This window comes from Amycolatopsis plumensis, assembly GCF_042652605.1.
Classification (GTDB): Bacteria; Actinomycetota; Actinomycetes; order Mycobacteriales; family Pseudonocardiaceae; genus Amycolatopsis; species Amycolatopsis plumensis.
Window position 1 is genome coordinate 6,246,247 of sequence record NZ_JBHSJY010000001.1, and the last position, 108,927, is coordinate 6,355,173.

At 72.3% G+C, this 108,927-nt stretch carries 119 protein-coding genes (2 of these 119 cut by a window edge); 51 read left to right on the forward strand and 68 right to left on the reverse strand.

Annotated elements, in window-relative coordinates:
* Positions 1-875 carry the beginning of a glycoside hydrolase family 65 protein gene (locus ACFPLC_RS30470; protein ID WP_378189731.1) on the reverse strand. The gene continues 1,525 nt to the left of window position 1, outside the view, so the window shows 875 of its 2,400 coding nt (coding positions 1-875); its start codon is at positions 873-875; its stop codon lies off the left edge, out of view.
* A 224-nt stretch (positions 876-1,099) separates the two neighbouring features.
* On the opposite strand from ACFPLC_RS30470, the gene ACFPLC_RS30475 reads away from it, so the two are divergent.
* Positions 1,100-2,359 carry an IS110 family RNA-guided transposase gene (locus ACFPLC_RS30475; protein ID WP_378235973.1) on the forward strand — a complete coding sequence of 420 codons (1,260 nt, stop codon included), beginning with the start codon at positions 1,100-1,102 and terminating at the stop codon, positions 2,357-2,359.
* Between the two features lie 29 nt (positions 2,360-2,388).
* On the opposite strand, the gene ACFPLC_RS30480 is transcribed toward ACFPLC_RS30475, so the two are convergent.
* Together ACFPLC_RS30480 and ACFPLC_RS30485 are read right to left on the reverse strand one after the other, a co-directional pair.
* Entirely contained in the window at positions 2,389-3,120 is a 732-nt protein-coding gene (locus ACFPLC_RS30480; RefSeq protein WP_378189726.1) for an HAD family hydrolase, read from the reverse strand.
* 9 nt (positions 3,121-3,129) lie between these two features.
* On the reverse strand, positions 3,130-3,498 hold the full coding sequence (locus ACFPLC_RS30485) for an ArsR/SmtB family transcription factor (RefSeq protein ID WP_378189724.1): 369 nt from the start codon (positions 3,496-3,498) through the stop codon (positions 3,130-3,132).
* Between the two features lie 118 nt (positions 3,499-3,616).
* Between ACFPLC_RS30485 and ACFPLC_RS30490 the strand changes: the two genes are divergently transcribed.
* Positions 3,617-4,117, forward strand: a complete 501-nt coding sequence (locus ACFPLC_RS30490; protein WP_191313903.1) for a PaaI family thioesterase — start codon at positions 3,617-3,619, stop codon at positions 4,115-4,117.
* Here ACFPLC_RS30490 and ACFPLC_RS30495 read toward each other — a convergent pair whose 3' ends face one another.
* A complete protein-coding gene (locus ACFPLC_RS30495) occupies positions 4,118-4,594 on the reverse strand; it encodes a MarR family winged helix-turn-helix transcriptional regulator (RefSeq protein WP_378189721.1) in 477 nt (158 codons plus the stop codon). It lies immediately after the preceding gene.
* Here ACFPLC_RS30495 and ACFPLC_RS30500 point away from each other — a divergent pair.
* A complete protein-coding gene (locus tag ACFPLC_RS30500) occupies positions 4,593-5,054 on the forward strand; it encodes a pyridoxamine 5'-phosphate oxidase family protein (RefSeq protein WP_378189719.1) in 462 nt (153 codons plus the stop codon). The genes ACFPLC_RS30495 and ACFPLC_RS30500 overlap by 2 nt on opposite strands.
* A 34-nt stretch (positions 5,055-5,088) precedes the next feature.
* Here the strand turns inward: ACFPLC_RS30500 and ACFPLC_RS30505 are convergent, their stop codons facing one another.
* The gene (locus ACFPLC_RS30505) at positions 5,089-6,504 is read right to left on the reverse strand and encodes an FAD-dependent monooxygenase (protein ID WP_378189717.1); all 1,416 of its coding nucleotides are present in this window, start codon (positions 6,502-6,504) and stop codon (positions 5,089-5,091) included.
* Positions 6,505-6,604: 100 nt separating this feature from the next.
* Between ACFPLC_RS30505 and ACFPLC_RS30510 the strand changes: the two genes are divergently transcribed.
* Positions 6,605-9,334: an ATP-binding protein gene (locus ACFPLC_RS30510; RefSeq protein ID WP_378235974.1), complete on the forward strand. Its 2,730-nt coding sequence runs from the start codon at positions 6,605-6,607 to the stop codon at positions 9,332-9,334.
* Between the two features lie 61 nt (positions 9,335-9,395).
* On the opposite strand, the gene ACFPLC_RS30515 is transcribed toward ACFPLC_RS30510, so the two are convergent.
* The 3 genes from ACFPLC_RS30515 to ACFPLC_RS30525 all read right to left on the reverse strand — a co-directional run bounded on the left by ACFPLC_RS30515 (position 9,396) and on the right by ACFPLC_RS30525 (position 12,305).
* A complete protein-coding gene (locus ACFPLC_RS30515; protein ID WP_378189711.1) occupies positions 9,396-10,580 on the reverse strand; it encodes a cytochrome P450 in 1,185 nt (394 codons plus the stop codon).
* Positions 10,577-11,014 (reverse strand): MarR family winged helix-turn-helix transcriptional regulator, encoded by a 438-nt coding sequence (locus ACFPLC_RS30520; RefSeq protein WP_378189709.1) that lies wholly within the window; start codon positions 11,012-11,014, stop codon positions 10,577-10,579. Before ACFPLC_RS30520 ends, ACFPLC_RS30515 begins: the two co-directional genes overlap by 4 nt.
* Before the next feature lie 91 nt (positions 11,015-11,105).
* Complete coding sequence (locus ACFPLC_RS30525; RefSeq protein WP_378189707.1) at positions 11,106-12,305, reverse strand: ROK family transcriptional regulator; 1,200 nt, start codon at positions 12,303-12,305, stop codon at positions 11,106-11,108.
* Between the two features lie 100 nt (positions 12,306-12,405).
* Here ACFPLC_RS30525 and ACFPLC_RS30530 point away from each other — a divergent pair, with 100 nt between their 5' ends.
* Positions 12,406-13,146, forward strand: coding sequence for a DUF427 domain-containing protein (locus tag ACFPLC_RS30530; protein ID WP_378189705.1), 741 nt, complete (start codon positions 12,406-12,408; stop codon positions 13,144-13,146).
* A 22-nt stretch (positions 13,147-13,168) separates the two neighbouring features.
* Here ACFPLC_RS30530 and ACFPLC_RS30535 read toward each other — a convergent pair whose 3' ends face one another.
* Positions 13,169-13,855, reverse strand: coding sequence for a zf-HC2 domain-containing protein (locus ACFPLC_RS30535; protein WP_378189702.1), 687 nt, complete (start codon positions 13,853-13,855; stop codon positions 13,169-13,171).
* A 59-nt stretch (positions 13,856-13,914) separates the two neighbouring features.
* On the opposite strand from ACFPLC_RS30535, the gene sigC reads away from it, so the two are divergent.
* The 4 genes from sigC (at position 13,915) to ACFPLC_RS30555 (ending at position 18,694) form a co-directional block, all read left to right on the forward strand.
* Positions 13,915-14,466 carry an RNA polymerase sigma factor SigC gene (sigC, locus tag ACFPLC_RS30540; protein ID WP_378189700.1) on the forward strand — a complete coding sequence of 184 codons (552 nt, stop codon included), beginning with the start codon at positions 13,915-13,917 and terminating at the stop codon, positions 14,464-14,466.
* Positions 14,467-14,630: 164 nt separating this feature from the next.
* Positions 14,631-16,868: a xanthine dehydrogenase family protein molybdopterin-binding subunit gene (locus ACFPLC_RS30545; protein ID WP_378189697.1), complete on the forward strand. Its 2,238-nt coding sequence runs from the start codon at positions 14,631-14,633 to the stop codon at positions 16,866-16,868.
* Between the two features lie 8 nt (positions 16,869-16,876).
* Positions 16,877-17,335 (forward strand): (2Fe-2S)-binding protein, encoded by a 459-nt coding sequence (locus ACFPLC_RS30550; protein ID WP_003056009.1) that lies wholly within the window; start codon positions 16,877-16,879, stop codon positions 17,333-17,335.
* Between the two features lie 135 nt (positions 17,336-17,470).
* Entirely contained in the window at positions 17,471-18,694 is a 1,224-nt protein-coding gene (locus ACFPLC_RS30555) for a PucR family transcriptional regulator (protein WP_378189695.1), read from the forward strand.
* Here the strand turns inward: ACFPLC_RS30555 and ACFPLC_RS30560 are convergent.
* Entirely contained in the window at positions 18,691-18,969 is a 279-nt protein-coding gene (locus tag ACFPLC_RS30560) for a cyclic-phosphate processing receiver domain-containing protein (protein WP_378189693.1), read from the reverse strand. The genes ACFPLC_RS30555 and ACFPLC_RS30560 overlap by 4 nt on opposite strands.
* A 128-nt stretch (positions 18,970-19,097) precedes the next feature.
* On the opposite strand from ACFPLC_RS30560, the gene ACFPLC_RS30565 reads away from it, so the two are divergent.
* Positions 19,098-19,958: an SDR family NAD(P)-dependent oxidoreductase gene (locus ACFPLC_RS30565; RefSeq protein WP_378189690.1), complete on the forward strand. Its 861-nt coding sequence runs from the start codon at positions 19,098-19,100 to the stop codon at positions 19,956-19,958.
* An 86-nt stretch (positions 19,959-20,044) separates the two neighbouring features.
* Here the strand turns inward: ACFPLC_RS30565 and ACFPLC_RS30570 are convergent, their stop codons facing one another.
* From ACFPLC_RS30570 to mgrA, 3 genes are all read right to left on the reverse strand, one after another.
* Complete coding sequence (locus tag ACFPLC_RS30570) at positions 20,045-20,914, reverse strand: TIGR03564 family F420-dependent LLM class oxidoreductase (protein WP_378189688.1); 870 nt, start codon at positions 20,912-20,914, stop codon at positions 20,045-20,047.
* 15 nt (positions 20,915-20,929) lie between these two features.
* A complete protein-coding gene (locus tag ACFPLC_RS30575; protein ID WP_378189686.1) occupies positions 20,930-21,595 on the reverse strand; it encodes a TetR/AcrR family transcriptional regulator in 666 nt (221 codons plus the stop codon).
* 143 nt (positions 21,596-21,738) lie between these two features.
* Positions 21,739-22,767 carry an L-glyceraldehyde 3-phosphate reductase gene (mgrA, locus tag ACFPLC_RS30580; protein ID WP_378189684.1) on the reverse strand — a complete coding sequence of 343 codons (1,029 nt, stop codon included), beginning with the start codon at positions 22,765-22,767 and terminating at the stop codon, positions 21,739-21,741.
* Between the two features lie 63 nt (positions 22,768-22,830).
* Between mgrA and ACFPLC_RS30585 the strand changes: the two genes are divergently transcribed.
* Positions 22,831-23,712 (forward strand): AAA family ATPase, encoded by an 882-nt coding sequence (locus ACFPLC_RS30585; protein ID WP_378189682.1) that lies wholly within the window; start codon positions 22,831-22,833, stop codon positions 23,710-23,712.
* A complete protein-coding gene (locus tag ACFPLC_RS30590; RefSeq protein ID WP_378189680.1) occupies positions 23,709-25,076 on the forward strand; it encodes a vWA domain-containing protein in 1,368 nt (455 codons plus the stop codon). Before ACFPLC_RS30585 ends, ACFPLC_RS30590 begins: the two co-directional genes overlap by 4 nt.
* Here ACFPLC_RS30590 and add read toward each other — a convergent pair.
* Positions 25,054-26,028 (reverse strand): adenosine deaminase, encoded by a 975-nt coding sequence (add, locus tag ACFPLC_RS30595; protein ID WP_378189678.1) that lies wholly within the window; start codon positions 26,026-26,028, stop codon positions 25,054-25,056. The genes ACFPLC_RS30590 and add overlap by 23 nt on opposite strands.
* Before the next feature lie 163 nt (positions 26,029-26,191).
* Between add and ACFPLC_RS30600 the strand changes: the two genes are divergently transcribed.
* Positions 26,192-26,407 carry an antitoxin gene (locus ACFPLC_RS30600; RefSeq protein ID WP_446681628.1) on the forward strand — a complete coding sequence of 72 codons (216 nt, stop codon included), beginning with the start codon at positions 26,192-26,194 and terminating at the stop codon, positions 26,405-26,407.
* A 1-nt stretch (position 26,408) separates the two neighbouring features.
* Here the strand turns inward: ACFPLC_RS30600 and recQ are convergent, their stop codons facing one another.
* Entirely contained in the window at positions 26,409-28,244 is a 1,836-nt protein-coding gene (gene recQ / locus ACFPLC_RS30605; RefSeq protein ID WP_378189673.1) for a DNA helicase RecQ, read from the reverse strand.
* A gap of 59 nt (positions 28,245-28,303) precedes the next feature.
* Here recQ and ACFPLC_RS30610 point away from each other — a divergent pair, with 59 nt between their 5' ends.
* Complete coding sequence (locus ACFPLC_RS30610) at positions 28,304-28,741, forward strand: DUF6314 family protein (protein ID WP_378235975.1); 438 nt, start codon at positions 28,304-28,306, stop codon at positions 28,739-28,741.
* Here the strand turns inward: ACFPLC_RS30610 and ACFPLC_RS30615 are convergent.
* A complete protein-coding gene (locus ACFPLC_RS30615) occupies positions 28,738-29,481 on the reverse strand; it encodes an SDR family oxidoreductase (protein ID WP_378189669.1) in 744 nt (247 codons plus the stop codon). The genes ACFPLC_RS30610 and ACFPLC_RS30615 overlap by 4 nt on opposite strands.
* A gap of 241 nt (positions 29,482-29,722) precedes the next feature.
* Here ACFPLC_RS30615 and ACFPLC_RS30620 point away from each other — a divergent pair, with 241 nt between their 5' ends.
* The 3 genes from ACFPLC_RS30620 to ACFPLC_RS30630 all read left to right on the forward strand — a co-directional run bounded on the left by ACFPLC_RS30620 (position 29,723) and on the right by ACFPLC_RS30630 (position 31,609).
* Entirely contained in the window at positions 29,723-30,424 is a 702-nt protein-coding gene (locus ACFPLC_RS30620; protein WP_378189667.1) for a hypothetical protein, read from the forward strand.
* Positions 30,425-30,426: 2 nt separating this feature from the next.
* Positions 30,427-31,020, forward strand: coding sequence for a hypothetical protein (locus tag ACFPLC_RS30625; RefSeq protein ID WP_378189665.1), 594 nt, complete (start codon positions 30,427-30,429; stop codon positions 31,018-31,020).
* Positions 31,021-31,093: 73 nt separating this feature from the next.
* Entirely contained in the window at positions 31,094-31,609 is a 516-nt protein-coding gene (locus ACFPLC_RS30630) for a mycothiol transferase (RefSeq protein ID WP_378189663.1), read from the forward strand.
* On the opposite strand, the gene soxR is transcribed toward ACFPLC_RS30630, so the two are convergent.
* On the reverse strand, positions 31,597-32,067 hold the full coding sequence (gene soxR, locus ACFPLC_RS30635; protein WP_378189661.1) for a redox-sensitive transcriptional activator SoxR: 471 nt from the start codon (positions 32,065-32,067) through the stop codon (positions 31,597-31,599). The genes ACFPLC_RS30630 and soxR overlap by 13 nt on opposite strands.
* 98 nt (positions 32,068-32,165) lie before the next feature.
* Between soxR and ACFPLC_RS30640 the strand changes: the two genes are divergently transcribed.
* Positions 32,166-32,756: an NADPH-dependent FMN reductase gene (locus ACFPLC_RS30640; RefSeq protein ID WP_378189660.1), complete on the forward strand. Its 591-nt coding sequence runs from the start codon at positions 32,166-32,168 to the stop codon at positions 32,754-32,756.
* A 30-nt stretch (positions 32,757-32,786) separates the two neighbouring features.
* On the opposite strand, the gene ACFPLC_RS30645 is transcribed toward ACFPLC_RS30640, so the two are convergent.
* Genes ACFPLC_RS30645 through ACFPLC_RS30655 form a run of 3 tightly spaced genes read right to left on the reverse strand, consistent with a single transcriptional unit; the run spans position 32,787 to position 35,364 of the window.
* The gene (locus tag ACFPLC_RS30645) at positions 32,787-33,275 is read right to left on the reverse strand and encodes a hypothetical protein (protein WP_378235976.1); all 489 of its coding nucleotides are present in this window, start codon (positions 33,273-33,275) and stop codon (positions 32,787-32,789) included.
* Complete coding sequence (locus ACFPLC_RS30650) at positions 33,269-34,678, reverse strand: ATP-binding protein (RefSeq protein WP_378189656.1); 1,410 nt, start codon at positions 34,676-34,678, stop codon at positions 33,269-33,271. Before ACFPLC_RS30650 ends, ACFPLC_RS30645 begins: the two co-directional genes overlap by 7 nt.
* Positions 34,675-35,364, reverse strand: a complete 690-nt coding sequence (locus tag ACFPLC_RS30655; RefSeq protein WP_378189654.1) for a response regulator — start codon at positions 35,362-35,364, stop codon at positions 34,675-34,677. Before ACFPLC_RS30655 ends, ACFPLC_RS30650 begins: the two co-directional genes overlap by 4 nt.
* A 116-nt stretch (positions 35,365-35,480) precedes the next feature.
* On the opposite strand from ACFPLC_RS30655, the gene ACFPLC_RS30660 reads away from it, so the two are divergent.
* The 3 genes from ACFPLC_RS30660 (at position 35,481) to ACFPLC_RS30670 (ending at position 38,764) form a co-directional block, all read left to right on the forward strand.
* Positions 35,481-36,377 carry a phosphatase PAP2 family protein gene (locus ACFPLC_RS30660; protein ID WP_446681631.1) on the forward strand — a complete coding sequence of 299 codons (897 nt, stop codon included), beginning with the start codon at positions 35,481-35,483 and terminating at the stop codon, positions 36,375-36,377.
* Positions 36,378-36,503: 126 nt separating this feature from the next.
* On the forward strand, positions 36,504-37,883 hold the full coding sequence (locus ACFPLC_RS30665) for a pyridoxal phosphate-dependent decarboxylase family protein (RefSeq protein WP_378189650.1): 1,380 nt from the start codon (positions 36,504-36,506) through the stop codon (positions 37,881-37,883).
* Positions 37,884-37,903: 20 nt separating this feature from the next.
* A complete protein-coding gene (locus ACFPLC_RS30670) occupies positions 37,904-38,764 on the forward strand; it encodes an alpha/beta fold hydrolase (RefSeq protein ID WP_378235977.1) in 861 nt (286 codons plus the stop codon).
* Here the strand turns inward: ACFPLC_RS30670 and ACFPLC_RS30675 are convergent.
* On the reverse strand, positions 38,738-39,742 hold the full coding sequence (locus tag ACFPLC_RS30675) for a pirin family protein (protein WP_378189646.1): 1,005 nt from the start codon (positions 39,740-39,742) through the stop codon (positions 38,738-38,740). The genes ACFPLC_RS30670 and ACFPLC_RS30675 overlap by 27 nt on opposite strands.
* On the opposite strand from ACFPLC_RS30675, the gene ACFPLC_RS30680 reads away from it, so the two are divergent.
* From ACFPLC_RS30680 to ACFPLC_RS30690, 3 genes are all read left to right on the forward strand, one after another.
* Complete coding sequence (locus ACFPLC_RS30680) at positions 39,732-39,893, forward strand: hypothetical protein (RefSeq protein WP_378235978.1); 162 nt, start codon at positions 39,732-39,734, stop codon at positions 39,891-39,893. The genes ACFPLC_RS30675 and ACFPLC_RS30680 overlap by 11 nt on opposite strands.
* A 339-nt stretch (positions 39,894-40,232) precedes the next feature.
* On the forward strand, positions 40,233-40,667 hold the full coding sequence (locus ACFPLC_RS30685; protein ID WP_378189643.1) for a single-stranded DNA-binding protein: 435 nt from the start codon (positions 40,233-40,235) through the stop codon (positions 40,665-40,667).
* A 168-nt stretch (positions 40,668-40,835) separates the two neighbouring features.
* Positions 40,836-41,126: a hypothetical protein gene (locus ACFPLC_RS30690; protein ID WP_378189641.1), complete on the forward strand. Its 291-nt coding sequence runs from the start codon at positions 40,836-40,838 to the stop codon at positions 41,124-41,126.
* Positions 41,127-41,245: 119 nt separating this feature from the next.
* Here the strand turns inward: ACFPLC_RS30690 and ACFPLC_RS30695 are convergent, their stop codons facing one another.
* On the reverse strand, positions 41,246-41,599 hold the full coding sequence (locus ACFPLC_RS30695; RefSeq protein WP_378189639.1) for a zinc ribbon domain-containing protein: 354 nt from the start codon (positions 41,597-41,599) through the stop codon (positions 41,246-41,248).
* A 156-nt stretch (positions 41,600-41,755) separates the two neighbouring features.
* Between ACFPLC_RS30695 and ACFPLC_RS30700 the strand changes: the two genes are divergently transcribed.
* Positions 41,756-42,181, forward strand: a complete 426-nt coding sequence (locus ACFPLC_RS30700; RefSeq protein ID WP_378189636.1) for a nitroreductase/quinone reductase family protein — start codon at positions 41,756-41,758, stop codon at positions 42,179-42,181.
* Here the strand turns inward: ACFPLC_RS30700 and ACFPLC_RS30705 are convergent, their stop codons facing one another.
* From ACFPLC_RS30705 to ACFPLC_RS30720, 4 genes are read right to left on the reverse strand one after another with little or no spacing between them, the layout of a single operon-like run.
* Complete coding sequence (locus ACFPLC_RS30705) at positions 42,182-44,296, reverse strand: transglycosylase domain-containing protein (protein ID WP_378189634.1); 2,115 nt, start codon at positions 44,294-44,296, stop codon at positions 42,182-42,184. It abuts the gene before it with no gap.
* 36 nt (positions 44,297-44,332) lie between these two features.
* Positions 44,333-45,154 carry an ABC transporter permease gene (locus ACFPLC_RS30710; protein ID WP_191313862.1) on the reverse strand — a complete coding sequence of 274 codons (822 nt, stop codon included), beginning with the start codon at positions 45,152-45,154 and terminating at the stop codon, positions 44,333-44,335.
* Entirely contained in the window at positions 45,114-45,920 is an 807-nt protein-coding gene (locus tag ACFPLC_RS30715) for an ABC transporter ATP-binding protein (protein WP_378189632.1), read from the reverse strand. The genes ACFPLC_RS30710 and ACFPLC_RS30715 overlap by 41 nt, the downstream gene beginning before the upstream one ends.
* Positions 45,917-46,357 (reverse strand): MarR family winged helix-turn-helix transcriptional regulator, encoded by a 441-nt coding sequence (locus ACFPLC_RS30720; protein WP_378189630.1) that lies wholly within the window; start codon positions 46,355-46,357, stop codon positions 45,917-45,919. Before ACFPLC_RS30720 ends, ACFPLC_RS30715 begins: the two co-directional genes overlap by 4 nt.
* Before the next feature lie 468 nt (positions 46,358-46,825).
* Between ACFPLC_RS30720 and pspAB the strand changes: the two genes are divergently transcribed.
* The 3 genes from pspAB (at position 46,826) to ACFPLC_RS30735 (ending at position 48,586) form a co-directional block, all read left to right on the forward strand.
* On the forward strand, positions 46,826-47,380 hold the full coding sequence (pspAB, locus tag ACFPLC_RS30725; RefSeq protein WP_378189628.1) for a PspA-associated protein PspAB: 555 nt from the start codon (positions 46,826-46,828) through the stop codon (positions 47,378-47,380).
* Between the two features lie 81 nt (positions 47,381-47,461).
* Positions 47,462-47,869, forward strand: a complete 408-nt coding sequence (locus ACFPLC_RS30730) for a VOC family protein (protein WP_378189626.1) — start codon at positions 47,462-47,464, stop codon at positions 47,867-47,869.
* Between the two features lie 81 nt (positions 47,870-47,950).
* Positions 47,951-48,586: a hypothetical protein gene (locus ACFPLC_RS30735; protein WP_378189624.1), complete on the forward strand. Its 636-nt coding sequence runs from the start codon at positions 47,951-47,953 to the stop codon at positions 48,584-48,586.
* On the opposite strand, the gene ACFPLC_RS30740 is transcribed toward ACFPLC_RS30735, so the two are convergent.
* Complete coding sequence (locus ACFPLC_RS30740; protein ID WP_378189622.1) at positions 48,508-49,134, reverse strand: hypothetical protein; 627 nt, start codon at positions 49,132-49,134, stop codon at positions 48,508-48,510. The two genes, ACFPLC_RS30735 and ACFPLC_RS30740, sit on opposite strands and share 79 nt — an antisense overlap.
* Before the next feature lie 66 nt (positions 49,135-49,200).
* On the opposite strand from ACFPLC_RS30740, the gene ACFPLC_RS30745 reads away from it, so the two are divergent.
* Positions 49,201-49,890, forward strand: a complete 690-nt coding sequence (locus tag ACFPLC_RS30745) for a GNAT family N-acetyltransferase (RefSeq protein ID WP_378189619.1) — start codon at positions 49,201-49,203, stop codon at positions 49,888-49,890.
* Here the strand turns inward: ACFPLC_RS30745 and ACFPLC_RS30750 are convergent.
* Both ACFPLC_RS30750 and ACFPLC_RS30755 read right to left on the reverse strand, forming a co-directional pair.
* Complete coding sequence (locus ACFPLC_RS30750) at positions 49,887-50,315, reverse strand: hypothetical protein (RefSeq protein ID WP_378189617.1); 429 nt, start codon at positions 50,313-50,315, stop codon at positions 49,887-49,889. The genes ACFPLC_RS30745 and ACFPLC_RS30750 overlap by 4 nt on opposite strands.
* 145 nt (positions 50,316-50,460) lie before the next feature.
* A complete protein-coding gene (locus tag ACFPLC_RS30755) occupies positions 50,461-51,678 on the reverse strand; it encodes an IS110 family RNA-guided transposase (protein ID WP_378208288.1) in 1,218 nt (405 codons plus the stop codon).
* A 220-nt stretch (positions 51,679-51,898) separates the two neighbouring features.
* On the opposite strand from ACFPLC_RS30755, the gene ACFPLC_RS30760 reads away from it, so the two are divergent.
* On the forward strand, positions 51,899-52,255 hold the full coding sequence (locus tag ACFPLC_RS30760) for a hypothetical protein (protein ID WP_378206872.1): 357 nt from the start codon (positions 51,899-51,901) through the stop codon (positions 52,253-52,255).
* Here ACFPLC_RS30760 and ACFPLC_RS30765 read toward each other — a convergent pair.
* The 5 genes from ACFPLC_RS30765 to ACFPLC_RS30785 form a co-directional block, all read right to left on the reverse strand.
* Positions 52,252-53,529, reverse strand: coding sequence for a sensor histidine kinase (locus ACFPLC_RS30765; RefSeq protein WP_191313853.1), 1,278 nt, complete (start codon positions 53,527-53,529; stop codon positions 52,252-52,254). The genes ACFPLC_RS30760 and ACFPLC_RS30765 overlap by 4 nt on opposite strands.
* A 517-nt stretch (positions 53,530-54,046) precedes the next feature.
* Positions 54,047-55,477, reverse strand: coding sequence for a carboxylesterase/lipase family protein (locus tag ACFPLC_RS30770; RefSeq protein ID WP_378206869.1), 1,431 nt, complete (start codon positions 55,475-55,477; stop codon positions 54,047-54,049).
* Positions 55,478-55,624: 147 nt separating this feature from the next.
* Positions 55,625-57,799: a xanthine dehydrogenase family protein molybdopterin-binding subunit gene (locus ACFPLC_RS30775; protein WP_378206866.1), complete on the reverse strand. Its 2,175-nt coding sequence runs from the start codon at positions 57,797-57,799 to the stop codon at positions 55,625-55,627.
* Positions 57,796-58,758 (reverse strand): FAD binding domain-containing protein, encoded by a 963-nt coding sequence (locus ACFPLC_RS30780; protein ID WP_378206863.1) that lies wholly within the window; start codon positions 58,756-58,758, stop codon positions 57,796-57,798. The genes ACFPLC_RS30775 and ACFPLC_RS30780 overlap by 4 nt, the downstream gene beginning before the upstream one ends.
* Complete coding sequence (locus ACFPLC_RS30785) at positions 58,745-59,197, reverse strand: (2Fe-2S)-binding protein (RefSeq protein WP_378206860.1); 453 nt, start codon at positions 59,195-59,197, stop codon at positions 58,745-58,747. Before ACFPLC_RS30785 ends, ACFPLC_RS30780 begins: the two co-directional genes overlap by 14 nt.
* A 194-nt stretch (positions 59,198-59,391) precedes the next feature.
* Between ACFPLC_RS30785 and ACFPLC_RS30790 the strand changes: the two genes are divergently transcribed.
* Positions 59,392-59,967, forward strand: a complete 576-nt coding sequence (locus ACFPLC_RS30790) for a TetR/AcrR family transcriptional regulator (RefSeq protein WP_191313848.1) — start codon at positions 59,392-59,394, stop codon at positions 59,965-59,967.
* Here the strand turns inward: ACFPLC_RS30790 and ACFPLC_RS30795 are convergent.
* The 3 genes from ACFPLC_RS30795 to ACFPLC_RS30805 all read right to left on the reverse strand — a co-directional run bounded on the left by ACFPLC_RS30795 (position 59,964) and on the right by ACFPLC_RS30805 (position 63,302).
* Positions 59,964-60,326: a hypothetical protein gene (locus ACFPLC_RS30795; RefSeq protein WP_378206857.1), complete on the reverse strand. Its 363-nt coding sequence runs from the start codon at positions 60,324-60,326 to the stop codon at positions 59,964-59,966. The genes ACFPLC_RS30790 and ACFPLC_RS30795 overlap by 4 nt on opposite strands.
* Before the next feature lie 589 nt (positions 60,327-60,915).
* Entirely contained in the window at positions 60,916-62,400 is a 1,485-nt protein-coding gene (locus ACFPLC_RS30800) for a CoA-acylating methylmalonate-semialdehyde dehydrogenase (protein WP_378206854.1), read from the reverse strand.
* Between the two features lie 32 nt (positions 62,401-62,432).
* Complete coding sequence (locus ACFPLC_RS30805) at positions 62,433-63,302, reverse strand: Cgl0159 family (beta/alpha)8-fold protein (RefSeq protein WP_378206852.1); 870 nt, start codon at positions 63,300-63,302, stop codon at positions 62,433-62,435.
* Between the two features lie 139 nt (positions 63,303-63,441).
* Between ACFPLC_RS30805 and ACFPLC_RS30810 the strand changes: the two genes are divergently transcribed.
* Complete coding sequence (locus ACFPLC_RS30810) at positions 63,442-64,218, forward strand: GntR family transcriptional regulator (RefSeq protein WP_378206849.1); 777 nt, start codon at positions 63,442-63,444, stop codon at positions 64,216-64,218.
* Between the two features lie 19 nt (positions 64,219-64,237).
* On the opposite strand, the gene ACFPLC_RS30815 is transcribed toward ACFPLC_RS30810, so the two are convergent.
* From ACFPLC_RS30815 to ACFPLC_RS30865, 11 genes are all read right to left on the reverse strand, one after another.
* Positions 64,238-64,699 carry a hypothetical protein gene (locus ACFPLC_RS30815; RefSeq protein ID WP_378206846.1) on the reverse strand — a complete coding sequence of 154 codons (462 nt, stop codon included), beginning with the start codon at positions 64,697-64,699 and terminating at the stop codon, positions 64,238-64,240.
* Positions 64,696-66,321, reverse strand: coding sequence for a cytochrome bc1 complex cytochrome b subunit (qcrB, locus tag ACFPLC_RS30820; protein WP_378206843.1), 1,626 nt, complete (start codon positions 66,319-66,321; stop codon positions 64,696-64,698). The genes ACFPLC_RS30815 and qcrB overlap by 4 nt, the downstream gene beginning before the upstream one ends.
* Positions 66,322-66,403: 82 nt before the next feature.
* Positions 66,404-66,973, reverse strand: coding sequence for a hypothetical protein (locus tag ACFPLC_RS30825; protein WP_378206840.1), 570 nt, complete (start codon positions 66,971-66,973; stop codon positions 66,404-66,406).
* Positions 66,974-66,986: 13 nt separating this feature from the next.
* Complete coding sequence (locus ACFPLC_RS30830; protein ID WP_378206875.1) at positions 66,987-68,126, reverse strand: zinc-dependent alcohol dehydrogenase; 1,140 nt, start codon at positions 68,124-68,126, stop codon at positions 66,987-66,989.
* 55 nt (positions 68,127-68,181) lie between these two features.
* Complete coding sequence (locus ACFPLC_RS30835) at positions 68,182-68,892, reverse strand: alpha/beta fold hydrolase (RefSeq protein WP_378206837.1); 711 nt, start codon at positions 68,890-68,892, stop codon at positions 68,182-68,184.
* A gap of 78 nt (positions 68,893-68,970) precedes the next feature.
* A complete protein-coding gene (locus ACFPLC_RS30840; RefSeq protein ID WP_378206834.1) occupies positions 68,971-70,161 on the reverse strand; it encodes a PP2C family protein-serine/threonine phosphatase in 1,191 nt (396 codons plus the stop codon).
* Positions 70,161-71,153 carry a SpoIIE family protein phosphatase gene (locus ACFPLC_RS30845; protein WP_378206831.1) on the reverse strand — a complete coding sequence of 331 codons (993 nt, stop codon included), beginning with the start codon at positions 71,151-71,153 and terminating at the stop codon, positions 70,161-70,163. Before ACFPLC_RS30845 ends, ACFPLC_RS30840 begins: the two co-directional genes overlap by 1 nt.
* Complete coding sequence (locus ACFPLC_RS30850) at positions 71,150-71,572, reverse strand: ATP-binding protein (RefSeq protein ID WP_191313836.1); 423 nt, start codon at positions 71,570-71,572, stop codon at positions 71,150-71,152. Before ACFPLC_RS30850 ends, ACFPLC_RS30845 begins: the two co-directional genes overlap by 4 nt.
* Entirely contained in the window at positions 71,562-71,945 is a 384-nt protein-coding gene (locus ACFPLC_RS30855) for an STAS domain-containing protein (RefSeq protein ID WP_378206828.1), read from the reverse strand. The genes ACFPLC_RS30850 and ACFPLC_RS30855 overlap by 11 nt, the downstream gene beginning before the upstream one ends.
* Complete coding sequence (locus ACFPLC_RS30860) at positions 71,942-72,805, reverse strand: STAS domain-containing protein (RefSeq protein ID WP_378206825.1); 864 nt, start codon at positions 72,803-72,805, stop codon at positions 71,942-71,944. Before ACFPLC_RS30860 ends, ACFPLC_RS30855 begins: the two co-directional genes overlap by 4 nt.
* A 71-nt stretch (positions 72,806-72,876) precedes the next feature.
* Positions 72,877-73,302 (reverse strand): MarR family transcriptional regulator, encoded by a 426-nt coding sequence (locus tag ACFPLC_RS30865; RefSeq protein ID WP_191313942.1) that lies wholly within the window; start codon positions 73,300-73,302, stop codon positions 72,877-72,879.
* 170 nt (positions 73,303-73,472) lie between these two features.
* Between ACFPLC_RS30865 and ACFPLC_RS30870 the strand changes: the two genes are divergently transcribed.
* Positions 73,473-74,690 (forward strand): PP2C family protein-serine/threonine phosphatase, encoded by a 1,218-nt coding sequence (locus ACFPLC_RS30870; RefSeq protein ID WP_378206822.1) that lies wholly within the window; start codon positions 73,473-73,475, stop codon positions 74,688-74,690.
* Positions 74,691-74,863: 173 nt separating this feature from the next.
* Here ACFPLC_RS30870 and ACFPLC_RS30875 read toward each other — a convergent pair whose 3' ends face one another.
* Both ACFPLC_RS30875 and ACFPLC_RS30880 read right to left on the reverse strand, forming a co-directional pair.
* Entirely contained in the window at positions 74,864-75,154 is a 291-nt protein-coding gene (locus tag ACFPLC_RS30875) for a hypothetical protein (protein ID WP_378206819.1), read from the reverse strand.
* Positions 75,154-75,591, reverse strand: coding sequence for an Hsp20/alpha crystallin family protein (locus ACFPLC_RS30880; RefSeq protein WP_378206816.1), 438 nt, complete (start codon positions 75,589-75,591; stop codon positions 75,154-75,156). The genes ACFPLC_RS30875 and ACFPLC_RS30880 overlap by 1 nt, the downstream gene beginning before the upstream one ends.
* Positions 75,592-75,757: 166 nt before the next feature.
* Between ACFPLC_RS30880 and ACFPLC_RS30885 the strand changes: the two genes are divergently transcribed.
* Entirely contained in the window at positions 75,758-76,600 is an 843-nt protein-coding gene (locus tag ACFPLC_RS30885) for an SDR family oxidoreductase (RefSeq protein ID WP_378206814.1), read from the forward strand.
* A gap of 49 nt (positions 76,601-76,649) precedes the next feature.
* On the opposite strand, the gene ACFPLC_RS30890 is transcribed toward ACFPLC_RS30885, so the two are convergent.
* Genes ACFPLC_RS30890 through ctaD form a run of 3 tightly spaced genes read right to left on the reverse strand, consistent with a single transcriptional unit; the run spans position 76,650 to position 78,893 of the window.
* Complete coding sequence (locus ACFPLC_RS30890; protein WP_378206811.1) at positions 76,650-76,877, reverse strand: hypothetical protein; 228 nt, start codon at positions 76,875-76,877, stop codon at positions 76,650-76,652.
* The gene (locus tag ACFPLC_RS30895; RefSeq protein ID WP_378206808.1) at positions 76,865-77,143 is read right to left on the reverse strand and encodes a hypothetical protein; all 279 of its coding nucleotides are present in this window, start codon (positions 77,141-77,143) and stop codon (positions 76,865-76,867) included. The genes ACFPLC_RS30890 and ACFPLC_RS30895 overlap by 13 nt, the downstream gene beginning before the upstream one ends.
* The gene (gene ctaD / locus ACFPLC_RS30900) at positions 77,121-78,893 is read right to left on the reverse strand and encodes an aa3-type cytochrome oxidase subunit I (protein WP_378206805.1); all 1,773 of its coding nucleotides are present in this window, start codon (positions 78,891-78,893) and stop codon (positions 77,121-77,123) included. The genes ACFPLC_RS30895 and ctaD overlap by 23 nt, the downstream gene beginning before the upstream one ends.
* Before the next feature lie 260 nt (positions 78,894-79,153).
* Between ctaD and ACFPLC_RS30905 the strand changes: the two genes are divergently transcribed.
* Positions 79,154-79,633, forward strand: coding sequence for a DUF4383 domain-containing protein (locus ACFPLC_RS30905; protein WP_378206802.1), 480 nt, complete (start codon positions 79,154-79,156; stop codon positions 79,631-79,633).
* Positions 79,634-79,833: 200 nt separating this feature from the next.
* Here ACFPLC_RS30905 and ACFPLC_RS30910 read toward each other — a convergent pair whose 3' ends face one another.
* The 3 genes from ACFPLC_RS30910 to ACFPLC_RS30920 all read right to left on the reverse strand — a co-directional run bounded on the left by ACFPLC_RS30910 (position 79,834) and on the right by ACFPLC_RS30920 (position 83,544).
* Positions 79,834-80,274: an SRPBCC family protein gene (locus ACFPLC_RS30910; RefSeq protein WP_378206799.1), complete on the reverse strand. Its 441-nt coding sequence runs from the start codon at positions 80,272-80,274 to the stop codon at positions 79,834-79,836.
* 72 nt (positions 80,275-80,346) lie between these two features.
* Positions 80,347-82,530, reverse strand: coding sequence for a glycogen debranching protein GlgX (gene glgX / locus ACFPLC_RS30915; RefSeq protein WP_378206796.1), 2,184 nt, complete (start codon positions 82,528-82,530; stop codon positions 80,347-80,349).
* A gap of 147 nt (positions 82,531-82,677) precedes the next feature.
* Positions 82,678-83,544: a manganese catalase gene (locus ACFPLC_RS30920; RefSeq protein WP_378206793.1), complete on the reverse strand. Its 867-nt coding sequence runs from the start codon at positions 83,542-83,544 to the stop codon at positions 82,678-82,680.
* A gap of 183 nt (positions 83,545-83,727) precedes the next feature.
* Here ACFPLC_RS30920 and ACFPLC_RS30925 point away from each other — a divergent pair, with 183 nt between their 5' ends.
* Positions 83,728-83,949 carry a hypothetical protein gene (locus tag ACFPLC_RS30925; protein WP_229902999.1) on the forward strand — a complete coding sequence of 74 codons (222 nt, stop codon included), beginning with the start codon at positions 83,728-83,730 and terminating at the stop codon, positions 83,947-83,949.
* A 42-nt stretch (positions 83,950-83,991) separates the two neighbouring features.
* On the opposite strand, the gene ACFPLC_RS30930 is transcribed toward ACFPLC_RS30925, so the two are convergent.
* Entirely contained in the window at positions 83,992-84,843 is an 852-nt protein-coding gene (locus ACFPLC_RS30930) for an SDR family oxidoreductase (RefSeq protein WP_378206790.1), read from the reverse strand.
* A gap of 120 nt (positions 84,844-84,963) precedes the next feature.
* On the opposite strand from ACFPLC_RS30930, the gene ACFPLC_RS30935 reads away from it, so the two are divergent.
* The 4 genes from ACFPLC_RS30935 (at position 84,964) to ACFPLC_RS30950 (ending at position 89,443) form a co-directional block, all read left to right on the forward strand.
* Complete coding sequence (locus ACFPLC_RS30935; protein WP_378206787.1) at positions 84,964-85,365, forward strand: winged helix-turn-helix transcriptional regulator; 402 nt, start codon at positions 84,964-84,966, stop codon at positions 85,363-85,365.
* A 225-nt stretch (positions 85,366-85,590) separates the two neighbouring features.
* On the forward strand, positions 85,591-87,147 hold the full coding sequence (locus tag ACFPLC_RS30940) for an alpha-L-arabinofuranosidase B (protein WP_378206785.1): 1,557 nt from the start codon (positions 85,591-85,593) through the stop codon (positions 87,145-87,147).
* A gap of 85 nt (positions 87,148-87,232) precedes the next feature.
* Positions 87,233-88,183 carry an arabinan endo-1,5-alpha-L-arabinosidase gene (locus ACFPLC_RS30945; protein WP_378206782.1) on the forward strand — a complete coding sequence of 317 codons (951 nt, stop codon included), beginning with the start codon at positions 87,233-87,235 and terminating at the stop codon, positions 88,181-88,183.
* A 21-nt stretch (positions 88,184-88,204) separates the two neighbouring features.
* Positions 88,205-89,443, forward strand: coding sequence for a GDSL-type esterase/lipase family protein (locus ACFPLC_RS30950; protein ID WP_378206780.1), 1,239 nt, complete (start codon positions 88,205-88,207; stop codon positions 89,441-89,443).
* A 112-nt stretch (positions 89,444-89,555) separates the two neighbouring features.
* Here ACFPLC_RS30950 and ACFPLC_RS30955 read toward each other — a convergent pair whose 3' ends face one another.
* A complete protein-coding gene (locus tag ACFPLC_RS30955; RefSeq protein ID WP_378189904.1) occupies positions 89,556-90,569 on the reverse strand; it encodes a LacI family DNA-binding transcriptional regulator in 1,014 nt (337 codons plus the stop codon).
* 157 nt (positions 90,570-90,726) lie between these two features.
* Here ACFPLC_RS30955 and ACFPLC_RS30960 point away from each other — a divergent pair, with 157 nt between their 5' ends.
* The 4 genes from ACFPLC_RS30960 to ACFPLC_RS30975 are packed head-to-tail and all read left to right on the forward strand — an operon-like array spanning position 90,727 to position 95,442.
* On the forward strand, positions 90,727-91,953 hold the full coding sequence (locus tag ACFPLC_RS30960) for a sugar ABC transporter substrate-binding protein (RefSeq protein WP_378189906.1): 1,227 nt from the start codon (positions 90,727-90,729) through the stop codon (positions 91,951-91,953).
* 11 nt (positions 91,954-91,964) lie between these two features.
* Positions 91,965-92,909, forward strand: a complete 945-nt coding sequence (locus ACFPLC_RS30965) for a carbohydrate ABC transporter permease (protein ID WP_378190285.1) — start codon at positions 91,965-91,967, stop codon at positions 92,907-92,909.
* Positions 92,906-93,715, forward strand: a complete 810-nt coding sequence (locus tag ACFPLC_RS30970) for a carbohydrate ABC transporter permease (RefSeq protein ID WP_378189908.1) — start codon at positions 92,906-92,908, stop codon at positions 93,713-93,715. Before ACFPLC_RS30965 ends, ACFPLC_RS30970 begins: the two co-directional genes overlap by 4 nt.
* A 26-nt stretch (positions 93,716-93,741) precedes the next feature.
* The gene (locus ACFPLC_RS30975; protein WP_378189910.1) at positions 93,742-95,442 is read left to right on the forward strand and encodes an amylo-alpha-1,6-glucosidase; all 1,701 of its coding nucleotides are present in this window, start codon (positions 93,742-93,744) and stop codon (positions 95,440-95,442) included.
* Position 95,443: 1 nt separating this feature from the next.
* On the opposite strand, the gene ACFPLC_RS30980 is transcribed toward ACFPLC_RS30975, so the two are convergent.
* Positions 95,444-95,812, reverse strand: coding sequence for a VOC family protein (locus ACFPLC_RS30980; RefSeq protein WP_378189912.1), 369 nt, complete (start codon positions 95,810-95,812; stop codon positions 95,444-95,446).
* Between the two features lie 361 nt (positions 95,813-96,173).
* Between ACFPLC_RS30980 and ACFPLC_RS30985 the strand changes: the two genes are divergently transcribed.
* Positions 96,174-96,866 (forward strand): glycoside hydrolase family 12 protein, encoded by a 693-nt coding sequence (locus ACFPLC_RS30985; protein ID WP_378189914.1) that lies wholly within the window; start codon positions 96,174-96,176, stop codon positions 96,864-96,866.
* On the opposite strand, the gene ACFPLC_RS30990 is transcribed toward ACFPLC_RS30985, so the two are convergent.
* Positions 96,845-97,432, reverse strand: a complete 588-nt coding sequence (locus ACFPLC_RS30990; protein ID WP_378189916.1) for a TetR/AcrR family transcriptional regulator — start codon at positions 97,430-97,432, stop codon at positions 96,845-96,847. The genes ACFPLC_RS30985 and ACFPLC_RS30990 overlap by 22 nt on opposite strands.
* An 85-nt stretch (positions 97,433-97,517) precedes the next feature.
* Between ACFPLC_RS30990 and ACFPLC_RS30995 the strand changes: the two genes are divergently transcribed.
* Both ACFPLC_RS30995 and ACFPLC_RS31000 read left to right on the forward strand, forming a co-directional pair.
* Positions 97,518-98,414 carry an aldo/keto reductase gene (locus tag ACFPLC_RS30995; RefSeq protein ID WP_378189918.1) on the forward strand — a complete coding sequence of 299 codons (897 nt, stop codon included), beginning with the start codon at positions 97,518-97,520 and terminating at the stop codon, positions 98,412-98,414.
* Positions 98,415-98,472: 58 nt separating this feature from the next.
* Positions 98,473-99,414 carry a GlxA family transcriptional regulator gene (locus ACFPLC_RS31000; RefSeq protein ID WP_378189920.1) on the forward strand — a complete coding sequence of 314 codons (942 nt, stop codon included), beginning with the start codon at positions 98,473-98,475 and terminating at the stop codon, positions 99,412-99,414.
* Here ACFPLC_RS31000 and ACFPLC_RS31005 read toward each other — a convergent pair.
* Together ACFPLC_RS31005 and ACFPLC_RS31010 are read right to left on the reverse strand one after the other, a co-directional pair.
* Positions 99,374-100,423, reverse strand: a complete 1,050-nt coding sequence (locus ACFPLC_RS31005; RefSeq protein ID WP_378189922.1) for an aldo/keto reductase — start codon at positions 100,421-100,423, stop codon at positions 99,374-99,376. The two genes, ACFPLC_RS31000 and ACFPLC_RS31005, sit on opposite strands and share 41 nt — an antisense overlap.
* A 59-nt stretch (positions 100,424-100,482) precedes the next feature.
* Positions 100,483-100,944: a VOC family protein gene (locus tag ACFPLC_RS31010; protein ID WP_378189924.1), complete on the reverse strand. Its 462-nt coding sequence runs from the start codon at positions 100,942-100,944 to the stop codon at positions 100,483-100,485.
* Positions 100,945-101,034: 90 nt separating this feature from the next.
* On the opposite strand from ACFPLC_RS31010, the gene ACFPLC_RS31015 reads away from it, so the two are divergent.
* The 3 genes from ACFPLC_RS31015 to ACFPLC_RS31025 all read left to right on the forward strand — a co-directional run bounded on the left by ACFPLC_RS31015 (position 101,035) and on the right by ACFPLC_RS31025 (position 103,053).
* Positions 101,035-102,024, forward strand: a complete 990-nt coding sequence (locus tag ACFPLC_RS31015) for a helix-turn-helix transcriptional regulator (RefSeq protein ID WP_378189926.1) — start codon at positions 101,035-101,037, stop codon at positions 102,022-102,024.
* Positions 102,025-102,085: 61 nt separating this feature from the next.
* Positions 102,086-102,604, forward strand: a complete 519-nt coding sequence (locus tag ACFPLC_RS31020; protein WP_378189928.1) for an RNA polymerase sigma factor — start codon at positions 102,086-102,088, stop codon at positions 102,602-102,604.
* Positions 102,601-103,053, forward strand: coding sequence for a hypothetical protein (locus tag ACFPLC_RS31025; RefSeq protein WP_378189930.1), 453 nt, complete (start codon positions 102,601-102,603; stop codon positions 103,051-103,053). Before ACFPLC_RS31020 ends, ACFPLC_RS31025 begins: the two co-directional genes overlap by 4 nt.
* 27 nt (positions 103,054-103,080) lie before the next feature.
* On the opposite strand, the gene larE is transcribed toward ACFPLC_RS31025, so the two are convergent.
* The 6 genes from larE to ACFPLC_RS31055 form a co-directional block, all read right to left on the reverse strand.
* Entirely contained in the window at positions 103,081-103,884 is an 804-nt protein-coding gene (larE, locus tag ACFPLC_RS31030) for an ATP-dependent sacrificial sulfur transferase LarE (RefSeq protein ID WP_378189932.1), read from the reverse strand.
* Complete coding sequence (larC, locus tag ACFPLC_RS31035; RefSeq protein ID WP_378189934.1) at positions 103,884-105,017, reverse strand: nickel pincer cofactor biosynthesis protein LarC; 1,134 nt, start codon at positions 105,015-105,017, stop codon at positions 103,884-103,886. Before larC ends, larE begins: the two co-directional genes overlap by 1 nt.
* Positions 105,014-105,613, reverse strand: coding sequence for a nickel pincer cofactor biosynthesis protein LarB (gene larB / locus ACFPLC_RS31040; RefSeq protein ID WP_378189936.1), 600 nt, complete (start codon positions 105,611-105,613; stop codon positions 105,014-105,016). The genes larC and larB overlap by 4 nt, the downstream gene beginning before the upstream one ends.
* A gap of 69 nt (positions 105,614-105,682) precedes the next feature.
* Positions 105,683-106,951, reverse strand: coding sequence for a nickel-dependent lactate racemase (larA, locus tag ACFPLC_RS31045; protein WP_378189938.1), 1,269 nt, complete (start codon positions 106,949-106,951; stop codon positions 105,683-105,685).
* A complete protein-coding gene (locus tag ACFPLC_RS31050; protein ID WP_378189940.1) occupies positions 106,948-107,790 on the reverse strand; it encodes an amidohydrolase family protein in 843 nt (280 codons plus the stop codon). The genes larA and ACFPLC_RS31050 overlap by 4 nt, the downstream gene beginning before the upstream one ends.
* Complete coding sequence (locus ACFPLC_RS31055; RefSeq protein ID WP_378189942.1) at positions 107,787-108,638, reverse strand: fumarylacetoacetate hydrolase family protein; 852 nt, start codon at positions 108,636-108,638, stop codon at positions 107,787-107,789. Before ACFPLC_RS31055 ends, ACFPLC_RS31050 begins: the two co-directional genes overlap by 4 nt.
* Before the next feature lie 182 nt (positions 108,639-108,820).
* Between ACFPLC_RS31055 and ACFPLC_RS31060 the strand changes: the two genes are divergently transcribed.
* Positions 108,821-108,927 carry the 5' portion of an enolase C-terminal domain-like protein gene (locus tag ACFPLC_RS31060; protein WP_378189944.1) on the forward strand. Its footprint extends 1,216 nt past the window's final position, so only the first 107 of its 1,323 coding nucleotides appear in the window; the start codon lies at positions 108,821-108,823; its stop codon lies off the right edge, out of view.

The window sequence follows — 108,927 nt, forward strand, 5'->3', positions numbered from 1 at the left end:
GTCTGGCGGGCGCCGGCCAGCGCGGCCTCGACCTGCGACCGCAGGGCCGGCACCGAGCGCTGCGCGGACCAGCCGTAGGCGAGGAACTTGGTGATCCGCAGCCGCCCGCCCTTCGGGACGTCGACCGCGACGGTCAGCCGGGCGAGGTCCTCCTCGGAGTGGATGCGGGCGCGGATCCCGTCGTCCACCTCGATCTTGTGGTCCATCGCCGCGGCCATCCGCAGCCCGGAGCGGCGGGTCCGGTGCACCAGCACGGCGTTGTACTCCGACGCGCGGTGGAACTCGCCGACCAGCGGGGAGTTCAGCGCGGCCGCCACCCGCGGGTCACTGGTGTCGGACTCGATCGGCTCGTTGGCCAGCAGGTCGGACTGGACGACCAGCTGCAGGTCCTCGTCGAGCGGCTCGACCTCGTACCGGATGGCGGCGATCGCGCGCTGGGTGAACGACACGAGCCGTTCGGTGCGGACGCGGACCCGCCGCCCGGTCGGCGACGACCACTCGGTGGTGCGGCACAGCGTGCCCGTGCGGAAGTCCAGGACGCGGTCGTGCGCGGTGGCCGCGCCGTAGCGCATGTCCAGCGGCTCGTCCTCGACGAGCAGCCGGATGATCTTGCCGTCGGTCACGTTGACGACGGTCTGGCCCTCTTCGGGGTAGCCGTAACCGGCCTCGGCGTAGGGGAGTTCGTGCTGCTCGTAGAAGCCGTTGAGGTACGTGCCGGGCAGCCCGCGCGGCTCGGCCTCCTCGAGGGTGCCGCGCAGCCCGATGTGGCCGTTGGACACCGCGAACGCCGATTCGGTGCGCTGCAGGGCGTCGACGTCCATGCCGCGCCAGCGCAGGGCCCACGGCGAGCATTCGTAGCCGTGCGTTTCGGTCACTAGGGCACCCTCTTCGTTGCAGGCGTCTGGACGGCGTTTGTGGTAGGAACCAGGTGGAGGCCGGGGTGACGGCCTGTTTCGGTCGCCCCTTGTGGGCTTCGATGACGCTGCCGCCCCCGGCTTCCCCGGAACCGCTGATCGATGACAAAGGGACGCGCCGAAGAGCGCCGGTTAGTGACCACTCGACCGTCGGTTCCTTCGCCTCCGCCTGGCGCCTGCCTGTCGTGTCGAACAGGAAGGCGACCACGTTGTCGCTGGATGACGCACAATTCTTCGTCGGGATCGACTGGGCCGTGGCCGAACACGCAGTGTGCGTGCTGGACCGCTCCGGCCGTAAGGTCGCCGCGTTCACCATCGCCCACACCGCAGCCGGATTCGCCAAGCTGACCGCGCGGCTGGGAAAAATAGCCGAGGCCGGGCATCTGCCGGTCGCGATCGAACGCCCCGACGGGCGCCTGGTCGACACGTTGCTCGACGCCGGCCACCCGGTGGTGCCGGTCAAACCGAACGCGATCAAGATCTGGCGGGAGTCCGAGGTCCTTTCCGGCGCCAAATCCGACCCCGGCGACGCTCACGTGATCGCCGACTACCTGCGGGTCCGCGCCCACCGGCTGAGTCCCGCAACACCGTTCTCCGGACACACCAAGGCATTGCGCGCCGTCATCCGCACCCGTGGCGACCTCGTCGAGGCTCGCGTGGCCGCGACCAACCAGCTCGCCGCCCTGCTCGATTCCCACTGGCCCGGCGCCAAGGCCATCTTCGCCAACATCGAGTCGGCCATCGCCCTGGCGTTCCTGACCCGCTATCCCACCGCTGCGTCGGCCGTGACGCTGACCGAGAAGCGGCTGGCGGCGTTCTGCGCCGAACAGGGCTACTCGGGCAAGAAGCCCGCCGCCGTGCTGCTGGCCCGCCTGCGGTCGGCACCAGCCGGCCCCACCGACCCCGTCCTGTCCGCGGGCATCGCCGACGCGGTGCTCGCCCAGGTCGCCGTGCTCACCGCGCTCACCACCGCGATCAAGACCCTGGACCGTTCCATCGCCGAGAAGATGCAGGTCCATCCCGACGGCGCCGTCTTCCGCTCGTTCCCCCGCGTCGGCACCGTCAACGCCGCGCAGATCCTCACCGAATGGGGCGACGCCCGCGAGGCCTTCGCCCATCCCGACCAGGTCGCTGCCCTGGCCGGGATCACCCCGGTCACCAAAGCCTCGGGCAAGCAACGCGGCGTGTCGTTCCGGTGGGCCTGCAACAAACGCCTGCGCCAGGCGATCACGACCTTCGCCAACAACAGCCGGCACGCCAGCCCCTGGGCCGCCGACATCTACAACCGCGCCCGCGCCTCCGGCAAGGACCACCCTCACGCCACCCGCATCCTCGCCCGCGCCTGGGTCCGGGTCATCTGGCGCTGCTGGCACAACAGCACCACCTACGACCCCACCCTGCACGGCGGCGCCCGACAGCACACCGAACAACAGGCCGCAGCCTGACTTCGACCTTGAGGTTGACACAAGGGGTGTCATCGGTCCTCCAGGAGGTCGGCGAGGTCGTCGACGACGATGTCGGCCCCGTGGGCCCGCAGTTCTCCGGCCTGGTCCGCGCGGTTGACGCCGACGACGTACCCGAAGCCACCGGCCTTGCCCGCCTGGACGCCGGACTGGGCGTCCTCGAAGACGGCCGCGTGCGCGGGTTCGACGCCGAGTGCCGCGGCGCCGGCCAGGAACGAGTCCGGTGCCGGCTTGCCGCGCAGGTGCTGTTCGCGGATCACGATGCCGTCGATGCGCGCCTCGACGTACTTGCTCAGGTCGGCGCCGTCGAGCACCTTGGCGCCGTTGGCCGACGACGTCACCACGGCGATCCGCAGCCCGGCGGCCTGCACGGCTTCGAGGTAGCGCACCGAACCCGGGTACGGGTTGACGCCGCGTTCGTCGATGATCTTGAGGACCAGTTCGTTCTTGCGGTTGCCCACGCCGTTGACCGTGGGGGCGTCCACCGGGTCGTCCGGGTCGCCCTCGGGCAGCACGATCCCCCGTGACCGCAGGAACTCCCGCACGCCGTCGGCGCGCGGGCGGCCGTCCACAAAGGCCGCGTAGTCGTGGTCGGTGAACTCGCTGAACCCGGCGCCGTCACGGGCGCGGAGGAATTCGTCGAACGTCCGCTTCCAGGCCTCGCGGTGGAGGATGGCCGTGCCGGTCAGGACTCCGTCGAGGTCGAACAGGCAGGCGGTGATGGTCTCGGGCAATCCCGTCATGCCCGCACGCTACCGGTCCCTGGGCGGGTTCGCGGGCTGTTCGGGATGGGGACGCACTCGATGGATGAGTTCGTGGACCGTCGCGTCCGCCAGGCGGTACCGGACCACACGGCCGGTGCGCTGCGGTGTGACCAGGCCGTGGGCCCGCAGCAGCCGCAGGGCCTGCGAAACCGCGGTGTCGGTCATGCCGGTGGCCGCGGCGAGGTCGGTGACGCTGATCTCGCGGGCGTAGTGGATGGAGACCAGCAGCGCGAGCCGCGAGGGGTCGGCGACCACGGAGAAGCGCCGGGCCCACTCGTCGATGACGGCGCGGTCGCCCAGCCCGTCGACCGCCGCCGCGACGCGTTCCGGGTCGATCAGCTTGCGGTCGGTGTGCACCCCCGGATGATTCCACCCGCGGCGGGGGCCGACCACCGGTGGGCTGGGTCACGCCGTGCTTGACGCTCGCCGTCCCGCGGGCGAGTCTTAAGACAGTTGTCATAATCGAGGAGCCCGCATGACCGACGTCGAAGCCCCGGTCCGTTCGAAGACCATCACCTGGCAGGACCCCCTGGAGACGGCTCGGCTGGGCGCCACGATGTCCGGCCTGGAGTACATGCGGGCGATCGCCGAGGGCCGGGTCCCGCCGGCGCCGATCGCCGCGCACTTCGGGATGCGCTGGGAAAGCATCGAGCCGGGCGAGGTCGTCGCCGTCGCCGAGCCGGACGAGTCGCTGTACAACCCGATCGGCATGGTGCACGGCGGTGTGGCGGCCACGATGCTGGACTCGGTGGTCGGCTGTGCGGTGCACACGACGCTCCCGGCCGGCGTCGGCTACGCGTCGGTGGAGCTGAAGGTCAGCTACCTGCGGGCGATCCACGCGGGCCGCGGCGAAATCCGGGCGACGGGCCGCGTGGTGAAGGAGGGCTCGCGGATCGCCTTCGCGGAGGGGGAGATCCGCGACGCCGAGGGAAAGCTGCTGGCCACGGCGTCGGGGACCTGCGTCATCACGCGCTGATCACCGCGGCGGCCGCACCCGCCGCGCGCGGATCGCGTCCTCGCCGCCGTAGCGGCCGATGACCGCGGCCAGCAGGGCACGCGCTTCTTCGACCGGCCGGGCGCCGTATTCCGTCTCGATTTCCGCCTGGAGTTCTTGGCGCAGCACCCGCGTGGCTTCGACGGTGGCCAGCGCGTGTTCGGTCAGGTGCAGCAGTTTCGTGCGCGCGTCCGCCGGATCGGGCTCGCGGCGCAGCAGCCCCCGGCGTTCCAGGTCCGCGACCGCTTTCGACGCCGCCTGCTGGGTGACGCCCATCCGCTCGGCCAGCGCGGTGATGGACAGCGGCGCGGCCAGGACGTGCTGGATCACGACGCCGTCGTTGAAGCGCAGGTCGCCGAAGCCCTGGGTCGCGAGCCGCCGCTGGACCTCGTCCGTCATGGCCCAGCCCGCGAAGAGCGCCGTCAGCGACAGGTCGAGGCTGCTAGGATGCACAACCATGGTTGTGGAATCTAGCAGAGTTCCGGCGGAGCTGGCGGAAGCGTTCGTGCGCGTGGCGCACCGGATCGTCTGGTGCACCCTGGTGACGGTCGACCGGCGGGGCAGACCGCGGTCCCGGATCGTCCACCCGATCTGGACACCCACACGGGACGGCGTGGTCGGCCGGTTGTTCACCCGGCCGACACCGCTGAAACTCGCGCACCTGGCGGCATCGCCGTACGTGTCGTGCTCGTACTGGGACCCGCAGCACGAGGTGGCGGTGGCGGAGTGCCGCGCGGAGTTCGACGACGGCGAGCAGTCGCGCAAGGAGCTGTGGGACCTGTTCGCCTCGACGCCGGAGCCGCTGGGCTACGACCCGAAGATCCTCGGCGGCGAGGACCACCGCGACCCGAAGATCACGGTGCTGCGCCTGACACCCTGGCGAATCTCGGCCGGCGGCGAAGCGTGGCGGGCGGCTTAGGGCGCGGAGCCGGCAGCCACGCTTCGCGCCGGGCTCAGGCGCGTCCCGCGAGAGCGCTGAGCGTCGCCTGCAGCGCCGCGGGCTCGGGTGTGCCGGCGAAGACCTTGCCGACGTACCCGTCGGGACGCACCAGGACCGTGGTGCGCGCCGGTTCGGCCGGGGCCGCGACGTGCACGCGGCCGGCCCAGCCGTCCGGTTTCGTGTCGCCGAGGAGGACGAACCGCCCGCCGCGAAGCGCCTCGTACAGGCGGGTTCCGTCGGCCAGCGGGACGTCCGGCATGCGGGTGCCGACCAGCTTGTGCTCCCCGGCCGGCGCCGGGTAGCGGAACCCGATCGCGCTCAGCCGCCCGATCAGCGTGCGGTGGACCGCGGGCACCCGCACCACCGTCCCGCCGACGAGGCCGCGCAGCGCGCGCAGGACCGGCGACCGCAGCATGGCCATCCGGATGATCGTGCCGCTGACCCGCAGCACCTCCTCGCCGATCGGGTGCCGCTCGGCCTGGAAGGTGTCCAGCAGCGCGGCGGGCGCGCCGTTGCGGACCGCGGTGAGCTTCCAGCCGAGGTTCGCCGCGTCCTGCAGGCCGGTGTTCATGCCCATGCCCCCCGCCGGGGAGTGCACGTGCGCGGCGTCGCCGGCGAGGAACACCCGCCCGACCCGGTACCGCGGGGCCTGCCGCTCGTCGCTGTGGAAGCGGGACATCCAGCGGGCGTCGTGCATGCCGAAGTCGGTGCCGAGCGCGCGGCGGGTGATCGCGCGGATCTCGTCGAGGTCCAGCGGAGCGTCGTCGGGCACATTGCGGAGCCGGTCCCAGGCCAGCACCCGCCACCAGCCGTCGCCGAACGGCGCGATGAACGCGAACTCGTTGCCGAACCCGTTCACCGTCAGGGTTTCCGGCGGCGCCTCCCGCAGGCGGACGTCGGCCAGCATGATCGACCGCAGCACCGACTTGCCGGGGAAGGGCAGGCCGAGTGCCGCCCGGACCGTGCTGTGGAATCCGTCGGTGCCCACCAGGTAGGCCGCGCGGTGGGTGCCGCCGGGCGTTTCGGCCGTCACGCCGTCGTCGTCCTGCCGGACGGCGGTGACCTTGGCGCCGGGGACGATGTCCACCCCGGCGGCGACGGCCCGCTCCCGCAGCACCCGTTCGACGTTGTACTGGGCGGTGACCAGCAGGTACGGGAAGCGGCTCGGCAGGCGGCCGAGGTCGACCGTCACCCGCCCGAACAACCGGGCTTCGGAAAGCCGGTTCACCCCGGTGGCGTCGAGCTCGTCGGCGAGCCCGCGGGCGTCGAGCACCTCGAGGGTGCGCGCGTGCACGGCGAACGCCCGCGACAGGTTCGACACCGTGCCGTCCCGCTTCTCCAGCAGCGTGACCGCGGCTCCGGCCTCCGCGAGGTCCCCGGCGAGCAGCAGCCCGGTGGGCCCGGCGCCCACCACGATCACGTCCGGCATCACGATTCCCTTCGGTAGTGGTTCACCCCGGTGACGCTAGGCGGCCGGGCGATCCGCCGAATCCGTCATCGATACCGGGATCGAGCGGTAGGTTCCGGGGGTGATCTACGGTCGTGACCGGGAGCAGGCGCGCCTGGGGGAGCTGCTCGGCACCGTGACGCGGGGGCGCGGCGCGGCCCTGGTCGTCCACGGCGAGGCCGGGATCGGGAAGTCCGCGCTGCTGGCGCACCTGGCGGACCGGGCCGGGGGCGTCGCCCGGGTGCTGCGGGTGACCGGCACCGAAGCGGAGGTGGACCTGCCGTTCGCCGCGCTGCACGCGCTGCTTCACCCGCTCCGGGACCGCGTCGGCTCGCTGCCCGGCCCCCAGGCCGGAGCCCTCCGCGCGGCGTTCGGCCTGGCGGCCGCGCCCGAGGGACGCGACCGGTTCCTGACCGGGCTCGCCGTGCTGACCCTGCTGGCCGACGCCGCCGAAGACCGGCCGGTCGTCTGCCTGGCCGACGACGCCCAGTGGCTGGACCGGGCGTCGGCCGAGGCGCTGCTGTTCGCCGCCCGGCGGCTGCAGGCGGAACGGGTGGCGGTGGTCTTCGGGGTGCGCGACGGCGATCGGCCGTTCCCCGCCGCCGGATTGCCCGAACTGGCGCTGCACGGCCTCGACGACCCGCAGTCGGCCGCCGTGCTCGCCGAGCACGGCGGCGAACTCGCCCCGGCGGTGCGCGACCGCCTCGTCGCCGAGGCCGCGGGCAACCCGCTGACCCTGATCGAGCTGGCCCGGATGCTCGGGCCGGAGCAGCGGGCGGGCAAGCTGCCGCCGTTCGGCGTGTACACGGCGGCGTCGTCACCGCTCGGCCGCGTGGAGAACGCCTTCCGCGAGCGGATCGGCGCGCTGCCGGAGCGCAGCCGCACCCTGCTGACCGTGGCCGCCGCCGACGGGACCGGAGAGCTCTCCCTGGTCGTGCGCGCCGCCGCCGAGCTGGGTGCCGTCGTCGCCGACCTGGAGCCGGTGGAGCACGCCGGTCTCGCCCGGATCGACGGCGAGCTGCTCGTCTTCCACCACCCGCTCGTGAAGGCCGCCGCCTACCGGGGCGCGACCCTGGCGCGACGGCAGGAGGCGCACCGCGCGCTCGCCGGGGTGCTGGCCTCGGCCCGGGACGACGAGGCGGCGGACCGGCGGGCCCAGCACCTCGCGGCCGCGACGACCGGGACCGACGAGCCGCTCGGGTCGCTGGTCGAGCAGGCCGCGGACCGGGCCGCACGCCGCGGGGCGCCTGCCGTGGCCGCCACCGCCTACGAGCGGGCCGCGCAGCTCACCGAAGAGGACGAGACCCGCGCGCGGCGGCTGGTCCGGGCCGCGGTGAGCGCGGCCGAGGCCGGGCAGCTGGCCAGGGCGGGTGCGCTGGCCGAACGCGGCGAGCGGCTCGCCACCGCTCCCGGCCTCCGTGCGGAGCTGGCCGGGGTGCGCGCGGCGTGGGAGTTCGAACTGGGCAACGCCGCGGCCGCGGGGCGCCTCGTGGTCGACGCCGTCGGCGCCATCGCCGGGACGGCGCCGGAACAGGCCACGGCCATGCTCGGCGACGCGGCCACCTACGCCTACCTCGCCGGCGACGTCGGCACCCTGGACCGCGCCCAGCGGCTGCTGACCGCCGTGACCACGCGTCACCCGGAGCTGGCCGGGGACACCTTCGCCGGCGTCCACGGGTGTGCGCTGCTGCTGTCCGGTGACCACCGCGGCGCGTTCCGGCTGCTGCGGCCGACGTGGACGGCCCCGGACGCCGATCTCGTCTACGCGGTGTTCACCACGATCATCAGCGGCGCGGACCGGGAGGGGGCCGCGCTCGCCGACGAGTTCGTCCGGCACTGCCGGGACCACGGCCGGATCGGCGAGCTGACGCACGCGCTGCAGATCCGGACGCAGCTGCGGATCCTGCACGGCCGGCACGCCGAAGCCGAGGCGGACGGCGCCGAAGCACTGCAGGTGGCCGAAGCGACCGGGCACACCCGCCGAGCCGATCAGCTGCGCGGGATCCTGGCGCTGGCGGCGGCGATCGAGGGCGACGGGCCGCGCTGCGAGGCGCTGGCCGAGCCGGCGAGCCGGGTGGCCGCGGGGCAGTGGTGGGCGGCCTACGCCCGGGGCGTGCGGGCGCTGGGCCGGGGCGACCACCCCGCCGCCGTGCGGCACCTGACCGGCCTGCTGACCGGTCCGGGCGGGCACACCGCCGTCGCCCGGTCCGCGGCACCGAGCCTGGTCGAAGCGCTGGTCCGGGTGGGCGAGCACGAGGCGGCGGCCGGGTACGCCGCGGAGTTCCGCGAGTGGGCGGAGGCCGGCGAACAGGCGTGGGCGCTGGAACTCGCCCACCGGTGCCAGGCCCTGCTGGCCCCGGCGGCCGAAGCGGAACCGCACTACCGCCGGGCGCTGGAGCACCACGAGGACGGCACACGCCCGTTCGAACAGGCGCGCACGCTCCTGAGCTACGGCGAATGGCTGCGGCGCGCCCGCCGCCGGGCGGACGCGGCGCACCGGCTCCGGGCGGCGGCGGACCTCTTCGACCGCCTCGGCGCCGCCCCCTGGCTCGAGCGCGCCGGCCACGAGCTGGCGGCCATCGGCGCCCGGCCCCGCACGGCGGCCAGGCAGGCCACCGTCATGGAAACCTTGACGGCGCAGGAGGCCCAGGTCGTGCGCCTGGCCGCCGCGGGCGCGACCAACCGCGCGATCGCGGCGCAGCTGTTCCTCAGCCCGCGAACGGTGGGGTACCACCTGTACAACGCTTTTCCCAAGCTGGGCGTCACTTCCCGCACCGAGCTCGCCCGCTTCGTGGAGGTTCCGGCCTCGTGAGTGAGTAACAGTGTTAGAACACTGTTACTCACTCACGAGGGGGCAGGGGGAAGGCCGTTGCTCAGTCCCAGGTGACCGGGAGCCGGTCGATTCCGTAGATCGGGTGGGCGTGCCGGAACGGCAGTTCGCCCGTGGGGACGGCGAGCCGGAGCCGGGGCAGGCGCCGCAGCAGCGCGGTCAGCGCGACGCGGAGTTCGAGCCGGGCGAGGTGGTGGCCGAGGCACAGGTGTTCGCCGTGGCCGAAGGCGAGGTGGTGGTTGGGGCTGCGGCCGAAGTCCACGGCCTCGGGATCGGCGAACTCGCCGGGGTCGCGGTTGGCGATGTCGGCGGCGGCGATGACCCCCTCGCCGGCGCGGATGGTGACGCCGCCGAGTTCCACGTCGGCGGTCGCGACGCGGCGGCGTCCGAAGTGGGTGATCGTCAGCAGCCGCAGCAGCTCGTCGACCGCGGTCGCCGGGGCGTCGCCGCGGAACACCTCGGCGTGCTCGGGGTTGTCCAGCAGGAACGCGGTGGACAGGGCGATCTGGTTGGCCGTGGTTTCGTGGCCGGCGACCAGCAGCAGGATCGCCGTGGCCACCGCGTCGGAACGCGAGAGCGCGCCGGTGGCGACCTGCTCCGCGCTCAGCCGGCCGAGCAGGTCGTCGGTGGGGTGGGCGCTACGCCGCTGCAGCAGGGTGCCGAGGTAGCGGGCGAGTTCGGCGGTGGCGGCCCGGTTGGCGCCGCCGCCCGCGGAGTCGTCCAGCATGGCCCGGGCGCGCTCTTCGAAGAAGGCGTGGTCTTCGTAGGGCACGCCGAGCAGTTCGCTGATGACGATCGACGGCAGCGGCAGGGCGTACCCGGCGACCAGGTCCGCGGGCCGGGGCCCGGCGGCCAGGTCGTCCAGCAACTCGGCGGCGGTGCGTTCGATCGCCGGTCGCAGGGCTTCGACCCGGCGCACGGTGAATTCGGCGATGAGCATCCGGCGCAACCGGGCGTGCTCGAGGCCGTCCATCGAGATGAACGAGCCGCGGCCGGTCCGCCGTCCCCGGCTCGCCGGGCCGCGCGCGGGGTAGCCGGGCCGGGTGGGATCGACGCTGAACCGGCGGTCGGCGAGCACCGCGCGGACGTCCGCGTACCGGGTGAGCAGCCACGGTGTGCTCCCGTCCCAGATCCGCACCCGGCTGATCGGGGCGTCGCGCCGCAGCTCGGCCAGGCGCGGCGGCGGCGCGTACGGACACGCGCGGGGCGGCGGGAAGGCGTCGGTCATCCTTGCTCCTTCGCGGCGGGGTGGTCGGAGAGGCGCTCCAGCAGGGGAGCGGCCAGCCGCAGGACCCCGCGTTCGGTCTCGCCGAGCGCGCCGAACGCGGCGGCCAGCCACTCGTCGCGCTCCCGCATGTCGGCTTCGAGGGCGGCTGCCCCCGGTTCGGTGAGGTCCAGGACGACGCTGCGCCCGTCGTGTTCGTTGGGCGACCGGCTGATCAGGCCCTCGGCCTCGAGCTCGGTGAACACCTTGGTCAGCGCCTGCGGCCGCTGCGCGTCGGCGGCGGCGATCTCGCCCGGGCTGCTCGCGCCGTGCCGGGCGAGGTACCCCAGCACGCCGACCTTGGCGGGGCTCAAGGCCCCCGCGGAACGGCTGCCGCGCAACCGCCGCGCGAGCCGCAGCACGCCCCGGCGCACCGCCGCTACTGTCTCGTCGTCCATGACTTAGTACTATATTCAGTACTATTTCTCGGCCGCAAGCTAGCTGCAGAGCTTATCTAGTTCACTAGTCTTTAGTATTGCCGCTTCCGGCTCAGGCGGCGCCGACCCGGCGGTCGAAGACCATGCCTTCGGCCGCCCGCAGGCCGACGCTGATCGCGCCGGTCAGCACCGCGTCCTCGCCCAGCTCGCCCTGGACCACCTTCGGCACCAGCGGCGTGAACGCCCGCAGTGCGCGGTCGATCGGTTCCAGCAGCAGGTCGGCCGCCGTGCCCATGCCGCCGCCCAGGACGATCAGCTCCGGGTCGATCACCGCCGCCACCGAGGCCACCGTGTACGCCAGCCGGTCCGCTTCCGTCTCCACCGCGCGGCGCGCCAGCTCGTCGCCTTCGCGGGCCAGCCGGAACACCTCGCGGGCCGATTTCGCCGTGCCCAGGCCGAGTTCGCGGGCGCCCTGGACGACCGACTGGGCCGCCGTCGCCTCTTCGAGGTGGCCGCGCGCGGGCGGGGTGCCGGGCTCGTCGGCCGCGCGCGTGCGGCCGTACGGGAGGTAGCCGATCTCACCGGCCGCGCCGGTCGCGCCCCGGAACACCCGGCCGTCGACCATCAGGCCCATGCCGACGCCGGTGCCGATCGTGATGCAGCCGAACACCGACGCACCGCGCGCGGCGCCGCTTTCCCACTCGCCGACCGCGGTGAGGTTCGCGTCGTTCTCCACCATCAGATCCGGGCCGAGCGCCGCTTCGAGGTCGTCGATCAGTCCCGCGCGGCCCCAGCCCGGCAGGTTCGGCGCGTGCCGGAAGCAGCGCTTCTCCGGATCGGCGACGCCGGGCGAGCCGACCACGCGGACAACGATGTCGCCCGCCGACAAACCGGCCTCCGCGATCGCCGCGGCCGCGATCTTCCCGACCGCGGCCACCAGCGCCGCGCCGGAGCGCGCGGTGTTGCGCTCGTCGCGGCGCGCGACGAGCGTGCGGCCCAGGTCCGACACCGCGACCCGCAGGTGCTCGCGGCCGATGTCGACGCCCAGCACGTACCCCGCGGTCGGGTCGGCCTCGTACAGCACGGCCGAACGCCCGGTGCCGGTGGAGGTCTGCCCGGTCGGGCGCGCCAGCCCGGCGGCCTCCAGTGCCAGCAGCGCCTGGCTGACCGTCGGCTTCGACAGCCCGGTGTCCTTCGCCACCTGCGGCCGGGTCGCCGGCCCGCCGCGGCGCAGCAGGTCGAGCACCGCCCGCTGGTTGATCTTGCGCATCCCGGCGGGGGTACCGACCGTGGGGATTTCTACGCCGGCCACCCGTGCCCGCCTCCTGTCGTCCTCGTGCTGCCTGCCACGCTAGCCGTTCCCGCGCCGGACGTGCCGGAATACCCGCACTTCGCGGCCCGTTGAGCGGAGCATGAGCACTCCGGGACGCGGCCGGGTCCGCGTGGCACAGGGCGCGAAGCGGGTGCGGGTGTTCCTCGGCGGGCAGGTCGTCGCGGACACGGTGCACCCCCTCCTGGTGTGGGAAGTTCCGTACTACCCCACGTACTACATCCCGCGCGCGGACGTCGTGAGCGGTGTTCTCACCCCCTCCGGCCGGACGGCGCACTCGCCGAGCCGCGGAGAAGCTGTTCTGTCGACGATAAAGGGTGCCGGAGCCGAGGCGGTGGACGGCGCGCTGGAGTACCCGGATTCGCCGATCGCAGAGCTGCGCGGTCACGTCCGGTTCGAGTTCGGCGCGTTCGACTGGTTCGAAGAGGACGAGCAGATCTTCACGCACCCGCGCGATCCCGGGGTGCGCGTCGACGTGCTGCCGAGCTCCCGGCACGTGCGGATCGAGGTCGACGGCGTCACGGTCGCCGATTCGGTGCGGCCGCACCTGCTGTTCGAGACCGGCCTGCCGACCCGCTACTACCTGCCCCGCGTGGACGTCCGGATGGACCTGCTGTCGAAGATCGACGTGGTGACGCACTGCCCGTACAAGGGCGCCGCCGAGCACTTCGACGTGGCCGGGCACGAAGACCTCGCCTGGAGCTACCCGACGCCGCTGCCCGAGAGCATCCGCGCCGCGGGGCTGGTGGCGTTCCTCGACGAGAAGGTGGACGTGTACGTCGACGGAGTGCGGCAGGAGCGCCCGAAGACGAAGTTCGCCTGATCTCCGTATAACGCCCTGTACGTCAAGCCGCGTGCCGGCCGTGCGCCTGCCTCCGGAAGAGACGGGGACGCGCCCGCCCGGTCGCCGGAGCGTCCACTGTGGACGCCGACGTGGTGGCGCCTTCGCCTGCGGTGGCGGCCGGGAGCGGGGTGCCGTGGTCCCGGTGCGCCCGCTGCACCGCGTACAGCAACGCCAGTCCGAGCACGACGAGAAGGTGCGTCGACAGCCGGGACAGCGTCACCCGGCCCGCCGCCAGGTCGCCCGCCGACAGCACCAGCAGCACCCCGACGAACCCCGTCAGCAGCGGCAGCTGGCCGGCCGCCGTCCGGGGGAGGAGGGCCGCCGTCAGCAGGCCGATGCCCACCGCGAGGTTCCACGCGCTGCTTTCGTGGCCGAGGTGGACGCCGCCGTGGCTGGTTCCGAGCAACTCCGCGAACGCGAGCCCCAGCTGGGCGATCGCCACCACCGCCAGCGCGAGCCGCCGTCCCCAGCGCTCGCCAGACGGTGCCGGCGTGCGCTCCAGGATCGCCGCGGTCAGGTCCGGCACCGGCGGGGCCGGGCGCAGCAGCATCGTGCGCCGCAGCCGTTCCGCGCCCGCGAACCACTCGCGGCACTCCGCGCACGACGTCAGGTGCGCGTCGGGGGACGCCGGCTCGGCCTCGCCGTCCAAACGGGCCGACAGAGCTTCACGGCAGTCCTCGCACCTCATGCTCCAAGTAGTCGGACGGCGGATCCGAAAGGTTCCCGGTCACTGCTAAGTTCCGGACCATGACTCACCGTGAGGACGACGACCGCGTCACGGCCTTGGCGCTCGCTGCCGGCCGCGGCGACCGGCGCGCGCTGGAGGCGTGGGTCCGGGCCACTCAAGCCGACGTCTGGCGCTTCCTCGCCCACCTCACGGACACCGCCGCGGCCGACGACCTGACGCAGGAGACCTACCTTCGCGCCTTCGGCAGCCTTCGCCGCTTCGCCGGACGCTCGTCGTCGCGGACGTGGCTGCTGTCGATCGCCCGCCGGGTCGTCGTCGACCAGATCCGGGCTGCCGGGGCGAGGCCCAAGATCGCCGACACCGACTGGGAAGCCGCCGCCGAGCGCACCCGCGATCCGGGCGCCGGCTTCGAGGACCTCGTCGAGCTGCGCCTGCTGCTCGACGGGCTGGAGCCGGACCGGCGTGAAGTGCTCGTGCTGACCCAGGTGCTCGGACTGTCCTACGCCGAGGCGGCCGACGTCTGCGGCTGCCCGGTCGGCACCGTCCGCTCCCGCGTCGCCCGCGCCCGCGAGGACCTGATCGAGGCCCGGCGGGCCCGCGGGGCCGGCTGACCCACCCCGCTGGGCCGTCCGGCGCTGTGGCGGCGCACACATTCGGCGGCTCCCGCTGTCATCTCGTCACAGAGATGGGCGAACCCGACTACTCCGCGTTGACGCCTCGCGTGGGGGTCCTTAGCGTGGCGCGCACCCCGCCACCACCCAGCAAGGGATTCCCGATGGCCAGTCCCACCACCGAACAGCCGGAGCCCGGGCAGGTCGGCCGCCGCCGCTTCCTGACCTACCTGGTCGCCGCGCCCACGCTCACCGTCGCCACGAAGCTCACCGCCGACGCCGTGGCCCCGGGCCGCGCCGAGGCCGTCGTCCCGACCCTGCCGCAGCCGGCGGAGATCCTCGACCTCGGGGACGTCCTGACGCTGTCGTGCGCGCCGACCGCCGGGATGCTCGTGCTCGAGCTGACCGCCGACGGCCGGGCGCGGCTGCAGCTGCCGCGCGCCGAGGTGGGGCAGGGCATCACGACGGCGACCGCCATGCTCGTCGCCGAAGAGCTGGACCTGCCGCTCGACCGCGTCGACGTCGTGCTCTCCGACGCCCGCGCCGAGCTGTTGTTCAACCAGCTCACCGGCGGGTCCAACACGATGCGCTCGCTCTACGACCCGGTGCGCGCCACCGCGGCGACCGCGCGCGCCCGGATGGTCGCCGCGGCCGCGGCGCAGTGGGGGACCGACGCCTCCCGACTGTCCACACGCGACGGTGCGGTGTGGGCGCCGGACGGGCGCAGTGCCTCCTACGGCGTCCTCGCCGGTCCCGCATCGCGCACGGGGCTGAGCGTCGGCGCGATCCAGCCGAAGGCCGAGTCCGCGCACACGCTCGTCGGGACGCCGACCTCGCGCCAGGACGCCCGCGCGATGGTCACCGGGAAGCAGGTCTACACGCTCGACCTCGACGTCCCCGGCGCGAACCCGGTGATGGTCCGGCGCCCCCCGACGATCAACGGCACGGTGCGGAAGGTCAACAACGAAGCCGCCGTCCGGGCCATGCCGGGGATCCTCGACATCGCCGTCGTGCCGACGGGGGTAGCGGTGATGGCCGAGACGTTCGGGCAGGCCCTCGACGGCAAGAACGCTCTCGACGTCACGTGGGGCCCCGGCACGGTCGACGGCGAGGACAACGAGACGATCAAGAAGAAGCTGCGGGCCGCCGCGCTGCCGTTCGTGGTGCCGCCGCTGCTGACGCAGTACGTCGACGGCGAGTTCGACTTCGCCTTCGCCAGTCACGCGCCGATGGAGTCGAACTCCGCCGTCGCCGACGTCCGCGAGGACAGCGCGACCATCTGGGCCGGGCTGAAGTCGCCGATCGTGGCGAAGCAGACCATCGCGCAGGAGCTGGGCCTGCCGGAGAACAAGGTCACCGTGCACGTCCAGCAGGGCGGCGGGTCCTTCGGGCGGCGGCTGTTCTTCGACGCCGCGCTCGAAGCCGCGCACATCTCGAAGGCGATGAAGAAGCCCGTCCGGCTGATGTGGAGCCGGATCGACGACATGCGCCACGGCCGGGCGCGCGCGGCGAGCTACCACCGGATCCGCGCGACCTTCGCGCTCGGGCAGGTGCTGACGTTCGAACACCGCGTCGCGAGCGTCGAAACCGACTGGAGCCACGGGCTCGGCGAGATCCTCACCGCGTTCGCCGCGAAGCTGCCCGTCGGCGGCAACCTCAGCTTCGCGCAGACGGTGTTCCTGCTGACCGTGAAGTCGCCGTACAACTTCGGCGTCACCACGCAGCTGCTCAACGAGGTGCCGCTGAAGTTCCACACCTCGGCGTGGCGGTCGGTCTACTCGGCGAACACCCGGGGCGCCGAGGAGATCATGGTCGACGAGATCGCCGCGAAGCTGGGCAAGGACCCGGTGGCCTTCCGCCGCGAGTTCATCAAGGAACCGCGTCAGCGCGCGGTGCTCGACAAGGTCGCCGAGCTCGGCGAATGGGGCAAGAAGATGCCCGCCGGGTGCGCGCAGGGGATCGCGGTGCACGGCGAGTACAAGTCCTACACCGCCTGCCTGGTCGAAATCGACGCGCGCGACCCGAAGCACCCGCGCGTCACGAAGGCGACCATCGCGGTCGACGTCGGCAAGCCGGTGAACCCGCGCGGCATCCAGGCGCAGATGCTCGGCGGCCTGACCGACGCGATCTCGACGACGCTCACGGCGGGCCTCCACATCGACAAGGGCCTGCCGCTGGAGGGCAGCTACTCGCAGTTCCACTACGCGCGGCAGAAGAACTCGCCGACGGACGTCACCGTGCACGTGATGCCCGCGACCGGTGACGACATCGGTGGCGCGGGCGAGCTCGGCCTGCCGGCACCGGTCGGCGCGATCGCCAACGCCTACGCCCGGGCGACCGGGATCAAGCCCCGCAGCTTCCCGATCACCTTCCCGGTCGACTTCGACCCGTTCCCGCGCTGAGGAGAACCATGCCGAACTACACCTTCGTGGTGAACGGGAAGACCGTCACCGTCGACGCGCCAGCCGACCTGCCGATGCTGTGGGCGCTGCGCGACAAGCTCAAGGTCCGCGGGCCGAAGTACGGCTGCGGCATCAACGTCTGCAAGGCCTGCACCAGCCACCTCGACGGCGAGGCGTTCAACCCGTGCGTCACGCCGGTGTCGGAGTGCGCCGGGCGCGAAGTCACCACGATCGAGGGGCTGGCCGACGGCGACGAACTGCACCCGGTCCAGGAGGCCTGGCTCGAGCAGGACGTCGCCCAGTGCGGCTACTGCCAGCCCGGCCAGATCATGGCGGCGGTCGCGTTGCTGAAGAAGACGAAGAACCCGACGGACGCCGACATCGACGCCATCCAGAACGTCTGCCGCTGCGGGACCTACTTCCGGATCCGGGAGGCGATCAAGAGCGCGGCCGCCAAGATGGCCTGACGCGAATGCGGAGGTTCCACAAAAGAACCTCCGCATTCGCGGTTCTTGTAGAAAGTTCACCCGAACGTGGTGGCCTCGTTCGGGTTAGATGTCGGTCTCGGACCTCAACGGAGAGGCCGGGGACCGGAGGCCACCATGCACTACCAGGCGCTTCTGTCCGACGGGCTCGCCCCGCGCGTCGCCGTCCTCGCCGCCGAGGTCGAGCGAAAGCTGCCCGAACTCGTCGAGAGCACGGTGCGGCAGATCCGCGCCGAGATGCCGGTCTACGCCGACGCCCGGTTCGTCACCCACGCCGAGCTGCGGAACTCGGTGCGCGCCAACCTCGAGCACGTGATGCGCACGCTGCGCGGCTCGGACGTGCCGGACCTGTCCCAGGCCCGCGCGACCGGCCGGGCCCGCGCGCTGCAGGGCGCGCCGCTGCCGGAGCTGCTGCGGGCCTACCGGATCGGGCTCACCGAGGTCTGGCACCTGTTCGTCGAGCTGACCGCAGGCGCGCAGGACCTCGCCGGCCTGGTCGCGGCGACCACGGCGATCTGGGCGCTCATCGACGACCTCGCGGAAGCCCTCACCACGGCCTACCGCGACACGACGGCGGAAGTGATGGTGGCGCACCAGAACCGGCGTTCGGCGCTGGTGGAGGCCCTGTTCGCGGGCGGCACCGCGACCGAGGGGACGCTCTGGGACATCGCGCGCGTGCTCGACCTCTCCCTGGACGGCACGTTCGTGGTCGTCGCGGCGGAAACCCCGCGGCTGGGCGACGAGCCGCTCCCGCAGATCGAGGCCCGGTTGCGCGCGGCCCAGCACGCATCGGCGTGGCGGCTCACCCCGGACCTCCAGGTGGGCGTGGTGTCCCTGCGCGACCCGGCCGCGGCTTCGGCGATCGTCGGCCTGGTCCGCGAGCACCCGGTGGGCCGCGTCGGGATGAGCCCGGTGTTCACCGGCTTGGGCAACACCGCCCGCGCACTGCACCTGGCGCGGGTGGCGCTGTCGAGCATGACGCCGGGGACGCCGGGGCTGGTGCAGTTCACCGAGTCGCCGCTGGCCGGGCTGGTGGCGAGCGCCCCGGAAGCGTCGGTGCAGCTGGCCCACCACGTGCTCCAGCCGATCCTGGACCTCCCGGGCGACGACCGCAACGTGCTCCTGCTGACGCTGCGCGCGTGGTTCGACTGCCAGGGTTCGACGAAGCTGACGTCGGAGCGGATGTTCTGCCACCCCAACACGATCCGCCACCGCCTGAAGCGGATCACGGAGGAACTGGGCCGGTCGTTGACGAACCCGGCGGACATCGCCGAGCTGGGCGCGGCGTTGCGGGCGCTGAACCTCTTCCCGGAGGCGGCCCACCTGCCGGCGCCCCGCTAGCGCACGCCGGGTCCGTACCGCCGCGCCATCCCGGTCAGCCATTCGCGGCCGACCGGGTTCGCCGTGTGGACGCGCACCTCGGCCGGCCACCGGTCGTGCTCGCACAGCCAGAGCACGACGGGGCGGGTCGTGTCCTCGCCGCCGAGGTCGTGGTCGAGGGAGAGGGCGGTGAACTCGCCGTCGCGCAGGAAGGCGATGGCCTCCGCGCTCGACTTCGCCCACGTCCACCCCGGCGGGGCCGGGCGCAGGTCGTCCACCCAGAGCCGATCGGTCACCTCGGCACCCTAGCGGTATCTCCGCCACGGTGACCGGCGTCACGATCCCGCGCTGTCACGGGCTTCCGGCCGCCGGTGTCCTATGGGCGACCGGATGCCACCGGAACAACGAGAAACGGGGAAGGTCCATGAGCAAGGTCTGGTTCGTCACGGGTTCGTCGCGCGGCTTGGGCCGTCGCTTCGTCGAGGCGGCCCTCGGCCGCGGCGACCGGGTCGTCGCCACCGCGCGATCCACCGAGAGCCTCGGCGACCTCGTCGCCACCTACGGCGACGCGGTGCTTCCGCTGGAGATGGACGTGACCGACAAGCCCGCCGTCTTCGAAACCGTGAAGCGGGCCGCGGAGCACTTCGGGCGGCTGGACGTCATCGTGAACAACGCCGGCTACGCGCAGATCGGCGCCATCGAAGAGCTGACCGAGCCCGAACTGCGCGCCCAGCTGGAGACCAACGTGTTCGGCCCGCTGTGGGTCATCCAGGCCGCGTTGCCGATCCTGCGCGAGCAGGGCTCCGGCCACTTCGTCCAGCTGTCGTCGGCCGCGGGGCTCATCGCGATGCCGCTCGGCGGCGCGTACCAGGCGTCCCGGTGGGCGATCGAAGCGCTGGGCGAAACCCTGGCCAAGGAGGTCGCCGGGTTCGGCATCAAGGTGACGATCGTCGAGCCGGGCGGCTACGCCACCCGCGACGGCAAGAACCCGAACCCCCTCGCCAACGGCCACGTGTCCGAGCCGAACCCGGTCTACGACGGCATCCGCCGCGGGCTCGCGGAGGTCGCGGGCAAGCAGCCGGCCGGCGACCCGAAGGCGGCCGCCCAGGCCCTGCTCAAGGTCGTCGACGCGCCCAACCCGCCGGTGCGGGTGCTGTTCGGCCAGGGCTTCTACCCGATCATCCAGCAGGCGTACGCGGACCGGCTCGCGACCTGGGACGAATGGCAGGAGCTGTCGGCGGAAGCCCAGGGCGGCAGCGCCGGAATTGTCGGTGCCGACCGGTAAAGTGGAAAACGGGGGCGCCCCCGCGCTCGGCCGCGCTGCCCGGCCGGCCCTTCCAGGCCGGCCGGGGCAACCGGCCCGAAGCCGGTTCAGGCGGCCAGCAGTTCCCGGGTGCGGGCCTGCTCCGCCGCCGAGCCGAACGGCATCACCAGCAGCTCCGTCGCCCCGGCGTCCTCGAGGGACTTCACCTGGCGCCGCACGGTTTCCTCGTCGCCGATGAGTGCGCTGTCGGAGACCCGCTCGTAGCCGTCGCGGTCCAGGATGGCGCGGTACGCCGGGATGGTCGCCGCCCCGCCGTACCTCTCCTCGAGCGCCGCCCGACGTTCGTCCACTTCGGACGTCACGCAGACCAGCTGGCCGGAGACCACGCGGGACGGGCCGCCCAGCGCCGGCACCACGAACTCGCCGATCGCGCGCGGGCCCGCCCAAGTCGTGATCACGCCGTCGGCGAGCTCGCCGGCCAGGCGCGTCGACTGCGGGCTCACCGAGCCGATCAGCACCGCCGGCCGCTGCGCGCCGGGTGCGTTCACCGCGCCCGCGGCCGTCAGCGACTCGCCGTGGACGTCGGCCTTTTCCCCGCGCAGCAACGGGTGCAGCGCCTGGAGGTACTCGCGCAGGTGCCGGATCGGGCGGTCGTAGGAGTACCCGTATTCGCCTTCGACGATGAACCGGTGGCTCAGCCCGAGGCCGAGGTGGACGGGCACGCCGGCCGCCGCCTGGACCGTCAGCGCCTGCGCGGCCATCGTGATCGGGTGCCGGGAGTACGTCGGCACGACGCAGGTGCCCAGTTCGAGGCCGGGCGCGGCCGCGGCGAGCGCGGGCAGCGCCGTGAGCGCGTCCCAGCCACCGCGCTGCGCCAGCCAGAGCGTGCCGTAGCCGAGCTTCGCCGCTTCGCGGGCTTGGGTCGTCATGGCTTCGAAGCCGACGCCGAGTTCGTCGATCAGGATTCCGGTGCGCATGGGTCCCTCCAGTGGTCAGTACGCGCGTTCGAGCTGTTTGCGGTCGAGCGCGACGGCTTCGGTGAACAGCGCCAGCGTCCGCGGCGCCACGGCGCGCAGCTGCCTCGTCGAGACGGCGAGCGGCTCGAAGGCGTGCGCGACCGTGTCGGCGATCAGGGCGGGCTCGGGCGGGGGAGTGCGGCCGAGGAAGCCGTGGAGCACGGCTTGGAAGGCGACGACGAGGTCGCGGACCGGCCGGTCGGTGCGCAGCAGGTCGTTCGCCGCCAGCAGTTCCAGGTACTCGACGAAGGCTTCCCCGTGCCGCGGGTCGAGCTTGCCGTGCAGCTTCGGCAGCAGCTTGCCGAGCGTCTCGGCGTCGTCGGCGTACCCGGCCCGCAGCAGCGGACGGCTCAGCACGTTGGCGTACTGCAGCTCGGTCAGCCGCGAAAGCCGCGCGGCGAGGGGGTTGGCCGCGATCGCCGCGACGAGGTCTTCGAGCGCCCGGACGGATTCGCGGAGCAGGGCGGCGAGGAACAGCTCCTCCCGGTTCTTCCAGTGCAGGTACACGGTGCCCTTGCCGACACCCGCCCGCTCGGCGACGTCCTCGATGGTCGTGCGCCGGTAGCCGGCGCGCAGGAGCAGCTCGGCGGCGGCGTCGAGGATGCGTTCGGCCCGTTCGGCCCGGTCTTCGGCAGGCGGCATGACGCCATCGTATGACCAGATTCGAAATCTGGTCAAACGTCAGGCCGAAGTTTCGGCCGTGGGCGGGCCTGCCCACGGCCGAAAACTGTCGGTGTCTGCCGGTAGCGTGGAAAACGGGGGGCGCCCGCGCGGCCGGCCGAAGCTCAGGAGTCGGACGAACGCTTCCACAGGTTGATGTCGGCGTCCGTCGCGTGGCCGTCGATCTCGGTCAGCTCCTCGGACGAGAACTCGAGGTTGCCGAGCGCGCCGACGTTGTCCTCGAGCTGCTGCACGCTGCTCGCGCCGATCAGCACCGACGTCACCCGGCTGTCGCGCAGCGCCCAGGCCAGTGCGAGCTGCGCCAGCGACTGCCCGCGCCGGCCGGCGATGTCGTTGAGCGCGCGGACCCGGCCCAGCCGGTTCTCGTCGAGCGTCCCGGGGTCGAGCGACTTGCCCTGCGCCGCCCGCGAGTCGTCCGGGACGCCCTTCAGGTACCGGTCGGTCAGCAGCCCCTGTGCGAGCGGCGAGAACGCGATGCACCCGGCGCCCGCTTCTTCGAGGGTGTCGAGGAGGCCGTCCTCTTCGATCCAGCGGTTGAGCATCGAGTACGACGGCTGGTGGATCAGCAGCGGCGTGCCGAGCTCGCGCAGCAGCCGCGCGGCCTCGGCCGTCCGCTCCGAGCTGTAGGACGAGATCCCGACGTACAGCGCCTTCCCGGCGCGCACGGCGGCATCGAGCGCTCCGACCGTCTCCTCGAGGGGCGTCTCGGGGTCGAACCGGTGCGAATAGAAGATGTCGACGTAGTCCAGGCCCATCCGGCCCAGCGACTGGTCCAGGGAGGACAGCAGGTACTTGCGGGAGCCCCACTCGCCGTACGGGCCGGGCCACATGTCGTAGCCGGCCTTCGTGGAGATGACCAGCTCGTCGCGGTACGGGCGGAAGTCCGTGGCCAGCAGCCGCCCGAAGTTCTCCTCCGCCGAGCCGTAGGGCGGGCCGTAGTTGTTGGCCAGGTCGAAGTGGGTGATGCCCAGGTCGAAGGCGCGGCGGGTGATCGCGCGCTGGGTCGCCAGGGGCCGGTCGTGGCCGAAGTTGTGCCACAGCCCGAGCGAGATCGCGGGCAGTTTCAGCCCGGATCGCCCGCAGCGCCGGTAGGGGATCGAGTCGTATCGGCCGGAAGCGGCAACGTAGGTCACGCGGCCGATGCTAGCCCGGATGTCGGGTACGCTCCGGGTGAGCGACCGCTTAGGAGGCACGTGGTGGGCACCGGATTCTTCACTTCCGTCGACGACGTGTCGGCCCGGCTGGCCGAGGCGGGCTACCTGGCGTCCACGGCCGTGGCGACCACCGTGTTCCTCGCCGACCGGCTGGGCAAGCCGCTGCTGGTCGAGGGCCCGGCCGGCGTCGGCAAGACCGAACTCGCCAAGGCCGTCGCCCAGGTCAGCGGCTCCCGGCTGGTGCGCCTGCAGTGCTACGAGGGCATCGACGAGGCCCGCGCCCTGTACGAGTGGAACCACGCCAAGCAGCTGCTGCGGATCACCGCCGGGCGCGACGAGACGTGGGAAGCCGCGCGCACCGACATCTTCGGCGAGGAGTTCCTGCTGCGCCGCCCGCTGCTCACCGCGATCTCCTCCGACGAGCCGACCGTGCTGCTGATCGACGAGACCGACAAGGCCGACATGGAGGTCGAGGGCCTGCTGCTGGAGGTGCTCGGCGACTTCCAGGTGACCGTGCCCGAGCTCGGCACGATCACCGCCACGCGCGCGCCGTTCGCCGTGCTGACGTCCAACGCCACCCGCGAGCTGTCCGAGGCGCTGCGCCGCCGGTGCCTGTTCCTGCACATCGACTTCCCGGACGAAGACCTCGAACGCGACATCGTCCGGCTCAAGGTGCCCGGGATCGACGCGGCGCTGGCCGATTCCGTCGTCCGGGTGATCGCCGCGCTGCGCGCGATGGACCTGCGCAAGCTGCCGTCGGTCGCGGAGACCATCGACTGGGCGCGCACCCTGCTCGCGCTCGGGGCGGCCACGCTGGACGAGCGGGTCGTGCGGGACAGCCTCGGCGTCGTGCTCAAGCACCAGGACGACATCGCCAAGGCGGGCGCCGGCCTGAAGCTCGAACAGGTCCTGGACGCGTCGTGACCGGCGGCGTGCCGGAGCGGCTCGCGGCATTCGTCAAGGCCCTGCGCGCCCAGGGCATCCCGGCGGGCCCGAGCGAGACGGTCGACGCCGCCGCCGCGCTGGAGGTGCTCGGTCTCGACGACCGTGAGCTGGTCCGCGAAGGCCTGGCCGCCGCCTTGGTCCGCCGCGGCGGGCAGCGCGCGGTCTTCGACGCCGCGTTCGACCTCTACTTCCCCGCGGGCGTAGGCGCGCCCGAGCGGGCCCGAGAAGAGCAGCCGACGACGCTGGAGGAGCTGCGCGAAGAGCTGGCCGCCGCGCTCGCCGACGGCGATCAGCAGGCGCTGTCGCAGCTGGCCGGGCTCGCGGTCGACATGCTGGGCCAGTACGGCTCGGCGTCCGGACCGGGCGGCGGGTTCTCCGCCCACCAGACCCTGGAACGGCTCCAGCCGCAGACGCTGATCGCCCGGGTGCTGGCTGCGGTCCGCGGTGGCGGCGCGCGCGGCGAGTTCACCGATCGGCTCGACCGCGACGAAATCCGCCGCCGTGTCGAGGGCTTCCGCGGGCAGGTCCGCACCGAGGCGCGTCGCCGCGCGGCCGAGGTCCGCGGCCGGGAGCGCGTCGCCAAGCACGCCATCGCCCCGTCACCCGACCGGGTCGACTTCCTCATCGCCAGCCGTAACCAGCTCGCCGAACTGCGCCGGACGATCCAGCCGCTGTCCCGCAAGCTGGCGACGCGCCTGGCCGCGCGGCGCCGCCGTCGGACGCGGGGCCAGATCGACCTGCGCCGCACGCTGCGCCGGTCGCTCTCGACCGGCGGCGTGCCGCTGCGCCCGGCCTACCGCCACCGGCGGCCCGGGCGGCCGGAAATCGTGCTGCTGTGCGACCTCTCCGGTTCGGTGGCCGGGTTCGCGAACTTCACGATGCTGCTGGTGCAGGCGCTGCGCGACCAATTCAGCAAGATCCGCGTGTTCGCCTTCGTCGACAGCGCCGACGAGGTCACCCACCTGGTCACCACCGGCGCGGCCGACCCCGAGCACCTGGGCGCGCGCATGCTGTCCGAAGCGGCGCTGGTGCGCTGGGACGGCCACAGCGACTACGGCGGCTCGCTGCGCCAGTTCACCGAGAACTGGCTGGAGGCCGTCGGCCCGCGGACGTCGGTCCTGATCCTCGGCGACGCCCGCACCAACGGCGGCGACCCCAACCTCGACGCCGTCCGCGCGATCAAGGCCCGCGCACGGCACGTCTACTGGCTGAACCCCGAGCGCCGGTCGTTGTGGTCCACAGGGGACTCCGCGGCGCTGGAGTACGCCGACGTCGTCGAGATGCACGAATGCCGCACGGTGCACCAGCTCGGCACGCTGGTCACCCGCCTGCTGCCGGTGTGAGCCAGGCGTCGATGTCGCGCAGCATGGCCTTTTTGGTCGGTTCGGGCGCGAAGGACGCCGTGACGCTCGCGCGGGCGAAGTCCGCCATCGTCGTGTCGTCGTAGCCGAACGCTTGCTGCACGCGGGCGTACTCCTCGGCCAGCGGGGCGCCGGTGACCGAGGGGACGTCGGTGTTGAGCGTAACCGTCAGGCCCGCGTCGAGCAGGCGGGGGAGCGGGTGCGCGGGCAGCGACGGCACCAGCCCCAGCGTCACGTTCGACGACGGGCACACCTCCAGGGCCAGGCCGCGCTCACGCACCTCGGCGACCAGCGAAGGGTCGTCGAGGACGCGGATGCCGTGGCCGAGCCGTTCCGTCCGGCCCACGTCGAGGGCCTCGCGGATGCTGTCGGGCCCGGCGTCTTCGCCGGTGTGGTGCAGCAGATGGATCCCGGCCTCGCGCGCCTTCTCGAAGAGCGTCGCGAACGGGCGCAGTGAGTGGTTTTCCTCGCCCGCCATGCCGATCGCGAAGACGTCGTCGTACTTCAGCGCGAGTTCGAGGGTGCGCTCGGCGCGCTCGACCGACCGGCGCCGGGAGTGGTCGAGCAGCAGCCGCCACTCCAGGTCCCCGCTCTTCGACAGTCCTTTGAGGACGGATTCGAGCGGCATTTCGAGGTCGCCCAGGCGTTCCCCGTGCGAGGCCGCGGTGAAGGTGACCTCGGCGTAGCGCGTGCCCTGGGCCGCTTCGTCCTCGCAGTACTCGCGCGCGATGCGTTCGAAGTCTTCCGGACGCCGGAGGCAGGACCGGATGAGCGCGTTGTAGTCGGCGAAGGCGCGGAAGCCGTCGAACACCGGGGGTTCGCCCGGGACGTCGACGCCGTTCGCTTCGCCGAGTTCGCGCAGCGTGGCCGGGCGGATCGTGCTCTCCAGGTGGACGTGCAGGTGGGCCTTCGGCAGGGCGGCCAGGTCGCGCATGATCGCGAGCCTAGGGCCGGCCGGCGGCGATCCGCGCGGCATTTTTCCGCGACCGGCCGCGACGGGCCCAGGTTTTGGGCCGCGTCACACGGGGAACCTCCGGGTGGTTCGTCCGCGTTGTCAGGATGACCGGAACCGATGAGGGAGGGCCACCGTGCCTCTGATGAAGAAGCTGACCATGCTGGCCGGCGCTGCCGCTTCGGCTCGTGCCTACGCCAAGAAGAACCCCGAGAAGGTGAACCAGGTCGTCGGAAAGGCCGCGAAGTTCGTCGACGACAAGACCAAGGGCAAGTACCACCACCAGATCGCCGGCGCGGTCCGCAAGGTCAACTCGGTGACCGGGCAGCCGGGCCGCCCCGGCCCCGCCACCGGCCGGTAGGTCACTCGGCGGTCAGCACCTCCAGGAGCCCCTCGCCGTACTTGGCGAGCTTGTTCTCGCCCACGCCGCTGACCGTGCCCAGCTCCGCCAGCGACGCCGGCCGTTGCGCGGCGACCTGGCGCAGGGTCGCGTCGTGGAAGACGACGTAGGCGGGCACGCCCTGTTCCTTCGCGACACCGGCGCGCCAGGCCCGCAGGCGTTCGAACAGCGGGGCCGCCTCCGCGGGCATGTCCACCGCGGCGGCGGCCTTCCGCGTGCTGCGGACCTTCGCGGCGGCGGCCCGCTCTGGCTCGCGGCGCAGCAGCACCTGGCGACCGCCGCTCAGCACCTCCGCGCTCGATTCGGTGAGCACGAGCGAGCCGTAGTCGCCTTCGACGGCGAGCAGGCCCTGGGCGAGCAGCTGCCGCACCACCGCCCGCCACTCGGGCTCGCGCAGCTCGGTGCCGATGCCGAACGTCTTGAGCGTGTCGTGCTGGAACTGCGTGACCTTGGGCGTGGACTTGCCGAGCAGGATGTCGATGATCTGGCCGGCACCGAACTTCTGGCGTCGCTCGTTGCGCAGCCGCACCACGGTCGACAACAGCTTCTGCGCCGGGATCGTGCCGTCCCACTTCTCCGGCGGGTTCAGGCACGTGTCGCAGTTGCCGCACGGCCCGGCCGCCTGCCCGAAGTAGTTGAGGATCTGCACGCGGCGGCACTCGACCGTTTCGCACAAGGCGAGCATCGCGTTCAGGTGCGCGCCCAGCCGCCGCCGGTGCGCCTCGTCGCCTTCGGACGTATCGATCATCTTGCGCTGCTGCACGACGTCCTGCAGCCCGTACGCCAGCCAAGCGGTGGACGGCAGGCCGTCCCGGCCCGCGCGGCCGGTTTCCTGGTAGTAGCCCTCGACCGACTTCGGCAGGTCGAGGTGGGCGACGAACCGGACGTCCGGTTTGTCGATGCCCATCCCGAACGCGATCGTCGCGACGACGATCAGCCCGTCCTCGCGGAGGAACCGCGACTGGTGCTTCGCGCGGGTGCGCGCGTCGAGCCCCGCGTGGTAGGGCACCGCCGGAATCCCGTTCTGCACCAGGAACTCCGCGGTCTTCTCCACCGAGTTCCGGGACAGGCAGTAGACGATTCCCGCGTCACCGGCGTGTTCGGTGCGCAGCAGCTCCAGCAGCTGCCGCTGCGGCGAGTTCTTGCCGACGATCCGGTACTGGATGTTCGGCCGGTCGAAACTCGCGACGAAGTGCCGGGCTTCGTCGAGCCGCAACCGCGCGGAGATCTCCTTGTGCGTGGCCTCGGTCGCGGTGGCGGTCAGCGCGATCCGCGGCACGTCCGGCCACCGCTCGTGCAGGGCCGACAGCTGGAGGTAGTCGGGCCGGAAGTCGTGGCCCCACTGGGCGACGCAGTGCGCCTCGTCGATCGCGAACAGCGAGATCTTGCCGCGGTCGAGCAGCCGCACGGTGGATTCGACCGAAAGCCGTTCCGGTGCCAGGTAGAGCAGGTCGAGCTCGCCGTTCAGGAACGCCGACTCCACCTCCTGCCGCGCCGCGTAGTCCTGGGTGGAGTTGAGGAAACCGGCGCGGACGCCGGCGTTCCGCAGCGCGTCGACCTGGTCCTGCATCAGCGCGATCAGCGGCGAGACGACCACCCCGACCCCGGGCCGCACGAGCGCGGGAATCTGGTAGCACAACGACTTCCCGCCGCCGGTGGGCATCAGCACGAGCGCGTCGCCGCCGGCGATCACGTGCTCGACGATCGCCGCCTGGTCGCCGCGGAAGCTGTCGTAGCCGAAGACGCGCCGGAGGGTCTCCAGCGCTTCGGACGCGGGTGCGAGGTCGGTCTCTGCCACCCGCCCGACTATAGAGCGGGGGTCCGACAGTTCCGGCCCGCCCCGCCGCGGGTGGCAGAATGGGCCGGGTGCAGTACTGGCCCGTTTCCGACCTCGCCGCGTATTTCGGCGGCACGTGGCGGCTCGACCGGGAAATCCGCACCGCGGACGGCGAGCCCGCGGGCGAGGTGACCGGGGAAGCCACCTTCACCGAGACCGGCGGTGTCCTCGTCTACCACGAGGAGGGCGAGCTGCGGCTCGGCGGCCACGTCGGACCGGTCACCCGGACCCTGCACTACCGCCCGGCCGGCCCCGGCCGCGCGTCGGTCCACTTCGACCACGGCGGCTTCTTCCACGACCTCGACCTGCGCGAAGGCCACTGGACGGCGGACCACCCCTGCCGGGCCGACCTGTACCGCGGCGAGTACCGCGTGACCGGCGCCGCGCGGTGGCGGCAGGAGTGGGCGGTGCGCGGGCCGGCGAAGGACCACGTGATCGTCAGCCGGTTCAGCCGTTAGACGATGCCGCCGTTGGCGCGCAGCACCTGGCCGTTCACCCAGCGCGCCGGGCCGGCGAGGAACGAGACGACCTCGGCGATGTCCTCCGGCTGCCCGAGCCGCTCCAGCGGCGGCTGCTTGGCCATCCGCTCGATCGTCTCCTCGTCCTTGCCGTCGAGGAAGAGCGCGGTCGCGGTCGGGCCGGGCGCGACGGTGTTCACGGTGATGTCGCGGCCGCGCAGTTCGCGGGCCAGGATCATGGTGATCGCCTCGACCGCGCCCTTCGTCGCGTTGTAGATGCCGTAGCCGGGCAGATTCAGCCCGAGCACCGACGTCGAGGTGGTGATCACCGCGCCGCCGTCGCGCACCCGGCGCGCGGCCTGCTGGGCCACCGCGAACGTGCCGCGGATGTTGGTGCGGTGCACGCGGTCGAGGACGTCGAAGTCGGTGTCGGCGATCGGGGTCGGCGGGTTCATCACGCCGGCCAGGTGGGCGACGACGTCCACGCCGCCGTACGTGCGTTCCGCCGTGTCGAACAGCTCCGCGACCGCGGCCGGGTCGGCCACGTCGGCGCGGACCGCGATCGCCCGGCCACCCCGCGCGGTGATGGCGTCGACGGCGGCCGCGGCCTCCGTCTCGTTGCCGGCGTAGTTGACGACGACCGCCATGCCGTCGGCGGCGAGACGCTCGGCGACCTGGCGGCCGATGCCGCGCGAGCCGCCGGTGACGATCGCGACCCGGGTTTCGGTGGGCGTGCTCATCGGTTCCTTCTTCCGGTTCGTTCCTTGGTCTGTTAACAACGATACTACTACTGCGATAACGATGCTAGCCATGCAGTGTCATCGGCGTCACCTCCCCGTCGCGGGGCGGGGGCATCCGGCCGTATCCACGCCGCCGGACGGCCGAATCCCGAGGTCAGGCGCTCCCTTCCCGTTTTCGGCCGAGGTAATCCGGGCACACCGTTCGCATCGGGGGCTTGACATCCTTGAAGGAGTTTGAGCGATGCCCACATGGCTGATCGTCTTGATCGTCGTCGTGGCCGTCGCGGTGCTCGGCGCCGTGATCTGGCTGGTGACGCAGGAGATGCAACGAAAACGGCTGCAGCAGCGGTTCGGTCCGGAATACGACCGCACGGTCGCGGAGAAGGACAGCCCCCGTGCCGCGCAGCGCGAGCTCGCCGAGCGGGAACGCCGGCACAAGGAGCTCGACATCCGGCCGCTTTCGGCGTCGGCGCGCGAGCGCTACACCCGGGAATGGGCCCAGGTGCAGGAAAAGTTCGTCGACCAGCCGTCCGCCGCGGTCGGGGAGGCCGAGCAGCTGCTGAACTCGCTGATGGCCGAGCGCGGGTACCCGACCGAGGGCTACGAGCAGCAGGTGGCCGACCTTTCCGTGCGGCACGCGAAGACCCTCGAGCACTACCGGGCCGCGCACACCACGCAGCAGAAGCGCGACGGTGCGTCCACTGAGGACCTGCGGGACGCGATGGTGCGCTACCGCACCGTGTTCGAGGACCTGCTGACCGACGGTGCCGACGACGACCGGCACGACCACGACCACCACGAGCGCCGGAACGGTCACGACCACGACCGCACCGAGCGACGGGACACCGACCGGAACGAGACCGACCGGCACGAGACCGACCGTCACGTGACCGAGCGCCAGGCGTCCGCGAGCCCGCGGACCGAGTCGAATGGAGGACGTTGACCATGACCGATCACCTGACGCGGCACGACGCCGAGGACGACCGGGACCTGACCGGGCGTGAGGACGTCCGCGAAACCGGGGACTACCGGGACGACAGCACCGCCGGTGTTCCCGGCCAGGACCGGGCCGGCTTCCACGAGCCGGGCACGGCCGGCGACGACCAGAACCTGAGCACCGCCGACCTGGCCTCCGCCGGGCACCACGACACCACTGCTCCCGAGGAATCGGGCGGCGACGTGGAAGCGCCCGCCGAATCCGGTGGCGACGTCGAGACGCCGGCCGCATCGGGTGGGGACGTCGAGACGCCCGCCGCGTCGGACGAGGTGGAGACGCCGGCGCTGATCGACGAGGAGAAGGTCACCGGGTTCCGCGACCGCTGGCAGAACGTCCAGACCGGCTTCGTAGACGACCCGAAGCAGGCGGTCCAGCAGGCCGACGAGCTCGTCGCCGCCGTGATCAGCGCGCTGGCCACCACCTTCGCCGAGCACAAGAGCGAGCTGGAATCCCAGTGGCAGCAGGGCGAACCGGCCACCGAGGAGCTGCGGATCGCGCTGCGCCGCTACCGCTCGTTCTTCGACCAGCTGCTGCCGCGGTAGCGGATCCCGGTTGCCGGCGGGCATGATCGGGTAGCACGCCGGGAAACGCGTCGGCAACGGGAGGCAGCCGGAAATGAATGTGGCCGAATTGCTCGTCGAGGGGTTCAGCCGGGTCCAGGGCACGGTGCGCACGGCGGTGGAGGGGCTCACCGCGGAGCAGCTCGGGACCCGGCCGGACGACGGGGCCAACTCGATCGCCTGGCTGGTGTGGCACCTGACGCGGGTCCAGGACGACCACGTCGCCGACGTGGCCGGGACCGAGCAGGTGTGGACCGGCCAGGACTGGCTGACCCGGTTCGGCCTCCCGTTCCCGGCCGGTGACACCGGCTACGGCCACCGCCCGGCCGACGTGGAAGCGGTCCGGGTCGACGACCCGGCCCTGCTCACCGGCTACTACGACGCGGTGCACGAGCAGACCGTCCGGTACCTCGAGGGGCTCGGCGAGAAGGACCTCGACCGGATCGTCGACGAGGCCTGGGACCCGCCGGTGACCCTGGGCGTGCGCCTGATCAGCGTCCTCGACGACGACATCCAGCACGCCGGGCAGGCGATGTACCTGCGCGGCCTGCTGGAGCGTCAGTCCTCGTAGCCGCCCCCGCGGTGGTCGGCGAGGCGCCGCGGCCCCGGGCCGTCGGCGCCGAGCCGGTCGCCGGGGTTGGCCAGCCGGCACTTGGCCAGTGACATGCAGCCGCAGCCGATGCAGTCGTCGAGCTGGTCGCGCAGCTGTTCCATCTGCCGGATCCGCGCGTTCAGGTCGTCCTGCCAGCAACGGGAGATCCGCGCCCAGTCGGCGCGGGTGGGCGTGCGGTCGTCGGAGAGCAGGCCCAGCACCTCCCGGATCTTCGACAGCGGCATCCCGACCCGCTGGGACATCCGGATGAACGTCACCCGCCGCAGCGTGTCGCGGCGGTAGCGCCGCTGGTTGCCCGCGGTACGGCGGCTGTGGATGAGGCCTTCGTCCTCGTAGAAGCGCAAGGCCGACGCGGGGACTCCGCTGCGCCGGGAGAGTTCGCCGACCGTCAGGTCGGGGAGGGTGGCGTTCACCATGGCGCCCAGCCAACCACAGCGGCACACTTGACTTCAAGGGAACTTGAAGTTCCACCCTTGGTGCGAGAGCAACAATGCCTGCGTGTCAAGGAGGAAGTGTGCCGGAAGCGCCGATCCGGGTCGCGGTGATCGTCGGAAGTGTCCGGGAAGGACGGTTCGGGCCGGTGGTGGCGGACTGGCTCGCGGGGGTCGCGGACGCGCACGGCGGCTTCGAAGCCGACGTCGTCGACCTCGCCGAGCCCGACCTCCCGCTCGCCATGCCGGCCTTCGGTGCCGCGCCGTCCGCGGCGGTCGTCGCCGAGATCGCGAAGGTGGCTCCGCGGCTCGAAGCCGCTGACGCCTTCGTCGTGGTCACCCCGGAGTACAACCACAGCTACCCCGCTTCGCTCAAGAACGCCATCGACTGGCACCGGGCCGAGTGGCGGGCCAAGCCGGTCGCCTTCGTCTCCTACGGCGGGATCTCGGGCGGGCTGCGCGCGGTCGAGCACCTGCGTGCGGTCTTCGCGGAGCTCCACGCGGTGACCATCCGCGAGACCGTCAGCTTCCACGGCGCCCAGGCGCGGTTCGGGGCCGACGGCGTGCCGCACGACGCCGCCGCGGGGGTCGCGGCGAAGGCGCTGCTCGACCAGCTGGGCTGGTGGGCCCGGTCGCTGGCCGAGGCCAGGGCGGCGCGGCCCTACCCCGGCTGAGGCGGCAAGCCGTCATGTCGACATCGGCGCTCAGGCCTGGCACGTCTGGTACGGCAGCCGCTCGTCCGGGCCGGCGAGGGCGACGGTGCGGTCGATGACCCACTGGTCTTGGGTGGCCAGCGCCGCGAACGCGGTGCAGACCAGCTGGTTGACCCCGGCCCCGGTGAGCGGCCGCAGCGGGAACGGGACGGTGATCGTCGTCGGCGGGCCGGGGCTCAGGGAGATCGTGCCGGTGAGACGGGGGAGGGCCGTCGTGTACCCGTTCTCCCGCTCGCCGGGGGACGGCCCGTCGAGCAGCATGGTCAGCGCGGAGTCGACGCCCACCACCCCGGAGGACGGCCGCACCACCGGGATCACCCGGTCGGCGAGGACGAAGTAGAGGACGAGGTCGGTGCCGCGGCCCCCGGCCGCCGGACTCCGCAGGGTCGGTGCCGGGCCGGCCGGGACCACCGGCGTCGGCTGGATCCCGCACGCGCTCACCAGCAGCAGCACCGCGAGGACGGCGAGTTTCTTCACCACGCCTCCCGGGGCAGGCGGAGCTCGAACCGGGCGCCGGTGCCGGTGTTCGCCGCGACGATGTCACCGCCGTGCAGCCGCGCGTTCTCCCGGGCGATGGACAGCCCGAGGCCGCTGCCCTCCGACCGGGCGCGGGCGGTATCGGCCTTGGTGAAGCGGTCGAAGACCTTCGGCAGCACGTCGGCGGGGATCCCCGGTCCGTGGTCGGTGACGGTGAGCACGACGTCACCGCCCTCCGCCCGCAGCACCACCTCGACCGGCGGCGCCCCGTGCCGCAGCGCGTTGCCGACCAGGTTCGCGACGACGATGTCGAGCCGCCGCCGGTCGAGCCGCGCGGTGATCCCGGCCGGGAGGTCGGCGGCCAGGGCGGTCCCGGGTTCCCAGCCGCGGGCGGCGAGGGTGCCGGTGATCGCCTCGGCCACGTCGAGTTCCTCGCGGCGCAGTTCGGCCCGGCCGGCGTCGAACCGGGAGATCTCGATCAGGTCCTGCACCAGCCGGGTGAGCCGCCGCGTTTCGGCCGACACCAGCCGCGCCGCGACCGCGGTGTCCGGTGGCAGCTGCTCGGCGTCCTCGTCGAGCACGTCGGTGACCGCGTTCATCGCCGCGAGCGGGGTGCGCAGCTCGTGGGAGACGTCGGCGACGAACCGCCGCGCGTCGGCCTCCATCGCCCGCAGCGTCCCGACCGTGCGCTCCAGTTCGGCGGCGGTGTGGTTGAACGTCGTGACCAGCTGCGCGAGCTCGTCGGACCCCTTCGCGCGCAGCCGCACGTCCAGCCGCCCGCGGCCGAGCTGGCTCGCCGCGGTGTTCAGCGCGCGCACCGGCCGCAGCACCTGCCGCGCGGCGAGCAGCGCGACCCCGACCGCGAAGGGCAGGGCCAGCGCCGAGAACAAGATGGCGTAGCGGGCCAGCTCGTCGATCGCCTCCTGCTGATCGGTCAACCGCGTCATCGCGTAGACCTGGAGGCCGCTCGGCTTGCCGTTGCCGGTCTGCACCGGCACGCCGACGAAGAACAGCGGGTAGCCGGCGACGTCGACGCGCTGGAACTGGATGTTGGTGGTGGTGGCCACGGCGTGGCGCAGGTCGCCCGGCACGTCGTCGATCGACAGGCCCGAGGTCGCCTGCAGGTCCTGGTAGACGACCAGGGCGTTGCTGGACTTGAGCGTCGCCGCGAAGCCGTCGAGCGTGGCCTGGGTCGGCGGCAGCGACACGGTCGGCAGGTACGCGGCGACCTGGTCCCGCAGCTTCAGCATCGTCTGGTCCTGGACGCCTTCCAGGATGGCCCGGCGCGCGAAGACGTAGCTGACGCCCGCCGCGGTGGTGGCGCCGAGGATCATGATCACCGCGAAGGCGGCCACCAGCCGGGGCCGCAGCCCGGCGAGCCAGGACCGGATCCGCGGTGCCGTCACGATCGGCCGAACCGGTAACCGAACCCCCGGACCGTCTGCACGTACTCGGGCTTCGCCGGTACGTCCTCGATCTTCGCGCGCAGCCGCTGCACGCAGGCGTCGACGAGCCGGGAGTCCCCGAGGTAGTCGTGGTCCCAGACGGCGGACAGGATCTGCTGGCGGCTGTACACCCGTCCGGGGGTGCGCGAGAGCTCCAGCAGCAGCTTGAGCTCGGTCGGGGTCAGCGACACCGGCGTGCCGTGCTTGGTCACCTCGAGCGCGGCCCGGTCGATGAGGAGGTCGCCGTGCCGTTCCCCGGGCGCGGCCGGACCGCTCGGCCGCTCGGCGGCCGACCGGCGCAGGACCGCCCGGATCCGCGCGTCCAGCACCCGCGGCTCGACCGGCTTGGCGACGTAGTCGTCGGCGCCCGCTTCGAGGCCGGCCACGACGTCGAAATCGTCGCTGCGCGCGGTGAGCATGATGATCGGGACCGGGCCGGACGCCCGCATCCGGCGGCAGGTCTCGAAGCCGTCCATGCCGGGCAGCATCAGGTCGAGCACGACGATGTCGGGCCGGTGGTGCACGAGCACCTCGATGCCGAGCTCGCCCGATTCCGCGGTGCGCACCACGTGTCCCTGCCTGCGCAGGGCCAGCTGCAGGCCTTCCCGCACCGCCGCGTCGTCCTCCACCACCAGTACCTCGGCCACGGCGCCATTATTCGGAAAAGCGCACGTCATGGCGACCCGGGCGGATCTTGTAGCAAAACCATGACATCGCGCTGACGGGATCCCGAAAAGCGCGTTCCAGACTCGGGGACATGGCAGTGATCCTCACCGACGCCCCGTCCGCGACCCGCCCGCCCGGCCCCGCGCTCGTGACCCGGGCCGCGTCCCGCACGGCGGTCCTCCTCGCGGGCGCGGCCGGGTTCACCCTCGCGTTCGTCGCGGCCTACCTGCTCTTCGTCCGCACGGAGGCCGGCCGCGGTGTCGAGAACGGCGTCGTCCGCAGCGCCCAGTCCGCGGTGACCACAGTGGACTGGGCCGACCCGCTGCGGCAGGCCGACCTGGTCGTCCTGCTCGGCGGGGTGGCGGTGCTGATCGTGGCGATCTCCGTGGTGCGGCGGCGGGTGGCCCTCGGCGTCATGGCCCTGGTGCTGCTGGCCGCACCGCTCGTGGTGGCGCAGCTGCTCAAGCTGTACGTCCTGGACCGCCCGAGCACCGGCGACCGCTTCGGCGTGGCGAGCCACAACAGCTTCCCGAGCGGGCACGTCAGCGCGGCGATGGCCGTGCTCGTGGCGCTGGCGATCGTCCTGCCCCGCCGGTTCCGGCTGCCGGCCCTGCTGACGGGCGCGTTCGGCGTCGCCTGGGTCTCGGCGGCGGCGGTGGCCCTGGGCTGGCACCGGTTGAGCGACACCGTCGGCGGCTGCTTGCTGGTCGCCGCGGTCACCTGCGCCGGGGCGGCGGTGGTGTCCGCCCGCCGCCCCGACGGTGACCGGGTCCCGCTCGTGCCGGTGCTGACCGGCTTCCTGGCCCCGTCGGCCCTGGTACTGGCGAGCTACGCGGTCCTGGCGACGGCGACCTCGGGAGCGGCCCAGTTCGTGGCGGCCCTGGTGCTGGCGGCGCTGTCGTCGATGGCGGTGGTGCTGCTGCTGACGGGCCCGCTGCGCCGGGTGGCCTTCGACCCGGCCGAGACCCGCGTCCGCCGCCTCCGCCGCCGCTGATGCCCCTTCCATCACGCGTGATGCCCCTCCAATTACGTGTGAAGCCCCTCCGAGCACGCCCGAGCGGGCCAGTTTCGGCGGATTGGCCCGCGACACCGGGGCAGCACCGCGCCTAGCGTCGGGAAGATGGACCCGAGGCTCGCCGATGACCTGCACGCCCTGCCCGATCTCCTCGACGCCGCAAGCAAACTCGCGGCGGCGGCACTCGCCGGGCTGGACGGGCGGGCGGCCGCCGTCCCGCCCGTGGCCGTCGAACCGGCGCCCTTGCCGCTCGAAGGCGCCGGTGCGCGCGGTGCCCTGGACGAGTTCACGCGACGCTGGGAACCGGGCTTCGCCGCGAGCGCCGGCCCGCGGTACCTCGGTTTCGTCACCGGCGGCGCCACTCCGGCCGCGCTGGCCGGCGACTGGCTCACCGCGGCCTACGACCAGAATCCCGCGAGCGGCATGGACTCCTCGGCGCAGGACTTGGAACGCGAGACGGTCGGCTGGCTGGCCGGCCTGTTCGGCCTCGGCCCGGAGTTCTCCGGCGCGTTCGTCACCGGCGCCACGATGTCCACGGTGACCGGCCTGGCCATCGCCCGCGAGTGGCTCGGCGAACGGGCCGGGGTGACCGTCTCCACCGAAGGCGCCGCGGCGCTCGGTCCCGTCACCGTGCTGTCCGGTTCGCCGCATTCGAGCGTCCTGAAGGCGTTGTCGTTCCTCGGGATGGGCCGTTCCTCGCTGCGGAAGGTGCCGGTGCTCCCGGGCCGTGAAGCCGTCGACGTCGCGAAGCTCGCCGAAGCGCTCGAGACGCTCGACGGCCCGGCCGTCGTCGTCGCGAACGCGGGGACGGTCAACACCGTCGACTTCGACGACCTGCGGGCGATCGCGGAACTCAAGCAGCGGTACGACTTCTGGCTGCACGTCGACGCCGCGTTCGGCGGGTTCGCCGCGCTGGCCCCGGAGCACGCGGCGCTCACCGCCGGTCTCGACCGGGCCGATTCGGTGGTCGTCGACCTGCACAAGTGGCTCAACGTGCCCTACGACTCGGCCGTCCAGTTCACCCGCCGCCGCGACCTGCAGCTGCGCGTGTTCGGCAACAACGCGGCCTACCTCGGCGAAATCGGCGAAACACCGGACTTCCTGCACCTGACGCCGGAGAACTCCCGGCGGTTGCGCGCCCTCCCCGCCTGGTTCTCGCTCGTGGCGTACGGCCGCGCCGGACACCGCGAGATCGTCGAACGCTGCGTCGCGCTGGCCCGGGACCTGGGCGCGCGGATCGACGGCTCGCCGCGCTGGCACCTGCTCGCGCCGGTCCGGCTGAACGTCGTCTGCTTCACCCCGGCCGGGGAGGTCACGCAGAACCGGATCGACACGCTCGTGCGCGCCATCGCCGACGACGGGACGACGTTCCTGACGCCGACGGTGTACGACGGCCGTCCGGCGTTGCGCGCCGCCTTCAGCAACTGGCGGACGACCGTGGCCGACGTCGAGCGGGTCTTCGCGGTGCTGGAGGGGCTGGGCTAGCTTGTCCACCGGCTCGGGGAATGCCAGGGTCGGGTGTGCCGATCTTCTCCGCGCCGGACGGAACCGCGCTCGCCGTCCACCTCTCGGGTTCCGGAGCCGAACCGCCGGTGGTGTGCCTGCCTGGCGGCCCGATGCGCGCCGGGCGGTACCTCGGCGACCTCGGCGGCCTGACCACCCGGCGCCGCACCGCCGTGCTGGACCTGCGGGGCACCGGGGACTCCGAGGAGCCCGCCGACCCCGCCACCTACCGGTGTGACCGGCAGGTCGAGGACGTCGAGGCCCTGCGCAAGCACCTCGGCCTCGAGCGCTTCGACCTCCTCGGGCACTCGGCGGGGGCGAGCCTGGCCGTGCGTTACGCGGCCCGGTACCCGCAGCGGCTGAGCCGGCTCGCGCTGATCGCGCCGAGCCCGCGGGCCGTCGGCTTCGACGTCCCGCCTGCCGAACGGCGGCGGATCATGGCCCGGCGGGCCGGCGCTCCCTGGTACGCCGCCGCGGCCGCCGCCTACGAGTCGATCGCCGCGAAGACGGCGACTAGCGCCGACTGGGCCGCCCTCGCCCCGTTCTACTACGGCCGCTGGGACGCGGCGGCCCGGCAGCACCAGTCCGGGGAACGCGGCCTGCGCAACGGCGCGGCCGCCCGGATCTACAACACCACCGGCGCCTTCGAGCCCGAAACGACCCGCGCCGCGCTCGGCGCCGTCACCGCTCCGGTGCTGGTGCTCGCCGGCGAACTGGACTGGATCGCGAGCCCGGCCGTCGCGGACCGGTTCGCCGCGCTGTTCGCGGACGGCCGCGCCGTCGTCCTGCCCGGCGCCGCGCACTACCCGTGGCTGGACGACGCGGCCGCCTTCGTCTCAGCCGTGGGCGGTTTCCTGGCCTGAGCCGGGGTTGCGGCGCGGCTTGATGCGGACGGCGGGCAGCGCGGGGGCCGGCAGCCGCTCACCGGGATAGCCGGTGACCTCGCCGAACTGGTCCGACCCGGCTTGCCAGGCTTCGCGGTACTCGGCGATCTCTTCGTGGGTGCGGCCGACGAAGTTCCACCACATCAAGATCTCTTCGTCGAACGGGGTGCCGCCCAGCAGCAGGAACCGGGCCGGTCCGGTGCCGCGGTTGCTCAGGGTCAGCGAGCGCACTCCGGTGCCGACGTAGCCCAGTTCCGCCGCGCGGACGCGGGTGCCGGCCACGACGACGTCGCCGGTGTCGACGAGGACGCCGTGCTCGAACCGGGGGTCGACGCCGAGGGACATGTGGGCGTCCGGCCCCAGCACGACTTCGGCGCCCAGCAGCGGCGTGAACGTCGGGATCGGCGACGTCCGGCCGGCGAGCGAGCCGAGGAACACCCGGATTTCCGCGCCTTCGATCCGGTTCACCGAAGGGACGTAGTGGTCGAACGCCCGCGCGGTGTGCCGGTGCCGTTCGGGCAGCGCCACCCAGAGCTGGACGCCGTGCAGCGTCGTCGTGGCGGCGGTGGAGACCTCGGAGTGGCAGATGCCGTGCCCGCCGGTCATCAGGTTCAGCTCGCCGGGGCGGACCATGGCGTGCGTGCCGAGGCTGTCGCGGTGTTCGATCTCGCCGGCGAACAGCCAGCTGACGGTCTGCAGCCCGGTGTGCGGATGCGGGGCGACGTCCATCGCCCCCGGCCCGGCGACGTCGTCGGGGCCGTAGTGGTCGGCGAAGCACCAGGCGCCGATCAGCGACCGCGACCGCTGCGGGAGGGTCCGCCGCACCCGCATCGCCCGCGGGCCCCCGAGCGGCACCTCCCGCGGCGTGAGGACCTCGACGGCCGGCCGATCGGGATCGGCGGCCGCGGGCCGGTCGCCACAGGCGAGTTCGGCCGGGGTGGCCTCGGTGTTGCTCATACCGGCCACGGTAGTCGCGACGGCGGCCGGGGCGGCGGTGGGCGGCGTCACGGCCACGAACCCGGCGGCTGTGGCGCCGGTTCGCTCGGGCGTGCAGCTGATCTGCCCGGCCGGTGTGGATCCCGCCGCGCAAGTCCACCCATCCGAGTGAGATCCGCGGCGGTGTGGACCGCCGCGACAACCGCCTCCCGAGGCGCAGCCTGGTCCTCGCACGCGGCCCCGAGCGCTGCCACCGCCGCCCCCTGCTCCCGCGCACGTCCGCCCAGCGTGTGGTCCCTTTCCCGCACCGATCGCATGGCTCCTCGATCGCGCTCGCGAAGAGGTCGGCCAGGTCCGCCGGCCGGTGGGCGAACTCCTTCTGAACCGCCGTCGGCATGGCGGCAGGAAACCAGCCCGTCCGGGGGGTCGGCATCCGGGAATTGTCGGACCCCCGTGCTCTCCTCGTCGGCAAGAGCGGTGCACCCCGCACCCGGAAGACAAGGAGAGACCGATGGCAGGCGAAACGACGGTCACGGTGGTCGGCAACCTGACGAGCGACCCCGATCTGCGCTTCACCCCGGCCGGCTCGGCGGTCGCGAACTTCACCGTCGCGAGCACCCCGCGCATGTTCGACCGGCAGTCCGGCGCCTGGCGCGACGGCGACCCGCTGTTCCTGCGCTGCAGCCTGTGGCGGGAGTACGCGGAAAACGCCGCCGAGTCGCTCGTGCGCGGCAGCCGGGTGATCGTCCACGGCCGCCTGAGACAGCGGTCGTACGACACGAAGGAGGGCGAGAAGCGCACAGTCATGGAGCTCGACGTCGAGGAGATCGGGCCGGCCCTGCGGTACGCCACGGCGAAGGTCACCAAGATCAACCGCGTCACGGGCGGCGAAGGGAGCAGTTCCTGGACACCGGAACCGGTCGCGGTGGGCGACCCGCCCTTCTGACCCCATCCGGGCCGTCCCGGCCTCCGAACGCCCGTTGACGGGGCCTCGACCCGTGCTGGATCGCCTGCGGTGACGATGAGGGGACGCTCCGGCCGGACCTGCTGTCGAAATCCCGCCCCCCGATTCGACGCAGGAGCAGAGGCCGAACCACGAGCGGGAGGGACCGACATGAACGGGAACGACGAGACCGGCTCACCGGCGGCGCACCCCGTGGTCAACCACCGGGTGCGGGCGATGCTCCGAGCGGTCGGCGCGGGCCGCGGCCAGGTCTCCTGCAGCAGCGAACCGGACCTGTTCATCGACGGCCTGTCGTGCGGCGACCAGTTCGCGGCCCACACCCTGGCCCACCAGGGCCTGGTCCGCGGGGCCCGCCCGGGCAACCCCGGCGAGCTGGTCCCGGCGGTCCTGACCCCGGAGGGCCAGGCCCTCCTCGGCCCCGAGCAGAGATCGGTCGCCTGACCCGGCGGCCGGCGGATGTTTGACAACTCAACAGTGAACGGCCTTGGAACCCTTGCGGCCGCGGGAAATACCCCGAACCGGCGGCAGGTGCGCCGGCGGCCCGGACCGCCGGCGACGACCTAGTGGCCCTGCTGCGGGAACTGGCCCTGCTGCGGCACCCCCTGCTGCGGGAACTGCGGAGCACCCTGCGACGGGTGCGGCGGGTACCCGGGCGCCGCCTGCTGCTGGGCCTGGCCCTGCTCCTCCTGGGCCTGCAGCCGGACGGCGTCCTCCTTGGGGATGCGGTTCTCGATCCCGCAGAACGTGCACTGCGCCGTGTACTTGACGCTGATCGGGAACAGCGGGATGAAGAACAGCGTGAACTTCGTGACCGCCTTGCGCACCGCGTGCGAAGCCGGATTGCCGCACCGGCCGCACAAGAACGTCGTCATCGCCAGCACGTAGATGCGGGTACGCCAGCCCCAGATCAGCATCGGTCTTCTCTCTTTCGGTTCTTCCTTCGCCGCGCAGCCTCGCACACCGTTGCGTCCTGCTGGGGCGGTTTTGCCGATCTCGCGCGGAAGCCCCCCGCGAAACCGGACATTCGGCCCGTACCGCGACACCGGAAGCCGCGGGACTAGATTGGGATCATGCCGAGCGACTTCGCCCTGAAGACGATGAACGCCGTCCACCGCGGCCTGATCAAGCTCACCGGCGGGCGGGTGGGCTGGCAGGTCGCCATGCCCGTCCTGGAGCTCACCACCATCGGCCGCAAGAGCGGGCAGCCGCGGTCGGTGCTGCTGACCTCGCCCCACCAGGAAGGTGACGCGGTGGTCGTCGTGGCGTCGCGGGGCGGCGACGACACGCACCCCGCGTGGTTCCTCAACCTGCGCGACAACCCGGACGTCGAGGTCTCGCTGAAGGGCGGGCCGAAGCGGCCGATGCGCGCCCGGATCGCCGACGCGGAGGAGCGGGCGCGGCTGTGGCCGAAGATCACCGCCGACTTCAAGAACTACGCGCAGTACCAGACGAAGACCGAGCGCGAGATCCCGCTCGTCTTCCTCGAACCGCGCTAGTCACGATCGGGCCTGCAGGTACGCCGGGTCGGCGGCGGGAATCGGCTGGTCGGGGACCCCGGCCAGCAGCTTGCTCATGGCGTGGAAGTACGGCGGCGCGGCGACCGTGCCGCCGAACGCGCCGTGGCCGCAGTCGCCGAGGTGCACCGGGGTGCCCGGGCAGATCTCCCGCGGGTGCGGCCCGTCGGCGAACACCATGGACGACACCGCGTAGTCGTCGACACCCCCGACGAACGCGACCGATTCGCTCAGCTGCGTGGTGCCCGTCTTGCCGATGTCGGGCCGGGTCCAGCCGGCCGCGCGGGCCGCTTCGGCGGACGTGCCGCTGGTGGTGTCCTTGCTCAGCCCCGCTTCCAGGGTGTCCGCCACGCCCTGGGGGATGACCCGTTCGCACGCCTGCTGGGCGACCGGCACGGCGTTGCCGTTCCGGTCGGTCACCGACAGGATCGGGTTCGGCGGGCACCAGACGCCGCCGCTCATCAGCGTCGCCGAGACGTTGGCCATCTCCAGCGGGCTCACCGGGCTGTTGCCGAGCGTGAACGACAGCAGGTTCTGGAAGTACTTCGATTGCGGCTCGCTGAACTGCGGGTTGCCGGACTTCGGGTCCGGCGTGCGGCCGGCGTCGTTGGCCGCGAGGGTGTTCCGCAGCCCGAGCTTGGCGGCCATGTCGAGCACGGCGGGCATCCCGATCTGGCTCTCCAGCCCGACGAACGCGACGTTCGGTGACGTCGCCAGCCCGTCGGCGAGGGTGATCGGGTCCGCGTAGTGGCCGTCGTTGTGGACGGTGTAGCAGGACGCGTGCGCGTCCGGGACCGGGAAGCACTGGCTGTCCGGGTTGGGCAGCGGGGTGTCGAGGCCCGCCTTGCCGGTGACGAGCGCCGCGGCCGAGGTGAAGATCTTGAACGACGAGCCCGCGCCGAACTCGTTGCTGGCGTCGGCGACGATGTCGGTCGACGTTTCGCCCCGCGCCGGATCGGTGCCGTAGTTGCGGTTCGCGACCATGGCGAGCACCTGGTGCCCGTCGTGACCCGGCTGGACGACGGCGAAGGTGTTGGCCACACCGTCCTGGGTGGTCGGCACGTTCGCGTCGACGGCGTCCTTGGTCACCTGCGAGACGCGCGGGTCGAGCGTGGTCTTGATCGTGTACCCGCCGGTGGCCAGCCGGTCGGCGGTGAACCCGGCGTGCACCAGGTAGCTCTCCGCGTAGGCGCAGAAGAACCCGGCGTCCGGCGCCGCGCCGAGGCACGTGCCGGGCGGCGTGACCGGGCCGTTCGGCAGCAACCCGAGCGGGGCCGCCTTCGCCGTCGCGGCGTACGAGGCCGGGATGGAGCCGTTGGTGACCATGTCGTCGATGACGAGGTTGCGGCGCTGCAGCGCCTTGTCCGGGTGCGTGTACGGGTTGTAGGTGCTGGGGTTGTTCACCATTCCGGCGAGCAGCGCCGCCTGTGGAACCGTCAGTTTGTCCGGGGTCGTCCCGAAATACGCCTCGGCGGCGGCGCCGACTCCGTACACGGTTCCGCTGAATTCGACCACATTGAGGTAATTCGCCAGAATGTCGTCCTTGCTCATGGTGGCGTTGAGCTGGACGGCCATTTTCGCCTCCCGCAGCTTGCGGGCGAGCGAGTCCTCGCGGTCGGCCTGCTGGGCCGCCGGATCGGTCCGGTCGACGACGTTGATGAGGTAGTTCTTGACGTACTGCTGCGTGATCGTCGAGGCGCCCTGCAGTGCCCCGCCGGTGCTGTCGTTGACCGCCGCGCGGAGCATCCCCTGCAGGTCGACGCCGCCCTCGGTGTAGAACCGGCGGTCTTCGACGGCGATGATCGCGGCCTTCATGGTGGTCGCGAGCCCGGCCGCGTCCACCGGGAGGCGGTACTGCGCGTACAGCGTGGCGATCGGCGTGCCGTCGCGGTCGGTGACCGTGGTGGTCAGCGGGGGATCGGCGGCGGCGAGCTGGGCGGAAATGGCGTCCACCGAATCGCTCACCTGGTTCGACAACAGGCCGGCGCCGATGGCGGCGGGCGCCATCGTCCCGGCTGTCAGAATTCCGGCGAGCAGGCACAATCCGGCAAACGGGACCACGGCCCGGCGACGTTTCACGAATTCGAGATTAGGCATCGGGCGATGAAGCTTCCGTTCGGTGAGACATGTGCCTCACCGGGCCAACCTGCCGAGCAGTGCGGAGGCGACCGAGACGGCCACCGCCGTCGCCGCGGCCAGCACGGCGAAGTCGGTGCCGAGGTGGGCGGGGGTTCCGATGAGCAGGCCGCGCAGCGCGTCGACCTGGTAGCTCAGCGGGTTGACGTGGCTGAGCACCTTCAGCCACGACGGCATCAGGTCCACCGGGTACAGCGCGTTCGAGCCGAAGAACAGCGGCATCGTGATCGCCTGCCCGATGCCCATCAGGCGTTCGCGCGACAGCACGATCCCGGCGATCACGATGGACAGGCAGCAGAAGAACGCCGAGCCGAGCACGAGGACGACGGCCATGGCCAGCAGCTTCAGCGGGTTGGCCGTCAGCCCGACGCCGAGCACCGCGGCCAGTATCAGCACGATCAGCGCCTGGACCAGCGCGCGGAGCCCGGCGGCGAACGCCTTCCCCGCGACGAGCGCCGCGCGCGGGGTCGGGGTGACCAGGAGCTTGGCGAGCACGCCGGCGTCGCGCTCCCAGATGATCTGGATGCCGTAGAAGATCGCGATGAACAGCGCCGACTGGGCCAGGATGCCCGGCGCCAGGAAGTCGAGGTACGGCGTCGAGCCGGTCGGGATCGCGCGCAGCCTGCTGAAGGTCTCCCCGAAGATCAGCAGCCACAGCGCGGGCTGGATCGCCCTGGTGAGCAGCTCGGTCTGGTCGCGCCGCAGTTTCTGCAGTTCCACCAGGCACATCGCGCCGACGCGGGCGCCGAGCACGCGCAGCCGGCGCAGCGGGCCCGGGTCAGCCGAGGCGGCGGGCGGTACGGCGAGTGGCACGGACACCGCGGATCCCTCCTTCTTCGTGCTCGAGCCGGTTCCCGGTGACCGTGCGGAACACATCGTCCAAAGTGGATTCCGGGCCGAGGTCCGCCTCCAGCTCGGCGGGGGTGCCCAGCGCGCGGATCCGGCCGGCGTGCATCAGGGCGACGCGGTCGCAGTACTGCTCGGCTTCGTCCATGTAGTGCGTGGTGACGAGCACTGTCATGCCGGTCGCCTCGCGGATCGAGGCGATGCGGTCCCACACCGACGACCGGGCGACCGGGTCGAGCCCGATCGTCGGCTCGTCGAGGATGAGCAGCCGCGGCGAGCTGACCAGGGCCTGGGCGAGTTCGAGGCGGCGGATCATGCCTCCGGAGTACGTCTTGGCCGTGCGGTCGGCGTCGCCGGCGAGCCCGACGAGGTCCAGGGCGAGCCGCACCTGCTCGGCCCGTTGTCGGCGGGGCACGTCGAAGAGCCGGGCGAACAGGGCGACGTTCTCGCGGCCGGTCAGCGCGCCGTCCGCGGACAGCTGCTGCGGGACGTACCCGATCAGCCGCCGCACGGCCATCCGGCGGCGCGCGACGTCGACGCCGAAGACGGTGATGCGGTCCGGCGTGGTCGGCAGCAGCGTGGTGATCATCCGGAGGGTGGTCGTCTTGCCGGCGCCGTTCGGGCCGAGCAGGCCGAACACCTCGCCGGGGTGGATTTCGAGGTCGACGCCGTCCACCGCGCGGGTCGCGCCGAACGAGTGGCTCAGGCCGGTGCAGCGCACCGCCGCGGGTTCGGTCATGGTTGCGCCTTCAGGATGCCCATGAGTTTTTCGAGCGCCGGCAACGCCTGGCCGATGGCGTCGGTGTCCTCTTCGGACAATCGGGCGAGGGCGTCGGCGACGAGCCCGGTGCGGGCGCGGCGCCAGGCCGCCATCCGATCGGCCGCGGCGGCGGTGATCTCCAGCCGCGCCGCGCGCCGGTCGGCGGGATCGGCCTCCCGGCGCAGCAGGCCGCTGTCGGCGAGCTGGTTGACCAGCGTGCTGACCGAGTTGTTCGCCAGGTGCAGTTCGCGGGCGGCCGCGGCGACGCCGATGCCGGGGTGGTCGGCCACGACACGCAGCAGCTCGACCTGCGCACCCGGCAGCGGAACGCCCGCCACATCGGCCCGCACCCGCCGGCGCACCACCCGGCGAATCCCCTGGACGGCGCCCAGCAGCCGGTCGGCGAGTTCGGTCATGCTCCCGAAGGTAGCTCTGCTTCAGAGCTATTAGCAACGCTAAATGTCCGCTTGGCGAGGAAAGGGGGAAACTGCCGCGGGCGGCTTTGACTGGGGCAGGCCGCTGCCCGAACCGCGCTGGGGTGCTCGTCCGGGGGCGGGGTGCGTAGTAGCCTCGCCCGCCGCACTGCCGCACTGCCGCACTGCCGCACTGCCGCACTGCCGCACTGCCGCACTGCCGCACTGCCGCACCGGCTGCCGCGTGAGGCGAGAGGGGATACCGCTGATCGGTGGAACCTGACCCCGCGTGACCGTTCGGCGGCGAAGTGCTGCCGTTCGCCGCGTGCCCGGCCGGTCGGAGACCGGAAATTCTCGGCGCGGGCGCATGCTGTCCCTTCCGGCCCCGCGTCCCCGCGCCTGACGTCCACAGTGGACACTGCCAGTGCGCCCGGTCCGGCGGCCTCCGAAATGAGGATAGGAACGTTCGTCGTGACCCTGCTGGACAGCAAGCTGGTCCGGTGCTGGACCTCCCGCCCGCACCTGCAGTCCCTCTACACTCTCGCCGCGGCCGCCCCGCGGATGCGTGCCGCGCTCGGGCTCGCGCCCACCGGCGGTGGCACCGTCGACTTCAAGGTGGCCGGGGACGCGCTGGCCCGTACCGAGGCGGAGCTGATCGCCGCGACGTCGGCGCGGCTGCCGGTGCACCCGCTGGTGACACAGGACCTGCACGGCCGTTCGACGGTCCGGTGCTGGCGCCGCGACCGCGACCTGCGCGTGCTGACCAGCGACCTGGTCGACGTCGCGGAGCGGCTGGCCAGGGCGGGGTACGGCGGCTCGCTGCGGTTCGCGACCGTCGAGTTCGCCGAGCCGGCCGGGCGCCGCGAGGGAAAGCTGGCCCTGGTGTACCTGTTCGACCGCGGGACGTTCCACACCGCTGGGCCGGGGGCCCGGCCGCTGGACCGGGCGCTGGAGCTGCGCGCCCGGGCCGCGTTGCGCGGCGCGCTGCCGCTGGAACCGGTCGCGCAGCGGCGGTTCGTCCTCTGAGGCGGCGCTGAAAATCCGCCGATTGGCGCAGGTCACGCGTTCTGCGAGGATGCTGCTCTCGTCCGATCGAAGGAGATGGCCGTGGCTTCTCGTCTGAACCCGTACCTGAGCTTCCGCGACGACGCGCGGCAGGCCATGGAGTTCTACAAGGGGGTCTTCGGCGGCACGCTCACCCTGAACACGTTCGGGGAATTCGGCTCACCCGAAGGGGCGGATGCGGACAAGGTCATGCACGCCCAGCTGGAGGCCGAGAACGGCTTCACGCTGATGGCGTCGGACACCCCGGCCGGGATGGAGCACCACCCGGGCACGAACATCTCGGTCAGCCTCAGCGGGGACGACGCCGACGACCTGCGCGGCTACTGGGACAAGCTGAGCGACGGCGGCACCGTGACGGTTCCCTTCGAAAAGCAGATGTGGGGCGACGAATTCGGCGCCTGCGTCGACAAGTTCGGCATCCCCTGGATGGTCAACGTCGTGCACGCCTAGCCACGAGCCGTTGCAGCCGGTGCCCGCGTCGGTGACGATGGGGGAACCGGCGTGGCGTGGCGCCGGGCCGAAGGAGGCCCGATGGCGGGTTTTCCCTGGACGTGTGCGCAGTGCGGCGCGGTCAACGACCCCGCCGCCCGGCGCTGCGGCACCTGCGCGGGCCTGGCACCGGGCCGGGCTCGCGCGCGGGCGCTGTGGGTGCTGCTGACCCTGATGGTGGTCGCCGGTGTGGCGGTGGGCGGCGTGCTGCTGTTCGCCGGGGAGCCGGAGCCTCCGCCGTCCGCGTCGGGGCCCTTCCCCGCGTACACGACCCCCGCGCTGCCGACCACCAAGACCGTCGTCACGACCGCGAACGCCGTCACGCCGCCCAGCACGCCGTCGCCGTCCGCGACCACGACCACGCCGACGGACAAGCCGTGCCCGGAGGACGCGGCGCGCTACCTGCCCGGTGGCACGGGCACGGCACTGCTCGTCGCACAGACCGCGAAGTCCGTCGTGACGATCTGCCGGGTGCCCGACGGCCGGATCTTCTACGACGGCCAGGCCCGCGGGCAGGCGGCCTCGGACGAAACCCACATCGTGCTGCCGGCCCAGGCCGAGGGCAGCGGCTTCGTCGCGGTGAACGGCGACTACCGCTATCAGGTCGACGGCGGCAGGCTGGTCGTCTCGGCCGGGTCCGAGGTGCTCTCGGACGAGGAGCTGACCACGGTCGGCTGAGTGCCGAACAGCTCGTCCACCGGCTCGGCGTCGAACCCCAGGTCGGCCCGCATCCGGGCGCGCATGACGCGGTAGCCGCGCTGGCCGGCGTCCCAGGCGGGCCGGAGCTTGGTGCGGTCGCGCTTCGGGTCGAGCAGCATCGCGGCCAGCCGCATCCGGGGCAGCGTGGCGTCACTGACCAGCCGCCGGACCGCCTCCGGCGCATGAAGCACGACGGGCCCGAGCGCGTGCTGGGCCTCGCTGCGCACCTCGCGCAGCTCGCCGATCTGGTGTTCGTCGAGCTCGCCGTCCGCTTCGACGACCGCCCTGCCCTGGAACAGCACGCCGTCGAACGCTTCGAGGACGCCCATCAGCTGGGCGTAGGCGTCGGCGCGGGTCTCGTGGGTCCGGGCTTCGCGTTCGCGCTGCCAGCGGCGCTCCTCGCGGGCGGCCTCTTCGGCCATCCGGCAGGCCTCCCGCCGTCCCGAAAGGACCTGGGTCAGGATCACGCCGGCGAGGCCGAGCAGGGCGACGACGATCGGAATCCACACCGGGACCTGGGAACCCACGTGCGCACCCTACCCAGGATGTGGGAGTGGCAACGGCCACCCGGCCCGAATCCGCATGCTGGAGCCATGGCTTTTCCGCTCGACAACCCCACTTGGGCGTCGCTGACCGGCCCGCACGCCCACTTCGCCGAACGGCAGGGCCGCGTCCTGCGCTACCCGGAGGACGTCGCGCCGTTCCTGGCGCTGCCCGACGACCCCGGCGAGCAGGACTGGCGGGACGTCGCCGAACTCGCCGGGCCGGGCGCGACCGTCGTGCTGGCCGCGACCACCGCGCGGCCGCCGGCGGGCTGGGAGGTGCTCGACGAGGTCCCCGGCGTGCAGCTGGTCGACGAGGGCGTCGCGGCCGCGCCCGAGCCGGAGGCGGTGCGGCTGGGCCCCGTGGACGTACCGGAGATGCTGGACCTCGTCGAGCGGACGCGGCCGGGACCGTTGCGGAAGCGGACCGTCGAGCTCGGCACGTACCTCGGCATCCGGCGCGGCGGCGCGCTCGTCGCGATGGCCGGTGAGCGGCTGCACCCGCCGGGCCACACGGAGATCAGCGCGGTCTGCACGGATCCGGCGTACCGCGGGCAGGGCCTCGCGACGCGGCTGGTGCTCGCGGTGGCGGCGGGCATCCGCGAACGCGGCGAGACCCCGATGATGCACGCGGCGGCGGCGAACACCTCGGCGATCCGCCTCTACCTCTCCCTGGGGTTCGCCCTGCGGGCGCGGCCGGACTTCGTGGCGGTGCGCGTGCCGCTCGCGGTCGCGGTCTAGGCGCCGGTCGACGAGCCGGGCCGGACGATCATCAGCACCGTCACCGCGGCCCACAGCAGGTTGAACACGCCGGTCAGCATGGCCAGCCGGCCGAGGATGTCCGAAGTGGACTCCCCGGCCGCCAGCAGCCGCTTCTGGCGCGGCAGGATCAGCAGGCCGAGCACGGCGGCCGCGATCGCCGTCAGGCCGATCGACACGAGCAGCCACGGGTCGCCCATCACGTGCATCGTGCCGGCGACACCGAAGCCGAACACCGGCACCGCGACGGCCGCGTAGGCGTACACGCGGCAGATCCGGTGCAGCAGGGTCGCCGCTTTGCCGTCGCCCCGGCGGACCGCGGCGGGGAACATGCTGGCCGCGACCGCGACCGGGCCCACGGCGAGGATCGCCGCCAGGACGTGGATCGAGAGCAGGATTTTCGACACGCCCCGAAGCTAGTGATCTTCGCGAGCGCGGGGGAGTGGCTGGATTGCCACGAATCGCCGGGATCCGGCCAGTCGACACCCGGATGTCGATCCTGGGGCCGCCGGTTCGACGTCCGGGTAAGGGGAAGGAATCTGAATGATCGTGTCAAGCTGCCGCGGTAGCGGTGTGTGGCGCGGTCGGTGTGAAGGTCCGGCCGTCGCGCAGCAGGGCCCAGAGCACGTCGACCAGGCGGCGGGCGAGGGCGAGCAGGGCCTGGGTGTGGATGAGGCGTTCGCTGCGCTTGCGGTCGTAGAAGGTCCGCGAGGGGCCGGTGACCTTGAGGCTGGACAGTGCGGCCATGTAGAACACCCGTCGCAGCCTGCGGTTGTAGCGCTTGGGACGGCGCAGGTTGCCGGTCACGCGGCCGGAATCCTGAGGCACGGGAACAAGGCCCGCGTAGGAGGCCAGCCTCCCGGAGGTGGCGAAGGCGGCGAGGTTGCCGCCGGTGGCCACCAGGAACTCCGCGCCCAGGATCGGCCCGAAGCCGGGCAGCGACTCGATGATCCCGGCCTGCGGGTGTTCCCGGAATTGGCTGGTGAGCAGCTTGTCGGTGTCCTTGATCTGTCGGTCCAGGGCCAGCAGCCGGCGGGCCAGTCCCGCGATGAGCATCGCGGTGGTGGCCTCACCGGGCAGCCGCACCGTCTGGGCGTGCGCGGCAGCCAGGGCATCGGCGGCCATGGCGGGGATGCCCTGGGCCCAGGCGCCGTGCTCGTGCAGGTAAGCGGCCACGCCGGACTCGCCGGCCGCGCGGATCGCCTGCGGGGTCTGGAAACCGGTGACCAGTACCAGGGCACTGCGGGTGGAGTAGTCGAAGGCACGTTCCAGTGCAGGGAAAATGCCGGTCAGCAGGTCCCGCAACCGGTTGACGCCACGGATCCAGTCGGCCATCAGGTCCTCACGATGGGCGGTCAGCCGGGTCAGCTCGACGACCAGGTCGTCGGTCGCGGTGACCGGCGTCAGATCGGTGCGCATCCGCGCGGTTTCGGCGATCACCCGGGCGTCTTTGGCGTCGGACTTCGCTTCGCCCCGGAACACCCCGGTCATGCGGTTGACGACCCGCCCGGGCACATAGACCACCTGCTGCCCGGTCGCGATCAGCACGGCGACCAGCAGTGCGGCGGCGTTGCTGGTCAGATCGATCGCCCAGCGCACCTCACTGGCGGCCTGGCCGGCGCGGGCGACGAGCTGCTCGATCGCGGCCTGGTCATTGGCGACCTTCTGCGAGAACACCACCTTCCCCGCCGGGTCCATCACACACGCGTGATGCGTGGCCTTGCCGACGTCGACACCGACCCAGACCAGCGGCCGATCCGTCACCCTCATTCTCCTGTTGTCGCAGGTCAACCCCGTGGACAACCCCGCCAGCAGGTCCCTAAACAGCGACGGTCCGCAGCAGATCTGAATCAGTGGCCAGGGCGTCCAGAACGACAGGGCGGCCATTCCTTCCGAGCCACCACACGGCAGAGACCCGATCAGCCACACCCCATCGCCCCGGGCATCCGGGGCACTCACCCCGAACAACATCAACCTTAGGGAGAGCCCGATGACCGCCACGACCACCACCCCGAACCGGGTCCGGAGCCTGCCGGTCCTGCTCGCCACCGAGGACGACGCCGAGGACATGGGCCTGCTGGCGCCCGACGACCGGCTGACCTGCCACGTGCACGGCCGGTGGATCCACCAGTGCGTCGCCTCGCCGGCGCACGTCAGCCCGGTCACCCGCCACCGCTGGTGCCGCAGCTGCCGGACCGAGCTGGCCGTCGCGGTCGACGAGCTGTCCCTGACCGTCGCGATGTCCTGCCCGCGCTGCGGTCACGGCGGCAGCGCCGCCACCACCCGGCTGACCGCGGCCTGCCGCGCGAGCCTCACTGCCGAGCGCGCCGCCCGTCAGGCGGCTTAGCCCGGCACCCACATCGTGACGCGGGTGCCGCGCCCCGGCTGCGAGTCCACCGTGCCGTGCCCGCCGACCTCGGCCAGCCGCGCCATGATGGACTGGCTGATGCCGAAGCCCGGGGGCCGGTCGCGGACGTCGAAGCCCAGGCCCTGGTCGCGGGCCACCACCGCGATCCCGCCGTCGCGTTCCTCCACGCGCAGCACGACCTGTTTCGTCCCCGAATGCTTCACCGTGTTGCGCAACGCTTCCCGGACCGCCTCGCACAACGCGGTCCGCCGGTCCTGCGACACCTTGTGGTCGTCGGCGAAGTCCGCGGCGACGAGCTGGGTGCGCAGGCCGTCGCGGGCGAGCTCGGTGGCGACGTCGGCGAGTTCGACCGCGAACCCGCGCGTCGACCCGGTCGGCACCGGCTCGGTGATCCGGCGGCGCAGCTCGGCCGCTTCCGCCTTGGCGACCGAACGCAGCTCCGACAGCCGGGTGGCGGCCTGTGCGTCGTCGCCCGGTGCCGAGATGGCCAGCGCTTCGAGGGTCTGCAGGACGCTGTCGTGCATGATCCGCCGTGTCCGGCGGCGCTCGGCCTCGCGCCCGCGGCGCAGCCCGATGTCCACCGCGAACCGCGTGCCGACGCCGAGCAGGATGAGGATGGCCACGGCGAGCACGATCGCCACCGCGAGCGCCACCATGCAGCCGATCGACCGCGTCAGGGCGAGCTGGTGGCTCAGGGGCAGGCCGCCGGCCAGGGTGAGCGCGGCCCGGAACGGCACGGCCGCGGCGAACAGCCACAGCGCCGCGGGCAGCCCGGACGTGCCGGCCCACATGGCGACCGAGCCGACCAGCCAGGTCCAGGACACGTCGACGGCGAACGGCTGGATGGCGGGCGGGGCCGTCACGGCGACCACGAGGTTGAGGACCACGCCGAGGGAAAGGTCCAGACCGAGGGCGCGCCCGGTGAGCCGCGCCCGCAGGCCGCCCGCGCGCAGCACCCAGACGACGGCGGCCACGTTGGCGGCGACGGCGAAGACGGTGGCGCCGAGCACCGGCCCGAGCCCGAGCACGCCGTTCGCGGCGGTGAACCCGATGAACACCTTGACGAACGCGGCGGCCCGGTAGGCCAGCGGCACGGCCACCCAGTAGCGCGAGGCGCGGGCGAGCGTCGCGTCCCCGACGGCGGTGAGGTCGCCGCTGTCGGCAACGGGCTCGGCGGGGTCCGCGGGTGTCCCGCTGCGCAGCAGCGTGCGGACGAAGGCGCGTGGCGGTGCGGCAGAGCCCGCCTCGGGCATCGGTGGTCCCCATTCATCCGGCCGTCCGGGCGGCCTGAGCCTGGCAGCGGGGAAGGGGGATAGTCAACCGTCCTGCCCAGGAGCCAGCCCGCTGGAGCAAAGCCCTCGACCGGTTCGTGATCTACGGCCGATCGGCGCGGGAGGCGGTCGCGGAGACGGGGAGCCGCGACTCGCGGGGCGCGGCGCGGGCGCCGCCTGCCGGGCGCGCGGGGCGGCGGCTCCGGCTGGGCGAGTTGTGGGCGGCCGGGGCGGTGGCTCGGTTCGCCAGGGGTGTGGGTGCGGCGGCTTCGGTCCGGACGGTGCCTTGGTACGGCGGGTTGTGGGTGCGGAAGCTTCGGCCGGGGTGGTGTTTGGTTCGGCCGGGTTGTGAGTGCGGTGGCTTCGGCTGGGTCGGTTGTGGGTTCAGCGGGGGTGCGCGGTCTCGGTGGCGCGCGCGGGGGGAGTGGCCGGGGCCGCGGTTCGGCCGGGTGCGGCGGCCCGAGCGCGGCTCACCGCTCGACCGGCCCGCGTCGCGCCGTCAGTACGCGTGGAACATCGTGTCCTCGCCCGTGTACTCCGCCCAGCCCGGCGAACCCGTCGTCGCGAAGCGGTGCCAGGCGCCGTTCAACTCGGCCGCCAGTTCGTGCGGCGGGTTCTCGCCGAGCAGGCCGCGCGGTCCCGACAGCGCGTCCAATGCTCCGAACACGAACGGCAGCTCCAGTCCGTGGCACGCACCCAGCCTGCCCTCGAGCAGGGGCGAGCCCCACTCGAACTCGTACCGGAACGTCCGGCCGGTGTGGTGGGCGGCCAGGTCGCGCACGCCGTCGCGGAAGACCAGGTCCGTCAGGGCCTCGACCAGGACCTCGCCCGCCGTGCGGCCCGAGCCCAGTCCGTACGCGTACAGCACGCCCGCCGGGTCCGGGTGGGACACCGCCAGGGAGGCCACCGCCTGGTCGTCGGTGACCGCTTCGAGCACGCCCGTCGGCACCAGGTAGAGGCGCATCTCTTCGCTGCAGCTGCCCACGACCAGGTCGACGTCGCGGCCCGCACCCGCCTTGATCGCCTTGGCCGGGTGCTGGGGCAGGACGTCGTCGCCCACCACCGGGAGGAACGGGCTCAGACCGTAGCCGCGGTCGTAGCCCAGCGCGTCGCGCAGGTCGGGGGCACCGCCCGGCCGCAACACCGCGTCCTGGGCGTCGAGCAGCTGCTCGGTCGACACCTTGCGGAACGCCTCCGCGGCCGGCTCCGCCTTCAGCTCGTCGGCGACCACCTTGGCCAGCCGGCGGGCCTGGACGCCATCGCGGACCATGTCCGGGTGTCCGCTTTGGACGATGGCGCGGTGGAAGAGCCCCGCCGCAAGGGGCGAGCCGAGCAGGCAGGAGACGCTGACGGCGCCCGACGCCGCGCCGAAGAGCGTGACGTTGCCGGGGTCGCCGCCGAACGCGGCGATGTTCTCCCGCACCCAGTGCAGGGCCGCGAGCTGGTCGCGCAGGCCGAGGTTGGTCGTGCCGCCGTCCAGGGGGAGGAACCCGTCGATGCCGAGCCGGTACTGCACCGTCACCAGCACCGCGCCGGCGCGGGCGAACGCCGTGCCGTCGTGGACCGCGGCGGAGGCGGCGCCGCCGAGGAACGCGCCGCCGTGCACGAACACCAGCACCGGCAGCGATGCGCCGCCCGGCTGCGGCGTCCAGACGTCCACCGTCAGGTACTCCGGCCCCGGGCGCCAGCCAGTGCCGGTGAGCGGGGTCAGGTCGAGGCCGGGCACGTCGTGACGACGCTGCGGCGCCGTCGGCCCCGGTCTCCGCGTGTCGCGGACGCCTTCCCACGGTGGTGCCGGGACGGGTTCGGCGAAGCGCAGTTCGCCGTCGGGCGCGGCGGCGTACGGGATGCCGCGGAAGAGCGCCACGCCGGCGGGGGTGACCTGACCGCGGACCGCGCCGGACGTGGTGGGGACGACGGGATCGGTCATGCGGGGGTCCCTTCGTGGACTGTCGGGGGAAGCGCCCGTCAGCCTAGGACCGCGGACGGGCCGCCGTCATGGGCGTTCCGTCTCCGAGGTTGTCGCGGATGGATAACGGCGCGGGCAGGGCGTCCGGGAACGCCCTGCCCGCGCCGGTCAGCCTTCGAGGAGGTCCTCGATGGTGATCGGGATGTGCCGGACCCGGATGCCGGTGGCGTTGTACACGGCGTTGGCGACCGCCGCGGCCATGCCGACCGTGCCGATCTCGCCGAGGCCCCGCGCGCCGACCGCGTTGTGCAGCGTGTCGGGGTACTCGACGAACTGGACGTCGACCTCCGGGATGTCGGCGTTGACCGGCAGCAGGTAGCTCGCGAAGTCACCGTTGGCGAGCCGGCCGTTCGCCTCGATCTCCAGGCCCTCGTGCAGCGCGGCCGAGACACCCCAGATCATGCCGCCCATGAGCTGGCTGCGGGCCGCCTTGTCGTTGATGATCCGGCCCGCGTCGAACACCCCGAGCATCCGCGACACGCGCGCCTCGCGCGTCCACTTGTGCACCCGGACCTCGCAGAACTGGGCGCCCCACGAGGCGAACGAATGCTTGGTCAGCTCTTCGCCGGGCGCCGACGTGCCGGTCACCTCGACCGTTTCACGGCCCACCGCCCGCAGCAGCTCGCCGAAGGTCATCGACTCGCCGTCGGCGAAAACCCGGCCGTCGGCGTAGGTGACCTGGCGCCCCTCGAACGGGGCGCCGGGGTCGGCGGCGAGGGCGGTGAGTTCGTCGATCGCCTTGGTGGCGGCGAGCATGATCGCGGTGCCCGCGCTCGCCGTCGCCGTCGAGCCACCGGACATGCCGCCCGGCGGGAGGGCCGAGTCGCCCAGGCGCGGGGTGATCCGGTCCGCCGGGATGTCCAGCGATTCGGCGCCGACCAGGGAAAGCACGGTCAGCAGGCCGGTGCCGGGGTCCGCGCCGCTCGTCGCGACGACGGCGGTGTCGTCGGCCCGCAGCGTGATGCCGACGGTCGCCGGGAACCGCAGGGCGGGGAACACCGCGGTGGCGACGCCCATGCCGACGAGCCAGTCGCCGTCGGTGCGGGTGCCCGCCGGGCGGTGCGCCCAGCCGAAGCGGTCGGCGCCGATGCGGAAGCACTCGTCGAGGTGCTTGCTCGACCACTGCAGGTCGTGGCCGGGCGGCGCCGTCGAGTTGTTGCGGACGCGCAGCTCGATCGGGTCCATGCCGAGTTTCACGGCGAGCTCGTCGATCGCGCTCTCCAGCGCGAACGAGCCGGGTGCCTCGCCGGGGGCCCGCATGAACGTGGTCGGCGGGACGTTCAGCGGCACGATCTTCTGACTGATCGACAGGTTCTTCGTGGCGTACCACTCGCGCGAGGTGCCGTGCGACGTCGGTTCGACGAACGACCGCGCGGTGTCGGTGTGGCACCACGAGTCGTGCCGCAGGGCGACCAGGGTGCCGTCCGGCTCGGCGCCGATCGCGAGCTTCTGGACCGTCGCGGCCCGGCCGGCGGTGGCGGTGAAGACCTGTTCGCGGGTGAGCGCGGCCTTCACCGGCCGGCCGAGGGCCCGGGCGGCCGCCGCGGCCAGGAACGCCGGCGTGGACGTCCGGCCCTTGCCGCCGAACGCGCCGCCGACGAACGGGTTGACCGCGTGGACGGCTTCCGGCGCCAGCTGGAGGGCCATGGCCAGTTCCGCCGCCTGCATGTGCGACGCCTGGTTTCCGCTGTAGACGGTCAGCTCGCCGTCGTCCCACACCGCGACCGCCGAGTGCGGCTCCATCGCGGCGTGATTCTGCGTGGCGGTCGTGTAGGTCGCCTCGACGACCACCGGGCTCGCCGCCAGAGCGGCTTCGAAGGATTCGACGCCGTCTTCGAGCACCTCGATCTCCGGGGGAGCGCCGTCCATGGCCGGCGGTGCGGGCTCGGCCGAGTCGAGGTGCTCGGCGAGCGAGGTGCGGGCGGGCCGCTCGCGATAGGCCACTTCGACGAGCCCCGCGGCGTCCCTGGCCTGCTCGAACGTCTCCGCGACCACGAAGCCGATCGGCTGGCCGTAGTAGGTGACTTCCTTGTCCTGCAACGGAACCCACGTGTCGCCGAAGATCGGCAGGCTCGGGGTGCCGAGCGGCAGCGGGTCGAACGGCGTGTACACCTCGACCACGCCGGGCGCGCTCTTCGCCGCGGTGGTGTCCACGGCCTCGATTTCCCCGTGGGCGATCGTGCTGAGCAGGACGTAGCCGTAGACCATGCCGTCGAAGGTGTGGTCGGCGCCGTACTTGGCCGCGCCGGTGACCTTCAGCGGCGCGTCGAGCCGGGCGATCATCGGGAGCTCCCGTCGGTCAGTTCGAGCAGGGCGCGGACGATGGTCCGCTGCAGCAGCGGCACCTTGAACCCGTTCTCGGACAACGGTCGTGCGCCGTCGGCGGCCACGGCCGCGGCCGCTTCGAAAGCGGCCTCGGTCGCCGGGCCACCGCGCAGGGCTTCCTCGACGGACGGCAGCCGCCACGGCACCGTCCCGACGCCACCGGCCGCGACACGGGCGTCGGCGACGACCCCGTCCCGGACGTCCAGCGCGACGGCGGCGGAGCACAGCGCGAACTCGTAGGACTGCCGGTCGCGCACCTTGACGTAGGTGGAGTTCGCGGCCCAGTCCAGCCGGGGCACGATCACCTCGGTGATCAGTTCGCCGGGGCGCAGGTCGTTCTCCACGGCCGGGGTGTCGCCGGGCAGCTGGTAGAAGTCGCCGAGCGCGACCTCGCGGGTGCCGGTCGCGTCCGCCAGCCGCAGGCGGGCGTCGAGGGCGACCAGGGCGACGGCGACGTCGCTGGCGTGCGTGGCCACGCACGAATCGCTCGTGCCGAGGATCGCGTGCATCCGGTTCGCGCCGTCGATCGCGGAGCAGCCGCTGCCGGGAACGCGCTTGTTGCACGGCATGGCGACGTCGCGGAAGTACGAGCAGCGCGTGCGCTGCAGCAGGTTGCCGCCGATGCTGGCCATGTTCCGCAGCTGCTGGGACGCGCTCAGCAGCAGGGCGCGCGAGATCGCCGGGTAGACGCCCGGGTGCGCGGCGATGGCGCCCATCCGCTCGAGCGCGCCGAAGCGCAGCCCGTCGGTGGTGTCGATGCCGCGCAACGGCACGCCGTTGATGTCCAGGACGTGCTGTGGCGTCAGGACGTCGAGCTTCATGAGGTCGACCAGGGTCGTCCCGCCGGCGAGGTAGGTGCCGGGCGTGGCGACCGCCGCTTCGACGGTGGTGGGCGCGGTCAGCTCAAAGGGACGCATCGGCCCGCCTCGCCTGCTCGACGGCCTTGACGATGTTCGGGTAGGCCGCGCACCGGCAGAGGTTGCCGGACATGAACTCCCGCACGTCTTCGACGTCCTGCTCGACGGCGGCGACCGCCGACATGATCTGCCCGGCGGTGCAGAACCCGCACTGCAGGGCGTCCTGGTCGACGAACGCCTGCTGCACCGGGTGCATCCCGTCCTCTGTGGACAGTCCCTCGACGGTGGTCACGGGCTGCTTGACGGTCGCGGCCAGGGTGAGGCACGACAGCACGGGCTTGCCGCCGACGTGCACGGTGCAGGCACCGCACTGCCCGCGGTCGCAGCCCTTCTTCGGGCCGGTGACCGCGAGGCGCTCGCGCAGCGCGTCCAGGAGTGTGACGCCGGGATCGACGTCCAGCTGTTCGGTTCGGCCGTTGACTTCGAGTGAGATTTCCACTGGTCTCTTTCCGCGGAGCCGGGCGGGCTGCCCGACGGTGTGGTGGGGCGGTCACACGGGGAGCGGATACTCATCCGCTTCACTCGGTCGCGAGGCTAGCGGATTACAATCCGCTTGGCAACGAGCTGGTCAGGCTGGAGTTGCTCCAGCACTCGGCTAGATTCAGCGGGACGGCACGACCTCCGGGAGGAACGATGACGACCGGATCGGTCAGCCCACGCCGCGCGGACACGCGGCGCAACCACGAGCGCATCCTCGCCGCGGCGGCGGCCTCGCTGGCCGACACGGGCGAGGTCTCGTTCAACGCGATCGCCAAGCAGGCCGGGGTCGGCGTCGGCACGGTCTACCGGCACTTCCCGACGCCGGAGGCGCTGATCCTGGCGGTCTACCGGCGGGAGGTCCGGCACATCGTGGAGGTGGTGCCGGTGCTGCTGGAGAAGCACGCCCCGGACGAAGCGCTCCGCGTGTGGGTGACCGACCACGTCGCCCACTACATGATGACGAAGAAGGGCCTGGCCGACGCCCTGCGGACCGCGACGGCGGCCCGGGGGGAGCTGCCGAGCGACGCTTTCGAGGACATGCTCGGCGCGGTGTCGGAGATGCTCGAAGCCAACGTGGCGGCCGGCACGGTCCGGCCGGGCCTGACCCCGGTCCTGGTCATGCGCGGCCTCGGCGGCCTGCTGTGGCTCGACCCGAACGGCGACTGGCGGCGCGACGCGGCCGAGCTCGCGGACCTGCTCTGGCACGGGCTGGCCGCGCACCCCGGCTAGGCCCCGCCCTCGCCGAGGTGGACGGTCACGGTGACCCGCCCCTTCGCGTCGCGGCGGGCGACCGCGTTCCCGGTGCGGTCGGTGTCGTCGAGCTCGAGCGTGAGCGGGCCGCCGTCGCCGGTGAAGTTGCGCCACCACGACTTCGCGTCGGGCATCATCACGCGGATGGTGACGACGTCGCCCGCCCGCCGGTAGCCGACCGGCGTGCTGAAGGTGCGACCCGACCGGCGGCCCGTGTAGGTGATCTGCGTGAGGTGCCGCCGGACCAGCGGCCCCCAGCGCGGCGACGTCCGGAGCGCGCCCACGCAGGTGTTGTACCGGGCGATCGCGGTGCGGGGGAGCGGGCCTCGGTATCCCACGGCAGCCTCCTCGGGGTGGTGCCGCCACCGTACCGGAAAACGGAGAGACGTGTTCCGGTTGCGGGCTCGACCACCGCGGGAGGCTCGCGATGGCGGGATGCCTGCGGGGTTTGGCCGGTGGCCGACCATGAGGGGTGGCGTCGCCGGATGGCCGGTCACGGGATTCCGGACGCAATGCTGCAGCGTTTGCTGACCGACGCTTACGCGGCTGGTTCGGTTGTCGGAGCGAGGCGCGGTGTGCGCACCGGCGGCATCTTCGCGGCGATCCCGAACCGGCAGAGCGGGATGGGCACCGCAAGCGCCGCGGTTCCCGCGGCGGTCGCCCCCTGCTTTCGGCCCGGTGAACGCCCGCCACCTCGCGCTGCTCGAGCAAAGGGTGCGGAGGTCGGCCATGATGCGGGCCGCGGTGCCGGTTCACGTTACAGGCGGCTCCCCGAACGTGGGGAGATTGTCGATGTCGACGCAGGGCGGCCGCACGGGTTGCGGGCCGGGCCCGTTCGCCGACCGCGCTGACCGGGGCGGGCTCCGGCCGGCGCCGGGTCGATCCGAGTGGGCGTTGGCGGAACCCGGCCCGGCCGCCGCCGGGGTCTCAGCTCGAGGTGGGGAAGGTGAAGGCGGCCTCGCTGTGCGGCCAGCGGGTGGTGACGACCTTGGCGCGGGTGTAGAAGCGGACGCCCGCGGGGCCGTGGATCGGGCTGTCGCCGATGAGGGAGTCCTTCCAGCCGCCGAACGAGTAGTACGACATGGGGACCGGGATCGGCACGTTGACGCCGATCATGCCGACCTTCACCTCGCGCTGGAACTTGCGCGCCGCTTCGCCGCTGGCGGTGAACACGGCGGTGCCGTTGCCGTACGGGTTGGCGTTGATGACGGCGATCGCCTCGTCGAGTGTCTCCGTCCGGACGATCGCCAGCACCGGGCCGAAGATCTCGTCGCGGTAGGCGTCCATTTCCGGGGTGACCTCGTCGAGCAGGGACGGGCCGACGAAGAAGCCTTCCTCGTGGCCTTCGACCTTCAGGTCACGGCCGTCGACGACGACCTTCGCGCCCTGCTCCGCGCCGCGGGCGACGGAGTGGACCACGCGCTCGCGGGCGGCTTCGGTGACGACCGGGCCCATGTCGCTGGCCGGGTCGGTGCCGGGGCCGACGCGCACTTCGCGGGCCTTGCGTTCGAGGATCTCCACCAGCCTGTCGCCGGCCGGGCCGACCGCGACGCCGACGGAAATGGCCATGCAGCGCTGGCCGGCCGAGCCGAACGCGGCGGCGGTGAGGTGGTCGGCGGCGTACTCGAGGTCGGCGTCGGGCAGGACGACCGCGTGGTTCTTCGCGCCGCCGAGGGCCTGGACGCGCTTGCCGGCGGCGGTGCCGCGCTCGTGGACGTACTTGGCGATCGGCGTGGAGCCGACGAACGACACCGCCGCGATGCCGGGGTGGTCCAGGATCGCGTCGACGGCGGTCTTGTCGCCGTGCACGACGTTGAAGACGCCGTCGGGCAACCCGGCTTCGGCGTAGAGCCGGGCGACGAAGTTCGAGGCCGACGGGTCGCGCTCGCTGGGCTTGAGGACGAAGGTGTTGCCGGTGGCGATGGCGATCGGGTGCATCCACAGCGGCACCATGATCGGGAAGTTGAACGGCGTGATCCCGGCGACCACGCCCAGCGGCTGGTGGAAGTCGTGCACGTCGACGTCCCGGGAGACCTGGTCGGAGAAGCTGCCCTTGAGGGCGTCGGCGATGCCGCAGGCGTACTCGACGACCTCGCGGCCGCGGACGATCTCGCCGCGGGCGTCTTCGATCACCTTGCCGTGCTCGGCGGAGATGATCCGGGCGAGCTCGTCTTCGTGCCGCACGAGCAGCTCGCGGAAGGCGAACATCACCTTGGTGCGCTGGGACAGCGAGGAGTTGCCCCACGACTCGAAGGCCTTGCCCGCGGCTGCGACCGCGGTGTCCACATCGGACGCTTCGGCGAGCAGGACCGCCGCCTGCCGTCGCCCGGTGGCCGGGTCGTAGACCGGCGCCGTGCGGGTCGAGCCCGCCGGCGTGGCCGTGCCGTTGATCCAGTGTTCGATGGTGTTCACGGTGTCCTCCGGGTAGTGGCGCCGGTGCGGGTTCACAGCAGTCCGACGGCGGTGTCGACGGCCTTGGCGACGTCGCCGTCGCGGGGGTAGAGCAGCGACCGGCCGACCACCAGGCCCTGCACCGTCGGCCGGCTCAGCGCCCGCTGCCAGGCGGCGAAGGCCGCGTCCGGGTCCTTGACCTCGCCGCCGAGCAGGACGGCCGGCAGGGTCGAGGACGCCAGCACGCGCTCCATCTCATCCACCACGGGCAGCTTGAGCCACGTGTAAGCCGAGGAACGGCCGAGGCCGGCGGCGATCGTGATCGACTTGATCACGGCGTCGGGGGAGAGGTCGTTCTGCAGGCGCCCGTCGACCCACCTCGACAGGAACGGCTCGACCAGCGCGAGCAGCTTGCGGTCGGCCAGTTCGTTGACGGCCTTCGCGGTGTTCTCCAGGACGCTGGGCGTGGCCGGGTCTTCCAGGCAGATCCGGGTCAGGGTCTTGCCGCCGTCGAACCGCATCCGCTCGATCGCTTCCGCGTCGTAGCAGGCGAAGCGGTCGTCGATCTCGAAGCTCGACCCGGCCAGGCCGGTGCGGTTCATCGACCCGAGCACCGTCTTGCCGTCGAGCACGCCGAGCAGCAGCAGGTCGTCGATGACGTCCGCGGTGGCCAGGACGCCGGTGACGCCGGGGCGCTCGAGGGCGAGGCACAACCGTTCGAGCAGCTCGCCGCGGTCGGCCATCGCCGTCGGGTTGCCGCCCACCGCGTTCGCGCCGCGGGCGGGGTGGTCGGCGGCGATGATCATCGTGCGGCCCTTGGCGTTGAAGGGCGACTCGGCCCGGACGCGGTTCGCGGCCGCTTCGGCGATCGCTTCCGGGTCGTGCACGCGTCGGGCGACGATGCGCTGCAGCACGTCGGTCACGGTTCCGCTCCCAGCTTCCGGTCTTCGAGGCACGCCTCTCGTGTCCCGATGGCGACGATTCCAGCGGGCGGAGACTTTGTCAAGACATATGGACAACACGTCATCCCAACAGGTGGCGGCCAAGCGGTAGGCTGCCCGGATGAGCAAGCTGGACGCCACCTTCCCGGCCTGGGACGCGGGCCGCGAGATCGTCCTGGACCCGGGCAGCCCCGAGCCGCTGTACTTCCAGGTGTCCCGGCAGCTGCACGCCGCGATCGAGGACGGCAGGCTGCCGGCGGGGGCGCGGCTGGACAACGAGGTCGACCTCGCCGCGAGCCTGCGCCTGTCGCGGCCGACGATCCGCCAGGCGATCCAGACGCTGGTCAACCAGGGCCTGCTCGTGCGGCGACGCGGGGTCGGCACCCAGGTCGTCCGCACGAAGGTGGCCCGGCCGCTGCGGCTGAGCAGCCTGTTCGACGACCTCGCCGGGCTGGGCGGCAAGCCGGAGTCGGCGGTGCTGGTCAACCGGGTCGAAGACGCCGGCCCCGACGTGGCCGAGCTGCTGGAGGCGCCCGGGCTCACCCGCGTCCGGCGGCTGAAACGGCTCCGCTCGACCGACGGCGAGCCGCTCGCCCTGATGAACAACTACCTGCCCGACGGCGTCATCGACCCGGCCGACGACGAGCTGCGCGAGCGCGGGCTCTACCAGCTCCTGCGGTCGGCGGGCGTGCGGCTGCACGCGGCCGAGCAGAACATCGGCGCCCGGCTCGCGACCGAAGAGGACGCGGAACTGCTGCACGAGGAACCGGGGGCGGCGCTGCTCACCATGCAGCGCACCACGTACGACGACTCGGGGCGGGTGGTCGAGTACGGGTGGCACGTGTACCGGGCGTCCCGGTACACGTTCAACCTTTCCCTGACCAACGGACCTCAGTAGGGGAGAACGCCACTTTCCGTCAGGCGGCCGCGAGCGGGATGGTGCCCGTCAGGCAGCCGTCCCGCTCGGCCGGGAGGACCAGGCGGCTCACGTCGTCGATGATCAGGGCGTCTTCGGCCGCGTGCGGCCGGGGTGGCAGCAGCACGAACAGCACCTGGCGCTGCCGGCGCGCGGCCGCCAGCCACGGCTGGGGTGCTTCGGTGAACTGGAAACCGACGGTGAGGCAGTGCTCGCCGACGCGCACCGACACCGCCGACGGGCCGTCCGCCAGCTCGACTTCGCAGCCCGCCGCCAAGGGCCAGTAGCCGTGCTCCCACTCCCACGTCGTCGGGGCCGCCAGCCCCGCCCGCGCCAGCAGGCCGAGCAGCCGCCGGTGATCGTCCTCCCGGGCCGGCTGCAGGAGCAGCACCGGGTAGGAGTACTCCTCCTCGTAGACCAGGATGTCGATCTGCCAGCGGGAGGGCATCGCCGCGCCGGTCACGGCCGGGCCTGCCCGTCCTGCGGTTCGCCGCCGAGGCCGTGGCGCCCTTCGCCGCGGCGGGCGGCCGTTTCCAGTGCCGCGGTCTCCTCGGGCGGGTCGGGCCGCAGCAGGCTGCCCGGGACCGCGTGCCCGGCGGCGCCGAGCTTGTTCGGCTTCTTCGGCACGGGAGCTCCTTGGTAGGTCAGGGCCTTGCCGTCGAGCGGCTGGTGGATTTCGAGGTAGGTGCCCGCCGGGGACCGGGTGATGATCCCGGTCTCGATGCCGTGTTCGAGCACTTCGCGGTCCGACCGCTGCAACGCGAGGCAGATGCGGTAGGTGAGCAGGTACGCGACGGGCGGGGCGAGGACCAGCCCGATGCGCCCCGCCCAGGTGGTGGCGTTGAGCGAGATGTCGAATTCCAGCGCGATGATGTCGTTGAACGACGACAGCGTCAGCACGCCGTAGAGGGCGAGCGCCATCATGCCTATGCCGGTGCGGACCGGAGTGTCACGCGGCCGCTGGACGAGGTTGTGGTGGGCGGTGTCGCCGGACAGGCGGCGTTCGAGCCACGGGTAGGACAGCAGCGCCCCGAAGAGCACCGTCAGGCCGACGACGCCGGCGAAGAACGGCTGCGGAACGGTGTGGTCGCCCAGGAACAGCTCCCACGGCGGGTAGACGCGCAGCAGGCCGTCGGCGAACCCCATGTACCAGTCGGGCTGGGAGCCGGCGGAGACCTTCGACGGGTCGTACGGGCCGAACTTCCACACCGGGTTGATCTGGAACAGCCCGGACATCAGCGCGATGATCCCGGTGACGAGCGCGAAGAAGGCACCGCCCTTGAGCGCGAACACCGGCAGGATCCGGACGCCGACGACGTTGCCCTCCTTCCGCCGCACGCCGGGGAACTGGGTGTGCTTCTGGTACCAGACCAGCGCGAGGTGCACGCCGACGAGCGCGAGCATGATCCCGGGGATCAGCAGGATGTGGATGGTGTAGAGCCGCGGGATGATGACGTCGCCGGGGAACTCGCCGCCGAAGATGGCCCAGTGCAGCCAGGTGCCGATCACCGGCAGGGACAGCACGATCCCGGACAGCGTCGCGCGGATGCCGGTGCCGGAGAGCAGGTCGTCGGGCAGGGAGTAGCCGAAGAACCCCTCGAACATGCCCAGGATGAGCAGCAGCGCCCCGACCACCCAGTTGGCTTCGCGGGGACGGCGGAAGGCTCCGGTGAAGAAGATCCGGAGCATGTGCACCATCATCGCGGCGACGAAGATCAGCGCCGCCCAGTGGTGCAGCTGCCGGACGAAGAGCCCGCCGCGGACCTCGAACGACAGGTCGAGGGTGGTCGCGAACGCCCGCGACATCGGCACCCCGCGCAGGTTCCCGTAGGCGCCTTGGTAGGTGACCTCCTGCATCGAGGGGTCGAAGAACAGCGTCAGGTACACCCCGCTGAGGAGCAGGACCAGGAAGCTGTAGAGCGCCACTTCGCCGAGCAGGAACGACCAGTGGGTGGGGAAGACCTTGTTGAACTGGTGACGCAGGCCGGCCGCCGCGTGCAGCCGCCGGTCGGCGGCGTCGGCCGCCGAGGCTGCCGCGCGGGTGGCGCGGCCCGGCCCGCGGGTGGGGGCGGGTACGTGGCTCATGGGCTTCTCCGTGAAGTCGGCGGCCGTCAGCCGTGCGTACCCGTGCCTGCCCGGGACAACCCCGGTTCTTCCCCGAAGCCGGTCACCTTCGCCGCAGCAGCTTCCGGGCCGCCGAATACGCCAGCCCCGCCGCCAGCACCCACGGGCCCGCGACGATGATCGGGTCCGCCAGGTGGTGCTTGACGTCCGCGCGCTTCTTCCCCACCCGGGAGGAGAACCCGTGCCGGCTGACCTCGCTCAGCACGCCGGTCTCGGTGATCGGGTTGTCCGGGCGGAGCGTGGCGAACGAGCGCAGGTGGCTCTCCCAGGCGTCCACCCGATCGGCGGCGAGCAGGAGCAGCCAATGCGCGGCCCGCCCTTCGCTGTACTTGCGGTAGGAGAACCGGCGCAGGGCGCCGGAAAGGCCTTTCGGCGGGCACGACGTCCCGAACACCGGGGTCAGGAACTCGTGCTCGATCGAGCGTTCGCGCGGCCACTTCTCCGGCTGACGCTCGGGGAATTCCCAGTGGGCGCCGCTCCGGTCGGCCTGCCACTGCAGCTTCGGCACCGACGGCCGGTCCTTCGGGTCCAGGTCCGCACCCCAGCCCGGGATCCGCGCGCGCAGGCTGTCGCTCGATTCGGCGATCGGCGGCCGCTCCGACGTGTAGGTCATGTCGTTCCCTTCCTCAGCCGGCGTTCGGCACGATCAGCGGCTTGATGCAGCCGTCCAGCTTGGCGGAGAAGATGTGGTAGCCCTCGGCGATGTGCTCCAGGGGGATGCGGTGGGTGACGATGTCGCTCGGCTTGAGGTAGCCGTTGCGGATGTGCTCGAACAGCCGCGGCCACTGGCGTTTGACCGGACACTGGTTCATCCGCAGCGTGAGGCCCTTGTTGAGCGCGTCGCCGAACTTGACGGCGCTGAACATCGGGCCGTAGGCGCCCATCACCGAAACCGTGCCGCCCTTGCGGACACCGTCGATGCACCAGTTGAGCGCCACCGGCGAGCCGCCCTGCAGCTTGAGCTTGGCCGAGGTGACGTGCTGGGTGAGGTTGCCGTCGGCCTCCGCGCCCACCGCGTCGATCGCGACGTCGGCACCGAGGTGGCCGGTGAGTTTCTTGAGGTGCACGACGATGTCGTCGTACTCGGTGAAGTTGTACGTCTCGGCGTGGGCGAAGGTGCGCGCCTTCTCCAGGCGGTTCTCCAGGTGGTCGATGACGATCACCCGGCCCGCGCCCATCAGCCACGCCGACTTCGCCGCGAACAGGCCCACCGGACCGGCTCCGAAGACCACGACGACGTCACCCTCGACGATCCCGCCGAGCTGGGCGCCGAAGTAGCCGGTGGCGAGCGCGTCGGTGAGCAGGACGGCGTCTTCGTCGTCCATCCAGTCGGGGATCACGGCCGGCCCGACGTCGGCGAACGGCACCCGGACGAACTCCGCCTGGCCGCCGTCGTAGCCGCCGCAGGTGTGGGAGTAGCCGTAGATGCCGCCGACGGCGGTGGCGTTCGGGTTGACGTTGTGGCAGTTGGAGTAGAGCCCCCGGGCGCAGAACCAGCAGGTGCCGCAGAAGACGTTGAAGGGCACCATGACCCGGTCGCCGCGCTTGAGGTTCCGCACGCCGGAGCCGACTTCCTCGACCACGCCGATGAACTCGTGGCCGAAGGTCATGCCGACCCGGGTGTCGGGCATCATCCCGTGGTACAGGTGCAGGTCCGAACCGCAGATCGCGGCCAGGGTGACCCGGACGATCGCGTCACCGGGGTGTTCGATCGCGGGGACGTCCTTCTCTTCGACACGGATCTTGTACGGCCCGCGGTACACCATCGCACGCACAGCGTCTCCTTCCGACAGGCCGACGGCATACCCGGGCCCGGTGCGGCTAACCTTCGGCGAACTCCGTGATCAACGCCGAGGTCGCGCCGCCGGACCGGGCGGGGAAGGTGTGCGCGCCCGGGACGGTGACGAACTCGCCGCCCGACGCGGCGGCCAGTGACCGGGCCCAGGGTTCGGGGCTCAGCGTGTCCCGGCGGCCGCGCACGACGAGGACGGGGCAGCGCAGCAGCGGCATCGCCCGTTCCGGTTCGTCCCGCTGGGCCGAGCGGATCATCCGCAGCAGCCGCCGCGGACCGGCGCGCAGGTAGTGCGGGACGGTGCCGGGCAGCGCGGACGGCGATTCGTGGACGACGTCGGCCAGGAACGCCGCGGCGAGGGGCCCGAGGCGGCGCAGCTCGGGCGGGAACGTCGGCCCGGCGAGCACGAGCGCCCGGACGAGGTCCGGGCGCCGGACCGCGACGGCGACGGCGACCTGCGCGGCCGTCGAATGTCCGAAGAGGACGGACGGGCGGTCCAGCCAGGCGGCGACGGTGCCGGCGATCGCATCGATCTCCGGCTCGCACGCGAGCGGGCCCGGCCCGCCGAAGCCGGGGACGTCGAGGAGGTGGGCGCGGGTGGCCGCGGCACAGCCGTGCAGCGTGTCGGCGAGGTACCCGGGCGCACCCAGGCCCGGCAGCAGCACGACCGGGGCGCGGCCCGGGCGTTGCGTGCCCGCGGAAAGGACCCGGACGGTCCCGGCGGAAGTCGAGGTGCGCATCGACGGCCGGATACCCCGGAACGACAGCCCCACACGGGACGCGAAGGCGGCACTTTCACGGGAAAGTGCCCCCTCGGGTCAGTGCGGCGGTGTGCGGCGCAGCGCCAGGACCACCGTGTCGTCGGAGTGCAGGACGACGTCGTGCATCCGGGTCACCAGCTCCCGCGGCAGGTCCGTCGTCGGCCGGGTGCGGAGGCGGTCGGCCAGTGCCAGCAGCCGGGACTGGCCTTCGTCGACGTCCTTGCGGCTCTCGACCAGGCCGTCCGTGTAGAGCAGCACCGTGTCGCCCTCGGCCAGGACCACCTCGACCAGTTCGCGGCTGCCCGGGTCGGGAAAGCCGACCCCGCGGCCCGGCACCGGGGCGGGCAGCAGCCGCGCCGGCTCGGACGGCGTGACCACCACCGGCTCCGGGTGGCCGCCGTTCGCGAAGCGGGTGCGGCCGGTCGCCGGGTCCAGGCGGGCCAGCAGGACCGTGGCCATCAGGCCCGGCTCGATCGCCGCCAGGGTGTGGGACGCGTGGGCGATCAGGTCGCGGAACGGGTGGCCCTCCAGGGCGAGCGTGCGGATCGCGTGGGTGACCGTCAGCGCGTGCCGGGTGGAGGTCACGCCGTGGCCGACCGCGTCGACCAAGGTCACGTGGACCTGGCCGTCGGGCAGGACGAACCAGTCGTAGAGGTCGCCGCCGGCCGGGGAGTCCTGGTCGGTCGGCGAATAGTGGACGGCCAGCTCCAGGCCCGGCACCACCGGCGGCCGCGGGCGCAGCGCGTCCTCCAGCTCGCGGAAGATCGCCGAGTGCGCGCGGCGGAGCTGCTCGTCCCGCTGCTCGAGCTCGACGTACATCGCCAGGACGCCGCTGTTGGTCTCCGCGAGCTCGTGCTTGAGGTTCCGCTGTTCGTGGGCGAGGGTGTCGGCGCGGGCCACCAGCGCCAGCATCTCTTCGCGCGTCGCCCGGTCGTCGTCGGGGTCGGCGGGGGCCGGCGGCCCGCCACCGGCGAGGTGCCAGGTCAGGGTGTCGCCGTCGCCGCGCTCGGGCAGCAGGGGCAGCGCGTCGCGGCTGCCCTGGCTCACGGCGTGGTCCAGCCGGACCGTGACGGCCAGCCGCCGGTCCGAAGCCGCCGTCGCCACGTCCACCGTTTCGCCCGCGGTGAGGGCCGGCTCGGCGAGCAGCGTGACGGCGAGGACCAGCCGCCCGCGGTCGTCGGCGGCCACGCCGGCTTCCACGCACGCGGTGCGCAGCCGTTGCCGGATGCGGGCCAGGTCGGGGCGCATCAGCCGGACCGGTCCGCGCTCAGGGCGAGCATCGCCGCGTCGTCGCGGGCGTTCCGGTGCCGGTGGGCCAGGTCCGCGGCGAGCAGCAGCAGGTCCGGGGCCCGGCCGGGAACGCGCCAGCCGGTGCCGACGCCGTCGGTGTGCAGGACGACGACGTCGTCGTCGGCCAGCGTCAGGTGCCGGACCGGCGCCGACGGCAGCGTGAACCCGACGACGCCGGGGGTGCTGAGCAGCAGCCGCGACGGGCCACCGCCGAGGCTCGCGCCGCTGACGTTGCCGACACCGCAGAACTCGAGCCGCCGCGGCGCGATCCGCACGAGCGCGACCGCCGCGCCGCGGGTGGTGCGCAGCGCCCGGTGCATGGTCGTGAGCTGGTGGGGCAGCGGGCGGTCCGGGTTCTCGGTGAACACGCGCAGCGCGGCTTCCGCGGCTTCGGCGGCGTCGGGTCCGTGGCCGAGCCCGTCGGCGACGACCGCGGTCCGGCTGCCGGTGACGTCGGCCAGCGCGACCGCGTCACCGCAGTACTGCTCGCCGTCGCGGGGCAGGCGGAAGTGCCCGATCGCGCGGCGGTGCGGCGGCGCGGCCGGGTCGAGCAGGCGGGCGGCGGCGAGCGTCCCCGCCGCGGGCGAGGAGGTGATCCGGAACTCGGTCGCCATCCGCTTCACCGCGCCCAGGCCGGCACCCAGGGTGGCGGTGGTCGTGTTGCCGTCGAGCAGCCAGTGGTCGAGGTCGGCCATGCCGGGGCCGTCGTCGGCGGCCAGCACGTCGACGCCGCGCCCGGTCAGCGACTGTTGCACGAACACCGAGCCGCCGCCGGTGTGCTTGTCGATGTTGCCGGCGAGCTCGGCCGCCACGACGGCGGCGCGGTCGGCGAGCACGCCCGCGAGCCCGGCCTCGTGCGCGGCTTCGCGGGCGAGGCGGGCGGCGGCGTAGGCCGCGCTGGGGTGGTCGACGCGGATCTGGCGCGTCAGGCCGGCGACGATCGCGGTCATGGCTTCCAGCGCACGACCGTGACGGTGGTGCCGCGCCCGGGCGTGGTGTCGAGGTCGAACTCGTCGACCAGCCGCCGGGTGCCCCCGAGGCCGTGCCCGAGCCCCGCGCCGGTGCTGAAGCCGTCGGTCATCGCCTGGTCGACGTCGGCGATCCCGGGCCCTTCGTCGCGCACCCGCAGCCGCAGCCCGAGCCGCCCGGCCGGGTCCCGCACGGCCTCGACGGTCATCGTGCCGCCCCCGCCGTGGATGTAGGCGTTGCGGACCAGCTCGCTGGCCGCGGTCACGATCTTCGTCTGGTCGACGATCGTGAACCCGGCGGCGACCGCGGCCGCCCGCACGGCGTGCCGGGCCGCCAGGAGGTCCTCCTCCACCCGCACCGGGTGCTCGCCGGAGGGGACGGTCCGCTCGTCAGGAAGCATGGGGTGCTTCTCCGGCGGGACGGCGCCAGCCCAGCAGTTCCATCGCCTGTTCCGCGTTGAGGGCGGTCCGGACGCCGGTGAGCTGCAGCCCGAGCTCGGTCAGCGTCAGCGCGACGGCCGGGCGCATCCCCGCGACGATCATCCGCGTGCCGAGCAGCCGCCCGGTGCCGGCCAGCTGCATGAGGACGCGCGCGACGAAGGAGTCGATGATCTCCAGCCGGGAGATGTCGATGATGACGCCGCGAATGCCATCGCTGGCGATCCGCTCGGTCAGCTCCTCGGTGAACGCGAGGGCCGTCTTGTCGTCCAGGTCGCTCAGCAGCCCGCTGAGCAGGATGTCCCCCAGGCGCAGGATCGGCAGGCCGGCGGTCACCCCGTCACCGCGCCCGGGCGGGCGCCGTCGCCGAGCAGCTGCATCGCGGTCGCCAGCGCGTCGGCCAGCGAGCCGCGGGTGACGATGTGCGAGAGGTCGATGCCCAGCTGGGTGATGGTCTGCGCGATCGACGGGCGGATGCCGCTGATCACGCACTCCGCGCCCATCAGCCGGACGGCGCTGACGGTCTGCAGCAGGTGCTGCGCGACCGCGGTGTCGACGGTCGGGACGCCGGTGATGTCGATGATCGCCACCCGCGCCTCGCTGGCCTGGATCGACTCCAGGAGGTTGTTCATCACGACCTGGGTCCGGGCGCTGTCGAGCGTGCCGATCAGCGGCACCGCCAGGACGTGGCGCCACAGCCGCACGACGGGCGTGGACAGCTCGAGCATCTGGTCGTGCTGCTCGCGGATGATCCGCTCGCGGCCGGCGGAGTAGACCTCGAAGGTCAGCACGCCCGCGCTGTCGAGCAGCTCGTTGACCAGCAGGGCGGCCCGGTAGCGCAGGGCGGAATCGTCGGTGTGCCGCTCGATCGCGCTGAGCATCGTGCGCTTGAGCGCGAGGATCGCCATGGCGGTGGCCGACGGCTGGGCGCCCGCGCGGGCGCGGCGCTCCGACAGCGACGTCAGCGCGTCGCGCACCGCCGGGTCCTGATCGACGATCCGGGACACCGGGAGCGTGCCGCCCAGCGCGTCGCGGAGGGCTTCCAGCAGCTCGACGGCCTCGCGGCGCAGTTCCTGCCCGCTCCGGTCGCCGTCGCGCGGCTCCTGACCGGCCCAGTCCCGGGCCAGTGCGGACCGGTCTTCTTCCAGCATGCGCGCCAGGACTGTGCGGACCTGGCTGTCGTCCGTGCCCAGCACCGACGCCTCCTATGTTCGGGGCGCGCTCTGCTGTACGCCGACCTGATCGTTGTCATGAAACAACAGTTGTATCAGGAATGCAACTCGGGCGGGTCACCGGCCGCCTCGGCCAGCGCCCGGTATTCCCGGAGCCCGGCGGCCAGCGCGGCCCGGCCCGCGGGGCTCATCTTCGCCAGCAGCGCCTGGACGCGTTCCCGCCGCCGGGCCCGCAGGTCCTGCAGGTAGGCGCGCCCGCGGTCGGACAGCCGCAGCGTCAGCTCCCGCCGGCTGCGCGCGCTGGGCAGGCGTTCGAGGAACCCGACCGCCTCCAGCCGGTCGCAGAGCCTGCTGACCAGCGGCGGCGTCGAGCCCAGCTGCTCGGCGAGCTGGCGCAGGTTGACCCCGTCGTGGCGGTCCAGTGCGACCACCGCGCGCAGCTGCGAAATCGAAAGCGGGCGCGGCGAAACGTCCCGCTCGCCCTCGACCACCGTCTCCAGGAGGCGGGCGAGGTCCGACACGGCAGCCGGCCCGTCCGGGGCGGCCTGCTCGCGGGATCGATCCACGGCGTCCACTCTGGCATCCCTATGCTGAACCGGCAGCACAGCTCACCCGACTCGCCGTGGACCGGCGCGCCGGAGCGGCGCAGACTCGACAGAAGCGGCACGGGCCCGTGAGCAGGAGGCAGGCGTTGGACAGATCCCTGGCGGTGGAGCGTCTCCTCCGTGACGTCCCGCCGCACGACCTGCCGGGTGCCCTGCGCTCGGGACTCGGCGAGCACTTCGGGGCCGAGGCGGTCGAGCTGCTGATGGCCGATTACGCACTGACGGAACTGTGCCAGGTGGCCGAGCAGCCCTACACGGCGGAGCCGATCCCGGTCGAGGGCACCACCCCGGGTGCGGCCTTTCTCGCGCAGGCGGCGACGTTCTCCCGCGACGGCGACCGCGTCACCGGCTACCTGCCGGTCAGCGTCCGCGGCGACCGGCTCGGCGTCCTGGCCGTCACCCTGCCGAGTGAACCCGAACCGCCGGTGTGGGCCGAGCTCCAGCGGTTCGCCGAGGCGGTGGCGCACGAGCTGTTCGTCGCCGATCGCGACACCGACCTCTACATCCAGGCGCGGCGGTCTTCGCGGCTGACGCTGGCGGCGGAGATGCAGTGGCAGCTGCTGCCCGGCCGGGCCTGCACCCGCGCCGAGTTCGCGCTCGGCGGCCAGCTGGAACCCGCCTACGCCATCTACGGCGACTGCTTCGACTGGTCGGCGTCCGCCCGGAAGCTCGCGGTCACGCTGATCAACGGCATGGGGGAGGGCAGCGAAGCGGCGCTGCTGACGAACCTCGCGGTGAACGCGCTGCGCAACGCCCGGCGCGCCGGGATCCCGCTCGACGCGCAGGCGGAGCTGGCCGACCAGGCGCTGTACGCGCACTACCGCGGCGCCGAGCACGTGGCCGCGCTGCTGCTGGAGTTCGACCTCCGCACCGGCGCGGTGGCCGTGGTCGACGCGGGCTCGCCGCGGCTGTGGCGGCTGCGGGACGGCAAGGCCGAGCGGATCCTGTTCGACGAGCAGCTCCCGCTCGGCACGTTCGACGGAACGATCTACGTGGTCGAGGGTTTCCAGGCGGCGGACGGCGACCGGTTCGTGTTCGTCAGCGACGGCGTGTACAACGCGCTCGGCCCGCACGGCGAGCGCTACGGGGACCGGGAGCTCGCCGAGGCGGTGACGGCGACGGCGGAGCTGCCGGCGGCGCACGTGCCGGGCGCGATGCTGCGGGAGCTGTCGACCCGGCGGCACGGCAGCCAGGCCGAGGACGACGCGATGGTGGTGTGCCTCGACTGGTTCGGGTCGACGCCGTTGTCCGGGACCGGGAAGGGACCGGCGGTGAGCGTGCGGCGGGCTGAGGAGACGCGGTAGCGGTGGGGCCGGGCCGGGGGAATCCGCCGGTCGGAATCGCCCGCGTGGGGTGAGTCGAAAGCTCCTGCCGCGGGGGCGCCCCCCGTTTTCCACTCTACCGGTGACCACCGACAGTTTCGGGCCGTCCCGGCCACCGTGCCCACGGCCGCCGCAGCTCAGGCGGCCGCCGCAGCTCAGGCGGCCACCGCGGACTGACGCTCCCGGGGAGCCGTCCGGCCCACCTCGATGACCGCCGCGAGGACTTCGTCCGCGTCCAGGGCCGGGTCCCACAGGGCGCAGCCGGCGACGTGGGCCAGCTTGCGCCGCCGGTGCTGGGGGGTGTCCGTGAGCGCGACCTCGGTCGGGCGGCCCTTCTTGACCGCGTGGACCGCCCGGGTCACGAGGATCGCCTCCTGGCGGGTGGTGCCGAGTTCCGCGGCCGCGGCGAAGATCCGCTCCGCCGCGGCGCGGGCCTGGTCGTTCATCAGGCCTGGATTTCCTTGCGGTCGGACCGGTTGCCGCTGATCTCGATGCGCCGCGGCTTGGCCTTCTCGGCGACCGGGATGCGCAGCGTCAGCACGCCCGCTTCGTAGTCGGCGGCGATGTGGTCGGTGTCGAGGCTGTCGCCGAGGAACAGCTGGCGCGAGAAGACGCCCAGCGGGCGCTCGGAGACGTGCATCTCGACGTCGTTCCCGCCGGGGAGCGGGCGGCGCTCGGCCTTGACCGTCAGCACGTTGCGTTCGATGTCGAGCTCGATGGCGTCGGGGGCGACGCCGGGCAGGTCGAAGCAGACCACGAACTCGTCGCCGGCGCGGTAGGCGTCCATGGGCATCGCGGCCGGCTTCGACCAGGTTCCGGCGGTGCCGAGGACCTGCTGGGTGAGGCGGTCCAGCTCACGGAACGGGTCGGTGCGCATCAACATCGTTGTCCTCCTTCTGGGTTCGACGGTGGGTGTCAACACGCACTACTGTTCTAACATGTCATCCAAACGATGACAAGTAGGAAGTCATCATCAAGATGACGGAATGTTTCCCCGGCTGACGGGAACACGGGGAGGGAGATCCATTTCCGTATCCGAGGAGCCCACTGTGTCCGAGCAGCCCGCCCAGCAGCAGACCCCGCCCGGGACGACCGCCGCCATGACGCCGCAGCCCGACCACGGCGAGCACACCTACCGCGGCTCCGGCAAGCTGACCGGCAAGGCGGCGCTCATCACCGGCGCGGACAGCGGGATCGGCCGCGCGGTGGCCATCGCGTACGCGCGGGAAGGCGCCGACGTCCTGATCTCCTACCTCGACGAGCACGAGGACGCCGAAGAGACGCGGCGCTGGGTGGAGGAGGCCGGCCGCAAGGCCGTCGTCGTGCCCGGGGACGTGGCCGACCCGGCGCACTGCCGGGCCCTGGTGGCCCGCACGGTCGAGGAGTTCGGCCGGATCGACGTCCTGGTGAACAACGCCGCCTTCCAGATGAGCCACGAAACCCTGGAAGAGATCCCGGACGAGGAGTGGGACCGCACGCTCGCCATCAACCTGAGCGCGTTCTTCCACCTCACCAAGGCGGCCGTGCCGCACATGAAGCCGGGCGCGTCGATCATCGGCAGCTCGTCGGTGAACTCCGACAACCCGACCCCGCAGCTGCTGCCCTACGACGTGACGAAGGCGGGCATCGCGAACATGTGCGCCGCGCTGGCGCAGCTGCTGGGACCGAAGGGGATCCGCGCCAACAGCGTCGCGCCGGGGCCGATCTGGACGCCGCTGATCCCGTCCACCATGCCGGAGGAGGCAGTGAAGACCTTCGGTGAGCAGGTGCCGCTGGGCCGCGCCGGCCAGCCGGCCGAGCTGGCGCCGGTGTACGTGCTGCTGGCCTCCGACGACGGCAGCTACGTGTCCGGGGCCCGCGTCGCGGTGACGGGCGGCACGCCGATCCTCTGACCCACCGGAAAAGCCGCCGGAGCCGCGAGCTCCGGCGGCTTCTTCGTGCTCAGCCCCCGCGCTGGACGATCGTCGTGGTGAGGGTCGCGGCGATGACGTCCAGGCCGCGATCGGCCTGCTGCCGGCGCAGGTCGCCCCGGGTGATCACCTCGCTCGCGCCCGCGGTCCGGTCGCCGGACGGCTCGACCACCACCCGGCCACCGGTCAGGACCAGCACCGGGTCCGGCACGTCGGATTCGAGCAGCCCGCGCAGGTCCTCGACGGTCACCTCGGCCATGGGTTTCCTTTCGCTCGGTCGGTTCCGCTGCGTCGCTGGAGGTGCACGCAGACGGCGAGGTTGCCGGCGACGCACGCGGCGAACAGCCACGGCAGCGCCAGGAAGATCCCGGCGGCCAGCAACGCCAGTGCGACGGCGTCCAGGCCGAGGCACGGCAGCAGCCGCGACCGCGTGCTCGTCCGCAGCCCCCGCTCGATCCCGCGCAGCCGCCGCCGTTCCCACGCCCTCAGCGGCGGGCCGGGGTCAGCGGCCGCGGGGGTCGTCACTTTCGCCCTGGTCGCCGGGCTGGAGGGCGCCGGCCGCGACCTCGGCGGGCGACGCCTTGTCGCCGGGGTGCCCGCGGGTCACGTGCCCTTCGGCGTGCATCCGGTCGATCATGTGCGGGTAATGCAGCTCGAACGCCGGGCGCTCGGACCGGATGCGCGGCAGCTCGAGGAAGTTGTGCCGCGGCGGCGGGCTCGTGGTGGCCCACTCGAGGGAGTTGCCGTAGCCCCACGGGTCGTCGACGCCGATGGGCTCGCCGTAGCGGTAGCTCTTGAAGACGTTCCAGATGAACGGCAGCACCGACAGCCCGAGGATGAACGCGCCGACCGTGGACACCATGTGCATCCAGGTGAAACCGTCGCTCGACAGGTAGTCGGCGTAACGGCGCGGCATGCCCGCGTCGCCCAGCCAGTGCTGGATGAGGAACGTCGTGTGGAAGCCGATGAACGTTGTCCAGAAGTGCCACTTCGCCAGCCGTTCGTCGAGCATCCGGCCGGTGATCTTGGGGAACCAGAAGTAGATGCCGGCGAAGGTCGCGAACACGATCGTGCCGAAGAGCACGTAGTGGAAGTGGGCGACGACGAAGTAGCTGTCGTGGATGTGGAAGTCCAGCGGCGGCGAGGCGAGGATGATCCCGGTCAGCCCGCCCAGCAGGAAGGTGACCAGGAAGCCGACCGACCACAGCATCGGCGACTCGAAGGTGAGCGCACCCTTCCACATGGTGCCGATCCAGTTGAAGAACTTGATTCCGGTCGGCACCGCGATGAAGAACGTCATGATCGAGAAGAACGGCAGCAGCACGGCACCGGTGGCGAACATGTGGTGGGCCCACACCGCCGCCGACAGCGCCGTGATGCCGATCGTCGCGAACACCATGAGCTTGTAGCCGAACAGCGGTTTCCGGCTGAACACCGGGATGATCTCGGTGACGATCCCGAAGTAGGGCAGCGCGACCACGTAGACCTCGGGATGGCCGAAGAACCAGAACAGGTGCTGCCACAGGATCACGCCGCCGTTCTCCGGGTCGAAGACGTGCGCGCCCAGGTGCCGGTCGGCCAGGAGCGCGAACAGCGCCGCGGTGAGGATCGGGAACGCCAGCAGGATGAGGATCGAGGTGAACAGGATGTTCCAGGTGAAGATCGGCATGCGCCACATGAGCATCCCGGGGCAGCGCAGGCACACGATGGTGGTGATCATGTTGACCGCGCCGAGGATGGTGCCGAGACCGGTGACGATCAGCCCCGAGATCCACAGGTCGCCGCCGACGCCGGGGGAGTGGATGGCGTTGGACAACGGCGTGTAGGCGGTCCAGCCGAAGTCGGGCGGCCCGCCGGGGGTGGCGTAGGCGGACAGGACGATCGTGCCGCCGAACAGGTACAGCCAGTAGGAGAACGCGTTGAGCCGCGGGAACGCCACGTCCGGCGAGCCGATCTGCAGCGGCAGGACGAAGTTGGCGAACCCGAACAGGTTCGGCGTGGCGTAGAGCAGCAGCATGATCGTGCCGTGCATGGTGAAGAGCTGGTTGTACTGCTCCGGCGACAGGAACTGCAGGCCGGGCCGGGCCAGCTCGCCCCGCATGAGCAGCGCGGTGAGGCCGCCGATCAGGAAGAACGCGAACGACGTCGTCAGGTACAGCACGCCGATCGTCTTGTGGTCGGTGGTGCGGATCGTCTTCAGGATCGTCGCGCCGCGCTTGCCCCGCCACACCGGCCGGTGCGGGATCGGAGCCGGGCGTGTCACCGTGTCGGTCATCGGACTCCCACCTGCGCCGCCGGGGAACGAGCTGTTCTCGCGCGCGTACCCGCGTGTGACCGCGAATACACGCCGGGGCCGGGCGCGATTTCCGGGTTCCGCCGTCCGGGCGATGCCGTGACGGCGGTGATCCGCAACCTCAGCGAGACCCGGATGGGTGCTTAGCGCCGGTCCGGCCGGGTATGCCGCCCGGCGTAGCGCGATCCTCCGGCCGGCCCAACGGGCGCCGGCCGCGGCGCGCCCCGGCGAAAGGAACCGCCATGTCCACCGCCACCCCCGCCCGGACCAGAACACCCGTGCAGGTCGCCGCCGCGGTCGTCGCGGTCGTGTTCCTGCTGGTCGGCGTGCTCGGCTTCATCCCGGGCATCACCACCGGCTACGACCAGCTGAGCTTCGCCGGCCACGACTCGATGGCCATGCTGCTCGGCGTGTTCATGGTCTCGGTGCTGCACAACATCGTCCACCTGCTGTTCGGCGTCGTCGGCCTCGCCGCGGCCCGCACCTCGCGCGGCGCCCGGCTGTTCCTCGTCGCCGGTGGCGCGGTCTACCTGGTGCTCTGGCTGTACGGGCTGCTGATCGACCACGGCAGCGACGCGAACTTCGTGCCGGTCAACACCGCGGACAACTGGCTGCACCTGGGCCTGGGCGTCGGCATGATCGCCCTCGGCCTGCTGACCGCCCGTGCGGGCCGCGCCGCCGGTCCGGGCCCGCACGCCGCCCGGGGTCCCGGCCTCGGCTGACCACCACGCGCCCGCGTGGTCACCGGGGACGTCGGCGGCTGCTCACCATGGCCCGCCGACGTCCCGTGCCGCGCGCTCTGATGTGCGGGGAGGTTGGCCCCGGCTCAACCGCCCCAATGTGGCCTTGGTTGCGTCTGACGCACCGAAGGCCGCCTTGGGGCGCATCGGCCCGGACGGCGAAGAATTTTCGACGCGCGACACTACCGCGTTTCGATGATCCGCTTGAACTCGGTGCAGGCCCGCTCGACCTTGTGCTGCGGGTTCGCGAGCAGGTTGGCGACCGCTTCGCCGAGTTTCCCTCCGGGCAGGGCGTACTCGAGGCTGACCTCCAGCGCGGTGCGCCCGTCGCCCAGGTCCTCGAAGAGGACGACGCCGGCGTTCGAGACGTCGGAATCGGCCTGGCCTTCCGTCGTCCAGGCGAGCCGGTGCGGCGGGGAGTCCTCGGTGATCCGGGCTTCCCACTCGACGGTGGTGCCGGCCGGCCCCGCCACCTTCCAGCGCGTCCGCGTTTCGTCGCCGGTGACCGCCTCGACGGATTCGACGTCGGAGAAGATTTCGGGGAGCCGGGTGAGCGGCCGCCACCAGTCGTAGCAGGCCTGGGCCGGGGCGCCGACCTCGATGCGGTACGTCGCCTTGTCCATGGGTGCCTCCCGTTCACGCGGCGGTAGCCGGGTCGCCCGCCGTCGGAGCCCGGCTACCCCGCGTGCCCGGGGTTACGCCTCCTGCTCCTTGGTGCGCAGGAGCACGGTGAGGGACCGGCCGCCGACGACGAGCTCGCCGTGTCCCGGCACCGTGCGCGGGGTCGCCAGCTGGTCGCCGGCCACGCCGCCGACCAGAACGCCGCCCACCGAGCGGTGGAACACCTCGCCCGTCGCGGTGTCGAGCACGATCGCCCACTCTTCGCCGTAGCCGCCGTCGGGGACGGTCATCGTGATGTCGTCGTCGTGGGCGTTGAAGCAGAGCAGGAACGAGTCGTCCACCACGCGCTCGCCGCGGGCGTCGAGGTCGGGGATCGCCGTGCCGTTGAGGAAGACCATGATGCTGCGGCCGAAGCCGGCCTCCCAGTCCTGGTCGGTCATCTCGTCGCCGGCCGGGGTGAACCAGGCGATGTCGCGCAGTTCGTCGCCGCGGCGGATCGGCCGCCCGGCGAAGAACCGGCGGCGGCGGAACACCGGGTGCTGGTGGCGGAGGTCGACGACGGCCGAGGTGAACTCGAACAGCTCGCGGTTGCGCTCCAGCAGCGACCAGTCCACCCAGGACAGTTCGTTGTCCTGGCAGTAGGCGTTGTTGTTGCCGTCCTGGGTGCGGCCGAGCTCGTCGCCGTGCAGGAGCATCGGCACGCCCTGGGACAGCAGCAGCGTGGCGATCATGTTCCGGCGCTGGCGCGCCCGCAGGTCGAGGACCTTCTCGTCCTCCGTCGGGCCTTCCGCGCCGCAGTTCCACGACCGGTTGTCGTCGGCGCCGTCGCGGCCGTCCTCGCCGTTGGCCTCGTTGTGCTTCTCGTTGTACGACACCAGGTCGTTCAGCGTGAAGCCGTCGTGCGCGGTGACGAAGTTGATCGAGGCGAACGGGCGGCGGCCGTCGCTCTGGTAGAGGTCCGACGAGCCGGTGATCCGGGACGCGAACTCGCCCAGCGTCGCCGGTTCGCCCCGCCAGAAGTCGCGGACGGTGTCCCGGTAGGCGCCGTTCCACTCGGTCCACAGCGGCGGGAAGTTGCCGACCTGGTAGCCACCCGGGCCGACGTCCCACGGCTCGGCGATCAGCTTCACCTGGCTCACCACGGGGTCCTGCTGCACCAGGTCGAAGAACGTGGCCAGCCGGTCGACGTCGTAGAACTCGCGGGCCAGCGTGGCGGCGAGGTCGAACCGGAAGCCGTCGACGTGCATCTCGGTGACCCAGTACCGCAGCGAGTCCATGATGAGCTGCAGCGTGTGCGGCTGGCGCACGTTGAGCGAGTTGCCGGTGCCGGTGTAGTCCATGTAGTACTGCGGGTCGTTCTCGACCAGCCGGTAGTAGGCCTGGTTGTCGATGCCGCGCATGGACAGGGTCGGCCCGAGGTGGTTGCCCTCGGCCGTGTGGTTGTAGACGACGTCGAGGATGACCTCGATGCCGGCCTCGTGCAGCGTTCGGACCATCGCCTTGAACTCGTGCACCTCGCTGCCCGGGGTGGCGGACATGATCGAGGCGGCGTACTCGTTGTGCGGCGCGAAGAAGGCGATGGTGTTGTAGCCCCAGTAGTTGGCCAGGCCGCGCTCGGTGAGGGCGTGGTCGTGCAGGAACTGGTGGACCGGCATCAGTTCGACGGCCGTGACGCCGAGGGTCTTGAGGTACTCGATCATCACCGGGTGCGCCAGCCCGGAGTAGGTTCCCCGCAGCTCCTCCGGGATGCCCGGGTGCAGCTTCGTCAGCCCGCGGACGTGCGCCTCGTAGACGACGGTCTCGTTGTAGGGCACCTTCGGCGGCCGGTCGTTGGCCCAGTCGAAGTACGGGTTGACGACGACCGCGCGGACGGTGTGCGCCGCCGAGTCGTCGTCGTTGCGCTCGGCGGGGTTGCCGAAGCGGTAGCTGAACACGGACTCGTCCCAGTCGACCTTGCCGGTGACGGCCTTGGCGTACGGGTCGAGCAGGAGCTTGGCGGGGTTGCAGCGCAGGCCGCGGGCCGGGTCGTACGGCCCGTGGACGCGGAAGCCGTACTCCTGGCCGGGGCCGACGCCGGTCAGGTAGCCGTGGTGGACGAAGCCGTCGACCTCCGGCAGCCGGATCCGGGTCTCGGTTCCGTCCGGGTCGAACAGGCACAGGTCGACGCGGTCGGCGACCTCGGAGAAGAGCGCGAAATTGGTGCCGACGCCGTCGTAGTCGGCTCCGAGCGGGTAGGGGGAACCGGGCCAGGGCTGCACTGGGCCTCCAGAAGTGCGAGTGATCTCCGGCGGGGATACCCAGCTCGGCGGCCCCGGACACCGTGACGTCGCCCTCCTCACCCGGACGCACCACCCGGCGCGGGACCGCCGTGGGTTCAGGCGGTCCCGCGCCGATCACGGGCGGTGTCAGGTCAGCTTGTTCTTGACTTCCTTGGCCTTGCCCTTGGCGGTGCCCTTCGCGTCCATGAGCGGCGCGTAGGTGCCGTAGAGGGCGGGGTCGGGCTTGGGTGCGGTGCCCGGGCCGCCGAGCGGCTCGGGGTCCATCAGGTACTCGATGCCCGCGCCGGTGGTCCAGCTGGTGCCCTTGGCGCCGTCGGGGCCGTCGGAGAGGTGCCAGATCGTGTGGTTGTGGGTCTGGTCCTCTTCGTCGAGCAGCGCATTCGGGGCGATCTCGTCTTCGAGGCCGTCGGCCTTGAGCTCTTCGATGGCGGCCAGCCATTGCTTCTGGTGGACGGTGTCGCGGGCGAGGTTGAACTGGAGCATGGCCTTGACGCCGGGGTCGTCGGTCATGTTGTAGAGGCGGGCGGTCTGGAGGCGGCCTTGGGCTTCGGCGGCGGCGTTGGCGCGGAAGTCGGCGAGCAGGTTGCCGGAGGCGATGATGTATTTGCCGTTCCAGGGGGTGCCGTTGCTGTCGGCCGGGAGTGCGCCGCCGCCGGCGACGATGGCCTGCTGGACGTCCATGCCGCCGAGGGTGGCGGCCATGACGGGGTCCTTGACGGCTTCGGCGGTCATGGTGGCGGGGGCGCCTTCGAGCAGGCGGGCGACCATGGTGGCGAGCATTTCGACGTGGCCGATTTCTTCGGTGGCCGTGTCCATGAGCAGGTCCTTGTACTTGCCTTCGATGCGGCAGTTCCAGCCCTGGAACAGGTACTGCATCGTGACGCTCATTTCACCGAAGGCGCCGCCGATGAGCTCCTGGAGCTTGTGAGCATAGACGGGGTCGGGCTTTTCGGGCTTGGCTTCGAACTGCAGCAGCTTCGTGTGACGGAACACGAGAATTCCCTCCGTCGTCCGGGGTGGCACCGGCGGGGGCCGGCGGTCCAGGGGGCTTTCCCGGTTAGCGGAGGGTTAACCACGGCGATCTTCGACGTCTTCACCGAGGGCGCCGAGGATCGACAACGCCACCGTCGCTGTGGTAGTTGAACGCGGAACGTTCGATGGCGAGTGGAGCGATACGTGAGCGATCACCAGGAGCGGGTGCCGACCTGCCGGCGGTACCAGTGCGACGAGCCGGCCCTCTGGCGGAGGATGTGCGCGGCTCACTGGGCTCGCTGGCAGAACGGGACCGACCCGCTCGACCAGCCGGGCGACGACGCCGCGTCCCCGGAACCGCGGGTGTGGCAGCCGCCGTTGCGCGAGAACAGCGTTTCGCAGCGGAAGCCCGGCCGGCCGATGTGACGCCGGCGGGGAGCCCCGCCCGGGGGCTCCCCACCCCGGCGTTCAGCCGACGATCCCGGCCACGGTCACGCCGATCGGCGTGCTGGGGCGGCCGATGAGGGTGCGCAGGTCATCGGTGGTCTCGGCGAGCAGGCCGGCCTTGATGTCGGCGTCGATCGCCGCGAGGAAGCCGGCGACCGACTCCGGGAGACCGGCGCCGGTCAGCGCCTTGACGTGCTCGTCGGACGGCAGGTCGACGTAGGTGATCTCGCGGCCGGTGGCCTTGCCGATCTCGGCGGCGAGGTCCGCGTTCGTCCAGGTGACGTCACCGGCGAGTTCGTAGACCTTGCCTTCGTGGCCTTCGCCGGTCAGCACCGCGACCGCGGCGGCGGCGTAGTCGGCGCGGGCGGCGCTGGCGACGCGGCCGTCACCCGCGCTGCCCACGAAGCTGCCGGTCTGGGCGGCCTGCTTGATCGTGTCGGCGTAGTTTTCGTTGTACCAGTTGTTGCGCAGGATCGTGGCGGGCAGGCCGGATGCCTCGATCAGTTCCTCGGTCGCCTTGTGCTCCGGGGCCAGCACCAGCTTCGACGTCGTCGCCTGCGGTGCGCTGGTGTAGACGAGGTGGCGGACGCCGGCCTGCTTGGCCGCCTCGACGACCGCCTGGTGCTGCGCGGCGCGCTGACCGACCTCGCTGCTCGAAACCAGCAGCACCTTGTCGGCTCCCTTGAGCGCGGCGACCAGGCTGTCGGAGTCGGTGTAGTCCGCGCGGCGCACCTCGACACCGCGTTCGGCGAGGTCGGCGGCTTTCTCCGGGCTGCGCACCGCGGCGACGACCTGGTCGGCGGGCAGCTTCTCGAGCAAGCCTTCGACGACGAGCTTGCCGAGGTGGCCGGTGGCGCCGGTGACGACGATCATGACGACTCCTTGAAAGTTCAAGTACCTGTGCCCTGGAGCATGTACTAACTTTTAGAAAGTACCAACTCATTGTTAGTGCCGTCACATCCATTGTGCAAACTCTCAGGTAGTATCCGGGGAGTGGACGGACAACCTGATGCCGAGCACGAGGCCCTCGTCGCCGACGTGTTCAGTGCCGCGTGCGCTTCCCGCGCCGTGCTGGAGCACGTGACCGGCCGGTGGGGAGTGCTGGCGCTGGTCGCGCTGAACGACGGCGTGTTCCGGTTCAACGCGCTGCGCCGCCGGGTGCAGGGGGTCAGCGAGAAGATGCTCGCCCAGACGCTGCAGGCGCTCGAGCGCGACGGGTTCGTGCGCCGGGACGCGCGTCCGACGATCCCGCCGCACGTGGAGTACAGCCTCACGCCCGCCGGGCGGGAGGTCACCCAGCGGCTGGTGGCGTTGATCGAGGTCCTCGAGGCCGGTGTCCCCGACGTGCTGGCGGCCCAGGCCCGGTACGACGAAGCGAAAACCGCGAGCGCGTGACTTTCCGCTGAAACCCGTTGCGGGGCAACGCGATCTCGAAAGCGTCGAAATGCCGGGCCGGGCGAACGGGCCGTTGCGCTCGGGTGGCCGGGGCGTTATGTTAGCGCTCACAATCGCTCCGCTTGTGCCGTTCCTGCGTGTCGGTGATCGAGGAGAGGGTGGCAACGTCGCCGGCCCGCGCACCTGTCGAATCGACGATTTCCGTACCCCAGCGGGAGATCACCCATGGCACGACAGCCGAGGCACGTCCGTCCCCGTCCCCTCCTCCAGGCGCTCATCGCGACCGGCGCGCTCGTCACCGGCCTGCTGGCCGCCGGCGGCACCTCCCAGGCGGCCACCCAAGGGCCGTGCGACATCTACGCGGCCGGCGGCACGCCGTGCGTGGCCGCGCATTCCACCACCCGGGCCCTGTACGGCGCCTACACCGGTCCGCTGTACCAGGTCCGGCGCGCGTCCGACAGCGCCACGCGCGACATCGCCCCCTTGGCCGCGGGCGGCGTGGCCAACGCGGCGGCGCAGGATTCCTTCTGCGCGGGAACCACCTGCCTGATCACGGTCATCTACGACCAGTCCGGCCGCAACAACCGCCTCACGCAGGCCCCGCCGGGCGGCTTCCAGGGGCCGGCCGCGGGCGGCTACGACAACCTCGCCAACGCCACCGCGGCGCCGATCAGCGTCGGCGGGCACAAGGCCTACGGCGTCTACATCGCCCCCGGAACCGGCTACCGCAACAACAACACCAACGGTGTCGCGACCGGCGACCAGCCGGAAGGCATGTACGCCATCTTCGACGGCACCCACTACAACGGCGGCTGCTGCTTCGACTACGGCAACGCCGAACGCAACAGCCGCGACAACGGCAACGGCACGATGGAAGCCATCTATTTCGGCAACATCAAGGTCTGGGGCTACGGCTCCGGCAACGGGCCGTGGATCATGGCCGACCTCGAAAACGGCCTGTTCTCCGGGGTCAACCAGCATTACAACGCCAACGATCCCAGCATCAGCCACCGCTTCCTGACCGCCATCGTCAAGGGCGGCCCCAACCGCTGGGCCATCCGCGGCGGCAACGCCCAGTCCGGTGGCGTGTCGACCTTCTACGACGGCGTGCGGCCGAACGTGGCGGGCTACAACCCGATGAAGAAGGAAGGAGCCATCATCCTCGGCATCGGCGGCGACAACAGCGTCGGCGCCCGCGGCACGTTCTACGAGGGCGTGATGACGTCCGGGTATCCGTCGGACGCCACGGAAAACGCGGTGCAGGCCAACATCACCGCGGCCGGGTACGCCACGAGCTCCGCGGGCACCGGGCTGACACCGGGCACGGCGGTCTCGGTGCGCGCCACCACCGCCTGCTGCACCGACCGCTACATCCACCACACCGGGTCCACTGTGGACACGGCGGTGATCGGCAGCGGCAGCTCGGCCACGGAGAAGGGCAACAGTTCCTGGACCGTCCGGACCGGACTCGGCAGCAGCTCGTGCGTGTCGTTCGAGTCGAAGAACGTGGCCGGGCAGTACCTGCGACACCAGAACTACCGGCTGTACCTGCAGGCCAACGACGGGAGCTCGCTGTTCGCCCAGGACGCGACCTTCTGCCCGGAGGCCGGCCGCAACGGCCAGGGTGCCTCGCTGCGCTCGCTCAACTTCCCCGACCGGTACGTCCGCCACTACGACAACATCCTCTACATCGCCGCCAACGGCGGGTCGAACACGTTCGACAACGCCAACGCCTACAGCGACGACGTGAGCTGGCTCGTCAGCGCACCGTGGGCGTCTTGATCCGCTGACTGTCACGCGCCCGGTCCCGGGACGGACCGGGCGCGTGACAGCGTGCGGTCCCGCACCCGACCTGGTTGGAGGCAGCATGCCGGCCATTCGAGCGTCTTTCTCCGCCCTCTTGTTCGCCGTGGCCGCGCTGCTGCCCGCCGCGGCCGCCTACCCCGATCCCGGCCGCGTCACCGGTGACGCCGGGGTGCACGACCCGAGCGTGGTCAAGCGCCCGGACGGCAGTTACCTGGTGGCGCACACCGGCGACGGCGTCACGCTGAAGACCTCCACCGACCGGATCGCCTTCTCCGCCGCTGGTTCGGTGTTCCCGGGCGGCGCGCCGTGGACGACCTCCTACACCGGAGGCGACCGCCGCCTGTGGGCCCCGGACATCTCCTACCACAACGGCCAGTACTACCTGTACTACTCGGCTTCGACGTTCGGCTCCAACCACTCCGCGATCTTCCTGGCCACCAGCCCGTCCGGCGCGTCCGGCAGCTGGACGAACCGGGGCCTGGTCGTCGAATCCCGCAGCAGCGACAACTTCAACGCCATCGACCCGAACCTCGTCGTCGACGACCAGGGCCGGTGGTGGCTGGCCTTCGGCTCGTTCTGGACGGGCGTCAAGCTGATCTCGCTGAACCCGGCGACGGGGCTGCGACAGGGCAGCGGCCTGACCGCCATCGCCGGGCGCGGCGGCGGGGCGATCGAGGCACCGTTCATCGTCAAGCGCGGCCAGTACTACTACCAGTACGTGTCCTTCGACTTCTGCTGCCGCGGCGCTTCGAGCACCTACCGCGTCATGGTGGGCCGGTCCACCAGCGTCACCGGGCCCTACGCCGACCGCAACGGCGTGGCGATGAACTCCGGCGGCGGTACCGAGATCCTGGCCGGCCACGGCAGCGTCCACGGGCCCGGTCACGAAGCCGTGCTTGCCGACAACGACGGTGATCTGCTGATCTACCACTACTACGCCGACAACGGCACGGCCCGCCTCGGCATCAACCGCCTGAGCTACGACGCGGCCGGCTGGCCGGTCGTCGGCTGATCACCGGAAAGGACGTCCCGGATGCGCCTCCGCCGAACCGCTGTGGTCCTGGCCGTTTCCGCGTCGCTGCTGAGCCCGGCGACCGCGGACGCCGCGCCGCCCGGCGGGGCGCCACCGGGCTGGGTGACGCTGACCGAGTCCGCCCTCGAAGGTGTGCACCGCACCGCGCCCGACGTCACCGTCCGCAACGTGCTCACCGTGACCGCCACCGGGGCCGCGCTGCGGGTCCGGCTGAGCAACCCGTTCGGCGGCACCGCGATGACCGTGCGTTCGGTGTGGGTGGGCCGGCAGCCGTCGACGAACTCGCCCGCGCTGGTGCCGGGATCGAACCGGCGGGCCACGTTCGGCTTCCGGCACGCGGTGACGATCCCGCCGGGCAAGAGCGTGTGGACCGACCCGCTGCCGCTGCAAGTCCGGCGCGGTGACCACGTCGCGGTGAGCATCTACGCGCCGGGCGCGCCGATCAACGACCACACCTTCCCGCCACCGGAGAAGTACACACCGGGTTCGTTCACCTCGGCCGGGCCCGGTGACGCCGGCGCGGACGAATCGGGGAGCGCGTACGGGCCCTTCGCGCCCGGTGTCCTGTGGTGGGCGGACGCGATCAGCGCCGCGTCGCCCGCCCGCGGCACGATCGTCGCCCTCGGCGACTCGATCACCGACGGCTACAACGCCTTCGGCGGCGGTCCGCGCTGGACCGACGTGCTCGCCGAGCGCATCGGGACGCTCCCGCCGTCGCGGCGGCTGTCGGTGGCGAACGCGGGTATCAGCGGCAACACGGTCAGCGTCCAGCCGAACCCGTACGACCCGACCGGCCAGTGCTGCGGCCCGCCCGCGCCGGCCCGCCTCGACCGGGACGTGCTCTCCCTGCCGGGCGTGCGGTACGTCCTGCTCCTGGAGGGCACGAACGACCTCGGGGGCGGCGACAACGCGCCGCCGGCCCCGGCCGAGCAGGTCATCGACGCGATGCGCGGCATCGCCGGGCGGGTGCACGCGACGGGCCGCCGGATCGTCGGCGCGACGATCCTCCCGATGTGCAACGCGGCCGGCAGCCCGAAGGAGCAGGCCCGCCTCGCGGTCAACGCGTGGATCCGCACTTCGGGGGTGTTCGACGCGGTGCTCGACTTCGACGCCGTGCTGCGCGACCCGGCGGACCCGACGGTGATCCGCGCGGACTGGCGCACCGACTGCTACCACCCGAACGCGGCAGGCGACCGGCTCCTCGGCGACTCGATCGACCTGAAAGTGTTCGCCCGCTGACCGGAGTGGCAGTCGAACCGGTTCGATCTTGTGGCCGTCGTGAGTGGTAAGGCGGGTTAGAACCCGCCTTACCACTCACGACCAGCCGCGGGAGGGTGTGGGCAGGGCGGGGTCAGGGGCGGCGGCGGGCGCCTGTGCTCGACCGCAGTGAGATCGGCGGCTCCAGCAGGGCGTGCCGCGGCTCCGCGCCCCGGTCGGCGATCTGCGCCAGCAGCAAGTCCACCGCCAGTCGCCCCAGTTCGACCGCGGGCACGTCCGCCGCGGTCAACGGGGGGTGGAAGTCCTCCGCCAGGCGCTCGGCGATCACGCCCGTCAGCGAAAAGTCGCGGGGCACCTCGAGCCCCGCGCGGTGCAACGCGCGCTGGACGCCCGGCAGGGCCGCTTCGTTGATCGTCACCGCCGCCGTCACCGCTGGCCACTGCGTCCGGAGCTGCTCGAAGCAGGCCAGGCCCGCCGCCGCGTCGTCCGCGCAGCACACCGTGCGTGCCGTCAAGCCCCGGGCGGCCGTGGCCTCCAAGAAGCCCGTCGCCGAGCGCAGGGCCGGGCCGTAGCCCGCCGCGACGAGCTCCGCCGATCGGTTGATCAGCACCACCTCTTCGTGGCCCAGATCCGCCAGGTGGTGCACGCAGCGCGTGATCAGGGCGCCGTAGTCGACGTCGACCCACCAGGACGCTCCCGGGTGCTCGACGTGGCCGATCGTCACGAACGGCAGGCTCGCCTGGCTCAGCCGCTCGACCCGCGGGTCCTCCAGGAGGATCTCCATCAGGATCACGCCGTCGACGCGCCGTCCGGTCACGATCCGCTCGAACGACCGGTCATGGTCGCCGCCGCTGGGGGAGAGCAGGACGTCGAGGTCGTGGGCGGCCGCCGCGTCGACGACGCTGCCGACGAACCCCAGCTGGACGTCGGTCAACCGGCGGCTGGCCGGCGGGACCACCAGGCCCAGCGTGCGGGTGCGGCCTTCGGCCAGAGCGCGAGCGCTCGCGTTGGGCCGGTAGCCGAGCTCGGCGATGACGTCGTTGATGCGCTGCACGGTGGCCGCCGACACCGGGCGCTTGCCGCTCAGCGCGTACGACACGGTGCTGCGCGAAACCCCCGCGCGCCGCGCGATCTCCCCGATGTTCATGCCACTCCCGACCGGTCGTCCTGAACCGGTTCGATCGTAGTACACGCGGTATTGCGCAGGAGTGTCCTCGCGGTTTACGGTGGCGCCGCTCGTCAGCATCGAACCGGTTCGATGAGACCGAGGACGTCGTCGCCGGTGCCGACAGGAAGGACCTCCCATGAAGCGTCAGATCACCCGGCTGCTGTCGGTGGCCGTCGCCGCGACGACCCTGGCCGCCTGCTCCTCCTCGCCGGCCCCGGGCGACGGCGGCGGCACGTTCACCGTCTGGGACCCCTACCCGCAGTTCGACGCGAGCTCGGCGTGGGCGAAGGTGATCGACAAGTGCGGCGCCGACGCGGGGGTCAAGATCGCCAGGCAGGCGTTCGACACGACCGACCTCACCAACAAGGTGCTGCTCGCCGCCCAGCAGAACACCGCGCCGAACGTCCTCGTGGTGGACAACCCGGTGGTCTCCACGCTGGCCGAGGGCGGGGTGCTCAAGTCCAATGCGGACACCGGGCTCGACGCCGCGCAGGTCGCCCCGAACCTGCTCGCCGCCGCCGACGTCAAGGGCCAGGTCTACGGCGTCCCGATCGGGGCGAACACGCTCGCCCTCTACTACAACAAGGCCGTGCTGACCGCGGCCGGCGTCGACCCGGCGTCGGTGAAGGACTGGGCGAGTCTCGACGCGGCACTGGCCAAGGTGCACGCCGCGGGCAAGAAGGGCATCACGTTCTCCGCCATCGGCACCGAGGAGGGCAGTTTCCAGTTCCTGCCGTGGTTCTGGGGCTCGGGCGCGAACCTCACCGACCTGGCTTCGGCCGACGCCGTCTCCGCGCTCGCGCAGTGGAAGTCGTGGCTGGACAAGGGGTACGCCCCGAACTCGGTGGTCGGCAACACGCAGACGACCAGCTGGCAGGAGTTCGCGACCGGCGACTACGCCTTCGCCGAGAACGGCACCTGTCAGCTGCAGAACGCGAAGAAGGCCGGCTTCGACTTCGGCGTCCTCCCGATCCCGGCGCGCACCGGGGGAGCGGCCCCGGCGCCGACCGGCGGCGAGTTCGTCACCGTGCCCGCCCAGAGCAGCCCGGACGCCGAGAAGACCGCGGGCAGGATCGCCTCCTGCCTGACCAGCCCGGCCAACGTGCTCGACTCCGACACCGCGCTGACCTACGTCTCCGCCGTGCCGTCCGTGCAGGAGAAGCAGATCGCCGCCCAGCCCGAGCTGAAGGTGTGGGTCGACGCGGTCAAGGTCGCGAAGGGCCGCACCGGCGACAACCTCGGCACCCGGTACCCGCGGATCTCCGAGCCGCTCTGGGGTGCCGTGCAGGCCGCGCTCACCGGCGCGAAGGCTCCGGACGCGGCCCTTGCGGCCGCGCAGGCGACCGCCGCGTCGGCGAAGTAGGCCGGGCCGTGCTGGACACCCGTCAGACGGCCCCCGCCCGTCCGGCCGCGCGAGCGCCCGGACGGGCCGGGCAGCGCCGCCGGCAGCAGCTGCTCGCGTGGGCGTTCCTCACGCCGCTCGTCGCCTACCTCCTGCTGTGCTACGGCTATCCGCTCGTGACGAACGTCGATCTCAGCCTGCGCAGCTACACCGTCCGCACCTTCGTGCACGGCGGCGCGCCGCTGGTCTGGTTCGACAACTACGCGACCGTGTTCACCGATCCGACCTTCCGCACGGCTTTGCTCAACACGCTCGCCTTCACCGCCGCGTCGCTGCTCTTCCAGTACGGCATCGGCCTGGCGATGGCGGTGTTCTTCGCCCGCCACTTCCGGTTGGGCCCGACGCTGCGCGCGTTGTTCCTCGTGCCCTGGCTGCTGCCGCTGATCGTCTCGGGCTCGACGTGGGCGTGGCTGCTCAACAGCGAATCCGGGGTGGTCAACTCCGTGCTGGGCTGGTTCGGCGCCGGCCGGATCGACTGGCTGACGTCGCCGTCCTGGGCGCTGGTCTCGGTGATCATCGCCAACATCTGGATCGGCGTGCCGTTCAACCTCGTCGTGCTGCACAGCGGCCTGCAGAACATCCCGGCCGAGGTCTACGAAGCGGCGTCGCTCGACGGCGCCGGGGCGTGGCAGCGGTTCCGGCACGTCACGTTCCCGCTCCTACGCGGAGTTTCGGCGATCACCCTGCTGCTCGGGCTGGTGTACACGCTGAAGGTGTTCGACGTCATCTGGATCATGACCAAGGGCGGGCCCGGCGGGGCGTCGACCACCCTGGCCACCTGGTCCTACCAGCTCGGGTTCGGCAGCATGCTGCCGCGGTTCGGGCCCAGTGCGGCGGTGGGCAACGTGCTCATCCTGCTCGCGCTGGTCGCCGGGCTGCTCTACATCCGCGCGCAGCGCAGGCAGGAGGCAGGGTGATCCGCCGCTGGCGCACCGCGGTGGGGCTGGTCCTCACCGCCGTGATGCTCTTCCCCGTCTACTGGATGGTCAACGTGTCGCTGACCCCGGCCGGGCGGATGCGCAAGTCGCCGCCCGACTGGTTCCCGGCGGCGCCGACGTTCGAGGGCTACGAGCGGGTCCTGCGCGAGCAGCTCCCGTACTTCGCCACCAGCCTGTTCGTCGCGCTGGGCACGGTGGCGCTGACCCTGGCCCTGGCCGCGCCGTCGGCGTACGCGCTGGCCAAGCTCCGCCCGCGCGGGGGCCGGGCGCTGGGTTTCGTGCTGCTGGTGGCGCAGATGATCCCGGGCATCATCATGGCGCTGGGCTTCTACGGGATCTACGTGTCGCTGGGCATCACCAACACCGCGTGGGGCCTGGTCTTCGCCGACTCGACGATCGCGGTGCCGTTCGCCGTGCTCATCCTGACCTCGTTCATGGCCTCGGTGCCCGACGAGCTGGTCCAGGCGGCCACCATCGACGGCGCGGGCGCTCTGCGCGCGTTCTGGTCGGTGGTGCTGCCCGCCAGCCGCAACGGGGTGGTGACCGCCGGGCTGTTCTCGTTCCTGTGGGCCTGGTCGGACTTCGTGTTCGCGGCGACGCTCGACGGCGGCGGCTCGATGCGGCCGCTGACCCTGGGCATCTACCGCTACATCGGCAACAACAACCAGGAGTGGAACTCCATCATGGCGACGGCGGTGGTCGCCTCCGTGCCCGCCGCCGTGCTCCTCGTGCTGGCGCAGCGGTTCGTCGCCGCCGGCGTCACCGCGGGCGCCGTCAAGGACTGAAATCCCTCTCGGAAAGGACGGCCTCTGTGCCCACGGGCGAGTTTTCGCTGCGGGAAATCCCCTTCAGCCACCCCGGATCGTGGTTCGACGTCTCGCCGGTGGTGGCCCAGGCCACCTTCGCCGACGACCTGCACCTGGTGTCCCACCGCCACGGCATGCACGCGGTCCTGGCGCTGGTCCCCGAAAGCGGCGGGGAGCGGGTGGCGGTCCCGGCCGCCGCCACGCCGTCCGCGCTCACCTGGGGTGAGGGGGGACGGCGGATCACCGTGGCCTTCGCGGCACCCGACGTGCTGAGGATCGCCGGACGGGGGCTCGACCTGAGGATCCGGGCGGCGGAGGCCACGCTGACGCCGTTCACCGGCACCTACTTCTTCGCCGACCCGGTCGACGGATCCGCCGTCTTCACCTCCTACGAAACCGGCCACCGCTACCGCGTCACCGTCCTTTCCGGACAGGTGCGGCACGTCGGCGCGGAAGCGCTCGGGACGGCCGAGCGGGCCGTCGTCGTGAGCGGCGACGCGTGGGAAGTGGCGATCGAGGAAGTCCCCGGCGCCCGCGAGCCGTACGCGGCGGCGTCGGCGATCGACGACGTGGTCGCCGCCGCCCGGGCCGGGTTCGCCGCTTTCGCCGATTCGGTGGCGCCCTGGCGCAGCGAGCGCACGCCGGCGGCCGAGCTCGCCTGTTACGTGCTGTGGTCGGCCGTCGTGGCGCCCGCCGGGTTCGTCGGCCGTCCGGCGGTGCTGATGTCGAAGCACTGGATGGACAAGGTGTGGAGCTGGGACCACTGCTTCAACGCGCTGGCGCTGGCGGCGGGACAACCGGAGCTGGCTTGGCACCAGTTCCAGGTCGTCTTCGACCACCAGGACGACCGGGGCGCGCTGCCCGACTCGATCACCCATGCCGAGGTGCTGCGCAACTTCGTCAAACCACCCATCCACGGCTGGGCGCTGCGCCGCCTGCGCCGCCGCCTTCCCGGCGGCCTGCCCGAACCCGGGCCGTCCTACCGGCAGCTGGCGGCGTGGACGACGTTCTGGCTGGCGCACCGCCGCGTGCCCGGCGGCCCGCTGGCCCACTACGAGCACGGCAACGACAGCGGCTGGGACAACGCGACGCCGTTCGCGCGGGAGCGGCTCGTGCGGACGCCGGACCTCGCCGCGTTCCTGGTGCTGCAGCTGAAGGAACTGGCCGTGCTGGCCGCGGAGCTGGGGGATCCCGACGCGGCCGCGCGGTGGGCCGCCGAAGCGGAAAGCATGCTGGCGGCCCTGCTGAACGAGCTGTGGGACGGCACGAAGTTCGTCAGCCGCTCGGTCGCGACCGGGGCGGTGCAGTCCGGGGCGAGCCTCCTGGACCTGATGCCGATCGTGCTCGGCGAGCACCTGCCCCCGGACGTCCGGGACCGGGTCGTGGCCGGGCTGGAGGCGCACCTGACCGACATCGGGCTGGCGACCGAGCGGCCGTCGTCGGAGTTCTACGAGGCGGACGGCTACTGGCGGGGACCGGTGTGGGCGCCCGTCACCGTGCTGATCGAGGACGGCCTCCGCGGCGCCGGCGCGACGGAGCTCGCCGACCGCGTCAGCGCCCGGTTCCGTGCGGTGTGCGAGAAGTCCGGGTTCGCCGAGAACTTCGACGCGCTGACCGGGGACGGCCTGCGCGACCGCGCCTACACCTGGACGGCCGCCGCCTACCTCCTGCTCGCCGCCGACGCCGAAGCGCGCCCGGAGGCGTAGCTCAGGTCCGGTCGTGGAGCGTGACGTGGTAGCCGTCGGGGTCGGCGAAGGTGAACGTCCGCCCGAAGGGGCCGTCGATCGGCGCGGAGACGATCCGGTGCCCATCGGCGACTAGAGCGTCGTGGATGGCCTGGACGTCGGTGGCGTGGAGCCAGATCGCGGCGCCGATGCCCGGCTGGGCGGCGGAGGCGAGATCGGTGCCGGGAACGATGTCGCGCAGGGCGAACGCGATCGGTTTCGTCTCGAACACGACGGCGTGCGGAGGCCCGGCGGGCGAGCGGACGAGGCCGAGGTACCGCTCGTAGAACGCCTGTGAAGCGGCGAGGTCGCGTGCTTGGAGCGAGACGAAGTCGGGTCCGGTGGCGGGCATGGTTGCTGCTCCTTCGCTTAGTGTCAGGTTCCTTACACAGGCCACCGTATGTCAGGAACCTGACATCAGTCAAGCCGGGGTCCGTTGTCCCGTCGAATCGCATCGACAATGCGGCGTCCACGACGGTCTCCTGGTGGTGGACGAAAACGGGAGGTGATTCGACAAAATCGAATCGGCGGCGCACGTCGAAATACTCGAAGTATCACGCAGATGGTTTCGATCGATGCTGGTCGAATGCCGGTGAATCACCGACCGTGTCTTGACCGGTACGCAACTGTCCTGCGATAGTCGTCTCACTCCCGTTCACGCCGAATAAATCGTCGAAACGATTCGACGCCGTCATCCGGGAAAGGACGAATCAATGCACAACGTGGTGCGTTCCCTGCTCGTCTCACTGACCGCGGCCGCCGTGGTGGCCACCACCGCCGGGGTGGCCGAAGCAGCCACCTGGTCGTCCTCGGACAAGTGGGGGACCTGGTCCAACGGCGGCTACACGGTCCGCAACGACGTCTGGGGCAGCGGGGCCGGCCCGCAGACGATCTGGGCGAACTCCTACAGCAACTGGGGAGTGTGGGCCGACCACCCGAACACCGGCGGGATCAAGTCGTACCCGCACTCGGCGAAGAACGTCGGCCGGACGCTGAGCTCGCTGCGCCAGGTGTCCAGCAGTTTCAACGTGAACCGCCCGGGCAGCGGGGCGTACGAGACCGCGTATGACATCTGGGCGAACAACAACGCCTACGAAATCATGTTGTGGGTCAACAAGCAGGGCGCGGTCGGCCCGCTCGGCACCAAGCAGACGACGGTGAGCGTCGGCGGGCACACCTGGGACGTCTACAAGGGATCGAACGGCTCGAACGCGGTGTTCTCGTTCCTGCGCACGTCGAACACGAACGCCGGGACGGTCGACGTGCTGGCGGTGCTGAACTGGATCAAGGCCCGCGGCTGGTTCGGCGACGTGACCCTGGGTGAAGTGCAGTTCGGCTTCGAGATCACGTCGGCATCGGGCGGCCTGAATTTCACCTCCAACAGCTATTCCGTGTCGGCGTCCTGAGTCCTCACGCGCAGCGCGTCGACGATCAGGTCGAGCATCCGCCCGGTCCGCTCCGGATCAGTCTCCTCCACGGTGGACAGGAACGTGCCGAGCAGCAGCAAGGTCACGTCCTCCGGATCGACGCCGGCGCGAAGCGTCCCTGCCTTCGCGCCGGCGTCGAGGATGGAGCCGATGGCGGCGGTGATCCGCTGCCGCGTCGCCGGTGTCGCGATCCGCCCGGACGCCACGCTCGCCCGGAAGGCATCCCCCATTCCCCGTTTGGTGGCCACGAAAGCCGCATACCGGTCCATCCACGCACGAAGCGCCTCCACCGGTGAAAGCGCATCGAGCAAAGCGGGCGCACTCCCCGTGACGTCGTCGAGCTCCGCCGCATAAACGGCTTCGACGAGCGCCTCGCGGGTCGGGAAATGCCGGTACAGCGTCCCGATTCCGACGCCGGCCTCACGGGCAACGGCTTCGAGGGCGACGGGCCCGGTGGCGAACGCGGCCCGGGCGACCGCGACGAGCTTGTCCCGGTTGCGGCGCGCGTCGGAACGCGCCGGGCGGGCGGGGTCGGGCGAAGGCAAAGCGGAGGCACCTCCGGTTGTGCTACGGTCGGCGTTAGCGGAGGCTCCTCCGCTTAGCCATCATCGCACAAGGACGGGACCACCCATGCCTTCTCCCGAACGAGCCGCGCTCGCCGGCCGCACCGTCTCCCGCGTCGGCTACGGGGCGATGCAGCTCGAGCGCCTGCACCACGACCGCGCGGCGGCCGTCGCCCTCCTGCGCCACGCGATCGACCTCGGTGTCGACCACGTCGACACCGCCCAGTTCTACGGCGCCGGCTTCGTCAACGACGTTATCCGCGAAGCCCTCGCCTCCGGTGACGACGCCCTGATCGTCACGAAGGTCGGGGCGGTGTCGGATTCCGGCGGCCCGCTGCCGCTGCGCCTCGCGCAACGCCCGGACGAGCTGCGCGCGAGCGTCGAGGACAACCTCCGCGCGCTCGGGCTCGACCGGATCCCGCTGGTCAACCTGCGCCGGGCGGACCGGCGGCCCGGCTTGGTGGCCGAAGGCGACCAGCGCGTCGACCTCGACGACCAGCTCGCGGTGATGACGGCCCTGCGTGACGAAGGCAAGATCGGGGCGATCGGACTCAGCGCCGTCACCCTCGACGTCCTGCGCCGCGCGCTCCCGGCGGGGATCGCGTGCGTGCAGAACGCCTACAGCCTGGTCAACCGCGACGACGAGGAGATGCTCGAGCTCTGCGCCGCGGAGAACATCGCCTGGGTGCCGTTCTTCCCGCTGGGCGGCGCGTTCCCCGGCCTGCCGAAGGTGACCGACGAGCCCGCGGTGCAGGCGGCCGCGACGGCCCTGGGCCGCACGCCGGCGCAGATCGGCCTGGCCTGGCTGCTGCACCGCGCCCCGAACGTCCACCTCATCCCGGGCACCGCGAGCGCGGCGCACCTCAAAGCCAACCTCGCCGTCGCGGACATCACCCTCGAGGGCGAGACCCTCGCCGCGCTGGCCGCGATCCCCGCTCGCCCGATGCCCGCCGACCTGCGCTGACCATCGCGGCACCGACCGCCGGTATCCGGCCATCCGCGGCCGGGCGTACTTTTGCGGCATGTACACGGTTGCGGTGCTGGCTCTCGACGACGTGATCGCCTTCGATCTGGCCACGCCGATCGAGACGCTCGGCCGGGTCCGGCTGCCGGACGGGCGCGGGGGCTACCGGATCGTCGTCGCCGGGCCGGAGCCGGTGGTCGGGGCCGGTCCGGTGCGGCTCGCGGTCGACGCCGGGCTCGCCGAGGTCGAGCGCGCCGACCTCGTCGTCGTCCCGGGCCGGAACGACCCCGACCGGCCGACCCCGGACGGCGTGGCGGAGTTCCTGCGCGCCGCGGTCGCGCGCGGAACGCGGGTCGCCTCGATCTGCGTCGGGGCGTTCACCCTCGCCGAGGCCGGCCTGCTCGACGGGCAGCGGGCGACCACGCACTGGCTCGCCACCGACGAGCTGGCTCGCCGGTACCCGGCCGTCGAGGTCGACCCGGACGCGCTGTACGTCGACAACGGGCAGATCCTGACGTCCGCGGGTGCGTCGGCGGGGCTGGACATGTGCCTGCACATCGTGGCGCGCGACTACGGCGCCGCGGTCGCCGCCGACGCCGCCCGGCTCGCCGTCGCACCTCTGCAGCGCACCGGCGGCCAGGGGCAGTACATCCTCCGCAACCGCCCGACGTACCAGACCGCGACGCTGGAGAAGGCCCTCGCCTGGATCGAGGAGAACGCCCACCGCCCGCTCACCCTCGCCGACATCGCCGACGCCGCGGGCATGAGCACGCGCACGCTGACCCGGCACTTCCACGCCGAGACCGGGCAGAGCCCGATCCAGTGGCTGACCGGGGTGCGCATTCGCCACGCCCAGGAGCTGCTGGAGCTGACCGACCACACGATCGACCGGATCGCCGGGCAGGTGGGGTTCCCGTCGCCGAGCAACTTCCGGGTGCAGTTCGCCCAGACCGTGCGGGTCAGCCCGAGCGCGTACCGGAAGACGTTCCGGTCGCGGTAGGCCCGCGACGCCGGCGCAGGTGGGGCTGCGCGAGGTGCGGCGGCCGGTAGGCGAAGTCGAGCGGCCCGAGGTCGGTGCCGGGCGGGACGACCTCGTCGATCCGGTCGAGCAGGTCGTCGCCGACCGCCGTGTCCGCTCCGGCGAGCAGGTCGGCCAGCTGGTCCTCGGTGCGGGGGCCGATGATCGCCGAGGTGACCGCGGGGTGGGCGGTGACGAACGCCAAGGCGAGATACCGCAGCGGAATCCCCGCCTGGTCGGCGAGCGGGACGAGGGCTTCGACGGCGCCGAGCTTGGTTTCGTCGGTCATGTGCCGCGGTGCCCAGTGCAGCCGGCCGGCCGAGGCGGCTTCCCGGCGGTAGCGGCCGGTGAGCAGGCCCATCGACAACGGGCTCCACACGAGCACGCCCAGGTCGTGGCGTTGGCAGACCGGCAGGATCTCGGTCTCGGCGCCGCGGTTGAGGATCGAGTAGTGCAGCTGTTCGGTGCGGAACCGGGCCAGGCCACGGCGCTGCGACACCCACTGCGCTTCGACGATCTCCGAGGCGGGCAGGTTGGAGTGGCCGATGGCCCGCACCTTGCCCGCGCGCTGCAGGTCGGTCAAGGCGCTCAGCGGTTCTTCGATGTCGGTGCCGGGCTCGGGGTGGTGGAGCTGGTAGAGGTCGAGGTGGTCCACGCCGAGGCGGCGCAGGGAGCCTTCGACGGCGGAGACGATCCAGCGGCGGGAATTCCCGCGCCGGTTCGGGCCGGGCCCCATCGGGCCGTTGCCCTTGGTGGCGAGGACGACGTCGTCGCGGCGGCCGCGCACGGCCTTTCCGACGATCCGCTCGCTTTCGCCGTCGCCGCCGTAGACGTCGGCGGTGTCGATGGTGGTGATGCCGTGGTCGAGGGCCCGGTGGACGATGCGGACGCACGCGTCCGGGTCGGGGTTGCCGGAGGGGCCGAACATCATCGTGCCGAGGGTGAACGTGCTGACCTGGATGCCGGTACGGCCCAGGGGACGGGTGTGCACAGGAGTCTCCCGTGGTCGGGCGCGGTGGGATGCGCGCGGCATCCCACCGCGGCGAACGATCAGCCCTGGTATTCGGCCGCGACGTCGATGATCCAGGTGACGCCGAAGCGGTCGGTCAGCATGCCGAACGCCGGCGCCCACGGGGCCGGGCCGAATTCTTCGATGACGGTGGCACCGTCGGCGAGGCCCTTCCAGACCGGCGAGACCTCGTCGACGGTCGCGCCCCGGACGGAGAGGAAGAACTTCTCCTCCGTGACGGTGGTGCCGTTTTCGCGGCGGGTGGTGGGGGCGGACGGCGCCGGGCCGCCGGTGCCCGGGACGTCGTAGGCCATCACGCTGACGCCGTTGTCCGCGGTGAGCTGGCCGAACACCACCTTGCCCGCGTCGGGCAGCTCGGCGGGCATCCCGAAGTCGCCGTAGGTGACGATCGTGGCCTGGCCGCCGAAGACCGACCGGTAGAACTCGAGGGCCGCGCGGGCCTGGCCGGTGAAGTTGAGGTGGGCGACAGCGCTGAGCGACATGGTTGTTCCTTTCGTGGGTGATCCGACGAGAACCACCGTGTCAGCAGTAGCGGTCAGGGAACGTCCGCTTCTCGTGGCACCATGAAAGTCATGCCCGTCGCTTCCTCGACGGCGACTTCGGGTCGCCTGCTCTCGCTGCTGTCCCTGCTGCAGGCCCGCCGGGACTGGCCGGGCGCGCTGCTCGCCGGGCGGCTGGGCGTCAGCGAACGGACCGTGCGCCGCGACGTCGACCGGCTGCGCGAGCTCGGCTACCCCGTCCAGGCGGTCAAAGGCCCGGAGGGTGGCTACCGGCTCGAAGCCGGGAGTCAGCTGCCGCCGCTGTTGTTCGACGAAGAGCAGGCGGTCGCGCTCGCGGTGGCGCTGCGGATCGCGGTCGGGACCGGCGCGGGCATCGAGGAGGCCGCCGCGCGGGCGCTGGCCACGGTGCGGCAGGTGCTGCCCGCACGCCTGCGGCAGCGCGTCGACGCGCTGGAGGTCGCCGCGGCCGGCGGCTCCGCCGTCCAGGTGGACACGGACATCCTGCTTGCGCTGAGCTCGGCCATCCGGGCCACCGAGGAAGTCCGGTTCGACTACGAGGCACCGTCGCGGCCCTCGGACGGCGAGCCGCGGCGGGTGCAGCCGCACCACCTCGTCGTCCGAAGTGGACGGTGGTACCTGGTCGGCTGGTCCGCCGCCCGGGACGACTGGCGGACCTACCGCGTCGACCGGATGGCACTGCGGGTGCCGAACGGGCCGCGGTTCACCCCGCGGGAGGTGCCCGGCGGTGACGTCGCGACGTTCCTGTCCGCCCGGTTCAAGGGGTCCGGCACCGATGCCTGGCCGTGCCGGGGCGAGGTGGTGCTCGCCCGGCCGGTGGCGGACGTGGCGCCGTTCGCCGGCGACGGCGTCGCCGCGGAAGCCGCGCCCGGGAAGACCCGGCTGGTGACCGGATCCTGGTCCTGGGCCGCGCTCGCCGCCGGCTTGCTGCGGTTCGACTGCGAGATCGAGGTCGTGGGCCCGGAGCAGCTGCGGGCGGCGTTCGCGGACCTCGCCGGCCGGGCCGCCCGCGCGGCAGGTGATGTCGGCCGCCGGGGCCGCTGAGCGCCGGGCCGCCGTGAACCTTTCCGGCCTCCGCGCCGACTGAACCGGTGAAGGAGGGCAGATGAGTGATGAGCTGCTGATCGTCCGGTGCCGGCTCGGGGAGCGCGACGCCTTCGCCGAGCTGGTGCGTGCCTGGCACGGGGCGGTCGAGGGCTACGTCCGGCGCATGCTGGGCGGGCCGGACGACGATGTCGTGCAGGAAGTGTGGCTGGCGGTGTTCAACGGGCTGCCCAAGCTGCGGGAGCCGGGGCGGTTCGCGCCGTGGTTGTTCACCATCGCCCGCCGCGCGGTGATGAACCGGCTCCGGGAGGCCTATGCCCGGCCGGAACCCGAGCCGGCCGAGGAGCCGGCTGGCCCGGACGAGATCGGGCCGATCGCCGACCGGGAGGTGCTCGGCGCCGCGCTGGATGCGCTTCCGGTCCGGGAACGCGAGGTGCTGCTGCTGTTCCACCTCCAGGACCTGCCGCTGGACGCGTGCGCCCAGATCTGCGGGGTGCCGGTCGGCACGGTGAAGTCGCGGCTCGCCCGGGCCCGGCGGCTGTTGCGGGAGCAACTCGAGCGGAAGGAGTACGAGGTATGACGCCGGAAGAAGTGATCGCGCGGCTCGACGCGCCGTTGTCGCTGCGGCGGCGGGTGGGCTATGTGGGGCTCGCGCTGGCCGGGCTGACCGGCAGTGGCCTCATCGTGCTGCTCTGGGCGACCGAGCCGGGCCTTCCCCCGCGGACGAAGGTCGCCTTCGCCGTGCTCGTCGCGATCGGGCTGGCCTGGGCGGCGTTCGGCGGCTGGGCGGTGACGCGGCGGGCCCCGCTGTTCGCCCGCGACCGCGTCGTGGCCGGCTGGCTCGGCCTGGCCGCCTGGCTGCTGTTCACGACCGGCGCGGTGGTGATCACGACGCTGCGGCACCGCGTCGAGCCCACGCTGCTGCTCGCGGTGGTCGTCCTCGGCGGGGTGGCCGTGGTGCACCTGCGGACCGTCCGCCGCAGCCGGGCCGCTCTCCTGAAGCGGAAGGACGAGCTGACGCGGGAGTGACCGTTACCCCGCTTGGGGGCCGGGGGGTCAGCCCGGTTCGTGGTTGAGCGCCCCGGAGCGGAACGAGGAGACGGCGGCCTCGGTGAACCCCAGTGCCCGCACGGCATCGAGCAACCGCGGGTCGTCGTGGAGCTCCGCGGCCACGGCGGGGTCGAGTTCGATGCGGGCGGTGCCGCCGAGGTCGCGGACCCGGACGTCGCGGGAGCGCAGGCCACGACGGGACAGGAACGCACGCACCGCCGATTCCGCCTGTTCCACCCGCGCCAGCGTGGCCGTGGTGATCGGGATGCCGTACCGGACGCGGCTGGCCAGGCAAGGCGCGGCCGGTTTGTCCGCCCAGGCCAGCCCCCAGCTCCGCGCGATGGCTCGTACGTCCTCTTTGGACAGGCCAAGCGTCCGCAGCGGGGTGTGCACGCCGAGTTCGTCGCCCGCGCGGATGCCCGGCCGGAACGGATCCACGGCGTCGTCGGCGTTCGTGCCGGTGGCCAGGGCCGGGAACCCGTGGGCGGCGGCCACCGCGGCGATCGTCGAGAGCACGGTGGTCTTGCAGAAGTAACAGCGCCGGCGCCCGTTGGCCGCGTAGCCGGGCTCGGCCAGTTCTGCGGTCGGCGGGGTGAGGTGGCGGACCCCGAGGTCCGCCGCGATCCTCCGCGCGTCCGCCAGCTCCACCGCGGCCAGGCTCACGGAGTTCGCCGTCACCGCGAGGACGTCCGCCGGACCGAGGGCGCGGACGGCGGCCGCGAGCACCAGGGCCGAGTCGGCGCCGCCGGAGAACGCCACCGCGAGCCGGCCGAGACCGGCGAGGTGCGTGACGAGCCTCGTGGAGTCCATCAGCGCCCCGCGGCGATCGTCGCGACGACACGGGCGGGCAGGCCGAGTTCGCGGGCGGCCGCCACGACGTCGTCGTGCTCCGGCTTGGCCCCGTGCGGCCCGCGCTTGCGCCGCACCGGCACCCCGAGCACGTCGACGGTTTCGGTCGCCCGCGCGAGCGCGGTGCGGCGGACCGGGTACTCGCGCAGGCCGAGGCTGCCGGTTTCGGCGAGCACCAGGTCCGCGAGCCGGGCCGCGTGCTCCCGCTCGGCGAGCACGTGCAGCACGTGGGCCGGTCGCCCCTTCTTCATGGTCACCGGACTGATCCACGCGTCGAGCGCGCCCGCCGCCAGCAGCCCGCCGGCGACGTGCCCGAGCACCTCGCCGGTGACGTCGTCGAGGTTCGTCTCCAGCACCACCAGCGTGCGGTGCCCGGCGGCCACCGGCTCGCCGAGGTGCACGACCGCGACGTTCGGCCGGTCCGGCAGCGACCGGGTGCCCGCGCCGTAGCCGGTGGCCAGCAGGCGGAACTCCGGCGGTGGTTCGAACCGGGCGTCGACGGCCTTCAGCACCGCGGCCGCGGTGGGGGTGACCGTCTCTCCGGCCAGGTCGCTGCCGACCGTCCGTGCACCCCGCAGGAGAGCGGCGGTCGCGGGCGCGGGGCAGGGGAGGAGGCCGTGCGCGGTGCGGACGGTGCCGGTGCCGAGGGGCAGCGCGCCACAGTACACAGTGGACACTTCCAGGGCGTCCAGTGCGGCGCAGACGCCGATGACGTCGACGAGCGTGTCGTGGCCGCCGAGTTCGTGGAGGTGGACGTGCTCGGGATCTTCCCCGTGCAGCCGGCCTTCGACGTCGGCGATCGCCCGCAACGCGGCGACGGACCGTTCGGCGACCGGCGCGGGCTCGACCCGCCCGGCCATGGCGATCAGTTCGGCCGCGGACCGGCTCGTGGCCTCGTCGGCGACGTCCACGACCGCGCGGGCCGTCATCAGCCCGTGGGTGAGCAGGGACTGGACGCGCAGCTCCCAGCCGGTCAGGCCGCTGGTGGCGACGGCGGACCGGATGCGGTCCAGCGGTGCGCCGGCGTCGACCAGCGCGGCGAGCAGCATGTCGCCGGCCAGGCCGGTGAACGGGGAGATGACGCAGATCGTCACGGCCGCCTCCGCAGCACCTGGGCGAGCCGGAACGCGGCCATCGCCGCGCCGAACCCGGAGTCGATGTTGACGACGGTGATGCCCGCCGCGCAGGAGGCGTGCATCGCCAGCAACGCCGTGACGCCTTCGAGGCCCGCGCCGTACCCGGTGGACGTGGGGACGGCGATCACCGGGCAGGCGACCAGCCCGCCCACGGCCGAAGCCAGCGCGCCCTCCATGCCCGCGACGACGATGACCGCGTCCGCCTCGCGCAGGCGGCCGGTTTCGGCGAGCAGGCGGTGGATCCCGGCGACGCCCACGTCGGTGACCGCGTCCACCGCGAGGCCGATGGCCGTGGCGACCTCCAAGGCTTCCTCGGCGACCGGGCCGTCGGACGTGCCGGCCGCGGCCACCGCGACCGTGAAGGCACTCACCGGGGGCGGGCGCCAGACGAGCAGCCGGGCGCCGGGGGAGTAGCGGCCACCCGGGACCTCGGCCAGCACCGCACGGGCGGCCTCGGCGTCGACCCGGGTGACCAGCACCGGACCGGTGTTGTGCGCGAGCAACGCCCGCACGATGGCCGCGATCTGCGCCGGGGTTTTCCCCGGCCCGTACACGACTTCGGGGAGTCCCTGCCGCTGTTCGCGGTCCAGGTCGACGCGCGCGAACCCGGAGGTCGGCGGTGCTCATGCCACGTACGGGATCGTCAGCGGGCCTTCGGGGAGGACGCAGGCCCGCGCGCCCGGCCCGGCCCGGTCGAGGGCCTCGGCCACGGTGGCCGCGACGTCGGTGGTCCGGGTCAGGTGGGCCGTCGCGAGGTCGGCCTCGGTCAGGAAATCCGTGTGCACGACGACCCGGCAGTCGTCCTGGATCTTCGCCTGGATCTGGACCTGCCACTGGTCGGGCACGGTCACCGGGCGGGCCGCGATCTCCGCGAGCAGCGCCGCCGGGGAATCCGCCGACGCGAGGACTTCCCGGTACGAGCCGTGATCGGGAAACCCGTCCCGGCACTCCGCGGCGCACACGATCGTCCCGCCCGGCTTGGTGATCCGGTGCGCCGCCGACATTCCCTTGACGGCCTGATAGAGGTTCTGGTCGAGGGGATACCCGGAGTTGGTCGTCACCACGACGTCGAACGGCGCCGGAACCGGCCGCATGGCGACGTCGCGGGCGGCGCGGGCCGCCGTCGCGTGCATGGCGAGCAGGTCGCCGCCGAAGGCCCCGATGACCGCCTTGTCGCGGTTGAGGATGACGTCGAGGGCGAAGGTGACGCCGGTGGCCGCGGCGATCGCGCGGACGTCGTCGTGCACCGGGTTGCCCTCGGTGATCCCCCAGGTGGCGTTGCGGTGCCCGATCCGGCGGGCGTCGTGCAGCACCAGCACGGTCTCCAGGGCCGCGAGCCCGGGCGCGACCAGCTTGGGACCACCCGAAAAGCCGGCGAAGAAGTGCGGTTCGACGAACCCGGTGGTGATCCGCACGTCGGCGGCGACCCACTCGCTGTTCAGCCACACCGGGACGTCGTCGCCGTGGCGGCCCAGCCAGGTCAGGCTCGCGCGGTCGCGGGCGTCGTGGTTCACGATCCGGACCGTGTCGACGACCTCGTCGCCGAACATTGCGCGCAGCTCGGCGTCGGTGTTGCCGCGGTGGGTGCCGGTGGCGACGAGGATGACGACGTCCTCGAGCCGGACGACCCCGTCGAGCTCGGCGAGGATCGCGGGGATCATCAGTTCGCGTGGCTGCGGCCGGGTTCCGTCGCACGCCGAGATCGCGACCGTCTGCCCGGGCCGCACCCGCTCGCGCAGCGGCGGCCCGGCGACCGGCTCGCGCAACGCGCGGCGCAGCAGCACGTCCGCGGGTTCGGTGACCGGGTGGTGCACCGGCGTCACCACGGTGGTGACTTCGGGATCGATGGCCAGATCGAGCCCGGTTTCCCCGTAGGCCAGCCGGACGATCATGACGCCAGCCCGTAGACGCGAGACGCGGTGCCGCCGCGGACGGCGTCGCGTTCGGCGGGGGTCAGCTCCTCCAGGAGGCGGTCAGCGGCGTCCATGACTTCCGCGTACGTCCCGGCGAGCAGGCACACCGGCCAGTCGGAGCCCAGCATCAGCCGGTCCGGGCCGAACGCGGTGAGCGCGGTTTCGGCGTACGGCCGCAGATCCCCGACCCGCCACGGCCGTCCGGCTTCCGTCACCAGACCGGACAGCTTCGCGACGACGTTGGGTTCGCGGGCCAGCGTGGCCAGCTCGGTCGCCCACGGCTCGAGCTCCCCGGAGGCGATCGGTGGTTTGGCGAGGTGGTCGAGGACGAAGGTGAGGTCCGGCAGCGCCCGGACCGCCGCGGTGGCCGCCGGGAGCTGGTGGGGCCGCACGAGCAGGTCGTACACCAGCCCACCGTCCCGCACCGCCGCGAGCCCGGCCAGGACGTCTTCGCGTTCCAGCCAGCGCGGGTCGGGCTCGGGCTCGACGAGGTGCCGGATGCCCTTCAGGAGCCCGCCGCCCGGGGCCGAGCGCAGCCGTTCGAGGTCCCGCGACGGCGAATCCGTGAGGTCGAGCCAGCCGACCACCCCGGCGATGAGCGGCTCCGCGGCGGCGATCGCGAGGAACTCGATGGACTCCTCGAGATCCGGCAGGACCTGGACGAGCACCGTCGCGTCGATCCCCGCGGCGGCCGCCCGGAGGTCGGCCGGGGTGTAGTCGCGCCGGATGGCCGCGGTGTCCTCGCCGTCGAGCCACGCGTGGCGGCGGACGGAGGTCTGCCACAGGTGGTGGTGCGCGTCGACGCGCCGGCCGCTCACGCCCGGCCGATCCGGTGGTGCTGGCGGCCCAGGCCGTCGATCTCCACGGTCACTTCGTCCCCTTCGGACAGATAGGGGAAGTCGTTGGCGCCGAAGGCCACCCCGGCCGGGGTGCCGGTGTTCACGACGTCACCCGGTTCGAGCACCATGAACTGGCTGAGGTACCAGACGATGTGCCGGACGTCGAAGAGCATGTTCTTCGTGGTGCCGTCCTGGCGCGGCTGCCCGTTGACCGCCAGCCGCAGGCCCAGGTCCTGGGGGTCGCCGGCCTCGTCCGGGGTGACCAGCCACGGGCCGAGCGGGTTGAACGTCTCGCAGGACTTGCCCTTCGTCCACTGGCCGCCGCGTTCGTGCTGGAAGTCGCGTTCGCTGACGTCGTTCGAGACGGCGTACCCGGCGATCACCGCGTCGGCGTCCTTCGGCGTCGCCAGGTACCGCGCCCGCCCGCCGAGCACCACGGCGAGCTCGACCTCGTAGTCGGTCTTGGCGCTGGTCCGCGGGATGAGCACGGAGTCGTGGGGACCGATGATCGTGTTGGTGGCCTTGAGGAACACGACCGGCTCGGCTGGTGGCTGCGCGCCGGTTTCCGCGGCGTGGTCGGAGTAGTTCAGCCCGATGCAGGCGAGCAGGCCGGGCCGGGCCACCGGGGCGCCGACGCGCAGGCCCGTGGCGTCCAGCACGGGCAAGGTGCCCTCCCGCAGTGCCGTCCGGGCCCGGGCGACGCCGTCGGCGGCGAAGAAGGCGCCGTCGAGGTCCGGGGTCAGCGAACGCAGGTCCCGCGCCGCACCGGTTTCGTCGAGGACGACGGGGATCTCGTGGCCGGGGTCGCCGAGGCGTTGGAAGCGCATGGCGGGGACCGTAGCAGACATATGATGTCTTGCTCAAAGGTCGAAGAGATCATCATACGTTAAACCACTTTTAGTAGTTGAAGATGACTTTGAGTCCAAGTTATCGCCGAGTTATGGACGAAGTCTGGACAATCGATGGGGCGGCGCGTAGCCATACATATGTTGTCTGCGCCGAATGAGAGGTGGCCCCGTTGGCCGAAGTGATCAGCGCCATCGACGCGGTGGACGTGCGCTTCCCGACTTCGCTGAGCCTGGACGGGTCGGACGCGATGAACCCGGAACCCGACTA

Bases quoted from the DNA above. Each gene is read 5' to 3' on its own strand.
- ACFPLC_RS30960 (WP_378189906.1), top strand. From the start codon at position 90,727: ATGAAGCGTCAGATCACCCGGCTGCTGTCGGTGGCCGTCGCCGCGACG.
- ACFPLC_RS30850 (WP_191313836.1), bottom strand. From the start codon at position 71,572: ATGCTTCCTGACGAGCGGACCGTCCCCTCCGGCGAGCACCCGGTGCGG.
- ACFPLC_RS30665 (WP_378189650.1), top strand. From the start codon at position 36,504: ATGGACCCGAGGCTCGCCGATGACCTGCACGCCCTGCCCGATCTCCTC.
- ACFPLC_RS30950 (WP_378206780.1), top strand. From the start codon at position 88,205: ATGCGCCTCCGCCGAACCGCTGTGGTCCTGGCCGTTTCCGCGTCGCTG.
- ACFPLC_RS30670 (WP_378235977.1), top strand. From the start codon at position 37,904: ATGCCAGGGTCGGGTGTGCCGATCTTCTCCGCGCCGGACGGAACCGCG.
- ACFPLC_RS30760 (WP_378206872.1), top strand. From the start codon at position 51,899: ATGACCGCCACGACCACCACCCCGAACCGGGTCCGGAGCCTGCCGGTC.
- ACFPLC_RS30940 (WP_378206785.1), top strand. From the start codon at position 85,591: ATGGCACGACAGCCGAGGCACGTCCGTCCCCGTCCCCTCCTCCAGGCG.
- ACFPLC_RS30715 (WP_378189632.1), bottom strand. From the start codon at position 45,920: ATGACCGAACCCGCGGCGGTGCGCTGCACCGGCCTGAGCCACTCGTTC.
- ACFPLC_RS30535 (WP_378189702.1), bottom strand. From the start codon at position 13,855: ATGAGGTGCGAGGACTGCCGTGAAGCTCTGTCGGCCCGTTTGGACGGC.
- ACFPLC_RS30615 (WP_378189669.1), bottom strand. From the start codon at position 29,481: ATGAGCACGCCCACCGAAACCCGGGTCGCGATCGTCACCGGCGGCTCG.
- ACFPLC_RS30765 (WP_191313853.1), bottom strand. From the start codon at position 53,529: ATGCCCGAGGCGGGCTCTGCCGCACCGCCACGCGCCTTCGTCCGCACG.
- ACFPLC_RS30700 (WP_378189636.1), top strand. From the start codon at position 41,756: ATGCCGAGCGACTTCGCCCTGAAGACGATGAACGCCGTCCACCGCGGC.
- ACFPLC_RS30845 (WP_378206831.1), bottom strand. From the start codon at position 71,153: ATGACCGCGATCGTCGCCGGCCTGACGCGCCAGATCCGCGTCGACCAC.
- ACFPLC_RS30620 (WP_378189667.1), top strand. From the start codon at position 29,723: ATGCCCACATGGCTGATCGTCTTGATCGTCGTCGTGGCCGTCGCGGTG.
- ACFPLC_RS30565 (WP_378189690.1), top strand. From the start codon at position 19,098: ATGAGCAAGGTCTGGTTCGTCACGGGTTCGTCGCGCGGCTTGGGCCGT.
- ACFPLC_RS30695 (WP_378189639.1), bottom strand. From the start codon at position 41,599: ATGCTGATCTGGGGCTGGCGTACCCGCATCTACGTGCTGGCGATGACG.
- ACFPLC_RS30930 (WP_378206790.1), bottom strand. From the start codon at position 84,843: ATGATCGTCGTCACCGGCGCCACCGGCCACCTCGGCAAGCTCGTCGTC.
- ACFPLC_RS30515 (WP_378189711.1), bottom strand. From the start codon at position 10,580: ATGACCGACGCCTTCCCGCCGCCCCGCGCGTGTCCGTACGCGCCGCCG.
- larE (WP_378189932.1), bottom strand. From the start codon at position 103,884: ATGGACTCCACGAGGCTCGTCACGCACCTCGCCGGTCTCGGCCGGCTC.
- sigC (WP_378189700.1), top strand. From the start codon at position 13,915: ATGACTCACCGTGAGGACGACGACCGCGTCACGGCCTTGGCGCTCGCT.
- ACFPLC_RS30770 (WP_378206869.1), bottom strand. From the start codon at position 55,477: ATGACCGATCCCGTCGTCCCCACCACGTCCGGCGCGGTCCGCGGTCAG.
- ACFPLC_RS30720 (WP_378189630.1), bottom strand. From the start codon at position 46,357: ATGACCGAACTCGCCGACCGGCTGCTGGGCGCCGTCCAGGGGATTCGC.
- ACFPLC_RS30830 (WP_378206875.1), bottom strand. From the start codon at position 68,126: ATGGTGTACCGCGGGCCGTACAAGATCCGTGTCGAAGAGAAGGACGTC.
- ACFPLC_RS30500 (WP_378189719.1), top strand. From the start codon at position 4,593: ATGGTTGTGGAATCTAGCAGAGTTCCGGCGGAGCTGGCGGAAGCGTTC.
- ACFPLC_RS30600 (WP_446681628.1), top strand. From the start codon at position 26,192: ATGAAGAAGCTGACCATGCTGGCCGGCGCTGCCGCTTCGGCTCGTGCC.
- ACFPLC_RS30685 (WP_378189643.1), top strand. From the start codon at position 40,233: ATGGCAGGCGAAACGACGGTCACGGTGGTCGGCAACCTGACGAGCGAC.
- ACFPLC_RS30555 (WP_378189695.1), top strand. From the start codon at position 17,471: ATGCACTACCAGGCGCTTCTGTCCGACGGGCTCGCCCCGCGCGTCGCC.
- ACFPLC_RS30910 (WP_378206799.1), bottom strand. From the start codon at position 80,274: ATGGACAAGGCGACGTACCGCATCGAGGTCGGCGCCCCGGCCCAGGCC.
- qcrB (WP_378206843.1), bottom strand. From the start codon at position 66,321: ATGAGCCACGTACCCGCCCCCACCCGCGGGCCGGGCCGCGCCACCCGC.
- ACFPLC_RS30575 (WP_378189686.1), bottom strand. From the start codon at position 21,595: ATGCCGCCTGCCGAAGACCGGGCCGAACGGGCCGAACGCATCCTCGAC.
- ACFPLC_RS30790 (WP_191313848.1), top strand. From the start codon at position 59,392: ATGACGACCGGATCGGTCAGCCCACGCCGCGCGGACACGCGGCGCAAC.
- ACFPLC_RS30630 (WP_378189663.1), top strand. From the start codon at position 31,094: ATGAATGTGGCCGAATTGCTCGTCGAGGGGTTCAGCCGGGTCCAGGGC.
- ACFPLC_RS30690 (WP_378189641.1), top strand. From the start codon at position 40,836: ATGAACGGGAACGACGAGACCGGCTCACCGGCGGCGCACCCCGTGGTC.
- ACFPLC_RS30880 (WP_378206816.1), bottom strand. From the start codon at position 75,591: ATGTTGATGCGCACCGACCCGTTCCGTGAGCTGGACCGCCTCACCCAG.
- ACFPLC_RS30625 (WP_378189665.1), top strand. From the start codon at position 30,427: ATGACCGATCACCTGACGCGGCACGACGCCGAGGACGACCGGGACCTG.
- ACFPLC_RS31025 (WP_378189930.1), top strand. From the start codon at position 102,601: ATGACGCCGGAAGAAGTGATCGCGCGGCTCGACGCGCCGTTGTCGCTG.
- ctaD (WP_378206805.1), bottom strand. From the start codon at position 78,893: ATGACCGACACGGTGACACGCCCGGCTCCGATCCCGCACCGGCCGGTG.
- ACFPLC_RS31020 (WP_378189928.1), top strand. From the start codon at position 102,086: ATGAGTGATGAGCTGCTGATCGTCCGGTGCCGGCTCGGGGAGCGCGAC.
- ACFPLC_RS30755 (WP_378208288.1), bottom strand. From the start codon at position 51,678: ATGAGGGTGACGGATCGGCCGCTGGTCTGGGTCGGTGTCGACGTCGGC.
- ACFPLC_RS30545 (WP_378189697.1), top strand. From the start codon at position 14,631: ATGGCCAGTCCCACCACCGAACAGCCGGAGCCCGGGCAGGTCGGCCGC.
- ACFPLC_RS30675 (WP_378189646.1), bottom strand. From the start codon at position 39,742: ATGAGCAACACCGAGGCCACCCCGGCCGAACTCGCCTGTGGCGACCGG.
- ACFPLC_RS30825 (WP_378206840.1), bottom strand. From the start codon at position 66,973: ATGACCTACACGTCGGAGCGGCCGCCGATCGCCGAATCGAGCGACAGC.
- ACFPLC_RS30840 (WP_378206834.1), bottom strand. From the start codon at position 70,161: ATGCGCCCCGACCTGGCCCGCATCCGGCAACGGCTGCGCACCGCGTGC.
- ACFPLC_RS30505 (WP_378189717.1), bottom strand. From the start codon at position 6,504: ATGCCGGACGTGATCGTGGTGGGCGCCGGGCCCACCGGGCTGCTGCTC.
- ACFPLC_RS30875 (WP_378206819.1), bottom strand. From the start codon at position 75,154: ATGAACGACCAGGCCCGCGCCGCGGCGGAGCGGATCTTCGCCGCGGCC.
- soxR (WP_378189661.1), bottom strand. From the start codon at position 32,067: ATGGTGAACGCCACCCTCCCCGACCTGACGGTCGGCGAACTCTCCCGG.
- ACFPLC_RS30890 (WP_378206811.1), bottom strand. From the start codon at position 76,877: ATGGCCGAGGTGACCGTCGAGGACCTGCGCGGGCTGCTCGAATCCGAC.
- ACFPLC_RS30955 (WP_378189904.1), bottom strand. From the start codon at position 90,569: ATGAACATCGGGGAGATCGCGCGGCGCGCGGGGGTTTCGCGCAGCACC.
- ACFPLC_RS30550 (WP_003056009.1), top strand. From the start codon at position 16,877: ATGCCGAACTACACCTTCGTGGTGAACGGGAAGACCGTCACCGTCGAC.
- ACFPLC_RS30775 (WP_378206866.1), bottom strand. From the start codon at position 57,799: ATGATCGCCCGGCTCGACGCGCCGCTGAAGGTCACCGGCGCGGCCAAG.
- ACFPLC_RS31000 (WP_378189920.1), top strand. From the start codon at position 98,473: ATGTACACGGTTGCGGTGCTGGCTCTCGACGACGTGATCGCCTTCGAT.
- ACFPLC_RS30735 (WP_378189624.1), top strand. From the start codon at position 47,951: ATGGCGGGTTTTCCCTGGACGTGTGCGCAGTGCGGCGCGGTCAACGAC.
- ACFPLC_RS30610 (WP_378235975.1), top strand. From the start codon at position 28,304: ATGGGCCGGGTGCAGTACTGGCCCGTTTCCGACCTCGCCGCGTATTTC.
- ACFPLC_RS30780 (WP_378206863.1), bottom strand. From the start codon at position 58,758: ATGCGTCCCTTTGAGCTGACCGCGCCCACCACCGTCGAAGCGGCGGTC.
- ACFPLC_RS31010 (WP_378189924.1), bottom strand. From the start codon at position 100,944: ATGTCGCTCAGCGCTGTCGCCCACCTCAACTTCACCGGCCAGGCCCGC.
- ACFPLC_RS30985 (WP_378189914.1), top strand. From the start codon at position 96,174: ATGCACAACGTGGTGCGTTCCCTGCTCGTCTCACTGACCGCGGCCGCC.
- ACFPLC_RS31015 (WP_378189926.1), top strand. From the start codon at position 101,035: ATGCCCGTCGCTTCCTCGACGGCGACTTCGGGTCGCCTGCTCTCGCTG.
- larA (WP_378189938.1), bottom strand. From the start codon at position 106,951: ATGATCGTCCGGCTGGCCTACGGGGAAACCGGGCTCGATCTGGCCATC.
- ACFPLC_RS30835 (WP_378206837.1), bottom strand. From the start codon at position 68,892: ATGCGCACCTCGACTTCCGCCGGGACCGTCCGGGTCCTTTCCGCGGGC.
- ACFPLC_RS30995 (WP_378189918.1), top strand. From the start codon at position 97,518: ATGCCTTCTCCCGAACGAGCCGCGCTCGCCGGCCGCACCGTCTCCCGC.
- ACFPLC_RS30980 (WP_378189912.1), bottom strand. From the start codon at position 95,812: ATGCCCGCCACCGGACCCGACTTCGTCTCGCTCCAAGCACGCGACCTC.
- ACFPLC_RS30520 (WP_378189709.1), bottom strand. From the start codon at position 11,014: ATGGACGACGAGACAGTAGCGGCGGTGCGCCGGGGCGTGCTGCGGCTC.
- add (WP_378189678.1), bottom strand. From the start codon at position 26,028: ATGCGCGACCTGGCCGCCCTGCCGAAGGCCCACCTGCACGTCCACCTG.
- ACFPLC_RS30705 (WP_378189634.1), bottom strand. From the start codon at position 44,296: ATGCCTAATCTCGAATTCGTGAAACGTCGCCGGGCCGTGGTCCCGTTT.
- ACFPLC_RS30480 (WP_378189726.1), bottom strand. From the start codon at position 3,120: ATGACGGGATTGCCCGAGACCATCACCGCCTGCCTGTTCGACCTCGAC.
- ACFPLC_RS30530 (WP_378189705.1), top strand. From the start codon at position 12,406: ATGAGCACTCCGGGACGCGGCCGGGTCCGCGTGGCACAGGGCGCGAAG.
- ACFPLC_RS30945 (WP_378206782.1), top strand. From the start codon at position 87,233: ATGCCGGCCATTCGAGCGTCTTTCTCCGCCCTCTTGTTCGCCGTGGCC.
- ACFPLC_RS31055 (WP_378189942.1), bottom strand. From the start codon at position 108,638: ATGCGCTTCCAACGCCTCGGCGACCCCGGCCACGAGATCCCCGTCGTC.
- ACFPLC_RS30905 (WP_378206802.1), top strand. From the start codon at position 79,154: ATGTCCACCGCCACCCCCGCCCGGACCAGAACACCCGTGCAGGTCGCC.
- ACFPLC_RS30495 (WP_378189721.1), bottom strand. From the start codon at position 4,594: ATGGTTGTGCATCCTAGCAGCCTCGACCTGTCGCTGACGGCGCTCTTC.
- ACFPLC_RS30745 (WP_378189619.1), top strand. From the start codon at position 49,201: ATGGCTTTTCCGCTCGACAACCCCACTTGGGCGTCGCTGACCGGCCCG.
- ACFPLC_RS30810 (WP_378206849.1), top strand. From the start codon at position 63,442: ATGAGCAAGCTGGACGCCACCTTCCCGGCCTGGGACGCGGGCCGCGAG.
- ACFPLC_RS30490 (WP_191313903.1), top strand. From the start codon at position 3,617: ATGACCGACGTCGAAGCCCCGGTCCGTTCGAAGACCATCACCTGGCAG.
- ACFPLC_RS30570 (WP_378189688.1), bottom strand. From the start codon at position 20,914: ATGCGCACCGGAATCCTGATCGACGAACTCGGCGTCGGCTTCGAAGCC.